Genomic DNA, 97,331 nt, shown 5'->3' with positions numbered 1-97,331 from the left:
TGGCTCAAGCCATAGGAGTCCCAAACCTTGAAGTAATGGCCGTTGTGGTAAACCTGACCACTCTTCCAGCTGGCTGCGCCGGTATTGATGGGTATCCAGCCCAATGAACGCCGAACACCACCTGATTTACGCCAGCTCAAGCGTGACTTTTTAAACTGCTTACGGCGTGTGACGTATTCGCGGGCGATTTCTTGCAGCGTTTGAGAGTGCAGCCCCAATTCTTTGTTCGCGCCTTTGGTGTAAGGATGCAGGTCAAAAGCAGACAAAAACCGGCCACGCTCCCGAATGGATCGGGCGCTGAGTTCGTTCAGATAGTTCCAGACAAAGTTCACACTACGAGCCATCTGTTGCAGGAGCGGAACATGCTTATCTCGAACCCGAACCTTGAGGGTCTTGGTCTGTTGCATAGGTCAATGCTAACTGAATTAAGACCCCTTTAGGGAGGCTACGCCTCCCGCGCTATTCATCCCCACACTAAAGTACGGGGTTTTTCGCGCAAAATTGATAAGACGGCCATTTTGTCGCGTCAGAGTTTTCAGTTACTCCTGTAGCTACTGTTGATTTTTAGATGCCTGTCCTTGGCGTAGAAAGGCTTATAGCTTCGAGGGTGTGGCCAAAGCCTCAAAGGCTGGGCGAGCAAAGTAATAGCCCTGAAACAGTTCAATGCCCAGGGTACGCAAAAACTCCAACTCAGCGCGGGTTTCTACCCCCTCAGCAATCAGGGTGGTGGAAAGCTCTCGGCACACCTGTACCACGCCTTTAACAATGGCCTGACTGGTTTTTTTCTGGTCAATGTTGCGGATCAGGGCCATATCCAACTTCACAATGTCCGTGGGAATCTCAGCCAGCAGATTCAAGCCCGAGTAACCCGCACCAAAGTCATCAATGGCTGTTTTAAAGCCGCGCTGGTGGTAGTACTCCACAATGGAGCGCAGATGCCCGAGGTCTTCGACCTTCTCGCTCTCGGTAATCTCAAAAATAATGCGCTCAATGGGAAAGCCGTAGGCTTCTGCCGCGGCGAGGGTGGTGCGGATGCAACGCTCCGGCTCGTACACGGCGTTGGGCATAAAGTTGATGCTTAATAAAGGCTGCATATTCAACTGCGCCGCCAAACAGATGGCCTTAGTACGGCAAGCCTGATCAAAGCGGTAACGGTTTGTATCATTCACCTGTGTAAAGATATGGCCCGCTGATTCTCCGTGCAGTCCGCGCACCAGTGCCTCATGAGCAAAAATTTCGCCGGTGGCCAGATTCACAATGGGTTGAAAGGCCATGGTGAAGTCAAAGCCTAAGGCGGCTCCGTTGGCGCATTCGCCGCAACCTAGGGCATGGTCATTTGCTGATGGGGACATGAGAGACTCCTGATGCTGGCCTAAAGGCACCAGCATAGAGCCTTGAGCAATTTTTTAAAGCCTAAGGCTTGTAATGACATGGGGATAAGCCAGTATTCAGCGCTTCCCTTGATGAGAGACACCCATGCAGCACCCAACCTGCTTGCCCCGTACTGAGGGTTTCTATATGCCCGCCGAATGGGCTGCCCAGCGTCAGATTTGGATGCTCTGGCCCGAGCGCCCGGACAATTGGCGTTTGGGTGGCAAACCGGCTCAAGCGGCCTTTAGCGCCGTGGCCGAAGCCATTGCCCGCTTTGAGCCGGTCACGATTGGCGTTTCCGCCGCTCAGTACGAGAACGCCTATGCCCGTTTGCAGCATCCGCGCATTCGCTTGGTGGAGCTGAGCAGCGACGACGCTTGGGTACGGGATACCGGCCCGACCTTTGTCGTCAATGCCGAGGGTGAGCTGCGGGGTATTGATTGGGCCTTCAATGCCTGGGGTGGCTTAAACGGTGGACTGTACTTTCCGTGGCAACGCGACGATCAGGTGGCGCGCAAAATCCTGCATCTAGAGGGCTGTGCCCGCTACCGTACTGAAGGCTTTGTGCTGGAAGGCGGAGCCATCCATGTGGACGGTGAAGGCACCCTACTGACCACGGAAGAATGCCTGCTCAACCCGAACCGCAATCCGCAGTTATCGCGGGCACAGATTGAGCAACGGTTGCGCGATTATCTGGGCGTGCGCCAAATCCTCTGGCTGCCTGAAGGGCTGTATAACGACGAAACCAACGGCCATGTGGATAACTTCTGTTGCTTTGTGCGCCCCGGCGAGGTGCTTTTGGCGTGGACGGACGATCCCCAAGACCCGAATTACCCGCGCTGTCAGGCGGCCTTGGCGGTGTTAGAAGCCAGCCGCGATGCACAGGGACGCAGGCTGATGGTGCATAAAATGCCCATTCCCGGCCCACTGTACGCCACTGCAGAAGAGTGCGCGGGCGTGGATCAGGTCATGGGCACTCAGCCGCGCGATCCCTCCATTCGCTTGGCCGGTTCCTACATTAACTTTCTGTTGGTGAATGGCGCTGTGATTGCTCCTTATTTTAATGATCCGGCGGACGAAGCCGCGCGCCAACTCTTGCAACAGTGCTTCCCAGAGCGCGAGGTAGTGATGGTGCCGGGGCGGGAAATTTTGCTGGGTGGTGGCAATATTCACTGCATCACTCAGCAGCAGCCAGAGGGATGGGGCGCGCTGCATCGCGAGCGGCGAGGGTTTGCGCGGTAAATTCTGGATCAAGCTGACACAGCGCCTGATATTGGCTGAGAAACACCGGCCCGCTCAGGCGTTGTAAAAACTCAGAGCGCTGCAAACGATCCATCACCGGCCCTTTGACCTCCGACAGATGCAGCGCAATGCCGGCTTCCTGCAAACGGAAACGAATGGCTTCGAGGCTATCCAAACCGCTGGCATCAATCAGATTCACCCCGGAGCACATCAGCACCAGATGCCGTACTTGGGGCCGCTCCGCCAGCAGTGCGCTCACCCGGTCTTCCAGATAGCGGGCGTTGGGGAAATACAGGCTTTCATCCAGCCGCAACGACAGCACCAAGGGGCTTTCTTGCACTGCAAAACGCTGAATGTTGCGGAAGTGTTCGCTGCCCGGTAACTGCCCTACCACGGCAATGTGTGGGCGGCTGGTGCGCCCTAAAAACAGCACCAAGGACAGCCCCACACCCAGCAGCAAGCCCTGCTCAACACCCAAAGCGAGTACGCCGATCAGGGTGGCCCACTGCGCCAAACCGTCGTGTTTGGAGTAATGCCAAGTCTGGCGCAGGCTGTGGAAATCCATCAGCCCCAGTACGGCGATGATGATGGTAGCCGCCAACACGGCATGGGGTAGGTAATAGAGCAACGGGGTGAGATAAGCCAAACTCAGGGCCACACCCACGGCGGTCATAATGCCCGCCATGGGCGTTTGGGCTCCGGCTTCGAAGTTGGCCACCGAGCGCGAAACGCCGCCGGTTACCGCCAAGCCGCCGCTAAAGGCTGAGGCCAGATTAGCCGCGCCCAAACCCACCAGTTCCTGATCGGGATTGATGCGTTGCCGCCGTCGGGCCGCCAAGGTGTGTCCCACCGATACCGATTCCACAAAGCCGACCAAACTCAGCAGCACCGCGGCGGGGAATACATGCAGGGCTAAATCCCAATCCAGCGGCGGCAAATTCAACTCCGGCAATCCTGCGGGAATGGCACCCACAATCCGCACGCCCTGCTGATCCAAACCGAGGAGCGCCACCAGAGCGGTCAGCAAAACCAGCACCCAAACCGGCCCGGTGCGTGCCCAGGTTTCCGCCCAAAACACCGACACCCCTCGACGGCACAGCCAAGCCTTGAGCCGGGTACGGATGACATACAGCAAACCCAAGGCGCTCAGACCTAACAGCAGTGTTAGGCCTGAGGTTTCCGGCAGGTGTTGCCAGAGGCTGATCAGCAAGCGGGGCAGGGTATCGCCCCCGCCGCCTACGCCGAACAGGTACTTCAACTGGCTAAAGGCGATCAGCAGCGCCGAAGCGGTCATAAAACCGCTGATTACCGGATGACTGAGAAAGTTGGCCAGAAACCCCAAGCGTAAGCGTGCCATGCCCAATAAAATCAGGCCAGACAGCAAGGCAATCAGGGCCGAAGCGGCAATAAATTCCGGCGAGCCCAGCGGGTACAGCGGTTGCAACACCGCCATATTCATCAGCGACAGCACCGCCGCTGGCCCCACCGAAAGGTAATAGCTGGAGCCAAAAATCGCGTACACCACCAAGGGCAGCAAGCTGGCATACAAACCTAGCGTCAAAGGCACACCGGCCAGCAGGGCATAGGCCAAACTCTGCGGAATCAGCAACAGGGTGACGATGGCCGCTGCCAGTGCATCCTGAGCGGCAGTGGCGGGGCGGTATTGACGCAACCAAACCCGACAGGGGAGCCCTGAGCTTCCGTGACCGGATCGCTCAGAGTGTGGGCGCTTAGAGAACATTCACGGGAATCTTTAAATAAATCTGACCGTTGCTTTCTGCCGGTGGAAGCTGCCCAGCGCGCATATTGACCTGTACCGAGGGCAAAATCAGCGCCGGCATTTTTAGCGTGGCATCCCGTGCGCTGCGCATGGCCACAAAGTCTTCTTCACTGATGCCTTGGTGTACATGAAGGTTTTTGGCTTTCTCATCCGCCACCGAGGTTTGGCCCTGATACTCCTCCCGCCCCGGCGCTTTGTAATCGTGGCAGAGGAACAGCCGTGTCTCATCCGGCAGGGTAAATAGCCGCTGAATCGAGCGGTACAGAGTACGAGCATCGCCACCGGGAAAGTCACAACGCGCGGTACCGTAATCTGGCATAAACAGAGTGTCGCCAACAAAGGCGGCATCGCCGATCAGGTAGGTGACGCAGGCCGGCGTGTGACCGGGCGTGGCCAAGGCACGGGCCTCTAGGTTGCCGATCTGAAATACCTCGTCATCCTGAAACAGATGATCAAATTGGCGACCGTCAGGGATAAATTCCGCCTCGGCATTAAACAGCGCGGCAAAGGTTCTTTGCACCTGCACCACCTGAGCACCAATGCCGAGCTGACCACCTAACTGAGCTTTCAACCAAGGTGCAGCGGACAGATGATCGGCATGGACGTGGGTTTCCAGCAGCCACTGCACCTGTAATCCCTGAGCTTTAACGTAAGCCAACAACCGTTCGGCGCTGTCGTGACGGGTGCGGCCTGAGGCGGGGTCGTAATCCAGTACCGGATCAATCAGGGCGCAGTGTCCCGTGGCTGGATCGCTGACCACATAGCTGTAGGTGAAGGTGGTGGGATCAAAAAAGGCTTCCACATGGGGCGACATCGTTACAGTCTCCTGCGTCCGTTTTCGGGTAGCGTACTGGTAGCAACCTAGGTTGGGTGAGTAGCTTGCTTAATTTACCTAAAAATAATCTATTTAATTATAAATTATTCTTGTCTCATGGTGCAGGCTGCTCTGTCATATTGCACAGACTATGCTTGAAAGGGACTATATAACCCCGTGGTTGGTTGTTGTGTTGACTTAAAAATAAAGGAACTACCGATGAACGCATTGATGATGAGCACCCTAAGCGCCGCTGCATTACTGGTTAGCTTGAATCTTCAGGCCGCGCCTCTAAGTGCAGAAGACCAGATTGAATACCGTCAAGCAGGCTATAGCTTCATGTCATGGAACATGGGAAAGATCAAAGCACAAGTGGTTGATGGCAGTGTGCCCTTTGATGCCAAACAGGTACAGGCTGCGGCTAATGTGGTTGCCGCCATCGCCAACTCAGGGATGGGCGCTTTGTACGGGCCGGATACCGCTCAGGATAAAATGGGCGATAAAACCCGCTTAAAGCCTGAGTTTTTCAAAAATTTGGAGCAGGCTGGCACCTTGGCTAAAAACTTCAATGCAGCAGCCAACGCATTGGCCACGGAAGCAGCCACCGGAGATAAGGAAAAAATTAAGGTCGCCTTTGGTGAGGTAGGCGGAACCTGTAAAGCCTGCCACGATCAATTCCGCAGCAAAAGCAAATAGTCCTTAAGTTGGCCTGCCCCGCTTCATTTTGGGGCAGGCTGCTCCCTCACCTACAGCTAGCCCCAGAGATCGCCTATGCCAACTACGACTGCCTTAAGCTGGTATTCCAGATTGACCAAAAATGCCGCTCGTTTGACCGGGCGTTCTGCCACCTTCACCCTTGCTATCTCTGTGATTCTGCTATGGATGGTCAGCGGTCCCTTTTTTGGCTTTAGCGATACTTGGCAATTGGTGATCAATACCGGCACCACCATTGTTACCTTCATCATGGTGTTTTTGATCCAAAATACCCAAAACCGGGATACGGAAGCCATTCATATCAAACTGGATGAGCTCATCCGCGCCACTCAAGGAGCCCACAATGCTTTATTAGATATGGAAGAGTTGGATCAAGAAACCTTGGCACTGTTTAAGGCACGATATGAAGCGCTCGCCCTACAAGCCCGTGAAAAACTCACACAGGGACAGCAAGATACTGATAGCCCAGATACCTAAGCCTAGGACTCTGGAGGTATTGCCCACACTACGAAGGAATGTTTAGGTGAAGATTGCCGTATTCAGTACCCAGCCTTATGACCAGCGATTTTTGGACGAAGCTCTGCACAATCACAGCAAGCTCCAGAAAATTGAGCTGGTGTACCAACAAGCAGGCTTGACCGAGCAAACGGCCTCCCTAGCCCAAGGCTGTGAACTGGTCTGCGCCTTTGTGAACGATCAACTGGATGCACCGGTCTTAGAACGCTTAAGCCAGTATGGTGTTAAAGGAATTTTGCTGCGTTGTGCAGGCTTTAATAATTTGGATTTAGCTACCGCCCAACGGCTTAAACTGTTTGTCGCTCGGGTTCCTGCCTACTCTCCAGAGGCCGTAGCAGAACACACCATTGCTTTGGTGATGACCCTAAACCGCCATATTCATCGCGCCTATAACCGCGTGCGTGAAGGTAATTTCCGGTTGGATGGCCTCTTAGGGTTCAACCTGTATGGAAAAACCGTAGGTTTAGTGGGAACAGGTCAAATTGGACTGGCTACGGCGCGCATTTTTAAAGGCTTTGGCTGCCGAGTATTGGGCTGTGATCCTTACACCAATCCGGCGTTTTTGACTCTAGGTCATTATGTGGAATTGGATCAATTGCTGGCTGAGTCAGATATTGTAAGCCTGCATTGCCCGCTGAATGAACAGTCCAAACACCTGGTTAATGCCCAGCGTTTAGCCCAGATGAAACCGGGAGCTATGTTGGTCAATACCTCGCGTGGCGGCTTAATCGACACCAAGGCGGTGATTGATGCGTTAAAAAGCCGTCAGATATCGGCTCTAGGTATTGATGTCTATGAGCAAGAAAGCCAGCTCTTTTTTCAAGATCGCTCGGCAGAGCACATTGATGATGAAGTGTTCCTGCGTTTGATGACCTTTCCGAACGTTATAGTGACCGGCCATCAGGGATTTTTCACCCTTGAAGCTTTGCGTGAAATCTCTGAGGTCACACTGCATAACCTAGAGTGTTATTTGGAAGGTACTCCCTGTGCCAATGCCTTAATCGTTGAGGCTGAGTAAATCCGTGGGCTGCCATTTAATCCAAATTAATGAGCAATAGATCACGGAATGCATAAGAGCTACGGCTGAGTCCCGTATTTCGCGCATATTTTTTGCACTTATTCTCCTCCGGTGGTCTTTTCTAACAAGAAATTGGCCTATTTTTAGTGCCTCGGCTTGCAGGACAGCACGCGGATTTACCCGTTTCGGGGCATCAACTGACCCAGGCTAAAGGGGTTTGTATCGTGAAACTCAATCTACCGGTAACTGGGCGTTCTATCCCTGTTGGCCCTCAGGACAATATTTTATCCACCACCGACTTGAAGGGCGCGATCACCTACGTTAACTCGGATTTTGTCGCTATCAGTGGTTTTGAACAGCAAGAGTTACTGGGCACTAATCACCATATTGTGCGCCATCCCGATATGCCCCCTGCCGCTTTTACCAGCATGTGGCACAGCCTAAAAAGTGGCAAATCTTGGATGGGGTTGGTCAAAAATCGCTGTAAAAACGGCGATCATTACTGGGTAAACGCCTACGCTACGCCCGTGATGCGTAATGGCAGCGTGGTGGAATACCAATCTGTGCGTACCCAGGCCTCAAGCAAAATGATTGAGCGTGCTGAGGCACTGTATGCCCAAATCCGAGCGGGTAAAACGCCCTCGGGTTTAAAGCCTGCACTGCTAACTCAGGCAGGACGTTTGAGCCTGTTATGTGGCCTCCCTATTGTAGCGGTAGGCTTTTTGTTGGGAGTGATGGATTGGCTGCCCTTGGTTGCAGCCGTGGCCGGAAGCCTAGGATTAGCTGGCTTGGTGAGTGGTATTTTGCACATTGCCTTACGCCCCTTGGGTCGTTTAGCCCGTCAAGCCCGTCATATAGCTCAAAACCCCCTCAGCCAACTGGTTTATACCGGACGTAACGACGAGTATGGACAGATCGCTTTTGCCTTACAAAGCCTAGAGGCTGAAGCGGGGGCTATGGTGGGACGCATTGCCGACTCAGCCGATCAACTGCACCGCAGTGCCAATGAGCTGGTGCGCATGGTTGATAGTACTGATCAGGCCACACTGCACCAAAAAGAGCGCAAAGACCAAGTGGCCTTGGCTGTCGATCAGATGAGCCTGAGTGTACAAGAAGTGTCGCAGCACACTGAGCTGAGTAACAAAGCGGTGGTTGAGGCGACCCAAGAAACAGAAAGCGGCTTGTATTTAGTCACGGAAAATCGGCAGCAAATCTTAGGATTAGCTGAGGATATTCAGCAGTGTAATCAGACCATCCAACAACTAGAGCAACACAGCAACAGCATTAGCCACATGCTGGCCGTCATTAAGGGGATTGCAGATCAAACCAATTTGCTGGCCCTAAATGCTGCTATTGAAGCGGCCCGCGCTGGTGAAGCTGGACGAGGCTTTGCCGTAGTAGCCGATGAGGTACGGGCATTAGCCTCTCGTACCCAGCAATCTACCGCTGAAATTCAAGGCATCATCGCTAATCTACAACGCGGGACGCAGGAGGCTGTAGTGGCTATGCAAAACAGCCACCAGCAGGCCGAAAGCAGTGTGAAACAGGTGCTGGAAGCCGCCACCGCTTTAGAGAGCATTCATCAGCGGGTAGACAGAATTAATCAGATGAATGCCCAAATTGCCGGTGCCGTTGAGCGACAAGAGCATGTAAGTGAGCAGATTCAACATAATTTGCACGGCATCCACCAAGCCTGTGAGCACAATATCGAAACCAGCCACCATAGCCGCCACAATGCCAATCACGTTGCGGGATTGGCAGAGCGTCTGCAATTATTGGCCGAGCAGTTTCGTCGCCAGCTACAGGAGCCTCATTAACCAAAAAACCAGTAACACACGCTGATTGCGGCTATGACTCCCGCTAAGTCCGCGACTAAAGCACAGCCCACCGCGTGGCGCGCCCGTTGGATGCCCACCGCCCCGAAATACACGGCCAATACATAAAACGTGGTTTCAGTGCTGCCTTGTACGGTGGCAGCCACTAAAGCGGGAAAGCTATCGACCCCTTGACTTTGCATGGTTTCAATTAGCATGGCGCGGGCGGCGCTGCCCGAAAAAGGCTTGACCAAGGCCGTGGGCATGGCCTCGATAAAACGGCTATCCCAACCCAAGTTTTCTACTACCCAACGCAGTGCATCAAGGCCATAACTGAGCGCCCCAGAAGCCCGTAAGATGCCGACCGCACACAGCATAGCTACTAAATAAGGCAATAGATTTTTAGCCACCTCGAAGCCTTCTTTAGCGCCACTGATAAAGGTTTCGTACACTGGAACGCGCCGGAGAGCGCCCACCAGCACAAAACTGAGGATCAAACCAAACAGGGTCAGATTACCCAGCAGGGACGATAGCTCAGAGATAGCCGCCGCAGACAGGCTGGCTAAAAACGCCATAAAGCATCCTAACAGCAAAGCACCGGGCAGCAGGTAAGCCAAAACCACAGGGTCCCAGAGTTTTAGGCGTTGCATCAAGGCCACACTGAGCAATCCAGCCAAGGTAGAGGCACTGGTGGCCAGTAAGATGGGCAAAAATACTAAGGTAGGATCGGGAGCCCCCTGCTGTAGTCGATACATAAAGATGGAGACCGGCAGCAAAGTTAAGGAGGAGGCATTCAGCACTAAAAATAAGATTTGGGCGTTGCTGGCGGTGGTGCTACTGGGGTTTAAATCCTGCAACGCACGCATGGCTTTGAGACCGATGGGCGTGGCGGCGTTGTCCAAACCTAAACCATTAGCCGCAAAATTCAGGGTAATTAACCCTAAGGCAGGGTGTCCGCTGGGGACTTCCGGCATTAAGCGGCGGAATAGCGGCCCTAGTAGCCGCGCCAGCAAATCCACACAGCCCGCTTGCTCGGCAATCTTTAAAAAGCCCAGCCACAGGGTGAGGGTACCAAACAGCAGTACCATCACCTCCACCGACAGCTTGGCCATGCTGAACAGGCTTTCCACCAAAGCGGCAAAAACAGTGGGATCGCCGCCGATTAACCACCGAGCCAGCGCCGATACGCCCGCGATCAGAAAAAAACTCAGCCACAGGGCGTTTAGCATGGAAAAGCTCCTGAGAAAATCTATCAGCAAGGGGAAGCTATTTAACCTGCAAAGGGTGGGAGAATGCTAACTCAAGGCAAAACGGGCCCAAATGTAAACTTGGTAAATCAATGGTGGATTTTGCAGGGCTTGTTCGTCTTTATGATAGGAGCAAGAAATTTAGCCCGATATTACGTCCTGATAACCTTGCTGATAACTGGGGTAAAAGGGAACCCATCCCTGAGCCCGCGCCCGCGCATTAGAGCAACGCTTGCTGCCCAGACTGCGACTACCCGTTGCTGCCCCTTCAGGAATACTAAGCTGCTGTGCCAGCCAGCGGATCACCTGATCCAAGGGCGCGGGATCATCGTCCGTCCCTAAATAACAGTCCGCAACGACCAGACCTTTTTGGTCTCGATCTAATAAAAAAGCCAATAAGCCTGCTGCATCGTCAATATGGATGCGGTTGCTGTATTGGGGCGGCTCACTAGCCACTTGATAGCCTTGCTGTACTTGGCGAATCAGCCAAGTACGCTTTGGCCCATAGAGTCCGGCCAAGCGCACCGCAGTCGCGGGATGGCCGCTCTGTAGGGCTAGGCGCTCGGCCTCTAGCAGAATGCGTCCGCTAAAGCGTTCTGGCTGAGTAGGGCTGGTTTCATCCACCCATTCACCTTGATGTTGCGCGTACACACTGGTACTGGAAACAAAGATAAGACGACGCACAGCCTGAGGTTTTAGCCAGTTTAACAGGTGCTGCAAACCTTCCAGATAAGCCCGGCGATAGCTGACTTCATCCGATTGATCGGCGGCGGCTGCATAAACCACATAGTCAATGGGGTGCTGGGGCCACGAAGCGGGGAGCGCTGCTTGGCTTAAATCGGCGCTGATAGGCTGAATACAGGAGGACAAGCCCTCCGTATGCCGACGCAGACCATAAACCAACCAGCCCTGTTGGGCTAAACGCTCTCCCAATCGAGTTCCCAGATCACCGCATCCGGCAATCAACACACAGGGTAGTGTCATAAATTATTTATCTCGATCTACGGCAAAGGCTGACCACGCCTGACGGGTGGGCATGACTTCTAAGCGGTTAATGTTGATGTGATCCGGTAGGGTAGCGATATAAAAAATCTGCTCGGCGATATCTTCGGCTGATAAGGGCGTAGTACCACGATACAGCGCATCTGAGGCCGCTTGATCGCCTTTAGTACGCACTAGGGTGAACTCGGTTTCAGCCATACCGGGGGCAATATCTGTGACTCTTACGCCTGTACCTAGCAAATCACAACGCAGATTGAGGGAGAATTGCTGTACAAAGGCTTTGCTGGCTCCATACACATGGCTGCCCGGATAGGGCCATTGTCCGGCAATCGAGCCTAAGTTAATGATGCTGGCTCCCGCTCCGGTTTGGATCAGGGTCGGTAACAGCTTATGGGTGACGTTGACCAAGCCGGTGATGTTGGTGTCGATCATAGTGTGCCAATCTTGCAGATCGACCTTTTGAGCGGCTTGGGGGGCTAGGGCTAATCCTGCGTTATTCACCAAACACTGTACGGCTTTAAAGGCTTCGGGTAGTTCGTCTACCACCTTTTGCACGGCGGCGGCATCGCGTACATCTAAGGCAGCGGTGTATACGGAGGTCAGGCTGCTCAGCTCGGCCTGCAAGGAGTCAAGGCGGTCAACACGCCGTCCGGTCAACACTAAGGCCCAACCTGCTTGGGCAAAACGGCGAGCGGTGGCACGTCCAAAGCCAGAAGTAGCTCCGGTGATAAAAGCAATCTTACGACTCATACAAAATCCTCGTGGGTATTGATACAGCAAAACCATGATGCATCAAATAGCCCAATGCTTGGGATGATGTCACGGCAAGACTTTGTGTAACGCATTAGCTCCTAGGGTGAGTCAGCTGTTGAGCGTAGCCGAGGCCACGAAAGCTTGCATTTAATATATAAATTAATATATTGTGTTTTTATGTAATGAGAAAATCCATGAGCCTTGATTCGAGTTCCGATTTATCAAAGCTATACGAGCAAGCCCAAGCAGCCAGTCGCTTGCTGAAAGCCTTAGCCAATCCAGATCGGCTGTTATTGTTATGCCATTTAGTGGAGCAAGAATCCCATGTCAGTGATTTGGAGCAGCAGTTGGGGATTGTTCAACCAACCCTATCTCAACAGTTGGCGGTGTTACGTCGGGAAGGCTTGGTCAGTACGCGACGCGAAGGCAAACAAATCTATTACCGAATCGCCAGCCCTGTTGCCCAAGCCTTATTAGAAACCCTGCATCAGCATTTTTGTTCTGATTCTAATTAACTCAACTTGAGGACAGCATGCAGATTGATTGGTCTCAATTCACGCCTTGGACGGCCTTAGCGGGTGGTCTTTTGATCGGGCTTGGCGCGAGTCTATGGGCTTTATGCAATGGGCGCATTGCAGGCATCAGCGGTTTAATAGCCAGCCTTTTAGAGCGCCAATCCGATGGCTTAGCTGAGAAGGCTGTGTTTTTGGGAGGACTCTTAGTGGCTCCCTTAGTCTGGTCGTTATGGGCTCCCTTACCTGCATTTAATTTGCCCGTAGCGGAGATTTTGCTGATTCCGGCGGGATTATTGGTGGGGGTGGGTACGCGTTACGCCTCTGGCTGTACCAGCGGGCATGCTGTCTGTGGTTTAGCTCGGCTTTCCCTGCGATCTTTAGTGGCTACTCTATGCTTTATGGCCAGTGCTGTGGGCACGCTGTATGTGATACGCCATGTGCTAGGAGGCTAAGATGCGTTTTTTAACGGCGGCCTTGGCGGGGTTGCTCTTTGGGTTGGGTTTACTGCTAGCGGGGATGACTAATCCTGCCAAAGTTCTGGCTTTTTTGGATGTGGCGGGTGCTTGGGATCCGTCCCTTGCCTTGGTGATGTTAGGGGCGATAGGGGTTAGCCTGTGGCCCATGCAGTGGACTAAGAAGCAGGCTAAAACCCTTTTGGGTAGCAGCCTGCATATGCCTACTCAAAGAAGGGTTGATCAACGTTTAATCTTCGGCAGTCTGTTGTTTGGTATAGGCTGGGGATTGACGGGTATTTGTCCCGGCCCAGCCGTCAGTTTACTGCTAAGTGGTCAGGGGGCCATTGCTCTGTTTTTTATCAGTTTAATCACCGGAATGGGATTGTTCCGGGTGCTAGAGCGCCTATTTCCACACTGGTAATACAAGAGGTGACATCATGCAAGCGAATGTAGGACGTTTAGATCGCATCGTGCGGATTGTGGTGGGGTTAATCCTCATCGGATTGGCGGTATCCGGCACCATTGGCATTTGGGGCTGGATCGGCCTGTTACCTTTACTCAGTGGTCTATTGGGGTTTTGTATGCTGTATCGACTTTTAGGTATCAACACCTGTGGTTGTTGCGGCAGTAAAAAGCCAGACTAAACTCTGAGCAGATCCTTTAGTAATGACTAGGCAGCCTGTGATGAATCCAATGCGCATTAAGGTGTGGGACGCTCCACTTAGGGTATTTCATTGGCTATTGGCCGCGAGTGTAGTGGGTGCATTTATCACAGGCTGGTTGGGCGGTAGCTTGATGCTTTGGCATGGGCGTTTGGGGCTGCTGATCCTAGGGTTATTGAGCTTTCGATTTATTTGGGGCTTTATCGGCTCGACCTATGCCCGCTGGAGCCAGATTATCAAAGCCCCCCTAGATATTCCGGCCTATATCGGTGGGCGCTGGCATCAGGCCGGACATAATCCACTGGGCTCCTTATCCGTTTTGGCCTTACTTGGATTGTTAGCAGTACAGGTTGTGATGGGATTAATGGCCAATGATGACATTGCTTTTCGTGGCCCTTTATATGCACTGATTGACCGCGATCTCAGCAGTGAGCTCACAGACGTACATCGGCAGATTCAATGGCTGTTGTTAGGGCTGATCCTAGTGCATGTAGCGGCCATAGGTTTTTATCAGCGGGTTAAAAAACAAGCGCTGGTGTTGGCTATGGTTCGAGGTTGGCAAGAGCAACATCATCCGACGCAGCACAGTGCCCAAGGTGGTTCTTGGAAAGCTAGCTTAGTGGCTATTGTGTTGGCGGGTTTCGTGGTATTTGGCGTTCAGGAGGCGGCCCAGTGGTGGGCTCCTAAGCCTGCTGCTAGCACTCAAACACCCAACTGGTAGGTAACATGCTAGCAAGAGCCGCTTAAGGGGTATGCCGCTCCTCCATCACCTGTAGCTCCATCAAATAGTTACGGAAGATCTGGCTTAAAATCCGCGAAGCGGCCTCTAGCTCATCATGGTGCATGTGTATGGCAACCTGATCCGCCATATCTAGGGCTTCTTCATCACCGTTAACCGCTGACATCTTCAGCAGAATATAGGCCTGCACCTTATTAACAGGCTGTCCCTCACCCTGAAAAAAGATCAGGCCTAAGCGGTATTGGGCTTGGGCATGTCCCTGTAGCGAGGCGCGCTCAAACCAAGAAACCGCTTGGGTGAGGTCACGCGGAACGGCTAAGCCATCGTAATAAAATAAACCCAGCTCATAGGCGGCCTGTGCATCTCCAGCCAAAGCTCGTTGTTGGCAGTCGTGCAATACTTCAGTCGGGTCGGCGATGTCTAGGGCGCAACGATTAACTTCAGGTGCAGGGATCAGTAGGGAGTTTCCACCCGCCATAAGTGATGGGGGAAAGAGCAAAGGCAAGCAGATCAAAAAACGCTTGCAGCCGTTCAGCGTCATGAATTGAGGTGCCTCGAAGCCTTCAGGATCAGAAAAAGCCAACTACCTATCAGCTCAGTAGTAGTTATTATGGAGAATAGCTCTATTTCCTGCCAAAGGCTTTTGTATCAACTGAGGGATTTTTCAGCATCCGTTCAAGAAATGGGCTAGATCGCTTTGGCGACCTAGCTTTGATGGCGTATGAGCCAAACTGCCAACGGCCCTATGAGCAACCATGCCCACAATTGAGCATTGGGATTTAGCCAAGGTAGCGCTAAGACCAATCCTGCGCAGCCCAGACTGATCCAAAGTTTTGGCCCGATGCGCCAAGGCCAAGCAGCCACCAAAAGCAACGCCGCAGAAGCCACAGCCAGTAACTGAGCGTACCCAAGGCTTGCATTCAGGATGCGTGCTAGTTCAAAGGCTAAACACAGCCCTAAAACCCAACGGCCCCAAGTCGCTTTGGCCCAGACTCCTCCTTGGGATAAGCTGTAAATCCCCAATGTTAAGAGTGGTAAGCCCAATAAACGTGCAGCTTGATCTAACCATTGTCGGGCTTGTGAAAGATTCCAGCCAAAGCTGGACTCCAGAAGCACCAAGCTTGCTAATCCGGTGATTAACAGCAAAGCCAACAGCGCACAAAATAATACCGATTGCCGTTCAGCCGAGGCCGCCTTCAACCAAGTTTGCCCCAGATACAGAGTGCATCCGCTGGCTGTTAGCACCCAGATGAGATTGCGCAGCCATTCCATGAGTCAACCTCAACCCAAACGGGCAAAGGCCCGTTCAGCGGCTGTAAAGGTAATTTCCAGCTCCGTTTGGCCGTGGGCGATGGAGGTAAAACCGGCCTCAAAAGCACTCGGGGCCAAATAAACTCCGCCCTCTAACATGAAATGGAAGAAGCGCTTAAAGCGCTCAGCATCGCTGGCCATCACCTCAGCAAAGGAGGTAATGCTGTCTGCACTACTGAAGTACAGGCCAAACATCGCACCCACTTGGGTGGTAACAAAGGGAATACCAGCAGCTTGCGCGCGCTCGGTCAAACCTTGCAGCATGCAGCGGGTGTAATCGGTCAGCGACTCGTGGAAACCGGGTTGGCTGATCAGTTTCAGAGTGGTCAAACCGGCGGCCATCGCCAGCGGATTTCCAGACAGCGTACCCGCCTGATACACCGGCCCCAGTGGGGCAATTTGCTCCATGATCACGCGCTTGCCGCCAAAGCAACCGACCGGCATACCGCCACCAACGATCTTGCCGAAAGTGGACAGATCCGGCGTTACCCCGTAATAGGCTTGAGCACCGCCCAAAGCCACGCGGAAGCCGGTCATCACCTCATCAAAAATCAGCACCACGCCGTGTTGATCGCACAGACGGCGCAAGCCCTCCAAAAAGCCGGGTACCGGCGGTACGCAGTTCATATTGCCCGCCACCGGCTCAACGATGATGCAGGCGATCTCTTGGCCCACTTCGGCCAGCGTTTGTTCTACAGCGGCCAGATCGTTATAGGGCAGAGTCAGAGTGTGTTTGGCAAAGGCGGCGGGTACACCGGGTGAGCTAGGAACACCTAAGGTCAAAGCACCGGAACCGGCTTTGACCAGCAAGCTGTCGGAGTGGCCGTGGTAGCAGCCCTCAAACTTGATGATGCTGTCGCGGCCAGTATAACCACGAGCCAGACGAATGGCGCTCATGGTGGCCTCGGTGCCAGAACTGACCATCCGTACCATGTCCATGGAGGGTACGAGGGAACAAATCAGCTCGGCCATTTCCGTTTCCAGCGCCGTGGGAGCGCCGTAAGACAGGCCGTGTACCAACTGCGCCCGCACCGCTTCCAGCACATCGGGATGGCTGTGGCCCAGAATCATCGGCCCCCAAGAGCCCACATAGTCCACATAGCGGCGGTCGTCTTCGTCCACCACATAAGCGCCTTCCGCGTGTTTGAAGAACAACGGCGTTCCGCCCACGCCCCGAAAGGCGCGTACCGGCGAGTTCACGCCACCGGGAATATGCCGCTGGGCGCTGTTGAACAGGATTTCAGAACGGGACATGGGCAAGCCTCACAAACAGGTCAAAAATTAACAATCGGGCGTAAAAAGGGACTGAAAGGCACGAGCGCGGTGTTCCACTTCAGCAGCCGTTTCCGCCGCAAACAAAGCATGCACAACGGCCAATAAATCCGCGCCTTGGGCGATTAACTGCGCGCCATTATCCCGCGTTACCCCACCGATGGCGACTAAGGGCAAGGCAAAGCGTGCCCGCGCCTCGGCCAGAAGTTCAGGCGTAGCAGCGGGAGCACCGGGCTTGGTCTGGGAGTTAAAGAAGCGCCCAAAAGCCAAATAGCTGGCGCCTTCGGCCTGTGCCTGCTCGGCGAAGTCCAAACGCGCATGACAGGTCGCGCCAATAATAGCCTGCGGCCCCAGAACGGCGCGGGCTTTGGCCAGCGAACCATCGGTTTGACCGAGGTGCAGCCCCACGCCTAGCTCAGCGGCTAAGGCCAGATCGTCGTTAATAATCAGCGCCGCCTGATAACGGGCGCACAGGTCACGCAAGGTGCTGGCTTCGGCTAAGCGACGCGCCGCATCGGTGGATTTATCGCGGTATTGCAGCACCTGTACTCCACCGCGCAACGCCGCTTCCACATAGGGCAAAAGTCGGCCTTCGGCTAACAGGGTGCTGTCGGTAATGGCGTAGAGGCCACGCAAGGGAGTAGTCATCGGCAGACCTCTTAGAGTTCTAAGGGCAGACGGCGCGGAATGTACTGGCCGCGCCCTAACACTTCGGCATCGCGTAGGCAGCGCCACGTATAGTCCAAAGCCGTGCTCACGCTGCTGATTAAATCTTCACCAATGGCTAAACGTCCGGCCAAGGTACTAGCCAACGTGCAGCCCGAGCCGTGGTAACTGCCGGGCAAACGGGGACAGGTGAAATCCTGCTGCGACCCCTCGGCCAAATACAGGCGGTTGTGAATATCTTGCTCATCGCCGTGACCGCCAGTAATCAGCAAATTGGGGCAAAAAGGCCGCAAGACTTCCGCGCATTCGTCCGCCGAGCCATTAGGCAAGCCTGCTAACAATTGTGCTTCGGGGAGATTCGGTGTGGCCAGCGTACTGAGGGGCAACAGGCGCTCACGCAAAGCGGTAATCATGTCCTCTTGGCCCAGCGCACCACCACCACCGGCGCGCAATACCGGATCACACACCAGCGGCGTGCCTGCGGGTAACTCCGCCATGAGGGTGATAACGGTATCCACCATATCAAGGGAGCCCAACATGCCGAGCTTCACCGCTGCAATGGGCATATCCGCCATCACCGTGCGCGCTTGCCGCAGTACCCAGTCCCGTTCCAACACTTGGAAGTCGGAGACGTTGCGGCTGTCCTGAATCGTCAGCGCAGTAATCACCGGAGCGGCGTGGCAACCTTGCGCCAACAAGGCTTCGATATCGGCTTGCATCCCCGCACCGCCACAGGGGTCATGCCCCGACAGGCACAGTACCACGGGACGAGAAGCATAAGGCGGATTAAAGGAATGCAAACTGAGCATTGGAGGTTGTCCAAAAACAAAGAAGGGGAGCCGCTACAGATTTTGGAAACTACCTGAGCAGGCTTTAGATGTCACGTTTTGCCCGTTGCTCAATACCCAACTTAGATTCTTGCAGCCATTAAAAAAGGCAGCTTTTGGCTGCCTTTTTTTGTCGCTAAAAACACGCTTACTTGGTGCTGAATACACCGAAACGCTGCTTGAAGCGGTCGATGCGGCCACCGGTATCCAGAACTTTTTGTTTGCCGGTATAGAAGGGGTGGCACTCAGAGCACACGTCGATGCTGATGTTTTTGCCCAGCGTAGAGCGTGTTTTGATGACGTTGCCACAGCTACAAGTGGCTTCGATATCAATGTAATTTGGGTGGATATCGGCTTTCATTACCCTAAATCCTCAAAGTAGACGTGCCGCCACCCGACCCCATGCCGAGTACCGCACGAAAAGAGTGCGGATGATAGCAGAGCAGCCAAGGGATGCAAGGCAATCTCAGTTCAGTCTCTGTACGGCTATCCTTGCATCAGTCGTTTTCTTCGCCCCATAAAAAGTTGTCGATTTCCTGCATTAGGTACTCGTTGGTGCGCATAGTACGGGCGGTTTGCTCGGCTTCTTCTTGGGTGTAACCGTGCAGGTTAAAGCTGGTTTTACCGACAGGATGCGCGTCATGGTAAAGCTGCACTTCCAGCAACCAGTTATCCGTACCGGCAGCCGGTAGTAAACGCAGATAAGCTTTGAGCTTGCGCTCCAGAGGAAGAATTAGATTTAGGACTTCTTCTTGCATAGACACCATCCTGAGCGAACAACACTCAGGCCTCCCTTGAGTTCGGGTTATTGAGCAGAGGTTTACATCCTCGCCGCCCAATCGAGGCTAAAACGGAGGCGCATTAAAACAAATGCAGGCAAATACCGACAATCCGCAACCTATTTAAGCATCCGCCAAATCCAAAATCCGCCGAGGACTTAGCCTATGCAAATCGGTGAATTAGCTAAACAAACCAGCGTTGGGGTAGAAACCATCCGCTACTACGAAAAACTGGGCCTTTTATCGGCTCCTTTACGGCAGGCCAACGGTTATCGCTGCTACAGCTCGGTTCATTTGCAGCGTTTGAGCTTTATTCGCCACTGTCGAGCCTTGGATATTTCCCTTAGCGACATAAAAAGGCTGCTGGAGTACCAAACCCATCCTGAAGACACCTGCCAAGAAGTGAATGCCCTGATTGATACCAAACTGCTGGAAGTGCGCCAACGCTTAGAAAGTTTGCACGCCTTAGAACAACAACTGGTACAACTGCGCCAACGCTGTGCCAGCCAGCAGGTAAAGGACTGCGGCATTTTGCATGAGCTGTCGATGCCGGACTAACTTTTAGCCCCTTCGATAAACTCAAAGTAAGATTTGAGGCTGTGTCGGTTCGAATAGGATCGTTATTATTGGCGTTAACTGAGTTTTATTTTAAGGAACCGATTGAATGAAATCCGATGATTTACTGCGGTTAGTGGGGCTGGTCTTGGGGGTTTTGGGTGTCATTGGCATGGGTGCAGCTTTTATTACCGATATTCGAGTGCTCTGGACGATTGGGCCGGGCTTGTTTGGGGCAGGCGTGGCGCTGTTTGTGCTGTTTGGGAAGCATCAGGGGTAGGGAGAGGGAGGCTGGATTTTAGGCCTCCTTTAAGTGTCTCAAGGAGATTTTTTGATTGATTGCGCTTCACGCCAATTGCATGTCCCGTCGACTACGGTGTAAATTTTATACACCCTAAATTAAATAAATTAGGTATATTTTTTATACCATGAAGTACCATTTCGAATTTGATAGACATAAGAGTCAGTCAAATGAAGCCAAGCATGGCATTGATTTTATCGAGGCCCAGTGCCTATGGGACGATCCAGATATTCTGGAGATTCCAGCCAAGTCTTTGGATGAGCCAAGATGGTTGGTCATTGGGCGTATTAGGGGCAAACATTGGTCGGCTGTGGTCACTTACCGCCAGAGCAGTATTCGTATTATTTCCGTACGTCGTTCCCGAATAGAAGAGGCTGCACTCTATGAACGCGACCGATTTTGATTGCCTGTTTGATGAAGGTGAAGATATCACTGAGCATCTTGACCTTGCTAAAGCGCGGCGTTTAAAGCACGACCAGAAGCGAATTAACGTAGATATTCCTCTGTGGATGATTGAATCTTTAGATCGTGAAGCCAGCCGCCTTGGGGTAACGCGCCAATCTATTATTAAGGTGTGGTTAGCGGAACGGTTAGAGCAGCAGGGCCGATAACTCCCAGTAAACAGTAAAAATGCCTGTGATTGCTCTTCGATGAACTCAGGGCGGGCTCAGAATTGAGGGCAAGGTTTTATGTTCAGCCTGTAGTTTTCCCCGCCCTGAGCTTGTCGAAGGGGCGTTGGGTGGTCGTTAATAGTTTCTGACTTCGGTTGCAGCCAGTATTACGGAGCTGAAAAATCCGATGATTTACTGCGGTTAGCGGAGTTAGTCTTGGGTGTTTTGGGTGTCATTGCTACAGCGGCGGCCTTTATTACCGAAATCCAAGTATTGTGGACGATTGGGCCGGGCTTGTTTGGGGCAGGCGTGGCGCTGTTTGTACTGTTTGGGAAGCATCAGGGGTAGGAGTTATTTCAGAGATAGAGGAAGAGATTTTAAGCTCTTCCTTGTTATATAGCATATTTATATTTATTAATTTAAGTTTTGTTTTGCTTTAAAAGATAATAGACTTCTGATTCTTGCTAGTAATCCATGTTTTTCAATATGGCTATAATATTCAGCATATTCTGGAAATTTTAATAAATGCCTTTCCTCGGTTTTTGCCCTTAAATAATATATTCCAGATACAAAAGTTAATGCGAGAGTGTTTCTAAGTATATCTAAACTAGAGTTTCCAATGAATGGAACGGTATAAACCCACCAGTAAATATTTTTACATATATATGCTGGGTGCTTGCTGAGTGCATAGGGGCCATGTGATACAAGCCCTCTCCAGCTTAAATTAGAAAATTTGGATCCGAAGGAGACAGTGGATGCCCAATATCCAATCCAAGTTATTACTATTACTAAGGCCACTATCCAGTATGAAAAATCAGATGGAGTCAGCCAATTGCTCCAAATAATGTCGTCTGTTTGAGCTTTTGCGGCAAGTATTAAGCTAATAAATGGTGGGTAGCATATTAAGCATACTAACCAACCATCCCATGTATCATCTACACTTTTTATTTGATTTCTAAATATTGGTGAAGCTAATAAATATCCAATAGAGCCAAATATTAAATCTACCGTAAGTCCTGCAAGGAACAACCAGTGTAAAATTTGCTCAATAGAAAGTTTAGGAGTAATTTCTACTAATTGAGTTAGTGTTGATATAGTTCCTGAATACATAAAGGGAATAAATAATATTTTTATCATCCATGATAGGGTGAAAATTTTTTGCTCTGACCATAGCCATTTCTTTTTTTTCAAAATTACTCGGCCAAGATTGTAATATCCATCATCTGGATTAATTAGTCGTTTATCTACTTGTTCAATATATATATAGGTCAATATTATTAAAACTGGAAATATTACCGCTAAGTCTATAGTGAATATTGTTCCGAAACCAAACCCCAGTAATTGGATGATGGTTTGGTAAACTAACATTATTAGCATCAATATTGATATTGCAAATAACTTACATCGGAGCCTATAGTAAACTTTGCGGGTTTTCTTTGTGTATGTTTTGTTTGTATTATTTTTGTTTTTTGTTAATAAATATACTGAGGAAAATATAATTACTAAAAAGAATACTATCCTTGCAATAATCTCCGAAGATATAACACTCGTTGGAGAAAAAATAGGTACAGTGAAAGCAAGAATACCTGAAGCTATAACCAGAAAGGCAGTATTCATTTAATTTTGTAAGCTGCTTACACAATTCTTAGGTTTTATTGTTTCATCTAGGTTTGTATTGCATGTCCATTGTCCAGTGTAGGCATCTGGTGCATCACTGAAAGTGCGGGTCAACTGTATTGTTTTTCCATTTATTTTAACTCCTCCCTTTAACATGCAGTTGATGTTAGCAAGCCCATTGGAGGCAGTTACACTAACTGAAATTGAAGAGCAGATTTTATTTTTATTAAGTCCTACTTTATTGAGTGTTAAAGTATCTGATCCTGAAATATCATTATTTAGTCCCTCCAATATTTTCAAGTCAATCGTTGTTTTAGCTGGAGATATTTCGCTTAATCCAGCTAATGCCTGAGCTCTATAGATGTAATTTTGATATTGGTTAATCACTATAGCACCTAAAATACTAATGATTGATATTGTAATAGTTAGCTCTAGTAGACTAAATCCGTAGTGTTTTTTTTTATAGCACATATATAGTTACTAGCTTCAAAAAGGCTACTATATTTATACATAATAGCCTTTTGTTTAGTTTTATTTTTTAATCTTAACTACCACTAGTAGTGGTAGTGCTGCCACCAGTGCTACTTGTAGTACTGCTTGTAGTGCTACTTGTCGCTGTACTTGCACAGCCACCGGGAACATAAGCTGACGCTACATTAGTAGAGCAAGTCCAATTTCCTTCAGCATCACGAGTCCAAGCTAGAGTTTTATCTTGTAATACAGCAGAAGCATTAGTGCCAAATTTAGCCGTTAAAACAGTACTTCCGGTACCCGCTAAAGTTGTGGGGGTAATACTAGGAATACTACCAACACCTGTAAGGGTTCTGCCTGCATCCAAATCCGTATTAGCATCCTCTTGGAGAAGGTTAGACAGTGTAACTCCAGGATTACAATTATCGGCAGCAGTACCAAATTCTAAACGACCTTCTAAAAGACAAGATTCAATTGCTGTTTTTAAGCTACCCGTTTCTGCCATCACTCGGCTAACTTGAGAGCGCGCTACATAGTTCTGATACTGTGGAATTGCCACAGCCGCCAAAATACCAATAATGGCAATTACAATCATCAGTTCAATCAGGGTAAAGCCCTGTTGTGCCTTGGGTGCATTCATCATTCACACTTCCTGTTTTGGGGGTTAAACAGCACTGATACGGTTATGGCTATTCAGCATCATTTGTGCCAATCGACTATTTAGGGTTGGTTTAGGCATTAAAGCAAGGGAAATCAGTAGCTAATACCAGTAGAAGCTTTAACCCTTTAAAGCGTATTGATTCAGGGCATGGCCTTAATCAGCATAAGGTGACGTTTTTGGTCAGTTTGTGCCCTAGATAGGGGGTTGTGGCGTTAGGCTGGGCGGCGGGGCTGTCTCTGTTGTTGTTTCTTCTTGGGTGTTTAGAGCGGTTGTGCTGTGAAGCCTTTGAGTTATCCCACCTTCTGCGGCACAAGCTCATGGTGCGAATCAAACAGACAACCGCACCTCTGGATGCAACCCCGCACGGCTGGCTAAGGTCAGCAGCATGTCTAAACTGAAGTCTTCCACTTTATGCTGAAACAAGCGGGAAACACGGGGCTGAGTAATACCCAACTGGCGCGCCGCTTCAGCCTGTGTCCAGCCCTGTGCTTTAAGGTGCTGCTGCATACGGATCATGACTTCAGTACGCAGTTTCATAATCTCCGCTTCAGCCGGATCAAAACCTAAGTCGGCAAAGACGTTGCCACTGCTGTCGATGATGCGGGTATCGTGCTCGTTCATGGCTTATCTCCAATGAGCTTGTAGCGCTTGGCCGCCAGATCAATGTCTGCCTTTGCGGTCTTTTGCGTTTTCTTTTGAAAGGCATGCAGTACATAGACCGCATCAACAAATTTGGCAACGTAGATCACCCGAAATGCGCCACTGGTATCTCGGTAGCGGATTTCATAGGCTCCAGCGCCCACTTCTTTCATGGGTTTAAAGTCGCTAGGTTCTGCACCGTACTGGATGGCCATCAGCTCAATACCTACTGCGTGCCGCACGGCTGTAGGCATTTCGCGTAGATCATCCAGACTGGAACCGATAAATTTAAGGGGCTTCATGCGTTATGATTATGCAAGTAGCTATATATTTATACAAGTTTTTGCATAGTTAATGGCTACTAGCGTAAGGTTAGTTGACCACTGAGGTATATCATGTTTAAAAATGGCATGCGCCCGATTCATCCCGGGGAAATTCTCAAGGAGGAATACCTAGAGCCTTTGGGGTTAAGTGCAGCAGCATTGGCCAGGGCTTTGCGTGTTTCTGCTCCCATCGTCAATGATGTGGTGCGGCAAACGCGAGGTGTTAGTGCTGATATGGCCCTTAGGTTGGCGGCTGCTTTGGGGACTTCGGCTCAGTTCTGGTTGAATCTGCAAGCCGCTTATGAGTTGCGTAAAGCCGAGGTTGAGCGCGGCGCGTACTGTGTTTGATCGCTAGAGTACAGATTGTAGTGACTGCGTTAGCCCCGCCTTCTACGCGCCCGCCGCGTCACTACCACAGCCAAATAAAACAAAACCCCCAACGCAGCCATTAAGGCCAGCCAGTGTGTCCATTCCCATTCTTCTAAAGGGGTGCGCCCAAAAATATGGATGATGGCGCGCAGTATGGCTTGGACTGTGCGCTCAATCAGATATACCAGAGGATCAATCAAATCACCTTGTAAGCTGGTCTGCATGGCGGGCTCCTTGTTGGTGCTGGGGGGGTCTTCCTAGGCTTCGGCAAGTTTCTAAGCTTGCCGAAGCCTAGGAAGAAGGCATTAGTAATACTGAGTCCACTTAATCTTGGCTTCTGCGGGAATAGAGTTGTTGGAGCCCGTATTATCTTCATCGGTAGAAGGAATATAAGTTTGATCTTTAGTTAGTTTTGAAACATCAATCAGTATTCCACCGTTATTAATGCTTGCACTACTGGCTTTATTTCCACCTACAGAAAGACCGCCATAAATGGTGACTAAGGCTCCGTTAGTTGCAATGCTTCCCCCTAAAATCACTGAGCCTGAAATAGTCCAACCACTCACCGATAAATCGGTATCTGTCATGATAGCGACATTGGCAATGGGAATGCCGGAATAAGTTCCGTTACTATCACTCCAAGTAGCAAAAACAGGAGGTGTTACGGACTTATCGCATAGATTAGAGGGATAAAAAGTTGCATTGCAAATAGTCTGTGGTGTCGCAAAGTTAGGTGCTACTAAGGGGCCGTGACCGCTACTGGTGAGTGTTATTTTTTGAGTTGATATGATGCTGTTATATAATGTTTTGGAGCCATCAACACCATCAACAGTGATTGGCCCTTCAAAAAATAATACTCCGGGAGGGAGTTTATAGATACCGTTTAAATTCCAGCCGGTGCTGGGCGTTGAGTTTCGTAAGCAATGATTGTTATACCAACCACACTGCATAAAATCTAAGCCGTTTATTGTTCTAATATCATCGGTTTTTAGATTATATGTCTTGGATATATCCATATTGTTAGAGTTTTGCTTTACGTTTTGTATTTTAAGCATGGGCGCATTAGTGGCGCTATCAAAGTAAAATACATAGTTTGCAGACTCCTTATAACTGGCAGCATCTACCGGAATTAACGTGATATTGCATAAAGGGATTCCAGGAAGTCCGGGAGAGGCATTACTGACTTGACGAGTTAAGTTATTGATAGCTCCAGAATAAACTTGATTACTGTTGTCTGTATTTCTAACTATTCCCGAAATTTTACTGGGGTTTTGAATTGTAGGTAAATTGCCATTGGCTCGAACATAAATATCAGCGCCACCGTTTAGTGTTCCTATGGTAGCACTGTTCATTTTAGCGGTATTGTGTGCATAGAGATAGGTATAGGTTCCACTCCAACCATCTAAAGTAAGCGTATTACCCCACAGTGTGTGTACGGTGCCTGTTAAAAAATTTAATACGCCGCCGTATATTGAGTCGTAACTGAGAGAAAAGGTATCAGGTAATGAATCGCTACCACTGATCAAAGTAGCTGAGTCATTTTTTTGTATATTACCATTAGCGTCAGTAGTGACTTTTGATAAATCAAGATAGTAGGTAGTGCTCTCTGAGTCATTGAGTGTAACTAATGCATTACCTGTACTATGAGGTATCACATAATTGCTTGTATTTAATTTTCCTCCAATAATGGCTGTGCCAATAGTTGTGGTTCCTGATTTAATGTTAGCTTTAAATGCACCGGACTTAATGTAGTTATAGCTACCACCGCTTTGACTGATATAAATATTTCTCCCTGATACTGATAAATTTTTAGGCTGGGACATGGAGGATATAGTGATGTCTCGTTCACTGAGTAGAACGGCATTATCAGCAACGCCGCCGCCGCTTAAAGAAATATCTTTCTTGATACAGCCGGAGGCTTTAGCCGTTGTTCCTCTACTGATACTTAAAGAGCCGGTTATGGAGAAGTTGGCCATATTTTCTCCATTAATCACTTGAAATGATCCACCGCTATAAGTCAGGTTTTCATTAAAAACCAGACCTGTAGTTAATGGTTTATAGGGGCTACTGGTGGATGTGGTCGTCAGCTCGTAAACAGCATTAATCGTTGAAGTGGTTTGAGCTTTGCTATCCGTAGCTGCATAGCCTGTGATACGAACGGCAACTTGGCATAACTTTGTATCTACATGGGTAACAGAAGCTTTGGAAACGTTTTTATTTTCGTAAAGTGGCTGTGTGTTACTTAATAATGTGGGTAAGTTAGCACAGCTTTGTGTGGATAAGTAGCGTCTTATAATTTCAACGCTATTCCAAGCTCTAAGTTGTGCTTGCGTGACCGCTTGTAGTCCAATTTGTCTTTCTTGGTGGCTGCGGATGCTCTGCATCATTCCTAATGAGGTAACAATAATTCCTAGGCCTATGAATAAAATGGCTAATAAAGTCGCAAATCCTTTTTGATGAGCGCTAGGCATATTATGTACTCTTTATATTAGGTAAGCAGGTTGAAAACTCTACGTTAATTGGAGTGTATGTCTTTTCTTCCTCTTCCTCTTCCTCTTCCTCTTCCTCTTCCTCCTCATATGCGTCTAAACTGCTGGGGGCTGTTAGAGTAATTTTAATACCCTGTTGGGTAGAGCTTTTGCCAAAGGGCCAGCAATTAGCGGGTTTTACCTCTTTTAGAAAGATAAATTCATTTATTCTTGTTGTATTTTTTCGTGCTTCAGAAGTTTTTTGATAGTTTGAGTCTAGCTCCTCAGTAATAATTTGCTCAGTATCCCAGACAAGAGTTTTGTAATCGGTTGCGATGGATTGGCAAGCCATCTCTTTTAATAGAGTTAGTCCATTATTGATTGCTATAAGGCCCGTACAGGTTGTGGATGTTCCATCTTTGCATATTTCGCTTCCACCTGAGTTAGCCAAAGAGCGTTTTTCCCATAAAATAGCAAATTGTTTTATGGGTTCTTCTATAGATAAGTTCAGCGGTGCTTTGTTAGTTGTAATCTTGCGCTCTGTGGATAGGGACACTTCATTTAAGATAAGCATATTGGTTTTATATTTAGCATCTGCAATACAAAATCCAGCGCTTTGGAGCTCAATTTGGGCTTTTAATAGACCTAAAGCATTTTCACTGTCTTGATTAGAGGTCTCTAAAGCGGTAATGGATACCTGTGCTAAGTTTTTATAAGCCGTAAGAGCTGCTAATAGGCATAGTGTAGAAATTAGTGTACTAATCATTAGGCTAATTAAAGACAGCCCCTTTATTTTTTGGCGGCTTAAAGAATAAATAGATTTTCTGTTAGTCATTGAACTCTCCCACTTCAAGAGTTCCACCAAAATAATTTAGATTGTCTATGGTTAGGGTAACTTCTTTAGGCAAGTTATCTATCTTAATGCCATTAACGGTAACGGATTGCTCTTTACAAATTGGGCTGATACTAAGCTTAACCTCTTTGTCAGGTATAGTTATGGTCTCGGAATCTCCAATACAGAGATTGACAGATATGTTCTCTTGACTGTCTTCTTTATAATTTAAGACTTCCCTCATTTTTATGACGGCTAGCCCTTTAGTTTTTATATCGCTTCTACTGCGCTCAACTTGAATGGCGGTATGCATTAGCCCTACCGCAAGAATGCTGATAAGAAGAGCTCCTACTAAAGACTCAATTAAAAAGCTACCTTTTTGCCCTTTTAGATTCATTTAATATCGACCTCAAGGCATAGAGGATCATTTTTACACGCGTCAGCGGTGCTTATGTTTGACTTTGATAGCGAAATTAATAATGGTGTATTTAATGATCCTGTGATACAGGTTTTATAGTTATTAATAAGGCTGCCCTTGTTATTAAAGGCCATACATTTAAAGTCGCTACCCTTAAAGGTTATTGAAAAACGATCAAGCACCTTTGCAAGGTCGTATTTTTCATTCTGACTACTCCAAACTACATGTAAGTTTGAGCAATCAGGATACTGCACCGAGAGCACTTTATCGACTAAGCATAAAGAAGCAGCCGAGTCATCTCCAAGGTATCCACCGGGATTTCTTATGGCAGTTGATTTGGTTTTTGAAATTCCAAGCTCTATTAAATGTTTAAGTTTTTTCTGCTCTGTTGAGTTATACCAAGATGCGTTCAGTGACGTGCCTAAATAGGCCATTAATCCGACAATGGCCATCACCACTAACAGCTCAATCAGCGTTAAGCCTTGTTGCTGCTTGGTTACCATGAGTCAATACCAGAACATCCCGATATTGTTTTTTCACTGTTTTTAATAATTAATGTGCAGCCAGATACACTACTGCTGGTTCCAGAAGCAGTGATAGAGTAAGTACTGGTGCTTGATACCAGTGTAAATGAAAAGTCTTTTTCGGAGGCAGCAGACCAACTGCTAAATAACTTCTGAATGGAGGCGGTATCTTCCAAATTTTTATCTTTTGGATACATTAATTTAAGTTGGTAGAAGTTCTCTAACACCAAACTGAGGGCTATTAAGTCTGCTTGGGCAGACCTTATTTTAGATTTTGTTATGTAACTATTATAAGATGGAATGGAAATTGAGGCTAAAATCCCGACAATCACTAGAGTGATTAAAACCTCCATAAGGGTGAAGCCCGGTGCGCGCTTTGTGAAGTTCATGTGTTTGTCCAATATCATATACATGGTTTACGCTTCACTGCGCCTTGATCTAATCTTCATCCTTCATTCAATACTATCGGCTTATTGATAAAATTTCTCTACATAGAGTCTCAAATTAGTTGTAAATTCTTGCTATAACAATGCATTTTTCAGGGGGATTTTCTCCTTTGTGTCGCTCCATAAAAACAGAGAAGCACTGTTGAAGGATGCCAACTTGCCCTAAACTCGGTTAGTGTGTGTCTATTGATACTCACTCTGTGCAGATTGACCCACTATGGCAAATAACGCGCTCGGCGGCTTGGCTCGACAACTGGTTCAGGCCGGACATTTGGATGAAGCTAAGGCGCTCTACTGTCAGGAACAGGCTAATCAAACCCAAACTCCCCTAATCAGCTATCTGGTGCAAAAGCGTCTGGTCAGCAGTCAGGTCATTATGGAGCTGGTGGCCCAGCAGTTCGGCCTGCCGTGCTTGGATTTGGATGCTTTAGACCTTACCCAAGTGCCTAAGGAGATTCTGACTGAAAAGCTGATGCGCCAGTATCACATTGCGCCCTTAAAGCTACGGGGACATACCCTCTATGTAGGAATTTCCGACCCCTTAGCGTTACAGAGTTTGACTAAGCTGCCGGTGAATGTAGGCATTACTTTAGAAGCCATTGCGGTACAAGAAGACAAGCTCAATGCACTGATTAACCGTCTGCACGAACCCAGCACAGAAGTCATGGTATTTGCGGAAAATGACCTAACCAGTGATTTAGACGAGCTGGATTTGGTCGAGGTTGAGGATGAGATACTGGATGAGCGCGCAGAAACGGATGGCCCGGTGATTCGTTTTGTGAATAAACTCTTGATTGAAGCGGTGCGCCGAGGGGCTTCTGACCTGCACTTTGAGCCCTATGAACATATGTACCGTGCGCGCTTTCGCATCGACGGACTGTTGCACGAAGTGGCGCGCCCCCCAGTACAGTTGATTGGCCGTATCAGCGCCCGCCTTAAAGTGATGTCGCGGCTGGATATTGCTGAAAAGCGCAGGCCACAGGACGGACGGATTAAGCTGCGGATTTCTAAGCAAGAAGCCATTGATTTCCGCGTCAGTACCTTGCCCACGCTTTGGGGCGAAAAGGTGGTGATGCGGATTTTGGACTCCTCCAGCGCCAAGTTAGGTATTGACGCTTTGGGCTATGAGGACGACCAAAAGCAGCTTTATTTACAAGCACTCAAACAACCGCAGGGCATGATTTTGGTCACGGGGCCAACGGGCTCGGGTAAGACCGTTTCCCTATACACGGGATTGAATATCCTTAATACAGCGGATGTAAATATCTCAACCATTGAAGATCCGGTTGAGATCAACATGGAGGGTATTAATCAGGTCAACGTCAACATTAAGCAGGGTATGGATTTTTCCAATGCACTGCGGGCTTTTTTGCGTCAAGACCCAGACATCATCATGGTGGGGGAGATCCGGGATTTAGAAACCGCTGAGATTGCCATTAAAGCCGCCCAAACGGGCCACCTAGTGCTGTCTACCCTACACACTAACAGCGCGGCGGAAACCCTAACCCGTCTGCATAATATGGGGATTGCTACCTTTAACATTGCCACCTCGGTGAGCTTGATTATTGCCCAGCGGTTGGCGCGCAAACTCTGCCCGCACTGTAAGCAGCCGGTAGACTTACCGCCCGAAGTATTGCGGGAGGAAGGCTTCTCTGAACAACAGATCGGAACCTTTACTGTATATGCTCCAGTAGGTTGTAACCGTTGCAGTGGCGGCTATAAAGGCCGAACCGGGATTTACGAAGTGGTGCGCGTAACACCCAGTTTGCAGCATTTAATTATGTCGGGCGCTAATTCTTTAGACATTAGCCAGCAGATGCGCGCTGAAGGGTTCCGTGATTTGCGTGCTTCGGGATTGCGTAAAGTGATGCAAGGCATCACCAGTTTGGAAGAAATGAATCGGGTCACCAAGGACTAAGTAAGCATGCAGCAAATGCCCCCGAGTTTGACTAAATCTAAGGCGCTTAAAGAACTCAAGGATAAGAAAAAGCCCACACCGCCTAAAAAACCCACGAAGGCGGCTCAGGTCTTTGTGTGGGAAGGGGTTGATCGCAAGGGGGTTAAGGTCAGCGGAGAAATGATGGGGATAGACGCTAACCTCATCAAGGCTAACCTGCGTCGCCAAGGGGTAAACCCGCAGAAAATCCGCAAAAAAAGCACGCCGTTGTTTAGTAAAAACCGGCGGATTAAGCCGATGGATATTGCGCTCTTTACCCGGCAGATGGCGACCATGCTGAAAGCCGGTGTGCCTTTGGTGCAGGCGTGCGACATCATCGCCGGTGGGTTTGAAAACCCACGCATGATTACCCTACTGGGTGAAATCAAGCAGGAGGTGGAGAGCGGAACCAGCTTTGCCAATGCCTTACGCACTAAGCCTGAGTATTTTGACGATCTGTATTGCAGCTTGGTGGAGTCCGGCGAGCAATCGGGTGCTCTGGAAACCCTAATGGATCGGGTGGCTACCCATAAAGAAAAAACCGAAGCCCTCAAGGCTAAGGTTAAAAAAGCCATGACTTACCCCATCGCGGTGGTGATAGTAGCGGTGATTGTGTCGGCTATTTTGCTGATTAAGGTTGTACCTCAGTTTGAGTCGGTGTTTCAGGGCTTTGGCGCGGACTTACCGGCCTTTACCCGCATGGTAATCAGTTTGTCCGAATGGCTTCAGGAGTGGTGGTTGCTCTTGTTACCCGCCATCGGCTTGAGCGTCTTTCTGTTTCAGCAGGCCTATCGGCGCTCCGAGGGTTTTCATAACTCGGTAGATCGGGCTTTGCTCAAGGCTCCTATTGTGGGCGATATTCTGCATAAATCGGCCATTGCGCGTTACGAGCGCACCTTAGCTACGACCTTTGCGGCAGGTGTTCCTTTGGTGGAGGCTTTAGATTCGGTTGGGGGGGTGGCGGGGAATATTGTCTTTCGCCAAGCGATCGACAAAATCCGCACCGATGTGGCTTCTGGGATGCAGCTCAATTACGCCATGCGGGCCACCAACCTATTCCCAGCTATGGCGGTGCAAATGACGGCTATTGGTGAAGAGTCGGGGGCTTTGGATGAAATGCTGGATAAGGCCGCCAGCTTTTACGAGGCCGAAGTGGATCACAAGGTCGATAACCTAACGACCCTGATGGAGCCTATGATTATGTCGGTGTTGGGCGTTTTGGTCGGTGGTTTGATCATTGCCATGTACTTACCGATTTTCCAGTTGGGTGGAGTGGTTGGCTAATATGGCAGTGTTGGATTTATTGGCTCAGTCTACCCCTTGGCTGATAGCAGTAACCCTGTTATTGGGCTTAATGGTGGGCAGTTTTCTGAATGTGTTGGTGTACCGCCTGCCTTTGATGATGCAACGCGAGTGGCGGATTCAAGCCCGAGAGATTTTAGATATGCCTGCTCAGGATGAGGGAGAGCCCTTTAACCTATGCTGGCCGGGTTCGCGCTGCCCGCACTGTGGGCACAGAATTCGTCTTTGGGAAAATATTCCGCTACTGAGCTGGCTGCTGTTGCGCGGACGTTGTTCCTCCTGCGCTGAGCCCATTAGCCTGCGCTACCCTTTGGTGGAACTGGCCTGTGGTCTGTTATCAGCGGGTTTAGCGGCTTACTTGGGCTGGGGTTGGCCTTTGTTATTGATGCTGGTACTGACGTGGGGGCTTTTGGCGTTAAGCTTAATCGACTGGGATCACCAGCTACTGCCCGACTCCTTGGTGCTGCCTTTGTTGTGGTTGGGTTTAGTGGCCAACGCCTTTGAAGTCTTTGTGCCATTTTCTGAAGCCTTTTGGGGGGCTGTGATTGGCTATCTATTGCTGTGGTCGGTGTATTGGTTGTTTAAGCTCATAACGGGCAAAGAAGGCATGGGGCAAGGTGATTTTAAGCTGTTGGCCTTGCTTGGAGCTTGGGGCGGCTGGCAAATACTGCCCTTAGTGATCCTGCTGTCCTCGTTAACCGGCAGTATTCTGGGCGTTGTATTGCTACGCTTAAGGGGGCAGGATCGTCATACCCCTTTTCCCTTTGGCCCCTTTCTCGCCATCGCCGGTTGGATTGCTGTGCTGTGGGGACAACCCATGACTGCGTTTTATTTTAATCTGGTGGGATTTTAACTATGGGGCAGTCAACGCCTTGGGTTGTAGGTCTAACCGGCGGTATAGGGAGTGGAAAAACAGCCGCGGCACGCTGCTTTTCCGAGTTGGGTGTGCATGTGGTAGATGCCGACCAAGCAGCCCGTTGGGTGGTTGAGCCCGGTCAGCCTGCCTTAGCAGAGATTGTACGGCGTTTTGGCTCCGAGATACTGCAACCCGACGGCACTTTGAATCGGGCGGCACTGCGTCAGCGGATTTTCCAAGAGGCAGAACAACGCCGTTGGTTAGAATCAGTCTTGCATCCGCGTATTCAAATCACTATTGATGAGCACCTTGCTCAAGCCCAATCGCCCTACGCGATTTTGGTATCTCCGCTGTTGATTGAGTCCGGGCAGTATCGGCAAACCCAGCGGGTGCTGGTGGTGGATGTCCCCGAATCGGTGCAGATTGCCCGTACCGTAGCCCGCGATCAGGTGGATGAGGCGCAGGTTCAGGCCATTCTCAAAGCCCAACTGTCGCGCACAGAGCGGCTACGGCAAGCCCATGATGTATTGCTCAACGAACACAGCCCAGAGCACTTGGCCCAAGAGGTCAAACGCCTGCATGAATTTTATTTGGGCTTAACAGGAGGACAACCATGAGTTCTGTTCCCGTAGTTCAGTGTCCCACCTGCGGTACGTCGGTAGAATGGGGGCCACAGAGTCCAGCTCGGCCTTTTTGCTCGGATCGCTGTCGCCTGATTGATTTAGGGGCTTGGGCGGCAGAACACCATGCTATTCCCGGTGATTCGCTGATTGACGAAGTATTTTCTGAGCAAAAACCCGATCTAGGTTCTTAGCAATAAGTAGCCTGCTTAAAAGTTAGCTGGAGTGGTGGCACTAATCAGGCGTGCCGGTTGCTCAGAGCAATTGCGAAAGCGGTGCGGGCGACGGCTTTCAAAGTAGTAGCTGTCTCCGGGCTCTAGCTGAAAAATCTGGTTGTCCACCGTTAATTCAAGCTGACCCTCAATCAGCAGTCCGGCTTCTTCGCCCTCGTGTGTCAGCATATCTTCGCCTGTGTCGGCTCCCGGTGGGTAAGTCTCATCCAGAAAGGCGAGGCTGCGTTCTGGGCGGTGGCCACCGATGAGTTTCATCCGTACTAAGCCGTCAGAGATGTCGGGCAGCTCCTCCGATTTGCTGACGATGCAGGGTTTAGGCGCTGGACTGTCTAGGGCAAAAAACTCAGCCAGCGACATAGGGATGCCGCCCAGCACTTTTTTTAATGAGCTGATGGAAGGGCTGACGCTGTTTTTTTCAATCATAGAAATGGTGCTGTTGGTTACGCCTGCGCGTTTGGCCAATTCGCGCTGGGATAACCCTTTGTGTTCGCGGATAGACCGCAACTGTGCTCCAACGTCCAAGTAGGACTCCTTAACGCAACGAGGGACTGAGTGTCTATTATCATGAATAGGCCGTGCATCATATTCAACACTTCTTCAGGCATCATTGGCCGCGTGGTTTGGCGCGTGCGGTGGGTTCGGCAATCAGAGGATCGTCAGGCCAATAGTGTTTGGGGTAGCGGCCTTTGAGGTCTTTTTTCACCTCAGCATAGGTGGTGCGCCAAAAGCTGGCCAGATCCTGAGTCACCTGTACCGGACGGCGAGCAGGTGATAGCAGATGCAGCTTGACGATTTGTCGTCCACCGGCAATGCGCGGGGTGTCTGCTAACCCAAATAGCTCTTGTAAGCGCACCGCCAATACGGGCGGGTATTCACTGTAATCTAAACGGATTTTAGAACCTGAGGGGACGCTTAAGTGCTCTGGGGCCAGCTCATCCAGTTGCTTGGGCAAAGGCCAAGGCAACAGGCCCGCTAAAATAGAAGCCAGTTCCAGCCGAGCAAAGTGGGCCAAACGGGTTAGGTCGCCTAAATGGGGCAAAAGCCAATCTTCGAGGCTGTTAAGCAGTGTGTTATTGGAAAGATCTGGCCAAAGACTATTGCCCTGATGCTGCATATCGAGCTGACGTAGCAGGGCGATCCGTGCCTGCCATTGGCGCAATTCAGGTGTCCAAGGCAAGAGCTCCAGACCTTTACGCCGTACTAGGGCGACTAAGGCTTGGCCTCGTGCGGCCTCGGATAGGCTGTTGAGCGGTTCGCTGCGCCAGATTAGGCGGCTTACGCGCCATTGGCGTTCGGCACGGAATGCACCTTCGCGCTCATCCCAATCCAGATATTCCACGACCTGCACCTGTTCGGCCAGCAGGCGGGTAAAGAGTTCAGGATCAAGGGCGATGGCGCGATGGATACGTTCTTCGCGCTGTCCTTGTTGGCTACTCAGTTCAGCTATCACTAACCAAGGCGCACGGCGTAAGGGATCGAAATCGGCCAACCGTGCGGCCCGTCCGTTGGCTAATTGGTAGTCTATGCCACCGGGTTGGCGCTGCTTGGCGATGCGGTCGGGGTAGGCAAAGGCTAAGAGTAAACTAAGCCAGCGTTCATCCCTTGGATTATCTAGGGCTGCTGTTACCGGCCCAGAAAGCAGCGCTTTAAACTGCTGCGCCAGTTGGCGTATCCGTTGCGCTAAACCAGAACTGCGTCCTGTCTGTATTAAGGCGAGTCCTTGGCTTAAATCAGCGCCTTCATCGCGGGAGAGGGGATTGCGTTCTACCAGCATGGCCGCTAAATCCGCCGCTAAAGCCCCTAGGCCTAAGGAGTGTCCGCGCAGCAGCATATGGGCCAGTCGCGGATGTGCGGGTAATTCGGCCATGCGCTGACCCTGTACCGTTAAACGGCCTTGATCCCAAGCCCCAAGCTGGGTTAGTAACTCAGTGGCTTGGTCACAGGCTGCGGAGGGCGGTGCATCTAGCCAGTTCAGCTCGGAGGGTTGGGCTCCCCAACGAGCCAATTGCAGCATTAAACCGGAGAGGTCGGCTTGCAAAATTTCAGCCTCGGTATGGGCGGCCAGTTGCTGGTGTTGTTCTTCCGACCACAGGCGGTAGCATAGACCGGGTTCCAAACGCCCTGCCCGCCCTGCGCGTTGAGTCGCGGAAGCACGGGAAATACGCCGAGTCTCTAAACGGGTCATGCCGGTGTTGGGGTCAAAGCGAGGGACACGGGCTAATCCGCTGTCTACCACTACCCGCACGCCTTCAATGGTCAAACTGGTTTCGGCAATGTTAGTCGCCAACACGATTTTGCGCTTTCCGGCGGGTGCCGGGTCAATGGCCGCTCGCTGGGTGGATAAGTCCAGTTCACCGTGCAAAGGACAGATCAGCAGATCAGGGTTTGGGCCTAAGGATTCTTCTAAAGCGTGCTGGAGGCGGCGAATTTCAGCTTGTCCGGGCAGAAAGACCAAGATGCTGCCGGTTTCTGCCTTCAGTGCCTGCAATATGCTGGACCGCAGGCGCTGATCTAAGGGTTCAGCGGCCCGTCCTGCTGCTCCCCAACGAATATCGACCGGATATAAACGGCCTTCGCTGCGGACGATGGGCGCTTGGTTGAGCAGGGCTGATAGTCGCTCCCCATCCAACGTAGCCGACATTAATAGAATGCGCAGCGGTGTATCGCGCAGCAAATCCCGTGCATTTAGAGTTAAGGCTAAGGCTAAATCGGCCTCTAAACTGCGCTCGTGAAATTCGTCAAAAATCACCAATCCAACCCCTTCTAAGGCCGGATCTTCTTGTAAGCGGCGGGTGAGGATGCCTTCGGTGACGACCTCAATACGGGTTTGGGTACTGACTTGGCTGTCCAAGCGGATGCGGTAGCCAACGGTTTGGCCTAGGGGTTCACCCAATTGCTGGGCTAGGCGTTCAGCCGCTGCTTTAGCGGCGAGGCGACGCGGTTCTAGCATCAGGATTTTTTGGCCTGCTAACCAAGGCTCGTTGAGTAAAGCCAACGGAACTTTAGTGGTTTTTCCGGCCCCCGGTGGGGCTTCTAAAACCGCTTCTTGGTGTTGGCTTAGGGTGCGGCAAAGCTGATCTAAAACTGCATCAATGGGCAGTGGCATGGTTTAAGGCTTCCCATCTCAGGCTCTTACGGCAGGCTCGGGCTGAATGTCAGCAACAGGTAAAGAATGTTCACGGCTATTGTCCGAGGTAACAATTTTTTTTAGCATTAAAAGCTGAAAATATTTCTCATTAACAGATGGGTTTCTTGAATTTAAGGCTTTAGCCTGCCTCAGGATAACCAGCCTGCCGACTATCTGTCTGTGTGTATTTTGGGGAGGAGCACTCGGTATTTATTACTAAAACAGCCTGTTATTTAAAAATGGACTGTTCAATAACCGAGAAGCTGTTTTAAGGAGGAGCAGATTTTAGACGCAGATACTGAGTTTTTACGCCCAGTTTCTGAAGTCACACTCAAAGCTTGGCTCTGGGTATCAACAAGATTATTTCCTCCCTAAATAGGCGTTTTAGGCCTCTACCTCATGTGGGTCACAGGTTCTGCCCCGCTGGAACTGAAGAGGGATTCTCTCAGGTTATGGGGAATCTGGAACGGACTCCTTTGGATAACACAGCCACCTTAAGTAGCTGGTAATACCTTACTGCGGCTGAGGGAAAACCTCTGAGTTCAATTAAAGGTGATGGATCTGATCGGCCTTAGGGCTGGATCTTAGGGTGTAACAGGCCAACGGCCTTAAGTGGATGAACAAAACTATGTATGCATATTGGTGCCGCTGGTATGAGCGGTTGGACGTGGCTTTGCAGAACCGTCGAGGCTGGGATGTAACTGCTCGAACGCTGTTGGCTATTTTTGGGGGCTACGGTTTGACTGTGTTAATCACGATCAGTCTCTCCTTTGCCTTGCCCTTACCTAAGGCGCAGGCTGTATTGGCGGCCACTTTAATGTCGTTTTGTTTTTACGCCATTTTGGTGATTTGGGCCTTTTGTGCGGCTACCGCTTTACGGGCATGGTGTTGGGCACTGTATTTGGCCATACCACCGGCTTTGCATCTTTTATTGCGGGGATTGTGGGTATGAGAACGCGCAGTTTTCGCCAGAATAATAGCTGGATACATACATGGGCGGGCCTACTATTGGGCTGGTTGCTGTATGCCGTATTCTTAACCGGCACGATTAGTTTCTTCCATGAAGAGCTGACTTTATGGATGACCCCAGAGCGCCATGCCTCCCAAGTCAATCCTCAAACGCCCCTTAAAGCGGTAGAGCGTTTGCACGAATTAGCACCCGACGCGGCCCAGTGGAACATCAGTTTGCCGGGGGAGCGCGGTACTAGCTTAGAAATACAGTGGCTTAAGCAGGGTGAACGTCCGGGGCGTGGTGCAGGGACTTCCATGACCTTGGATGCAACCACTGGGGAAACAATCACGCCACGAGAAACGCGAGGCGGTGCTTTTCTGTACCGCTTCCACTTTGAGCTGACGGGGATGCCGCGCATGTGGGGCCGCTGGATCGTTGGCATTGCCACCATGTTTATGCTGGTAGCGCTGATCAGTGGTGTGGTGATTCACAAAAAGATCTTTAAGGATTTTTTCACCTTCCGGCCTGCTAAAGAGCAACGCTCTTGGCTGGATTTTCACTGCGCTAGCTCCGTGCTGGCCTTGCCCTTCCACCTGATGATTACCTACAGCGGCTTAGTATTGCTGATGTTTGTCCTGATGCCTTGGGGAGCTCAGAGCGTCTACGAAGGCAATATGCAGCAATACTTCAGCGAAATACGAGGTGGTGGAGGCGGTGGACAAAATACGGCCAGTCGCGAAGGAGGCGGACGTGAAGGCGGTGGTCGTTCTGAGCCTACTCCAGCCGCCTTGACCGATCTGCAACCTATTTTGGAACAAGCCGGGCAGCGTTGGGAGCGTGGTATCGCCAGCATCAACATCAGTCAACCGGGTACGGATAAAGCGGTGATTGAGCTGCGTGAGCGGGGTGCAGCCAGTTTAATTGATCGAGGAGCCAGTGAGCGCTTACGCTTTAATGGTGCGACCGGCGAGCTGTTAGCAACACCTCCGGCCCAAGAGATCAGCGGGGCGATGGCTACCTACAATGTATTGAACAGTTTGCATATGCTGCGTTTTGCGGGTTCTGAAGTGCGCTGGTTGTTCTTCTTCAGTGGCTTATTGGGTACCTTGATGATTGCTACTGGGCTGATCTTCTGGAGCGCTAAACGTCTGACGCGAGATCCTCGGCATTTTGGCCACAAGTTGGTGGAGTGCCTCAATGTGGCGAGTATTGTGGGGTTGCCCATTGCCATTGCGGTGTACTTGTGGGCCAACCGCCTGTTGCCGGTGGGTATGGAGGGCCGCTCTGAGCAAGAAATTGAATACTTTTTGATCGCTTGGGCTGTGTGCTTAGTACATCCCTTCCTGCGGGGTTATCGGCAGGCTTGGATTGAGCAGCTAACCGTAGCGGCTGTACTCTTTGCTGCCTTGCCGCTGTTTAGCTTCAGTCTGCCAGACAGCCATCTTTTGATCACATTATGGAAGGGCAATTGGATCGTAGCGAGTACGGATCTGTGCTTACTGGCCTTTGCCGCCGTATTTGGTGTGGCGAGCTGGAAGCTGATTCAGCGCCGCCAAGCGGTTCAAGAAAAACTCAAGGTCGCTCCTAGGGTATTTAAGGCGGCTGCTCCATCCTCTGAGGTTGTACAGGAGTCCACGCCATGATCTGGGTGAGCTTAACCCTCTGTTTTAGTGGCTTTGTGGCGTTGTGCTTGAGTATGGATCGGCACCACCGTCAGGTATTTGCTGAGGAGTCGCACCGGCCTGAGCGTATGATCTTACGCATTGGTGGTTGGTTGAGCTTACCCTTGGCCTGTACGCCCTGCATGATTGAGTTAGGGCCATCCATTGGTATCTCACTCTGGTTTACCCTGCTGACGTTTAGCGGTTTATTGGTGATGTTACTGTTGAGCTATCGCCCGCGTTTGGTTGTGCCCTTAGCCATCGCCGCTCCTTCGGTGAGCTTACCCTTGGTATGGCTGCTTTAGTGCCGAAGCTGGAATAGGGAGATCCCACTTATTAGGTACACAGACAGGGCGCAGGCATAATGAGTCTGTTCCCTGAGTGTGTACCTTATGGCCAGTTTGAAATCTCGAATCCATCGCTACCGTTACTGGCGCTTTTTGTTGCTGCCAGCCTTATTCATGCTGTTATCACTCTGGCCTCTGCAACGTTTGGCCGAGCGTTATTACACCAACGAATTGCTGGAGCAAAATCGTCAGACGCTGGATTTGTATGTAGCCAACTTATTAGGCACCTTGCGCCGTTACGAAGTATTGCCCAATATTTTGGGTGATTTGCCGGTATTACGAGCACTGTTGGATCATCCTCAAGATGCTTCGGCGGTTAACCAAGCTAACCAACTGTTAGCCCAATTGCGTGAGCGTAGTGGCTCCGATGTCATTTATCTGATGAGTGCAGAGGGGCAGACCTTAGCGGCTTCTAACTGGGAACACCCTGATCACTTTATCGGCCGCAATTTCTCCTTCCGTCCCTACTTTCAGCAGGCGATGACCGGTCAAAGAGCCCAGTTTTTTGGCTTGGGAACCACCTCCAGCAAACGGGGTTATTACTTTGGTGCAGCGATCCGGGATGCTGAGCGTGTCATTGGCGTTCTGGTGGTTAAGATTGACCTAGACCATACCGAAACCCTGTGGGGACATACACCGGAGCAACTGGCCGTGACGGATAGTTTTGGAGTGGTCATTTTGACCTCGCGTCCTGACTGGCGGTTTAGCGCCACTCGACCCTTGTCCGAAACAGAATATGAGCAAATTCGTCTGCATCGTCCCTATCCCACCACTGAACCCAGTCAACTGACGTGGAGTTCCGATACTTGGCTGATCCAAAGCCGTGAACTGAATCAGATTGGTTGGACGGTGCGTATTTTAGCGCCCGTGCGTCAGGTAGAGCGCTCGGTGCATACGGTGGTAGCGGTGGGCGGTGCTACGGTGCTGGTGCTGTTGTTATGGCTGAGTTTATTGCTGCAACGGAGGCGACATCTGATGGAGCGTTTGGCTTTGGATGCACAGGCCCGGCGCGATTTAGAACTGCGCGTGCAAGAGCGCACTTGTGACCTTGAAGCCTTAAACACTCGCCTAAAAGAAGAAGTCTTGGAGCGCGAACACGCCCAGCAAGAGCTGGTACAGGCGCAGGATGAGTTGTTGCAAGCGGGCAAGCTGTCCGCGCTAGGCACCATGTCCGCCAGTATTAGCCACGAACTGAATCAGCCCTTGGCCGCGATCCGTAGTTATGCCGATAACGCCCGAGTATTGCTGGATCATCAGCGTGTGGAGGATGCGCGTACGAATCTGGGCTCAATCAGTGAACTCACAGCGCGCATGGCTTCCATCATCGCCCACTTAAAGGCCTTTGCTCGGCGCGATCCGCACATTCCAGAGCGGGTGGCGCTTCAGCCTGCTTTGGAGGATAGCCTGTCACTCTTAGCGGCGCGTTGCCAGTCTCTGAACCTAGAGCTGATTCGAGAAATCCCAGAGGTTACGCTCTGGGTTCAAGCTGGTGAAACGCGCTTGCGTCAAGTGTTGACCAATGTGCTCACCAACGCTTTGGACGCACTGGAAGAGCTTCCGGCCTCTGCGCCCCGCACCCTGTGGATCAGTACCGAGCGTCAACGCAACCGAGTGGTTGTGTGTATCCGAGACAATGGCCCAGGTTTTACCCCTCAATCGCTACAGCGTGCCCTAGAGCCTTTTTTTACTACTAAAGCCCATGCCGAGGGTTTGGGCTTGGGTTTAGCGATTTGTGACAGCCTAATACGCAGTTTGGGCGGTATTTTGCATCTGGCTAATCACCCAGAGGGGGGAGCCTGCATTCGCATCAGTTTGCGCTGTGCCGCCCCGGACACTGATTTTTCCGATAAGGAGCCGTCATGAGCAGCGACTGTATCGACAGCCAAACACAGGTAGTTTTGATTGATGACGACGCTCACCTACGCCAAGCCCTAAGTCAAACCTTAGACTTAGCGGGCTTGCATGTGGTCAGTTTAGGTACGGCCAAAGGATTAGCGGCGCGATTGCCCCTTGATTGGCCGGGCGTGATCGTCAGTGATATCCGCATGCCGGTTGTAGATGGCATGGAGTTACTCAAACAGGTAAAAGCCCGCGACGTAGAGCTTCCGGTGTTATTAATCACAGGTCATGGTGATGTGCCTTTAGCCGTACAAGCCATGCGCTCTGGAGCCTATGACTTTCTGGAAAAACCCTTTTCCAGCGATGCCCTACTAGACTCGGTGCGCCGCGCACTGGAAGTGCGGCGGCTGGTGCTGGAAAACCGCAGCTTGCGTTTAGCCTTAGCCGATCGGCAGCAATTATCGGCGCGTTTACTGGGGCAGTCAGCGGGGATTCAGCATCTGCGCGAGCAAATCAGTGCCTTAGCAGCGACCCAAGCCGATGTGCTGATCTTAGGCGAAACAGGAGCGGGTAAAGAGGTAGTTGCCCGGGCTTTGCATGATCTATCCAGCCGTAAAAATCGCCCCTTTGTGGCCATCAATGCCGGAGCTTTAGCCGAGTCAGTGGTGGAAAGCGAGCTGTTTGGCCACGAGCCGGGTGCTTTTACCGGAGCTCAAAAACGGCGGATTGGCAAATTTGAATTTGCCAATGGCGGCACCCTGTTTTTGGATGAAATCGAAAGCATGAGCTTGGAGGTGCAGGTCAAATTACTGCGCCTGTTGCAAGAGCGCGTGTTAGAGCGTTTAGGTGGCAACCAACTGATCCCGCTGGATATCCGCGTCATTGCAGCCACTAAAGAGGACTTACGACAAGCCGCTGATCAAGGGCGTTTTCGGGCGGATCTGTACTATCGCTTGAATGTGGCTTTGGTGCGTATTCCCGCTTTGCGTGAGCGGCGCGAAGATATTTTGCTGTTATTTCAGCACTTTGCTGAGGCGGCGGCGGTGCGTCATGGCTTGCCGGTGCGTAAGACGACCTTGGAGCAGCGCTCTCAGCTTTTGTGCCATGACTGGCCGGGTAATGTGCGGGAGTTACAAAACACTGCCGAGCGTTTTGCTTTGGGGTTAGAGCTGGGTTTAGATCGGCGCGAAGGTGTGGAAACTCAAGGGTTTAGCCTGCAATTACCTAAAGGCGGAAGCTTAGGGCAGCAGGTGGAAGCCTTTGAACGGGCATTGATTCAAGCTGAATTAGCCAGAGGCCATACGGCACTGCGCACGGCAGCGGAAGCTTTGGGGCTGCCTCGTAAAACTCTGTACGACAAGCTGAAAAAACATGGACTAAGCTTTTCAGAGGGCGGAAGTTCGCCAGATGACCTCGAATAAATGGCGGTTATTCGCCATTTTGGGTCGTAGAACCTTAAAGGCATGACGAAGTGTTTTTCATGCATCCCCCAAGATTCAGGCTGCCCTAGGGGCTCGTTTTGTTCTGGCATCATGCTTGCCTATAGGCAAAGCGCAGGCTGTTCAGTTTTTTATAAGCACCTCTTATTTAGAGGTCACTTCAGTCTGGATTGCTTACAGCTCGATGTCTCTATTGCATCCGTAATTTTCGTACAATAAAGAGGAATGCAACATGCTAAGGCCCATCACCCAAGCACTGATCTGTGCTCTTGGATTGAGCATCACGACACTGGTTCAGGCTCAAGATCCCATCACCATCAAATTCGCCCATGTGGTTGCCGAACACACGCCTAAAGGACAGGGTGCTTTACTGTTCAAAAAGCTGGCTGAAGAGCGCCTACCGGGTAAGGTTGTAGTACAGGTTTATCCTAACTCATCCCTATTTGGTGATGGTAAGGAAATGGAAGCCCTCTTATTGGGTGATGTTCAGTTGATTGCCCCCTCGTTGGCGAAATTTGAGCATTATTCAAAGGGCATACAGATTTTCGATTTACCCTTCTTGTTTGACGATATGGCTGCCGTAGACCGCTTCCAAAAAGGCCCGGGGGGTCAGAAGCTGTTGCGCTCTATGGAAGATAAGAACATCACTGGTCTGGCTTATTGGCACAACGGCCTAAAACAGCTATCCGCGAATAAGCCTCTGCGCGTTCCTGCCGATGCCCGTGGTTTGAAGTTCCGGGTTCAAGCCTCAGCGGTGTTGGAAGAGCAATTTAAAGCCGTGCGTGCTAATCCGCGTAAGATGAGTTTTGCTGAGGTGTACCAAGGCCTGCAAACGGGGGTGGTCAACGGTGCTGAAAACCCCTACTCCAACATCTTTTCGCAAAAGATGCATGAAGTTCAGAAGTACATCACTGAGACCAATCACGGCCTCCTTGACTATATGGTGATTACCAACACCAAATTCTGGACAGGTTTGCCGGCAGATGTGCGTACTGAGCTGGAAAAAATCCTGGGTGAAGTCACCGTTTCCGTAAACCAGCAAGCCGATGCCCTGAATCAAGGGGATAAACAGCGCATTCTGGAAGCTAAAACCACCGAAATCATCACGCTGACTCCAGAACAGCGCGCTGAATGGCGCACCGCAATGCAACCTGTTTGGAAGAAGTTTGAACCGGAAATTGGGGCTGATTTAATCAAAGCAGCTCAAGAAGCTAACCAAGCTCCTTAAGGAGTGCCTCCTAAGGTGGGTTAGTTCTTAGCCCACCCTGAATAACCGAGCTGACTCCTTTTGTCCTAGGGCTTCGTGGTTTGAAGGGATCACGGATACCCTATCAAAAGGGAGGAGTGTGTGTTCATGAGCAAGTTTGCGCGTGCTTGGAACCAGTTTGAGGAGGCAGCCATTGCTTTCTTGCTGGCCACTATGACGTTAGTAACCTTTGTTTACGTCATCTTAAACAACCTATACACCCTGTTTTTTGATCTGGGCGATCGCTTTGAAACAGGGCGCGAAACCTTCTATGCCATAGGGGATTTCATTATCGGCTTAGCCCAAGCTATGACTTGGAGTACAGCCCTGACCAAAGCTTTATTCGCTTGGCTGATCTTTTTTGGCATTGCATACGGAGTGCGCACCGCAGGCCATATTGGGGTAGATGCGCTGGTCAAATTAATGCCCAAACCTACCCAGCGCATTATTGGGGTGATTGCCTGTGGTTGCTGCTTGGCTTACGCCGGATTGATGTGCATCGCCAGTTTCGACTGGATGAAAACCCTATTGATTGCCAGCATTGGCGCTGAGGATTTGGGGCACATCGGTATTAAACAATGGCATATTGGTTTAGTTGTGCCTCTGGGCTTTGCCTTGGTTTTTGTGCGCTTTGTGGAGATTTTGCTGCGCATCCTACGTCATCAGCAAACGGGATTAGGGTTAGCAGATGAAGCGGCTGATGCTTTGAAAACCCATGAACAGGAGCCTAAATAATGACTATTCCATTCCTGTTTATAGCACTGTTTGTTTTGATGTTTATCGGTGTGCCCATTGCTATTGCCTTAGGTTTAGCGGGCTCTTTAACCATCATGTTGTTTAGTCCAGACTCAGTGCGCTCTTTAGCCATTAAGCTGTTTGAGACCTCCGAGCACTATACACTGCTGGCTATTCCGTTCTTCCTGCTGGCTGGGGCTTTTATGACTACCGGCGGGGTTGCACGCCGTTTAATTGATTTTGCCAATGCCTGCGTGGGACACATTCGTGGCGGTTTAGCCATCGGTGCGGTCATGGCCTGTATGTTGTTTGCGGCCTTATCCGGCTCCTCTCCGGCTACGGTGGCGGCTGTGGGCTCCATTGCTATTGCTGGTATGGTGCGCTCAGGCTATCCCCAAGCCTTTGGGGCTGGGATTGTATGCAACGCAGGCACTCTGGGGATTCTGATTCCCCCGTCCGTGGTGATGGTGGTGTATGCCGCCGCTACAGAAACCTCCGTGGGTAAGCTATTCATGGCTGGCGTGATACCGGGCATTTTGTTGGGCTTGGTGTTGATGATGGCCATTTACATCGTTGCGGTGAAGAAAAACCTACCTGCTTTACCTCGTGCTACCTTGGGCGAGTGGCTGACGGCTGCGCGTAAGGCGGTTTGGGGATTGCTGCTGATGGTAATCATCCTCGGCGGTATCTACTCCGGCATGTTTACTCCGACAGAAGCAGCCGCAGTGGCGGCGGTGTATTCGGCTTTTATTGCGGTCTTTGTGTACAAAGACATGCGTTTGCGTGATTGCCCTAAAGTGCTGCTGGAGTCTGGCAAACTGTCCATCATGCTGATGTTCATCATTGCTAACGCCATGTTGTTTGCTCACGTCTTAACCACTGAGCAGATCCCCCAGCAGATAACCGCTTGGGTGGTGGATATGGGGTTGCAGCCTTGGCAATTCTTGCTGATGGTGAACATAGTGTTGCTGGTTGCCGGGGCCTTTATGGAACCTTCAGCCATTATCCTGATTCTGGCTCCTATCCTGTTCCCGATTGCCATACAGTTGGGTATTGATCCTATCCATCTGGGCATCATTATGGTGGTGAACATGGAGATCGGTTTGATTACACCGCCTGTAGGTTTAAACCTTTTTGTGACTTCTGCGGTGACGGGGATGACGGTAACTCAAGTAATCCGTGCCGCTATGCCTTGGCTGCTGTTGCTGCTGGGCTTTTTGGTCATCATTACCTATGTTCCGGCTATCTCCTTGGCGTTACCCAACTGGCTGGGTATGAACTAAGCTGTTTGTAAACTCCTGATCCTCGTTTTGGCCCGGTTTACCGGGCCTTTTTTTAGCTGTTTATGCGCGGCTAATAAAAACATAAAAATTATCTAATAACTAAAAAGTTCATAGTCTCGCTGATATACAGTGCGTATTTTTTCGCGAGTACTGTTACTAATAGGATAAATTCCAGTCTTAACAGATTTGTTAACGTACTTTAAAGGCACACAGATATTTAATGTTTTGCATATTTTTTTAAAGTCTTGGTCTAGCGTTTCATATCGACCTATAAAGTCGATATTTATTTTACCTAGTGTGTTCGTTAAAAACTGATACTGTGGTGTAAAGTGAATTTGACGGACAATATTATCCGGGTACAGCCAATAATCTATGAAATGGTCAAAGCTTCTAAATCCTTCAAGCATTTTTTTCATGGGTTGATCAAGAGGAATAGTGCTTTTTAGCAAATAGCAATAGGCCGAATAAGCCCTGTCCAATGGATCCCGCACAATAGAGAACTTGAACGCAGATTCAGAGAATTCTGGAAATAATTGCAGATACCAATTTAATGGAAGGTGCCCTTGGCCCATTTCCGTATCATTAAACAAAGATAATGATAGGCTTTTTCCTGCACATTTTGGAATATGTATAAAAATGCAATTTTTTTCTATAAATGCTTCTGGAAGCGTTTGATTTTTATCAAATAGAGCTTTTTTAGTGGCTCTTTGTTCAACAACAGGTAAGTTATTTAATAGATAATTTTTTTGTTGCTTGCTCAGTCCACGCCAGAGCAGCCTTCTTATCAGTTTCATACCTTAACCTGTGTTAAGCCGATGAATAGCCGTTCTGTCTTGACAAGATACTCAATAATTTCCTGAGCAGCTTGGTGAGGCGTTTTATCATAAGCTTTTAAATGAATTTCTGGAGTCTTAGGGGGTTCATAAGGACTACTAATCCCTGTGAAATTTTTGATATGTCCAGCCCGAGCTTTTTGATACAGACCTTTAGGGTCGCGTTGCTCGCAGAGGGCTATGGGGGTATCTACGAATACTTCAATAAACTCATCATGAGGTATCCGATTTCTGGCTTCGTCTCGATCTTTCTGGAATGGGGAAATGCAGGCTGTGATAACAATCAATCCAGCGTCCAGCATAAGTTTTGAAAGCTCAGAAATACGTCGGATATTTTCTTGCCGCTCATGATCCTGATAGTTCAAGTCTTTATTCAGACCTTGGCGTATTGAATCTCCATCAAGAATATAAGTGTGCAGTGAGCGTTGATGCAGTGCAATCTCAAGTTCGTTTGCAATGCTGGACTTACCCGCACCACTTAATCCAGTCATCCATATGACACAGGGATTTTGGTGTTTTATCAGAGATCTGTCTGTCTTGCTAATATGACCATTATAATATTTTTGCACTAAAAATTACCCAATTTATCTTAAGTGCAATCAGCTTATAGTGCATATAATGTATGTTATTGGGTTTTACATTTGCTTTACGTCTGTAGCCTAGCTCGATACATATTTTTAATATTTGTATTGTATTCTGATACATGAGTTTTACGATCAACAATTATCTTGTTTCAGATAAGTAGAAGTAGTTCACGAAATTTGAAATAACTTGATTGTCTTAAGTAAAACTTCAAATAGATCAGTAGGCGTTGAATTGGTTAACCAATATTATGAGTCTTAATGCGATTCTGATTTTTGGTGAGGCGTAATGAGTATTCCGCAGATTATTCATCAGACACTGCCCAGTAAGCTAGATTTGGCTGAGCATGTTCGTGATAATATTTCAAAGTTAAAAGAATTGAATCCAAGTTGGACGTATAGGCTTTATGATGATGCTGATATCCAAAATTTTATCGGTACTCATTATAGTACTGATATTTTGGATTTATTTAATGGTGTTAATCCATTATACGGAGCAGCACGAGCGGACCTATTTCGCTATTTATTGTTGTTTAAAGTGGGTGGTGTTTATCTGGATATTAAGTCAAGCTGTGCTAAACCATTAAATAGTTTTATTCGTGAAGATGATGAATTATTATTATCCCACTGGAAAAATAAGCAGGGAGAAAAATTTCACGGTTGGGGTATCCATACTAAGGATGATGTCAATAATGAATTTCAGAATTGGCATATTATTTGTGCTCCAGGGCATCCAGTCTTAAAGGCAGTCATTATTTCTGTACTGGATAATTTACGGCATTATTCAATGATGAAATACGGCGTTGGTAGGTTTGGTGTGTTTCGTACCACAGGCCCTATAGCCTATACTAAAGCCATTACTCCAATATTAGACCAGTATCCCCACCGAATTTTTGATAGTGATGAATCAGGGCTGGTTTATTCTATTTTTTTTGTATCTTCACCGAATACAAGCCATAAAAAAATATTCAAAAGTCATTATACTAAGCTGAGAATTCCTCTAATTTCTCGGGGACAGCAAAATATCTTCCACATTTTATACTACCGAATTTTAAAACTTTTTGGTTTAATATCCTAGTTGGTGCTTTAAGTTTTGAGAGATGGTTTGAATTAAAGATAAAGCTCATATGCTTATGGTTTTAAAACTTTGAATAATGAACAAAGGCTTGGGAGGTGGATTTTATTCCCAAACCCTATTGTTCTTTCTATCAAATCATTAATCGCTTCCCCAAAATACTAATTTCTAATCAGTATGTACTTGAGTGGCAAACACCTTATCACCTGCATCGCCCAGTCCCGGGAGAATATACCCCTGCTCATTAAGACAACAGTCGATAGCAGCCGTCAGCACAGGGACTTCGGGGTGTACTTGCTCCAAAGCCGCAATTCCCTCAGGTGCGGCTACCAGCACCAAAGCTCGAATATCCGTACAGCCTGCTGCCTTAAGCAAGTTAATGGTAGCAATCAAGGTACCTCCCGTAGCCAACATAGGGTCGACAATCAAGGCTGTACTCTGGGCAATGCCGGGAGCTAATTTGTTGAGGTAGTTGTGCGCTTCAAAAGTTTCCTCGTTGCGGGACATACCAACAGCACTGACCGTAGCTTCAGGAATTTGGGTTAAAACCCCGTTCAGCATCCCTAAGCCTGCGCGCAAAATGGGAACAACACTGATACGTTTTTCTGACAGGTGTTCTATGGTAATTGGCCCGCTCCAACTGGGAGTGCAGCGTTTTTCAAGGGGTAAATCGCGGGTGATTTCGTAGGTTAGCAATGCCGCAATTTCTTGGGCAAGTTCGCGAAACTCTTTAGCACTGATGTGAATATGGCGCATCAAGCCGATTTTATGGCGAACCAAAGGATGACGAATTTCCTGAACGGGCATGACTAACTCCTGTAATTTAAAGGGGTGAATGCTACTTCAGCCTAGTGATAAGCCCCTGACCTGAGACAGATACTCCATGATGAGCCACCGTAATCCGTAGCTGATCGGCACAACTATCTTATACAACACCTTTGACATCCTCCCCACCTTAAAGAGGCTGTTGCATAACTCAAAAGCGTTTTGCGACAGTCTCTCAAAGTACGGGGCTTTCCGAGCACTTGGGGAAATGGCAAGAACCTAATTGGGTGCTCTATTTCCTTCGGCTGTTCTTGCTCCTAGCTAGTGTGCTGGGTATGGTTCGGATTTCCTTGTCAGGAGCTGTGTAATGTCGGTTGACCTAGCCCATATACGCCAAGTAATGGCTGAAGCGGATTGTCTATATCCTGAGCATGAGGTGGATGCGGCTATTACGCGGATCGCCCAACAGATCAATGCGGATTTGGCGATGGCTAATCCCGTGGTGTTTTGTGTCATGAATGGCGGGCTGATTTTTGCGGGTAAGCTTCTGCCCCAGTTAAATTTCCCGCTGGAACTATCCTATCTACATGCTACGCGCTATTGCGGCCAAACCAGCGGTGGAGAGCTATTTTGGAAGGCTAAGCCTGAGCTTTCCTTTCAGGATCGGGCTGTATTGATCATCGACGATATTTTGGATGAGGGCCACACGCTGCACGCCATCCTAGAATACTGTCGTCATGAAGGTGCAGCCTCTGTGCGTACTGCCGTATTGATGGACAAGGAGCATAACCGTAAAGCCTGCCCAGATTTTAAAGCGGACTATGCGGGGCTGATGTGTGTGGATCGTTATGTATTTGGTTATGGAATGGACTATAAAGGTTACTGGCGCAACGCGCCGGGAATCTATGCCGTCAAGGGGTTATGATGGCTGTATCTAGGTCAAAAACCTAGGGATATTAAGGCGTTGTACGCCTAGGCTCGTTCCTTAATTACCTCTGGAGTCTGACATGAAAAAATCCAGCGTTCTGTCACTGGCAATGGGTTCAGCCGTTGCGGTGTCTTCTTTAGCAACCCCAGCTTGGGCCACAGACACTAATCCTTTTACTGCTCAGATCTTAGAGCCTAGTCATCAGTTGGCACAGGGAGAGAAAAGCATGGAGGGTAAGTGCGGTGAGGGTAAATGCGCGGCCAAAATGAAAGAGGAAAGCGCGCCGAAAAAAGCCGAAAAAGCCCATGATGCCGATTCGGCTAAAGATACTCACGAAAAACCGGAAGCTTCTAAAGAGGCCGAGCATTCCAAACCCAAAGCAGAGGCTGCCCATCAGCATTGATCTTCCTAAGACCTAGGTGGTAGCCCTAGAGGTCACTAGCTACGGCGGCAAGGTGTGGCCTTGGAGCACAGTGCCTTTTGGGTTGGAGACTCCACCAATTTAAGTTGCAGTCTGGGTTTAACCCACATAAAAAAGCCCCGAGCAGAGGCTTAGGGCTTTAGGGGAGGGCAGGCAGGCTTAAGCTGTATTAGCCGTTGGTGCAACCGGTCGCCATTACTTCGTATTTCAGGTCGTGTTCTTGGCCTTTGGAGTCTTTATAAATCATCTCTTTCTCAACCAAGCCACAGCTAGATACTTGGCTGTCGGTCTGTACAGGTTTTACTGAGATTACTTGGCCAACATCAAGATTCATACCGTAGTGGTACTCTTCAACCTCAAGGGGCTCATTAGCTACGGCGACCAAAGGCATACAAGCAACAAACAGAGCAGTGACAACAGTTTTCATGATGACCTCTAAATTTCAGGCCGCTCTATTAAAGCCTTTTGAGCGATTTAAAGTGGGCCTGAATGGCTTTTCAATAGGGCTCATGTTAAGTCGCTAGCAGTCAAAGAATAAGTGGCATCCTCTACTCAGAGCATCCCAGTTTTGTTCATAATTCTGTCGTGTTTATTAGTGTATAATAAATTGTTTCAATTTAATTCATTATAATTATAAGTGTTATATTTGAATATGCTTATAGCTGAAATATCAAAAGCCTTAGCACGGTTTTTCTCCCTTTAAAACTCGTTTCAAGGACTCAGTCGCATCAGATACCATGCGGTAGTGATTCAGTTCTGTCTCATCCGTTGGACGTTCAGTCCGCTCTAACCATAGCTGCGCTTGAGCTAGGGTGTTACGCCCATCCAGCTCTGCTTTGGCAATTAAAGCAGAACTGCCCAATTGCTTGGCCCCAAGCAGTCGTCGCGTTGAGTTGATGATGCCTTTTGCGTTCATAAGCTATGGCGCTCCTTAGAATATCCTTCTGTTATGCCAGCCACATGCCAAGCTTTTATGAGTCCTTAGATTCGGCGGTTTATGCACCGATAGGGTGGGCCTAAATTGGCCTATGAGGTTCAGGCTGGAACCCTAAAAACCTTGGGTGTTCTATTTAGAACTATTTAAAGCTTGCCGATTGGGGGGAAAAACACGCCAGTGTCGGGCTTTATGGGCTGTGGAATTAAAGTTGCGGTGGCTGGCCCGAATCTCGCACTGACACCTAAGACAAAACTCTGGCTGGATGACGAAGGAGTTCAAGGTGACACGATTTAGCCCGCGCTATGTACCGGATGCTGACCGCCACGAATTGCCCAGCGCCGATGAGCTGGGTAGTTTGGATCTGTTAGGACGTATGCCCATCCCGCTGCGTCGGGCTTTTAAGTCCGGCATTGATAAGACCCTAGCTCAACACCGTAAAACCTCCGACCTCAGCTTAAAGTGCTGCTGTTTAGGTGGAGGAGAGTGGTATAGCCCCTTCGATACCTTAGCCACTGAGTCTGACTCAAAACGTTTGCCCGGTATGTTGGTATCGACCATCTACCAAGACATCCTTTCACCCAGTCTATTGCACCATTACGCTCCTGATACGCACAGCCGTCCGATGCCGCTCATGCATCCGGCCTGTAGTGCTGCAGGTCTAGCAGACCCTTTGGGCGTGTTTCGAGTATTTTCCGCGATTCCCTTCGTGTGGTTGGTGGATCAACGGCGTTTGAAAGGCCGTAAACCGCCCCGAGTTTGGGCGGATTTATTCGACCCTTGTTGGGCGAGCGAGGTTATATTCGGGGGCTGGCGGCCGAACACTCAGGTGCCCTATCAAGATTTTAATGCCTACTTACTCCTGTCTTTGTTCCGTGAGTATGGCGCTGCGGGTTTACAGGCCTTTGCGGCTAATGTGCGTCAGCTACAGCATAACGTCCGTACCGCGACCCAAACCGGCTCTAACAGCCGAGAAGTCGGCACCATTGCCATTTTACCTTGGCTGCAAGCGGAACTCTGTCCTCGGCGTGATCGCACGATGGTGATTTGGCCGGAAGATGGTGCTTTGGTGATGCCGATTGGCTTCATGATTCAAGCCGAGGCCGAACAACGCCTCAGCCCCTTGGTGGACTACCTCAATGGCCCTGATTTGGGGGCTGTGTTAAAGCGCAATTGCTATCCCTCAACCCATGCGGTGATGCACTCCTTTCCTGAGCAGGCGCGCCTTAAATGGCTGGGCTGGGAGTTCTGCCATCAGCAAAATTTTGCCGCCGAACAGCAACAAGCAGCGGAGTTGTTTTTTGCTTACCACAGCGCACAGGAGCGACGTGCATGCAATTAATTACCGTCGCGGGATCGCCTTCCGTAGGCAAGACTTCGGTTATTTTGCGGGTAGCCGAGCAGTTACAGAATGCGGGCCGTAAGGTCGGGGTGGTTAAGTTTGATGCCCTATCCACCTCCGACGATCAGCTGTACGCGCAAAAAGGCCTGCCGGTTACGGTGGGCTTAGCGGGTTCTTTGTGCCCAGACCACTATTTTGTCTCCAACGTTGAAGACTGCTTGGCGTGGGGCGAACGTCAGGATTTAGACGTACTCATCACCGAAAGCGCCGGCCTGTGTAACCGCTGTTCGCCGCATATTGATGGGGTTTTAGCCGTGTGCGTGGTGGATGCTTTAGCCGGTGTGCATACCCCGAAAAAAATCGGCCCCATGCTGCGTTTGGCCGACTTAGTGGTCATCACTAAAGGCGACATTATTTCCCAAGTAGAGCGCGAGGTGTTTGCCTTCCACGTGCGTTTGGCGAATCCGGGCGCGCGGGCGCTGTTTTGTAACGGCATTACTGGGCAAGGTGCTTCTGACATTGCGCGCCACCTACAGGCCGCGCCGCAAACGCCAACTTTGTCTGGCAGCCGTTTACGCTTCTCCATGCCTGCTGCGGTGTGCCCTTATTGCGTGGGAGAAACCGCGATTGGAGAAACCCATCAACGCGGTAATGTGAAGAAAATGCGCTTTGTTGATTTGGAGAATACTTGATGAGTGGTTTAGCCACGGACTTGGCCGCTCAGCCGCTGGCCGGACTGCTGCAACAACACCCCATATTGGCCGAATTTATCGCTACCTTAGAGGTTGAGCTGTCACCTGGAACCCTGACCTTAGGTCAATGGCTGGATGAGCTGCCCGACGAAGTGTTTTTCGACGCCGGCATGGAGCGTGCGCAGATGATTGACCATCTGCAACGCCTAATCGACGAAATGGCGGCCATGAGCGCCGCCAGCCACGAGCAAATCCACAGCATCACCCTGATTGGTGGCCATGATAAACAAGGTCGTGCCGAGAATTTAACGCTGGAGTTTAAGGCCGGGGAAATCGTGTGCATCGTTGGCCCCACGGGTTCGGGTAAAAGCCGCTTGCTGGGTGATATTGAATGCTTGGCTCAAGGTGACACCCCCACAGGGCGGCGGGTATTGATTAACGGCTGTGAGCCTGACGAAGAGCGCCGTTATGCGCCGGATCGTAAGTTAGTGGCGCAACTGTCCCAGAACATGAACTTTGTGGTGGATTTGAGCGTGCGGGATCTGATCAGCATGCACGCTCGTTGCCGCATGCTGGCCGATCCTGAGGCGATGGCGGATCAAGTGATTGCCTGCGCTAATGATCTGACGGGGGAAAAATTCTTACCCAGTGTTTCGGTGACTCAGCTATCGGGCGGTCAGACTCGCGCCTTGATGATTGCTGATGCGGCCTTGCTGTCTTCCTCTCCGGTAGTGCTGATCGACGAAATTGAGAACGCTGGAGTGGATCGTAAACGTGCCCTAGAGCTGCTAGTAGGGGGTGAAAAGATCGTTTTGATTTCCACCCATGACCCACTGTTGGCCTTGCGGGGTACGCGGCGTTTGGTGATTCGCCACGGCGGTATCGCAGAAGTCATCGAAACCAGCGATCAGGAACGCCATAACCTTGAGCATATTGAACGTATGGATGCCACACTCATGGGGATTCGTGAGCGTTTGCGCAGTGGTCTGCGTATTGAAGAGGATCTCCAATGACTGATACTAAGGTATCCACCGTGGTTGAATCAGATAACCCTGCGTTAGCGTTTTTGTTAAATCGGCAGTCGTGCCACAAGTTGTTGGCTCCGGGGCCTAGCGAGTCTGAGTTGGATTTGATTGTTCAGGCTGGGTTGCGGGCGCCTGACTTTATGAGCTTGCGCCCCTTTCGTTTTCTCTGCGCCCGCGATGAAGCGGGGTTGACTCGTTTAGGCGAAGCACTCCAGCGAGCCGCGATTGCCTCTAAGCAGTCCGAGGTGATCATCAATCGCGCTCCTAAGATGCCTCATCGAGCGCCGCTGATTTTGATTGCTGTGGCCAGCTTAAAACCCAGCGATGTGGTACCGGTATTGGATCAGCAATTTTGCGCTTCCAGCACTGTGCTGATGATGCAATTGGCCGCCCGTGCTTTGGGATACGGCGGCGTTTGGCGTTCCGGTTGGCCCATGTATGACCGCAATCTGCATCAAGAGCTAGGGCTAACGGAAGTCGAACAGATCGTGGGTTTTTTGTATCTGGGCACGCCGGGGCATCCAGATCATGCGCTAGACCCGGAAGATCCACAGGATTTCATCACTTGGCTGTAGCTTGATTGCGCCATTTTATACCCAAGTTCGCGGCCCTGAGCCTTTCTGAGAAGGAACCTAAGCAATGAGTTCTGCAATTGCCGTGCGCTGCGGTTTGGAGTTTGAGTATTTGTTGGCGAACACCCAAGGCCCCAATGTCGGCCAATTGCGGGACTTTGCCGATCTGGATTTTCATGAGCTCAGCGCGCTGCTAGCGGATAAGCCGGGACGGAATGATCCAGAACTGGCGGTGGGGGATATGGGTATCCGGCAAGGCTACTGGTATTTGGAGGGTGACGAGCGTTTCCATCCCAATGGAGATTTCGACACTCTGGCTGTGAAGGGGGTTGAGATCCGCACTCCACCGGCTCAGAGTGTTACTGCTGCGATTGAGCAGCTACTGCATATCGAGCAGCAACTCTTAGAGCGCTTGGGCCAGCACGGATTGGGGCTGGCTATTGCGGGATTAAACCCTAGGCACGAGCGCTATGTATTTACGCCGCCCTTAAACGTCTTTGAGCAGCAGCTACGGGCTGAAGATCACGAATACGACGGCATGGAGGTGTCTACCCTAACCTTCGGGCCGGACATCAATCTATCCTTTGCCGGTTGGGACAGTGCGCGTAATTTAGCTGTAGCCCGTAAGCTGAACTATTACGCGCCCTACATAGTGCCCTTTAGTTTCAGCGCTCCGTTTTGGGCAGGCCAGCCTTGGGCCGGAGATTCACGACGTACTTGGGTGCGCAGCAGTTGCCGCCCGATTGTGAAGACCTTTGTCGCACCGGAAGCTTTAACTGAACCTCCAGCTTCTCCGTTGTTGCGTCCAGCGCGTATTGCCATTGAAGAGGGGCGGATTGAGTTTAAAGCTTTCGATGCCATGCCCTGTCTGGAGCTGCTCAAAGCTTGTTGCTACCTATTAATCGGCCTGTGTTTGGACGAGCAACTCAAGGGACAAACGGACGAAACTGCTCTGGCTTTATTCCGGCGGGCGGCGTGGCACGGCTTTGAGGATCCAGAAGTTTATACTGGGGCAACACAGGTTCTTTTGGCAGCCACAAAGGCGTTGCAGCAATACGGAGAGCCGGAAGGCGTTCAGGCCTTGGTTTTGTTACAGCAGGCTTTGGAGCGGCGCTTAAACCCAGCTCATTGGATGCGTGCTGAACACAGGCAATATCATCTGGGTGGGTTGGCGACTACTCCCACTTTTTCAGTTTTGCGCGAAGTCAGTTTTGCGCGAAAAACTGATAATTCATAGGTTAATGGCAGCCTCTCGCCACTGACCGGGCTCTAGCTCTTCTAATGTCCAAGGGCCGATTTGCACCCGTACCAAGCGCAACGTGGGTAATCCCACCGCGGCAGTCATACGCCGTACCTGACGGTTGCGCCCCTCGCGGATGACCAGTTCCAGCCAATGGGTTGGAACCGTTTTGCGAAAACGCACGGGGGGTTGGCGCGGCCACAGTGTGGGTTCGGGTAGCAAACGCGCTTCAGCCGCTAGGGTTGGGCCATCGTTCAATAATACGCCTTGGCGCAGTTGCCGAAGTTGCTCTTCCGTTGGTGTGCCCTCTACCTGCACCCAGTAGGTTTTGGGGAGCTTGTGCTTTGGGTCTGCAATCTTGGCTTGCAGACGGCCATCATTGGTCAGCAGTAGTAACCCTTCACTGTCTCGATCCAATCGCCCTGCCGGGTAAACTCCGGTAATGGGAATGTAGTCTTTAAGCGTCTTACGTCCCTGATCGTCAGTAAATTGAGTGAGCACATCAAAAGGCTTGTTAAACACAATCAAGCGCGGCTCGATGGGCGGCACCTTAGGAGCTGAGCCCGACGTTGATTGAGCCCAAGGACGAGGCCAAGAGCGATGGGACATAGCAAAAGCATCCAGAAACAAAATAAAAATCCAACTGGCAGGCACTATAACCCAAGTCAACCTAGGGGCTTTAACCTAGATGCAAAATTGACCAAAGATAAAATTCTGCACAATAGCTACATAATCTCAGCAAAATAGCCCTTTTATGCCCGATAAAAATCAATAGTCTATAATACTGGTATATTTGGTGCATTTAATGCATGATTTAGAAAATAATGAGGCGCGGAGGATAGTGCATTGGACGCTGGCAGCATCAACCAATTTTTTCTGATCGGTGCTTTTCTGATTTTAGCCAGCATCCTGATGAGTTCGCTTTCAACCCGCCTTGGCGTGCCTATTTTGGTCATATTCCTAGGCGTAGGCATGTTAGCTGGGGTCGATGGAATAGGCGGTATCGTATTTAACGATTACACACTGGCCTATTTAATCGGCAATCTGGCGTTAGCCGTGATTCTGTTAGATGGAGGGATGCGCACACGGGTTGCGACCTTCCGCGTGGCACTTTGGCCAGCGACCTCACTAGCCACGCTAGGAGTGGCCATTACTACGCTGCTCACCGGCTTGGCGGCAGTCTGGTTATTTGACCTTAGCCTGTTGGAAGGGTTACTGGTGGGAGCCATCGTAGGTTCTACCGATGCGGCCGTAGTCTTTAATCTACTCAACGGTCGAGGTTTGAATGAGCGGGTGGGCTCTACTCTGGAGATTGAGTCCGGCAGTAATGACCCTATGGCCATGTTTTTGACCGTCTCCTTGATCGGAATGTTGGCCTCGGGGCAAACCAGCTTTAGTTGGTCGATTTTAGTCAGTCTGTTGCAGCAATTTGGTGTGGGGATTGTGCTGGGGCTGGCAGGTGGAGCGCTCCTGCTGCAAATCATCAATCGCTTGAGCGTTGCCGATGGTCTTTATCCTCTTTTGGCCGTCAGTGGCGGTTTAATGATTTTTGCCGCCGCCGGGATTATTGGTGGCAGTGGTATTTTGGCGATTTATGTATGTGGTTTGGTGCTGGGTAATCAGCCGATCCGTAATCGGCACGGCATCCTACATATGTTTGATGGTCTGGCGTGGCTCAGTCAGATTGGCATGTTCTTGGTGTTAGGGTTACTGCTGACACCGAGCGAATTAGTGACTATTGCCGTGCCTGCGTTGCTGCTGTCGATGTGGATGATTTTGGGCGCACGTCCTATAGCGGTTTGGATCAGCTTGTTACCCTTCCGTAGTTTTCAGTGGCGGGAGCGGGTGTTTATCTCTTGGATCGGTTTGCGCGGAGCGGTTCCGGTTATTCTGGCGGTATTTCCCCTAATGGCAGGGTTAGAGCACGCCGAGCTCTTTTTTAATCTGGCCTTCTTTATCGTGTTGGTGTCTTTACTGCTGCAAGGTACTACCTTGGGTTGGGCGGCCCGTAAAGCTAAGGTCGAGGTACCGCCAGAGCCACTCCCCGTTGCCCGCAGCGGTTTACAGATTCACATCACCAGTCAGTGGGAGTTATTCGTTTACCAACTGAGTGGGAAAAAATGGTGCTTAGGCAGTATGTTGCGTGATTTAAAGATGCCAGAAGGCACACGCATAGCTGCGCTATTTCGGGGGCAGCAACTGTTGCACCCCTCGGGCAGTACGCGCTTGCAGGAGGACGATATCCTCTGTGTGATTGGCCATGAGGAAAACTTACCGGCACTGGGTAAGTTATTCAGTCAAAAGCCGAAACATACTCAGGATTTGCGCTTTTTTGGCGATTTTATCCTTGAGGGGAGTGCTGAGTTAGCCGCTGTAGCTGCCTTGTATAACCTACCATTGGAAAATGACATGATTGGCTATCAGTCGGTTGGGCACTTCATCGGTGAACTATTAGGAGGTAAGCCCATTGTGGGTGACCATATTGAGTGGGGAAATCTGGTTTGGACGGTAGCGCAGGTGGAAGGCAATGAAGTGCGCAAGGTAGGTTTGAGGTTTCCTGATGGGCCCGCAGGTAGCAATAATCTGATGTTTGAGTTTCCTGACTCCTGAGTGCAGTCAGATACATACTTGCCGCTGTGGAGCGGCAAGTATGTATCTGGAGGCCGCTTAATAACCTAGACTAAAGTCCGCCTCATCCAAAGCCATCAGGCTAGAGGCTCCGGCTAGCATAGCTTGTGCGTGGGCTTGGGTACGTGGCAGTAAGCGTTGGTAGTAGAAGCGCGCTGTGTGCAGCTTGGCTTGATAGAACGCGGTTTCTGAAGTACCGGCCGCCAGTTGTTCATGGGCCACGCGCGCCATATCGGCCCAGAAGTAAGCGAGGCAGACATAACCGGAGTACATCAGGTAATCCACCGCTGCCGCGCCCACTTCCTCACGATCTTGCATGGCTGACATGCCGATCTTGAGGGTGATATCGCCCCATTCTTTATTCAGTTTGGCCAGTGGCTCAACGAACTCTTTTAGCTCGGCTTTGCCTTCTTGGGCTTGGCAGAATTTATGTACCACCTTGGTGAAGGCTTTCAGCACTTCGCCTTGGCTCATCAATACCTTACGGCCCAGCAGGTCTAGGGCTTGAATGCCGGTAGTACCTTCGTAGAGGCAGGAAATGCGGCTATCACGCACGTTCTGTTCCATCCCCCATTCAGCAATGTAGCCATGACCGCCGTACACCTGAACCCCGTGGTTAGCGGATTCGAAGCCGGTTTCGGTCATAAAGGCTTTGGCGATGGGGGTGATAAAGGCCAGCAGGGTGTCGGCTTGCTGTTTTTGCGCTTCATCGGTGCTGCGTTGCACCACGTCCACCAGCTTGGCCGCATAGTAGAGTAGGGCGCGATTGCCTTCAGCAAAGGCTTTGATGGTCAGCAACATGCGCCGCACATCAGGATGCACGATGATGGGGTCTGCCGGTTTATCCGGTGCTTTGGGGCCACTCAAAGAGCGCATTTGCAAGCGTTCACGGGCGTAGCGAATGGCTCCTTGGAAGGCCACTTCGCTGTGGGCTAAACCTTGCAGTGCCGTACCCAAACGAGCCACGTTCATAAAGGTGAACATGCAGTTTAGGCCTTTATTGGCAGGGCCAATCAAAAAACCGGTCGCGCCGTCAAAATTCATCACGCAGGTGGCATTGCCGTGAATCCCCATCTTATGTTCGATGGAGCCACAGCTTAAGGCATTGCGCTCACCCAAGCTGCCATCGGCTTTGGGCAGAATCTTGGGCACGATAAATAAAGAGATGCCCTTAGTACCTTCCGGCGCATCCGGCAGACGGGCTAGGACAATGTGCACGATGTTTTCCGCCATATCATGCTCACCGGCGGAAATGAAGATTTTGGTGCCGTGAATTCGGTAGCTGCCATCAGCCTGAGGTTCAGCGCGGGTACGCAAAAGGCCCAGATCTGAGCCGCAATGGGCTTCAGTTAGGCACATAGTGCCCGTCCAACGACCGGATACCAGTGGCTCAAGGTAGGTGTGCTGCTGTTCCGGCGTACCGTGGGCCTGTAGGGTATTCATGGCTCCGTGGGACAGACCGGGGTACATGCTCCAAGCCCAGTTAGCTTGGCTGATCAGCTCATTGGTGGCCATCGCCAAGGATTCGGGCAAACCCTGACCGCCGTGGGCTACGTCATGGGCTAGGCTAGGCCAGCCGCCTTCCACAAACTGCTGATAGGCTTGTTTAAAGCCGGTGGGGGTCTTAACGCCTTCAGCTGTCCAAGTGCAGCCTTCTCTATCGCCGACTCGATTCAGCGGAGCTAGCACTTCTTCGCTGAACCGAGCCGCCTCCTCCAGTATGGCATTTACCATATCTGGGGTAGCATCTTCACATCCGGGCAGGCTTTGATAGTGCGCCTCGAAACCGAGCAATTCGTCATGCACAAAACGGATATCGCGCAGGGGGGCCTTGTAATGGGACATAGCAATAACCTCAGCGAAAGACGATCGCCGAACTATTCAACCAACCGTCGTAGGTGAAAAGCCTATATCCATTAATGTAATAGGAATTTAGTGTTCTAACGAGAAAAATCTAGGATCACTCCCTCTCCTAAGCCTGCACATCAATCAGGGTACCCAGTACCTGATCGGCGGTTTCCATGACCTTAACCCCCGCCTGAGCGTTGATTTCCCCGACTTTAAGTTGCACCAGGCTGTCGGTGATGTCCTGACGCTCGGCTACTACCAGTGAGTTATCAGGGCTAGGCAGGCTGTTATTGGCAATGGCTGTGCCTGCGGTGTCGATTTGTCTTTGGCCGGATTGGTAGGCAGAAAGCCCCTGTCCCATCAGGCTGACACTGGTGAGTTCCATTTTTTGCTCCTTGAGCAGATAGATGGATGAGTCCATTCAACCAAGCTCTGCCCTAAATGCCAAGCCTTGACTAGACCAAGGGGTGGAAGAATTAGTAACCGGGAATGCACAGGCGTGTCGCGTGTCCGTCGCGGCGGCTGATTTCGTGGATTTCCACCGCCACCTGATAGGTGTGCTGAAGGTAATCCTCGGTAATCACATCAGCGGGACTACCTAAACGATAGCCCAGATTCCGATCCAAGGCCAAAACCTGTGTGCCGTATAGCAAGGCGTGGTTGGGATAGTGAGTGGTGAGCAAAATGCCGATGTTTTGCTCCTCGGCGATTTGGCGCACATGGGCCATGACTTTGAGCTGGTTGCCGTAATCCAAGTTGGAGGTTGGCTCATCCATCACCAACAGCTTGGGTTGCTGGGCTAAGGCGCGGGCAATCAGCACCAATTGCCGCTCACCGCCACTGATTTCCGTATAGCTGGCTTTGGCTAAATGGGTAATGCCCAAGGTTTCTAACGCCTGTTCTGCAATCAGCAAATCGGGGGTTTTAGGTGCAGAAAATACGCCTAAGTGCGCTACCCGCCCCATGGCCACTACGTCTTGCACCTGAAAAGGAAAGGGCGGTGTGTGGGCTTGGGGAACATAACCGACCCGTTGCGCAAATTCTTTGCGTGACCAGTGGCGAGTCGCTTTACCCTCTAACAGGATATTGCCGGAGCGAGCGGGCAATAATCCCAGTAGGGTTTTGAATAAGGTGGTTTTGCCTACGCCATTAGGCCCTAATAAGCACATCAGTTCACCGGAGTGCAGTTGGAGGGATACGTCCTGTAATACGGTGCGCTGACCGTAACCACAGCTAAGGTGTTGTACTTCGAGCATCAGTTCCACCCCTTACGGCTACGGCTTAGAAGATACAAAAAGAAGGGCGCGCCCAAAATGGAGGTGACGATGCCCAGCGGAATTTCCACTTCAAACAACGCACGGGCTAAATTGTCCACTAGCAGCAGGAAGCTAGCGCCCATCAGGGCGGAGGCGGGCAATAACACCCGATGATCCGGCCCCACCAACATGCGCGCCAAATGGGGCACGATCAGCCCCACCAGACCGATAATACCGGCAATGGCCACAGCAGCGGCTGTGACTAGGGTGGCGCAGAAGATAATGGCGAAGCGCAGGCGGCCGGTTTCCAAGCCCAGCGCTTTGGCTTCTTCATCGCCAAAGCACAGCACGTTCAGCGTCCAGCCAAAGGCGATCAGGATGCCTAAGCCGAGCAAAATCGGTGGGCTGGCCAGCCATAAATCCGGTATATCCACCGAGGCTAAACTGCCCATCAGCCAAAAGGTAATGGTGGGCAGGGTGTTGTAGGGGTCGGCTACGAATTTCACCAAGGACACAAAGGCGGTAAACAGGGTGCCGATGATGATGCCCGCCAGTACCATAATCAGGACAGGATCACCGCGTTTGCCGAGGGTATTGCCGATCAGCCAAGTAGCGCCTACCGCCAATAGACCCCAAACAAATGCCAGCGTTTGAATCCCCAACATGCCGTAGCCCAGCAAGATGGCCAAGGCAGCGCCTAAACTGGCCCCGGCGGATACGCCTAAAATTCCCGGCGATACCATAGGGTTACGGAACAACCCCTGATAGCTGGCCCCAGAGATAGACAACGCAGCACCCACGAGGATGGCCGCAAAAATCCGCGGTAAACGGATACCCAGCACCACGGCCTCAGTTTCGGGTGTCCAGTGGGCGCTAATGGGGAAAATTTGCGCGGCTAAAATGCTGACGACCGTATCCGCCGGCACCGGGTAACGTCCCACGCCAAACGACAGCAAAATCAGCACACAGAGTAGAAGGCCGAGGCTCCAGAGTATCCATTTCATCGTCATGACTCGTTAGTGGGGCCTAGGCTGTGCGGGATTGGTCAGACTGAGCAGATATTTAACGTCTGCTTCCGAGATTTCCCGGTGGTAAAACAAGCGCACGTATTCGCGTACCAACTCGTTGAGCTTGAGGGAGTACACCTCGGGATACAGCCGATCCGCTAACCAAAACACGCCCAGAATCAGGTTGCTGCCCGGTGGCCGATCAAACCAACTAAAGGGCAGCCACGGGATTTGGATCACCTGATGCTCACGCACGGCCTTCACCGATTGCCACAGCGGATTGTGGACAATCGCTTTCCAAGTGGTGAGCTGATCAGCCGCTGGTGTCCAGACCAAAATGTATTCCGGTTGCCACAGATAAAGCTGCTCTAAAGACACCGCGCTCATGCCTTCATCGGGTAATTGGGTAACTTTGGCCACATTAACCGCCCCAATTAAATCCAGTACCTGTGTGTGGCTGGAGCCGGCAGGGTTGGTAAATAAACCATCCGGCCCTTCGGCGTAATACACCCGTTTGCGCTCGGTTTCTGGAATGCTTTTAGCGCGTTCCGCGATGGGGTACAGATGCTGATTGACAAAGTCGGTGAGGGCTTGGGCCTGCTGCGGTTGGTTTAAAACATCCCCCAGAAATTGGAAGGCTTGGGGATACTGGTAGACGTTTAAGTCCACCAGCAGCACCGGCACTTTTAAACGGGCCGCCAGTCGATCTGCTCGCTCTGCCGCGCCGGGCATCTGTTCCATGAATACCAAGTCTGGAGCCATCTTCACCACTTCTTCGTCGGAAAGACGGTTGCCGGTGCTGGGCGTGACTTTGTTTTCGTACAGCAGGGGAGATAGAAAGTCTTTGGCTTTGGGTTGCAGGCGGTAGTTATTGGCCAACAATTTAGGAGCCACCGCGCCTACGATGGGAATGCAATGGCCCACCGCATACACGCGCTGGATCTGATCCGGGATCTGTACCGAGCGCCCGGCCATGTCGGTTACCGTACGATCAGCCCATGCGCTGCAACTGGCTAATGCCAATGCCGCACCAATTAAGCTGTGTTTCATCCAAGGATTTTTGCTCTGTTGCATCAGAATTTCATCCCCACTTCCATACCATAGGTAGCACCGACATCGTTCAGGGTTCCCCAGTTGGCCGTAGCCGGATAGCCCTTGTTGTTGGTGGCGTATTGTTTGTTGGCCATGTTTTGGCCAAACAGGGAAACCCGGATTCCTTTGCTGAAGTCCCGAGCAATGTTCATGTTGATGACGTTGAAGTCGCCTACGGTGTAGCCGTAGCTTTCGTAAGGATCGACGCGGGTGGCGCTCAGGCTGGCGCTCCAAGGGCCATGCCGCCAGTTGATGCGGGCGTGGTATTTGTTGTCGGGGACTTCGTTGCCGGTTTTGCCGTCTTCTTCAGTATCTTCAAAGTAAGTCCAGCCCAGCTCGTAGTTCCAGGAGGAGGCATAAGCCTCAAAGTCCCCTTTGAGACTCAGCTCCAAACCCTTGCGCAGCACCTGAGTTGCTGCCCGATAGATGGTGACCGAGGTTGCGTTGCCGTAGTCATCCACCAGCATGTTGCCGTTGGCATCTTGGGTAATACTGCCCGCTGAAACCTTGGCATTACGGATGATGTAGTAGAAGGGTGTCACGCTGGCGTTGAACGCACGATTGAAGTTAGCTGTAAGGCCCATTTCGTAGCGATGACGTTTTTCAGCGGGTAGGTTTTCGTTATTCACCGTGCTGATGGCATCGGGCGTGGGCGTTTTGTTGAAGGAGTAGCGCCCCGTGATCTGCCAAATTGGGTTGATTTGCCATGCGGTGCCGACGGCCCATAGGGTGGCTTCATCCGTCCATTCATCATCAGAAAGCTGGGTTTTGAATCCAGTTTCCAGATACTTATCCCCGCCTTTGATGATGTGCTTGCGGTCTACCCGTGCCGCAAAGTCCACCGACCAGCTTGGGGTAAAGCGGTGTTCCCAAGTGGAATAAACGCCATAGACTTTTTCTTCACGGGGGCTGGTTTGGCCTTCGGTTAGCTGATACCACTCCACCGTTTGGCCACCGATTTTAAAGGTGTCTTTGGCGGTCTTAATGGTGTGGGACAGGTTCCATTCTTTGGCTCGGTCTTTACCTTCCCGGCCCGCTACCGTGGATTTATCGGTCAGGGTGGTATAGGGGTACTGAGTGCCCTTGGCTTCCGTCCAGCCATAGGTCAGGGCGGTGGTATGGGTGTCGTTCCAAGGTTTGGCCAGATTGACAGCAATCACCCGCGTATCCATAGGCGTGTATTTCCAGATGTTTTTATCCAGTACCCCATTGGGCGTGGGCCCGCTGACCGGATAGCGCGTGGTGCCGGTGTAGGTGCCTTCGGCGCGCTGGATTTCCCGTGAAGCCTTGTTCATGAAAAAAGAAGCCGAGCCCTGAAAGGATGAGCTATTCCAACCGGCGCTGGTCATCCAAGTATCGGCGCTGTAGGCCATGTTCCATTTCGGCTTACCGTTGGACTCGGAGCGCTGATAACCCGCCGAAGCCGACAGACGACCGTCCATCCAGGTATCGCCGATCCAGCCCAGATGCTTTTTAGTGTCAAAGCGCGCGTAACTGGCTTTAACCTCGCCGCCTTCTTTGCCGGGGCCACTTTTGCGGGTGTTAATGACGATAAAGCCCTGATTCGGTGAGCCGGAGTTGGCGGAGCCAAAATCCATTAACGGGCTGATGGTGATTACTGAGGAATCGCGTAGGAACTGGATGGAGTCGATCATCTCCACTGGAATATCGCCCAAAATCCGCTGCGCTTGGGTTTGGGTCAGATACACACCGTCCACGATGATGCTGACTTTATCGCCCCGGTTGTAAGAGAAGCTATGCACCCGCGCGCCCTGACGACCGATGCTCATCCCCAATGAGCCTTCGATCAGATCACTGATATCCCTTGGGCGCAGTTGCTCAATATCTTCTTTGGTCAGCGTTTGCACGGCCACCACGCTTTTAGGCAGCGCAAAGCGGCTGTGGGCGGTTTCTCCTTCAAAAGGAACTAACACGGTAATGCTGCGGTTGGTCGTATTGGTTTGGTTTTCTACCCGCAGAGGGCTGAGCTCCATATCGTCCTCGGCCCACAGCAGAGGGCTGGGCGATATCAGGAGCGACCCCAACAGCCAACACAATTGGTTTCGTTTAAACACGGTACAACGTCCCCTTCCCTATCATGCTTATTTCAGAACGGGCGAACCCGTTTTGTGACAGAGAAATGGCAAGCACCATGCCAGCTAAAAAAGCGTGACCTTCAAGTACGAAGTTTTACATTCGTACATGGATGTAGGTAAAAGAGAGGTACGGCAAGGGGCGAATTAGAGAGGCTGTTCCTGTGGGAACGGCGATAAGGACTTTTTGTACCCCTAAGTCCTCATCACTGATTATGGCCATTTGTAAAGGCGGTGGCCTGTGAGTTGGTGCTTACTGGCGTTCAAAGCAACGAATGACTACCGAAACTTGGGTCGATAGGGTGGTTAAGGCCGCCGCCCGCGCCCGACCTTCCGCCGTGGCACGGTACAGATGAGGAGTCATAGCCAACAACTGGGCAATGGTTTCTGCCTGTGTCAGGTTGAGTTCATATTCCAAACAGTCACTGGAGAGGAGCGCAAACCCTTCGGGGATTTTGGGCTCGGCATGGGGTTTTTCTTTGAGTACCGGATAAATCACTTCCCGTAATTCCTTTAGGTGCTGTTGCGTAGCATCCACTTGAATCAGCCGTCCCTTGGGCTTTAGCACCCGCAAAAACTCGCTGTACACCGGAAATCCAAATAAGCACAGCAGCCGATCCATACTGTGGGGCGGAGCGGGAATATTGGCATTGCTGCCCACCACCCAAGTGCAGTGGGTCTCTTTATCCTGTTTAGCAGCGGCTTGAATGGCCCATTTGGAAATATCTAAGCCCAAAACCTCCAGTGATACGCTCTGTGTACTGGCGGCGGCTTGGAGTTGGCGCAGGTAATAGCCTTCGCCGCAGCCGGCATCTAAACAGGCGTAGGGACGGTCAGTGGCCAAATCCTGTAGCGTAAGCCGGCTTACCGCCTCGGCAATGGGTTGGTAATGGCCAGCATTCAGGAAACTGCGCCGTGCTGCCACCATCGGCTTGTTATCGCCCGGATCAAGGGAGCGCTTATTTTGTACTGGGAGCAAATGGATATAGCCTTCGCGGGCCACATCAAAACTATGACCTGAAGCGCAACGCCAATTCGAGCCTTGAGCCCGTAACGGGGTACCTTCCAAAGGGCAGGTGAGTTGGATAAAGGGGACGCAAGACATAAACAACCCTCACTGAACGCTGCTCTGCGTTCAGACAGCCTCAGCCCAATTAAGGCTTAATGAGAATGCCAGAGGCAGGCCACTAAATAGGCTACGAACGCCGATAAAATACAGAACCAAGCCCAGCGAGCACTCATCTGGCGGTGATCAACCACTGCGTACCAGCGCCAGATTAAGGCCGCCAAAGCCAGAATCACTCCCCCAGCGATGACCGAATGCAAAGAGGTTGCGCTGAGCGCTCCCCATACCGCCCCTAATACCACAGCGCCTAACAGCGCGAAGGGTACAAGGATGCCGGGTCGAACAGGGGTTTCTGGGGTAGGGGTAGTGCATGGGGATTTCCAAAGGCTATTTAACGCCAGAATTCCCAACAGGGCTAATACTACGCCTTGAAGCAAGGATAATAGAGGAAATAGAGACACCAAGGCGTAAGCCACAATAGAAACCAAGATGCTCCCCAAAAGGATTCGGGTATACCGCCAGGATTTCAATTGGTGCCAGTAGTGGGCAATGGACATCTTCAGTGCCTCCATGAGCGCAGTATTGAAGCATAACCCTCTTCAGTTAAGACTTGCCGTACCGGTGGACGTTCCAACAGACGTTTAAAGTGCTCTTGGCAGTTAGGAGGTAAGGGCACTTGAGTGTAATTGGCCCAAAACTCCACATAAAACAGCGCGGCATCGGCGATGCTGTAACGGTTGCCCACCAGATACTCTTGCCCCTCTAACCACTGATGCACTAAGGCAAAACCTTGGTCGATGATCTCGCGGCCTTGGGCCTGAATGGCTTGGTGTTCAGCGGGGTTAGCGCAGAATTTCTCGGTGGTGAAAATACGGGCAAAGCCCTGCCCGTGTAGGGTGTTGACCGCGTAGTTCATGCGCTCTAATACCTGCAGTTCAGCGTCTAAGCCGTCAGGTAATAGCGCGCGGCGGGGATAGGTGCGGGCTAGCCACCACGCAATGGACTGAAAATCAGTGAGGGCGATGCCGTCTTTACGCACCAAGCTAGGAATACTGGCTTTCGGGTTGATGGCCAGATACTCCGGCTTAAACTGATCGCCGGCCAATAGGTTCACGATATGAACCTCAAACAGCTCCCCCACTTCTTCGAGCAAAATATGGATACCGGTACTGCAGGAGCCGGGGGTCATGTAAAACTGGATCATTCGCTGTCCTCCAGATCCTGAGGGTCGAGCAAGCCTTGGGTGCGGATACGGGCTTTAAAGGTTTTCATGATCGGGCGGGAGATGATGGTTTCGGCCAATACCCGCTGCTCGTAAATGCTAAGTTTCTGGGGTTCGTCAGGCTGTGGGCCTACCTGTGCAATCAAGTCGCGCATGGAAGCAGGCAGGCGTTCGCCGGGCAGGTGGCTAATGCAGTCGTAGAGTAGGGCCATCACCACTTTTTCACTCGGCGGCATTTTGCATTTGCCGTCTAAGATCTTGAGTTTGACCGCTACAGCGCAGTCAATTTCGGTGGGATTGAGTGGGTATTCAGCGACCCAGTGCGCCACCTGCCCCGCGTCCTTCATGGCAAAGCTTCTCCCTTTTGTGTGCGTTGCACATAGTCCAACAGGGACTCGTCAATGGCTTCCCATGCGTAGTTGGAGACTGCCTGTACACCGATGGCGCGTAGCTTTTCTGCCGGACTGTCGCCGATTTTGGCCACAAAGACCGCGTGGCAGTCTTTAATGGCTTCCATAATACCGCTGAGGGCTCCTTGGTTGGCGCTGTTGCCGAGGCAGTAGTGATCCACTTCGCGCTGTTCCAGCAGGCGACAGCCTTCGGTGTTGACCTCATAGATCCAGAAGCGTTTGGCGTGGCCAAAATGCTCGCTAACGGCTTTGCCTTCCTGACTGGCCACCGCGAGTTTGACGGGAAGCTCCAGCATCTCAGTCTCCCTAAGCGGTGTGGCGCAGCAATTTGAGACAGGTAATAGAGGAAGCCAGCTCCACCGCGCGCATGTCGTCGAAGTTACGAATTTGCGGATCAGCCCCCGCGTCTAACAGCACTTTGAGCAGTTCGGGACGATCACTGGAGGCGGTGTACATCAGGGCCGTAGAGCCTGCATCGTTGCTGTTGTTTAGGTCGATACCGGCGGCGATTAAGTCTTGCACAATGCCTGCATCACGGGGTACGCAGGCCAACCAGAGGGCGTTATTGCCATCATCATTGCGGGCATGCACGTTCACCCCTAAGGCCAGTAGCTCTTGCACTAAGGGGCGTTTGCCTTGCAAGGATGCGCGCATCAAGGGGGTTAAGCCGTGTTGGCGCGGGGCATTGAGTTCAATGGGGTCAAAGTTCCAGCGTGCCAGAAAATCCATCAGTTCGGGGCTTAGGTGTGAGGCGTGGGTGTCTTTAATCGGCTCGCTCAGGGCACTGGCTAAAGGGCGATAACCGCCATCCACGCTGTATACCCGTTGGAAGTGAAAGTCGCTGAACATCTGGGCAAAGGTTTTGCTGGAGTTACCGTGGTAGCAATAAATCAGAACGGGGGCTTTCTTATCTAAGCGATTGAACCACAGGGGCAGGCGATCCTCAGCTAAATGCATGGAGCCTTCGAGGTGTTCTTGCTTGTAGCTGTGCAGATCGCGCACATCAAAAACGGTCAGGGTCTTGTCACGGCGGATTAGATCAGCGGCTTCGTGGGCCGACAGACATTGGTAGGCTTGGGTCATGTGGGTCTCATCATCAAGCGTCGTGGGTGGCAGACAGATCGTCCGTGTAGGCTGGTGTAGTTTCAATACGCGAATCCACAATGGGCAGCCCAAGGGTGAAATGATAAAGACTTTGCCAGCTCATCCCTTCCAATCCAACCAAGGTATGTACTGGGTCATCAAAGAAGCAACCGATGCCGGTTCCGCGAATCTGTTGGGCTTCGGCTTCTAAATACAGTAATTGGCCGATGAGTCCGGCCTCTCGATACAGGGCACGGTAGGCCGATGGGCCTTCTTGTTCTAGGGTAGTTGCAAAACGCACCAGCATGCCTAGGGTTAAACAGGAGCCGCCAGCGATGTCTTGATGGCAATGAGCACTGCGGCTTAAACGCTTAACGGCTAAGGGCTCGGTGGTCATCAGGCGCAGCAAGCCATCGAAACCGGGGACGGGTTCAGGTTGATACTGGTTGCTCAGATGCGGCTGTAAGTCAGCCCATAGATCAGGATGGCGCGGGATGAGGTAAATGCCCGGCTCTAAACCCTCGACGTTCATTACAAAGGCCAACAAAGCAATGCGCGGCGGATGACTCAACGTGTCCCAAGGTACAGAAGCGCTGGGCTGTAATCGAGCCAATAACACCCGAAAGCCCTCCGCCGATAAGACGTAATCAGGATCAAAACGCTGGGCGCTACGGCGTTGAATGATTAATTGCTGGATCGCTTGTTGGCCGACCAGCGGCAGGCTGTCTGGATATTGGGGCGGTAATTCAGCGGCCAACGGAGGGGTATCAAGGTACGGTTGATCCTCACTGCGGCTGGCCTGAGCGACGGCGGCCACTGGAGGCCATTGGTACATGGGGTAAGGATCAATGCTGGAGGCCACACCCTGCCACTGGGCTTGGTCGGCTAAAGCGCGTAGCTCCTGCGCATCCAGAGGCGTGGGCCTGTGTCCGTCCAGTCCAAGGGCTAATAGGATTTCGGCTTCCTCGCGTTCCGTTTCCGGATGGCGGCGGGCGGGAAATTCCTCTAGGCGATCGACACCCGTCAGGCGGGCAAGGGTTGCAGTGCCTAAATGGGTTTGTTCGGCCAACGTCCAACCTAAAGCCGCCGCCGCGTAGCGCAGAGCGCCTTGGGCGTGTCCGGTATCCAGTTGGCAGTAACGGAAGGCACGCTCCCCGTATTTCCACTGTTCACGCCACATCACCGAGGTCAAAATAACCGCCACCGAGGGGTGAGAGGTGGTTACGGAAGAATGCACAGCCCGTAACTCTAGCTGATGCTGTTCCGGTTCGTAGTGGTACAGGCCATCACTGAGGGCGGGAAAGCCCCGCACCAGCACATAGGCTTCTACGGGGTGCAAATTGCCGCTGGAAGGATTGGCGCGCACCGCCCAGCGATCCGGGCCATAGCTTTTCCACGCGGTAATACCTAAGGATAACTGCAACCAAGCGCCTAGGCTGTCCAAGCTGGGCTCAAGGGGGCTTTGCTGACCCAGTTGGGCAAAGGGGCGTTGCAAGGCGGCATACACTGGGGAATGGGTGGGGATTTCGGACAGACGGGGCAGGCGGACTACAAGAACCCCTTTGAAGTGCCGGAACGGCGCGGGCTGGGCATCCCAATCCAAGGTTTCCGGGCCTTTGGCATAGCCCTCAAAGCGGTGTTTGGTGCGCTGATGGTAGTCCTGAACCTGCACAACGAGGGCGTTCGGATCAGATTGGCTTGAGTCAGACATAGGCGGCTCATCTTGTGGACGAAGGCGTAATAATCGGCGGCCAGCAAAGATAAAGGTATCGCCTTTATCCCAACAAAGCCCGCATCATCCTCCCTCAGTCGGCTCAGGTCAGCCATTGGGGACAATCCGTCGCAGATTATCCCCACTGCCATGCCCCTAAGGATTCAGTGCGCTTGATCCCAGTTTAGGCCACAACCGGTTTCCACCACCAAGGGCACTCTGAGTTCAGCGGCGTGTGCCATACGCTCGGCCAACTCCTGTTGCACCTGTTCTGCTAAATCCTCCCGCACCTCCAGCACCAGCTCATCGTGGACTTGCAGGATTAAGCGTGCATCCAAACCGCTGCTGTGCAGCCACTGATCTACGGCGAGCATGGCGCGTTTGATGATGTCAGCGGCGGTGCCTTGCATGGGCGCGTTGATGGCGGTGCGTTCAGCGGCTTTGCGTTGGTTGGGGTTGCGGGCTTGGATTTCCGGCAGATACAGCCGCCGTCCGAACAGGGTTTCCACATAGCCTTGTTCGGCAGCTTGCAGGCGGGTTTGCTCCATGTAGCGCAATACGCCGGGATAGCGGGCAAAGTAGCGGTCGATGTAGTCCTGTGCCTCGGTGCGGCTGACGTCGATTTGCTTGGCCAAGCCAAAGGCGCTCATGCCGTAAATCAGCCCGAAGTTAATCGCCTTGGCGCGGCGGCGCTGTTCGCTGCTGACTTCTTCCAGCGCTACGCCAAACACTTCAGCGGCGGTGGCGCGGTGTACGTCCAGCCCATCCCGGAACGCGCGCAGTAAGCCTTCATCCTCAGCCAGATGAGCCATGATCCGCAGTTCAATCTGCGAGTAATCCGCCGAAACAATGCGATAGCCTTGGGGCGCAATAAAGGCTTGGCGAATGCGTCGCCCTTCAGCGGTACGGATGGGAATATTTTGCAGGTTTGGATCGCTGGAAGATAAGCGCCCCGTTGCTGTCACCGCTTGATGGTAGCGGGTATGCACGCGCCCGGTTTTGGGGTTGATCTGTTCGGGTAGGCGGTCGGTGTAGGTGTTCTTCAGCTTGCTCAGTTCGCGGTACTGCATCAGCACTCTGGGCAGCTCGCAACCCTGGTCGGCCAGATCGCTGAGTACATTTTCCGCCGTCGAGGGTTGGCCCTTGGGGGTTTTGGCCAGCACTGGATAGCCGAGCTTTTCGTACAGAATCGTTCCCAGTTGCTTGGGCGAGGCCAGATTAAAGGGCTCACCCGCCAGCTCGTGGGCTTGGGCTTCCAGTTCCAGCAGCTTTAAGCCTAATTCGTGGCTGTGCTGTTTCAGCAGCGCGGTGTCGATGTAGGCGCCGGTGCGCTCCATCCGCGCTAACACGGGCACTAGGGGCATTTCTAACTCGGTGAAGAGTTTAGTCAGCGCAGGTGTAGCCTCTAATTGCGGCCACAGATGCTGGTGCAGTTGCAGGGTGATGTCGGCATCTTCCGCCGCATAGGGGCCCGCTTGCTCTAAGGCGATTTGGTCGAAGGTTAGTTGCTTGCTGCCTTTGCCGGCGATGTCCTCGAAGGCAATGGTGGTGTGGCCGAGAAATTTCAGCGCCATGCTGTCCATATTGTGTTGGGTGGCGGTGGCGTTCAGCACATAGGATTCGAGCATGGTGTCGAACTGAATGCCCTGCATCTGGATGCCGTAGCGCCACAGCACGTTCATGTCGTATTTGCCGTGCTGGACGATCTTGGCTTGCTTGGGGTCTTCCAACAGCGGTTTGAGGGCCGCCAGCACGTGTTCTAAATCGAGCTGATCCGGTGCGCCCATATAGCGGTGGCTGAGGGGTACGTAGGCTGCTTCTCCCGCCTGAACTGCAAAGGAAACGCCGACTAACTCGGCTTGTTGGGCATCCAGTCCCGTGGTTTCGGTATCAAACGCAAAGCAGGGCGCTTGTTGCAGACGTTGTAGCCAGTCCTCAAATTCGGCTTGGGTTAGCAGGGTATGGTACCGGGCGCTGTTGGTTTGCGCGGGGGCGGTTTCGAGTTCGAGTGTGGGTTGCTCGGTTGAGGGCTGGGCCGGAGTTTCGGTGCTGTTCAGCAGCTCTTTAAGCCAGTTTTTAAACTCCAATTGCCGATACAGCTCAATCAGCGCCGCTTTATCCACAGGGGCTGGGATTAAGGCTTCGGGGCTGATCTCCAAAGCGACATCAGTTTTGATGGTCGCAAGCTGGTAGGAGAGGAAGGCTGCTTCTTTATGTTCGGCCAGTTTCGCGCCGAGGCTCTTTGCACCACGGATAGGTAGATCGGCTACCTGATCCAGATGTTTATACAGCCCCTGTAAACCGCCGTGAATGCCATTCAGCAGTGCCGTTGCGGTCTTCTCGCCCACACCGGGAACGCCGGGAATGTTGTCTGAGCTGTCGCCCATCAGTGCCAGATAATCGATGATCAGCTCTGGCCCAACGCCGAATTTGGCCTGTACGCCCTCTATGTCCAGGGTGCTGTTGGTCATGGTATTGACCAAGGTGACCTTGGGGCACACCAACTGAGCCATGTCTTTATCGCCAGTAGAAATCACTACCGGCTGTCCGGCATCGGCGTGGCGGCGGGCGAGGGTGCCGATCACATCATCGGCTTCCACGCCTTCCACACACAGCAAGGGCCAGCCTTGGGCGCGCACGCAGGCGTGTAAGGGCTCAATTTGGGCGCGTAAATCGTCCGGCATGGGTGGGCGATGGGATTTATAGCCCTCAAACAACGCATCGCGAAAGGTCGGGCCTTTGGCGTCAAACACCACCGCGAAGGGGCTTTCAGGGTACTGACGGCGCAGAGCCAACAGCATATTCATCACCCCACGCACGGCTCCGGTAGGTTGGCCGCTGGAGGTGCTCAAGGGCGGGAGGGCATGAAAGGCGCGATAGAGGTAGGACGAGCCGTCCACCAGAACAAGAGGAGTGGTGTGCATGATGAACAGGATCAACCTTTTCGATAGGGGCAGGTCTAAAATGAAGCTAACCAGACCGAATAAAGGATTTAAGGATACCATGAGCATTCGAGCCCTGATGTTAGCCAGCCTATTGGCTTGCTTGAGCCTGCCCTTACAGGCTCAAGAAATACGCGGCCCCAATGGTGAAGAGCCTGATGTAACCATCCGCGATGAAGGGGATCAGCGGGTTGAGGAATACCGGATCAACGGTATCCTCTACAGCATCAAAGTCACCCCCAAGGACGGCACGCCCTACTACATGGTGCGCTCGGATGAAGATGGCAACATGATCCGCGCCGATAAGCCGGAGTTTCGCATTCCTTCGTGGAAGATTTTTACTTGGTAATCCTGTATCCCTGAGCATTGAGGCCAAAGATGTCCGTTTTCACGCCGCTGGAACATACTGAATTAGAGGATTTCCTGAGCGCCTACGGACTGGGCCGCCTAAAAAACGTGCAAGCCACCCCAGATGGCACGGAAAACACCAATTTTTTCGTCAGCCTAGAGGCGGGCGAATACGTCCTGACCCTGATCGAGCGCGGACGGCCCGAAGAGCTGCCGTTTTTCATTGAGCTTTTAGAACGCTTGCATCAGGCTGGGCTTCCGGTTCCCTATGCACTGGCGGATCAGCAGGGGCAACGCATCCGCAGCTTGGCCGATAAGCCCGCCCTGTTGCAGCCGCGTTTACCCGGTCGTCATCCCCACCAAGCTGGCCCGCAACACTGTGCCGAGTTGGGGCAGTATTTGGCTCGTTTGCATCAATGCACCGCCGCACAGCCCATAGAGCATCCCACGGATCGCGGTTTGGTTTGGATGCAGCACGAGGGTCTGTTGCTGGCTCTGGCCTTACCCGAAGCGCAACAGGCGTTGCTCAAGCACACTCTGGAGGAGGTTCGGCAGTTCCAAGCCCATTGGGATCGTCTCCCACAGGCGAATCTGCACGCCGATTTATTCCGCGATAACGCCCTGTTCGAAGGGGCACATTTGACCGGAGTGATTGATTTCTACAGCGCCTGCTCCGGCCCCACGCTGTACGATCTGGCCATCTGCGTGAATGATTGGTGCTCTGATGAACAAGGGCAACTGGATACCGCTCGCACCCATGCTTTGCTCAATGCCTACGCCAGCATACGGCCCTTTAATGTCCATGAGGTTCAGGTGTGGCCCAGTATGTTGCGTATTGCCTGTGTGCGCTTTTGGATTTCTCGCCTATTGGCCGCCAAACAGCATGCGGGACGAGCGGTGCTGATTAAAGATCCGCTGGAGTTTTATCAGCGACTTAATGCCCGTCAACAGACTGTTCCCTCATTACCCTTGGATCTTTAGTTCTCATGATTTCATGAAAGAGGTTTAAGCATTTTTTCCTTCAAAGATGGGTTTTAGGTGATATTGGACTAGCGCTTCAAGCAAGCCTAGTGCAAATGGGTCGTCATTGTCTTTGATGAGAAACTCAATGCGGGACATATTATTTTTAATCCAATCCTGAATATTAGATTTGGATAAGAGGTCTATTTCCTGATGTTTTGCACTGGGATATTTTTCCTTAAGTTGTTCTTTGTGCTTCATTATTGATTTAGGAAGTGTGCTTGGGATTGTGTCATTCAAGTTGTAGTGATGAGAGCTCCACCTAGCTTTGCTTTTTTTGCCAGCCTTCCCAACTTTGAAACAGCAACCATCTTTTAAAAAAACATATACGCCACAATAACCCGTCTTTAGGGTTGTTGGATTGTGACTCTTGCCGCTTGGCATAAATTCGGCCTGCAGGTCTATTCCTGTTAATTCTTTGAATTCCGCTTTAATTCGGTCGATGTCGGCAGTCTTTTGGCTCAATTACCTATTCTCCAACCCCTGTTTAGGCTAAAGCGCAAACAGGGGTTACATTTGCCTTTAAGTTTTTGGCCTTAGCTCCACAAAGCGCAGGGTTTGCACGTTGGGGTCGATGGGCTTGGGCGGTGGGCTTAAACGGGTGTCCGGCTCTGTGGGCACTGGATTACCCTGCTCGTTAAAGGTGTCGGTATAACCGCAGGACACGCACTCACGGTGGGGTGTGCTGTCCTGAGTCCACATTTTGATACTGTCTTGTGCATTGCAGGAAGGGCACACCGCTCCGGCAATAAAACGCTTGATGATGACCACTGATATCTCGCTCATGCAGCCTCCGCAGTTAGACCTAAATGGCGTAGCAGCGCGTCAATGGATGGCTCACGGCCCCGGAACTGTACAAAGAGCACCATCGGCTCTTGGGAGCCTCCCTGAGCTAAAATGGCCTCACGGAAGGATCGCCCGGTTTCGGGGTTGAGCACGCCCTCTTCTTCAAAGCGCGAGAAGGCATCGGCAGACAGCACTTCAGCCCATTTATAGCTGTAGTATCCGGCCGCGTATCCCCCGGCGAAGATGTGGGAGAAGCTGTTGGGGAAACGGTTTTCTGCCGGCGGACGCATCACCGATACTTCATCCCGCACTTTTTCCAGCACCTCTAGGATACTCCGACCGTCTCCGTGGGTGGCATGTAGCTCAAAGTCGAACAGGGAGAACTCCAACTGACGCACCATCATCAGACCGGATTGGAAGTTTTTCGCCGCTAACATGCGCTCCAGTTTTTCAGCGGGCAAGGGTTCGCCACTTTGGTAGTGGCCAGAAATCAGGGCTAAACCTTCCGGTTCCCAACACCAGTTCTCCATAAATTGGCTGGGCAACTCCACCGCATCCCAAGCCACGCCGTTAATGCCTGAAGCCCCCGCATGTTCGATATAGGTCAGTAGGTGGTGCAAACCGTGGCCAAATTCGTGGAACAGGGTGGTTACTTCATCATGGGTCAGCAGGGCGGGTTGATCGCCCACCGCAGGGGTGAAGTTGCACACTAAATTGGCCACTGGGCTTTGCACATGCCCGTGGGCGGTACGGCGTTTATCACGAGCGCCATCCATCCACGCGCCGCCGCGCTTATGGGGGCGGGCATAGAGGTCGAAGAAGAAGCGGCCCAGCGATGTGCCCTGCTCTAAAATCTCAAACAGGCGTACATCGGGATGCCAAGATTCAAAGTCGTGCAGCTCGCGGATTTCGATGCCATACAGACGTTGCACGATGGCAAATAAGCCCGAAAGCACCTTGTCGATGGGGAACCACGCCCGCAGTTCTTCTTGATTGAGGTCGTAGCGGCTTTGGCGCAGTTTTTCTGAGAAATAACCAACATCCCAGCTTTTGAGGTCAGTTACCCCTTGCTCGGTGGCAAAGGCGCGTAACTCGGCCAGGTCGCGCTCGGCAAAGCCTTTGCTGCGTTGGGCTAGATCCTGTAGGAAGTGGGTCACTTGCTCCACGGATTCGGCCATTTTGGTGGCTAGAGAGAGTTCGGCGTAGTTGGCATAGCCCAGCAGTTGCGCCAGCTCTTGGCGCAAATCAAGGATTTCCAGCATCACTGGAGTGTTGTCAAACTGACCGGCATTCGGCCCTTGATCGGAGGCGCGAGTGGAGTAAGCGGTGTACAGCTCCTGGCGTAGAGCACGGTCATCAGCGTAGGTCATCACCGCGTAGTAACTGGGGAACTCCAGAGTGATTAACCAGCCTGCTAAGTCTTTGCCTTTGGCGGCTTGGGCCATTTGTGCCTTGGCTGAATCCGGTAAGCCCATCAGTTGGGATTCATCGGTGATATGGCGCGTCCAAGCTTGGGTGGCATCCAACACCTGATTGGAGAAGGTGCTGCCCAATTCCGACAGGCGCGCGCTGATGGCTCCAAAACGTTGTTGGCCTTCCTCTGGTAAGTCAATACCGGACAGGCGGAAGTCGCGCACCGTGTTTTTAAGAATGGTTTGCTGAGCGGTATCAAAGCCTATGGCCTCTGGGGATTGGGCAAGGGCTTGATAAGCATCAAACAGCGTCCGATTTTGGCCTAACTCCGTCCAATAAGCCGACAGCTTGGGCAAACAGGCTTCATAGGCGGTGCGTAATTCGGCACTGTTGCACACGGAGTTTAAGTGCCGCACGGGGCTCCATGCTTTGGAGAGGCGCTCGCCAATCTCATCTAAGGCAACCACTAACGAATCCCAAGTCATCTGGGAAGCCGGTTGGGTGAGGAGCTGGGTAATAGCCGCTCGGTTTTCGCTCAGAATCTGCTCAACGGCCGGCTCCACATGCTCCGGGCGAATGGCTGCATAGGGAGGTAAGTCGAAGTCTTGCAACAGGGGATTAGACATGCTCGGATTCACCTTCTCAAATAGGCCTAGTGCGGCATAGGGCGTGTATGCTGTTGCAACCACAACAGATACAGACAAAACCTACGCCTCTGTTGTCCCATCTTAAAACGAATCCTGTGTTATCGCAGCCAGAGAGGTTCTATCGTGCCCATTCGTTCTTATCATCATCACCGCCCAGAGTTAGGTGCCCGCGTTTTGGTGGATGAGTCTGCCGTCATCATTGGTGATGTGGTGCTCGGTGATGATTGCTCCGTTTGGCCCCATGTCAGTATTCGCGGCGATATGCACGCCATCCGCATTGGAGCGCGCACCAGCGTACAAGATGGCAGCGTGTTGCACATTACCCACGCCGGGCCTTATCAGCCAGAGGGTTGGCCTTTAACTATTGGTGAGGATGTCACCATCGGCCATAAGGTGGTATTGCACGGCTGCACCATTGGCAATCGCGTATTAGTGGGGATGGGCGCTATCGTTTTAGACGGCGCGGTGATTGAGGATGAGGTGATGATTGGCGCGGGTGCTCTAGTTCCGCCCGGTAAGAAGCTGGAAAGCGGATTTTTGTATGTGGGCAGTCCGGTAAAACAAGCGCGGCCCTTGAGTGAAAAAGAGCGCAGCTTCTTTTTATATTCAGCCAATAACTATGTGAAGTTAAAAGACAGTTATTTGGCCGACAGCGCTTCAGCTAAATAAATAGCATTTTGATCACCAACATATATTTTCCATAGTTCAATATTAAATTGAATACTTAAATAAAAAGCCCCTAACACTTTAGGGGCTTTTTATGGATAACGTGCTTACTGATTAACGCCGCTCGGTTTAGCCACGACCGGTACGGATCAGCGTACCCACATGCTCACCCCGCAGTGCAGCGGTCAGGCGGCCCGGAACCAAGCCATTTACTACCTGTACTCGTTCAATATTGCGCGCGGTGGCCATTACCTCAACCAAAGCACGGTCAAAGGGCAGCGGGCCTTTCATGCTGTTTAAGTCAGCGAGGCTGACTTCAGGTAAAAACTCAGCCTGAGCGCCATTAGCGCCGTTTGGATCGTCGGTGTATACACCATCAACGTCTTCTACGATGGTCAGGCCCGCAGCGCCTAAGGCATCAGCCAGCAGGAAGGCACCGGTATCCGCGCGGTGTGGCGGAATACGAGAGCCGGGAAATTCGTGGTGGTGGTAGGGTGGGAAGGCGCTACCCACAACGGCACGAGCGGCGGCCAAGTGAATGGCCAACTGGCTGGCGATGGTGGGGTGCTCAACGTAAGACACACCTTCAGCCGCTAACAAAGAGGCCAAAATATGACCGTTTTGACCGGCTTCGCTGGCGGCTAAGGGGGCTAAGGAACCCACAGGCAAACCTAAATCCAGACCTACGCTGTACAGATGCCGAGCCCGAATACCGGCCCCAGTCAAAATCAACATGCGGTGCTCAGGCAGCAACTTACGCAGCTCATCTACGACGGGCAGAATGGCACTGGGGCCGCGATCCATCAGGCGGCCACCAACCTTGACGATTTGCAACCAAGGCAGCAGACGAATAGGCTGAACACCTGCTACGGGGCGAGTCAAATCACCATCTTGCAGGGTTTGACGCGCGAGCGGTGAGGCAACGTGCTTGATCGTATTAGTAGTCATGGTTCTAAGCCTCAGTTCGCAGTGATGATGGTGCCAACATGCTCGCCCGCGAGGGCGCGGGTCAGATTACCCGGAACCAAGCCGTTAATAATCTGTACTTCGCGAATGTGCTGGGCGGCTTGTAAAAGATCCAGCACCGGGAACTCAAGGATAGAGTCGTGCAGTCCCTTAGCTTTCATCTCATCAACCGAGATTTTGGGGATGAAGGTCGCGTTGGTTGAAGTTTTGGGGTTGGCAGTGAATAAGCCGTCCTCATCCTTCACATAGATCATTTGCTTGCAGCCGAACTGCTCAGCCAACAGGAAGCAACCGGCATCGGTACGGTACGGAGGAATCACGCCTTCTGCCGCAGGACGCATCCAGAGTTTGAACGGAGGCATACCGCTGAACACTACGGCGTTCACCTCGGCCAAGGACAGAGGCACAGCGGATAAGCCAGCACCACCCACGAGCGGAATACCGTGTTTGGCCAGCAGTTGGCCCAGCATTGCAGCGTTTTGATCGGCTACGGAAGAGCCCAGTTGAGCGAGAACGCCCGCCGGTAAGCCCAATTCGGCAGCGATGGAGTACAGGTGACGCGCACGAGTACCTGCGCCTGTACCGATCAGCAGTTTATGGTTTTTGCGGGCAGCAACGATTTCGTCCATCAAAGGATAAACCGCAGACCGGCCCCGGTCGATTAAGCTCTGGCCACCGACTTTGATCACTGTTGCATCGGGCAGAATTCGAAAATCTGCGGCTTCGGCGGCTGCATCCAGAAGTTCAGGATCAGTCAGCGAGCGCTGCATGAGAAGCTCTTCGAGCTCTGCTGTTGACTTGGCCATGGGGAAAGTCCTTTGGTTGATGGTGTCACTATTCACCCTAGCAGTTCTTTTATGCAGAGCCATTTAAGGGGCTCAAAGGCGCTAGGCTAGATGAGATATGCCCGTATTTAGGCTTTTCGTGGCTAAAGACTAGGTAATAGCGCTCTATAGATACAACCACAGAATGCTCTTTTTTTTATATATAGATAACTATTAAAAATGGGTTTATGGCCACTATAGGCACCAAGAATCGAACTCGGGACCTACTGATTACAAGCGGCTTGTCCTGACGTTTCATAGAGCTTCACTAAGTTTCAATAAAAACACAAAACTCAATAAATACGCGGCTTACAGCCATATCGTTGTTTTACAGTGTTTCATAACGTACCTTTAGTTTTCGCGAGAAGTGGTACCCGAAGTGGTCTGGAAAACTAAAGGGAAGTTCTGATGAGCTCTGCTGCCAATACAGCCAAGATGGTGACCGATGCTCGTCTGCGAGCGCTCAAGTCTGGAGAAACCCTATCCGACTCCATACCAAGAGGCTGAGATTCAGCGACAACGCATAGAAGCCCAACGTCTTGCCGAGATCGAAGCCGCCCAAGGCACCTTTGGCGATCTGTTCCTTGATTACATTGAGTCACGCCGGACTAAAGCAACGCCCAGTGTGATTAAGGAGCTAGAACGACTGTATCGAACCAACATGCACCAGCCACACCCCAGCCTGATGGCCATGAAAGCGCGTGAGGTTCGTCCTGAGCATATCCTCAGCATCCTAGACCCCATATGGGAGCGTGGCTCCAAAGTACAGGCCGACCGAATGCGCTCCTTTCTGGTGGCGGCATTCAATCACGGCCTACGGGCTGAAAACGCTGTGGGTAGAGCTAATGCCAAACGCTACAGCTTAGAGAGCAATCCTGCTGCTGTAGTGGCTGTGGAAAAAGTCTCTGCCCCTGTTGAGCGGGCCTTATCTGATGCGGAGTTACGCCAATTTTGGGGAACCATTGAAGCGACTGATGGCGTTGGCCCCGTCATGGCTCTGCTGTTTAAGTTTGTGATTGCGACGGCTGGACAAAGGATATTCAACGTCTGTCAAACCACTTGGGAAGACTACGACCTGCAAGCCGGGACAGTGCGCCTAGTTCACCGAAAGGGGCGCAAGGATGCTGGTGCCGGAGGTAGTGAACGACCACACCTTGTCCCCTTATCAGCTCGGGCAATCGGTATCTTGGAGCAAGTAAAGGAAATCAATGGCCATTACCCTTGGCCTTGGACAACAACCGGCAAGCAGCACATTGTTGTCTCCAGCCCACGCCATGCCGTAGCTGATTGGTTAGCCTCCCCTCACGCAATCATGGATGGGAAACCTGTACCCAGCTTTTCACCACGAGACTTGCGCCGCACCTGTGCCCAGCTCATGCAACGGCACGGTGTCAGCGATAGCCTGTCCGACCTACTGCAAGCACATGGGCAAACCGGCGTGGTAGGTAAGCACTACCGTAATAATCCAGAGGCGGCTTTACCAGAGAAATGGCGGGCTATTGAACAGTTTGATTTGGCTTTAGAGCTGGTGCTGCAAAACAACGATGCTCGGCAGACTGATAAGGTTGTTCTGTTAGCGAATAGGAAAAGGTAAAAACCCCATAACAACCCGCTGAACCTCATGGAACATCTCCTGTGGAACAGGATTGAATCATTCTGAGATTAGTGGTTACATGCTGGCCATTGGTTTTGCTAAATGCAACGCCCTGAAATGCAAAAGCCCAGTGCTACCAACACCGGGCTTTAGATCGGGTAGACGCTACCAACATCTTGTTGCACCAGCAGAGCTAATACAACCCCGAGGGGAGAAGCTTTTAGAGGGGCTTCAGCAAGTGAACCAGTGGTTCACTCGTGACTAAACAGTAAAGGCGATCCTATATTCAGTCAACGCGTATGTTTATTTTTCTAAATATAGGCTGTTTGGTTACCTCCTCGGGTTCTTTTGCTTTTTTGCATAGGAACCAGCCCCTATGGCTCAAACAGCCACCTGCAACACCCCGCCTAACCTGCCGATCAACGGCACCTTTGCAACCACTGAACAGTTCTGCACTTACTATCAGATCAGCCGCACTACTTGGTGGCGCTGGTCTAGGACTGATGGTTTCCCTAAAGCCCTGCGCTTTGGCCGTTCAGTGCGCTGGCCTGCTGATGCTGTTGAGGCTTTCCTGAACCAACAGGGGGCTTAACCATGACTGTATTCACCATGCCGCTTAACTGCGGACGGGAAAGGTTTGCCCAGCACCAGCTCAATGCACCTACTGGTTACACTCAGGAGGCCGTATGACCACTAAAGTCATTCCCTTCGAGTACCAAGGCCAGCCCGTGCAATTCAGCACAGATGGCTGGATTAATGCCACAGAAGTGGCGAGTCGTTTTGGTAAGGAGCCCCATGAATGGTTACGGCTACCCGAAACAGTGACTTACCTAGAGGCTATGGCTAAATCCGGGAAAATCCCGGATTTAGTTAAAACACGCCGGGGACGAAATGGCGGTACTTGGCTTCACCCTAAATTAGCCGTGGCCTTTGCCCGCTGGTTATCGCCTGATTTTGCTGTCTGGTGTGATGAGCAAATTGACCACCTCATTCGAGGAGGTGGCCAGCAGTGGCAGCAAGCACGCTCTGATTTGTCGCTGGTGCATTCACTCCTGTGCGAAGCCGTGCAACAGCACTACGAGGTCCAAGGTAGAACAGCCCAGCAGCACCACTACGTCAACGAAAGCCGCCTCATTAATCGCGTCATTGCTCTGATGTTTGGAGCGCGTACCCGTGAGCAACTAACCCAAAATGAACTCAAGCAGGTAGCTCGGCTTGAGGCGCGGGATATTCAATTACTGGCCCAAGGCGTGAGCTACGAGAATCGAAAAATGGCTTTAACGGCCTTTGCTCAAAAGCAATTAGGAGGACAGCTGCATGGGTAGCCAGAACAGGGCTTTGCTGGTGCCCTATCAAGCAGCCCGTACCATAAAATCCACATGCACGGCATCGTATGGAAACTCAAGCTGGCCATCTGGTGTTTTCTCCAGTACGCCACAGTTCAGCAGCAATTGGGCATCGGTATGTACGCCTTTCACATCACGCCCAAGACGGCGGGCTAGCTCACGCAACGCCATAGGCCCAGTGCCGGTCATCGCTCGAATGACCTCCCAGCGCTTAGGGGTAAAGGTTTTCCACAACAGATCAATGCTTGGGAAGCTGATTACAGACTCTTGTGGTACACCCGTTTCTAAAGCCTCCAGAATACTGGCATCCGCTTCTTCAGGTGTGGCTAGGCAGATTTTTACGGTAGTCATATTAGGGGCTCCATTCTTGGCTCAGAGATACCTTAAAAGTTGTATAGCGGTACAACGGAGCATTGCCAATCCCTCCCACCCTCGCTACTCTGTGCCTGCCCTTGTGAAAACGACAGGGGTCGACCTTGGCCGGTCGGATAGGTATAGGCGCACCAGCGCCCCAAAGACCTTTGTAGGCGCTTTTTTTGTGCCCGCAATGCTCTGTTATGGCGGCTGTGCGTGGGACACCTTCGGGTGTGCCGGGTGCCTATACCCCCGGTCGGCCAACCCGCGTACAGTCGTCACCAATATTCGCTTGGCCGCGAATGGTGATGGCTCCCTTTTTGGTATAGGAGCTACACCCATGACACTACGTCATATCCTCAGCCTTAATCCGTCCAAAATTCGGGCAATCGCCCATCGGCGTATGGCCTTGGCTGCTTTACATGCCGACTCATCCCTTTCTACCCGCCTTAATCGCTACAACGACCACATGAGCAAGGCCCGTGAACTGGAAACCCAAGGGGGTGCTCAGTGAGTCGCCTTCGTGAGTTGCTGGTGGATTTGGAAAGCATTGCCCCTGTCTTTAGCACTACACCACTAACCTCTGAGCAAACCGAGCACCTAAAGCGCGTGGCACAGATCGCTGACAGCTATATGGGCACCCTAACTACGGGTGTCTCCGCTATTGGCTGGTGCATGGCCGCTGCTGCGGATAACAAAGACTTTGGCCTAGACGCTGATGAGCTGGTAAGCCTTAGCTGGCTACGCTGGCTACTCCAAGAGTTAGGTAGCCTCACTATGGTGATGAATGACCTCAGCCGGGGTGCTGAAGATCGTTTAAGTCTGGCCAAGAAAGGAGCCGCCCAATGAGCATTTCCCGTATCAAGACCACCAGCGGCTACCAGTCTGGAGCGTTGTTCAGATTTGAGCATCGGGCCAAAAAGCGTGGCTGTATTCACCAGTCTGGAACGATCCTCAAAAGTGAGGGTCGGACGGTAATGAGTGGATCTCCACCCGCTGGAGCAGTCCTCAGAAACGAGGAGCGGGACTAAGGCTCTGCATCGTATTACTCAAAGCAAAGGGTTTTCGGAGGCCATAAAAAAGGGAAGCTCAAACGCCTTGCTGGTGCCCTCCACGGTACTTAACCTTGGCTAACGGTGGGCCTGACCTAATCTGTCCATGCCCTTCCTTTATCGCCTAAAAATCACCCGCCGGTGTGTTGCAAAACACAGGGGGTTTGCAGGTAGTTTTGACGGTGCAAAACCCCATGCCACCGGCCCTACGCCTACTGCCCAGTCACTCAAAACTCTAAAGAAACATAAGGTGTTCACTGGTACTCGGATAACCCATTCAAATGCTTAAATTGATCTATTGCGCTCTATTGGAGTAATGAGCAATGTTCAGCGAAGTTATGCCATTTAGTGGCCTATAAGCGCTGAGATATGAGCTGTTTCCGCCTCATACTGCTAAAAGAGGGCCGCGCATTTTGTTAAGAAATGTCAAGGTCAAACGCTATTTCAAAGCGGGTGGTTTAAATAGATAGGCACCAGCAAATACTCACTCCTTTTGACCTAGGCAACAGAACGAATTTCGTCCTTTTACGGCTGTTTGCCTGTCAGCACTTGGCTCAGAAATCAAAGCCGGGATTTTTGAGGAGTTGAATCCAATCAAAGAGTTAAAGGACTCTTCTGCTGGTACGCAAAACATAGGTACGCAGCATGGTACGCACGGAAAAGCCTATTTCTGGGTGCGCACCCGATTGGCATTGGTGCTCAGTCTTGCTGGTGCTTAACTGAAAGCCAGTAACCGGGGTACCGTTTGAGAAGTGGTACTCGTAGTGGTACCCATTTTCCCCAAAAACGAAAAAGGCCCACATCGCTGTGAGCCTAAGTCGTTGTTTTGTATGGTGCCGGCACCAAGAATCGAACTCTTGAAATACTGATTACAAGCAGGTAGCTATTAGGTTTCCCATGTATTCAAGAAGCATCATCTAAACCACACTAATACCAGTAGATACAGTGGGCTTATCCACTTCATTGATTCCCCATGCTTCACAGTGTATCGTTCAAGCTCACCCATAAACGGGGACTGGAACGGGGACTTAAATGGGGGCAGGAAAGGACAAGAGGATTACTGACCTACAGGTTCGCAACCTCAAGCCAAACGAGAAGCTATCAGAGCCCGCAGACCGAGAACAAAAGAAAGGTTTTGGAACCCTGCTGTTCAAATGCACTCCATCTGGAGTCATTGAGGGGTATTACCGGCAGCGGATTGATGGAAAAGACATCACCCTAAAACTGGGAGTCTACAAAGCCGACCGCAATGGCGCGGGCATGACCGTTGCCCAGATTCGAACCAAGGCAAACGAGTACGCTAGCATCGCTACTGAGCATAAAAACGTGAAGGATTACGTTCGGCAATTAGCGGCTGAAAAAACCTTAAAGCAAGCAGAAGCCCAACGCTTAATGGAAATAGAAGCTTCTCGTGGAACCTTCAAAGACCTATTCCTTGATTACATTGACTCACGTCGAGGCAAGGCCGCAGAACGTACAGTCAAGGAGCTTGAGCGCATCTATCTGGTGGATATGCTGGATACCCACCCATCTATCATGGCTTTGAAGGCGAGGGATGTTCAAAAAAGTCATATTCTGGAAATTCTCAACCCAGTCTGGGAGCGTGGAGCCAAGGTTCAAGCAGACCATTTGCGCTCATACCTGTCTGCTGCCTTTAGTCACGGGCTAAAGTCTGAGAATACTGTGGGTAGAAGCAACGCCAAGACATACAGTCTTGAAATCAACCCTGCGGCTAGTGTGGACATTGAAAAGGTATCAGCCCCTATTGAGCGGGCGCTTTCCAATATCGAGTTTTGCTATTCAAGTTCGTCATTGCCAGTGGCGGGCAACGGATTTTCAATATCTGTCAGACCACTTGGGATGATTACGACTTAGAGGCCGGTACTGTACGTCTGGTGCACCGCAAAGGCCGGGGTGGTCAGTCAATGGAGCGTCCGCATTTAGTGCCGTTGACTGGGAGAGCATTGTCCATATTGGAGGATGTTCGCGCCTTGAATGGCTGTTACACATGGCCTTGGACTACCACAGGTAAGGCTCACATTGTGGTCAGTAGCCCGAATCATGCCGTTAAGGATTGGCTCAAATCCAAATATGCACTGATTGCTGATAACTCCATTCCCCCATTCTCCCCCCGCGACCTTCGCAGAACATGCGCTCAACTGATGCAGCGTCATGGTGTTAGCGACCAACTATCAGACCTTTTGCAAGCTCATGGTCAAACAGGCGTGGCAAACAAGCATTACCGCAATAATCCAGAAGCGGCTTTGCCTGAGAAGTGGAGAGCTATTGGGCTATTTGACCAGGCATTGGAAGCTGCTCTGACTGGAGTAATGCCTACTAATAACGTCCGTAGATTGAGGGAATAAGCGATGCACTCAGATAACTTTAGAGGAGCAGTGCTAGAGCCTGATATCAATGATTTAGAGGGGATGCTATCTCGCTATAAATTTTGGGTTAAGCATCCTCCGAATATTATGCCCTCTGATATCCGCGCCTTTGCAGAGGATCAAAAACGTAGACGCAATATAAGAGGGGATATCTTTGACCCAAAGGTCATTAAAGCCTTGAGCAAAGGGGTTATTCGAGATAAAGGGCGCGTCCCCGAAAAATACTCAGACCCAGACCGGGGAATGACCGTATTTCTGCTCTGGTACCACTACCACTTGGATGAAGAATTTAACAAAAAATCAAAACAAATTAACGAGCCCCAGTACGACAATCGAGCAAAGGAGGTCGCTGATAGCATTCGTTCTAAGTATAAAAAACTGAAACAGCACCAGCCTGACCTTCAATTCAAAGTTCCAAATGCTAGACAAGCACACGACTTGATAAAGGATTTCGAATCAAACGGTTTTTGCTCAATCCCAGATGGCTGCACTGATGCTGCTAGGAGAGATATTGACGAGGAGAACTTTAATGCAGCGAAAGTTTATGCCCTCTATGTTTTAGATGGTCTGGGTAAGACGCACGATGAAATAGAGCAAATGAAATTGGATAAGGCTGTTGAAATCCTGAATTTTTGGTATGGGCAAAAGTCCCCAGATTGAGAGCCACTAATCAAAGAGGCATATTCAGGATGGGACTTTATGTGGCTGTATATAAATACAGTGCATTTGTTTGCACTAAAAATGCTGGGCATACCTAGGCACCATGACGCTTCACATTGATTGATGAGGTGTCATACGGCTTTGAATACTCAATTCCTCCCACAAAAGGCTCTCTGTGAGCGCTATCAAATTTCCCGCCCTACATGGTGGCGCTGGTCACAGAAGCCCGGCTTCCCCAAGCCACTACGGTTCGGGCGAACAGTACGCTGGAACCCTGAAGCAGTAGACGCTTTTCTAGCCCAACAAAGTGAGCTGGCCTAATGCCTGCTCTCAAAAAGAAAAAGGCCATTCCCGCCACAGGAACAGCCTTCAAAGACGGCCCTGACAGAACAGGGCTTAACACAAAGCACTATATCGGAGTGCCTATGAATCTTAACTGCTCTACCCCCGTTAAGCCTAGCCCTGTGACGTTAATCACCAGCATAAACAGAGGCTAACCATGACCAAATTTAAAAACCCTGCTTTGGCGGGGACGGGATCGGCTTACCCTGAAAAAGAGGAATGGGCCTTTAAAGCCGCACTAGAAGCTATCCATGGCTCACTGGATTTTGGGCCTATAGCTGATGGCAAGTTGCACCGTTTCCATATCCCCGGTGATAAGCCCGGTACGCTCAATGGTTGGTATGTGCAGTATCTGGACGGTATTGCATCAGGAGCCTTTGGGAGCTGGAAAACAGGCCAGACTCATACTTGGAGCAGTCGCCAGCCGTTTGACCCCATCGAGGCTGAGTTAGTCTGCCAGCGTATGGAGCAAGCCAAAGCCCAACGCTATGCCGAACAACAGCAGCGACACCAACAGGCGGCTGATAAAGCCCACCAAATACGGCAAGGGGCATTACCGGCTAATCCTAGCCATACCTATCTGGTGGCCAAGGGTGTAGAGCCCCACGACCTACGCCAGAACAGGCAATCTTTGCTGGTGCCTTTATACGCCAAAGGTCAATTGGTGAATGTGCAATTTATCCAACCCGATGGAAGCAAACGGTTCTTGAGTGGTGGACAGGTCAAAGGCTGTTATTCACCTTTGGGCCAGATTCAAGCCGGTAAACCCCTTTATATCGCTGAAGGTTGGGCAACAGGAGCCACCTTGCACCAGCACACGGGATGCCCCGTAGCTTGTGCCCTGAATGCAGGCAACCTACTCCCCGTAGGCGAGGCGTTAAGGGCTCAGTATCCCAATCTGGAGTTAATCCTTGCCGGTGATGATGACCGCCAGACCGAAGGCAATCCGGGGCGCTCCAAGGCCATAGCAGCCGCTAACCATTTGGGCTGTTCAGTAGTGTTCCCCGCATGGCCTGCTGATGCCCCTCTAAACCTTTCTGATTTTAATGATCTAAGCCGCTGGATAGCTGGGGGTGCTGTGTGACTGATTTAAACCTGCCTATGGATGTTATCCAACCAGAACCGCCTCAGCCGTTAATCACTGACCAGTTAGCACCCCAAGCCCCTTTTCCTGTAGCTGCTCTGGGCAGGATTCTAGCCCCTGCTGCCCAAGCAATTGCTGAAGGGGTACAAGTTCCGCTCAGTATGGCTGCCGGTTCTGTTTTAGCCGCTGCTGCACTACCTGCTCAGGGACATGCCAATATTCTTATAGATGGGCGGCTTATTCCTATCTCTGTATTTTTTATCAGTATCGCACCCTCTGGACAGCGGAAAAGTGCTGCCGATGATGTGGCACTCAAAGCCCATAAGAAATACCAAAAAAAGCTCTTTGCCCAATATAAAGAGGACTTCGAGAAGTACAAAGACGAAAAAGACACTTATGACCGAGCCCGTGAAGCGTTACTAAGACAGATCAAAGGAGGTGAGGGAGTCGAGCCTATTAAGGCTGAGTTGGCAGCTCTTGAGCGTCCTATTCCTCCCTTGCAACCCTATATTCTGGTAGATGACCCCACTATTGATGCACTGCTTAAAGCATTGCTGTTTGGGCAATCGAGTATGGGGCTTTTTTCTGGTGAGGGCGCTGTAATTTTTGGCGGGCACTCCATGAAGCCAGAGAACCTAGCGCGCACAGTAGCGGCCCTTTCATTGCGCTGGGATGGGGCGGTATTAACTCGAAACCGCGTAGGGGACAACGAGAGTTCAATCCGATACGGATGCAGACTCACAGTCTATATACAGATACAGCCTGTTATAGCTAAGGAAGTGCTGGCTAACTCCATCATGCAGGGCCAAGGGTTTCTAGCTCGCTTTTTGATTTCATGGCCTGAAAGCCTTGCTGGAACTCGCCTTTATCGCCAGATAAACCTTAGCACTGATCCTCGTATGCTTGGGTATTGGCAACGTATGACTCAGCTACTAGAGCAAACGCCTCAACCTGAAAACGGGGAAGATGAACCGCCTAGACAACAATTAAAGCTGACTCCAGAGGCCCAAGCCTTGTGGATTGCTGAGTACAACCGCATTGAAGGCCAGTTGGGGCGCTTGGGGGACTTGTCAGACATTGAGGCATGGGGCTCCAAGGCCGCAGAACAGATACTTCGGATTGCAGGTGTGCTAGCTGTTACAGATGGCCATAGCTCCATAGGAGCTGATGTGATGGATTGTGCCATAGAGCTTGGGCGCTGGTATCTGGGGGAGGCACTGCGCCTATGCCATCCCACCCAGCAAGACCCCGACCTAGTGGCCGCCCAAAAGCTTATTGATTGGTTGCACTCCAAAGGCTGGACTGAGTTTGACTGCAATAAGCTGGGTAAGTCCGGCCCAAGCTTTGTCCGCTCATCCAAGCAGCGTGACAAATTGCTGGCAATTTTGCACAAAGCTCGCCATTTGATGAGCGAGGACGGCAAGAATTTCAGAATTAACCCTCTGAGTGTTGCGGACTCTGCGGATTTTGCGGAAGCCCAGCAAATACGGGCCTTTCCACTTGCGGAAGATTTGCGGATGACTGCGGAAGATTTGCGGAAATCCCAAACATCCGCAGAAAATCCGCAAGCTTCCGCAAAACATCCGCAACCTGAAACCCGCGTAAATACTGAGCTCCCGCAGAATCCGCAATTTCCGCAAAGTTTTGAGAGTGAAAATCCACAACCTGATATAGAGGCTATCTAATTGACTGCCCTTACCCAGCTCATTGGTAAGGGCTTCGAGGTTGGTGCTGATGGGGACAAAATCCTTATCAGTCCCGCCGCGAAACTGACCGACGAAACCCGCCAATGGATTCATAACCACCGTTCTGAACTGCTGGCTGAACTGAAACGCCCCACAATACCACCCCATGCCTTGCTGGTGCGTGTCGCCAATCTGCTGGGGTGTTCGGGGGACTATCTATTGGAGCAAGGCTTGCTTGAGCCCTGTGACTTGGAAGAACAGGCCCATACTGACCCGCTAGTTATTGCTGAGGGGATACACCTAGACCCAAGATGGATTCATGGGAGGCTGTCCTAACGCGGCCTTTTTTATGGGTCTTTATTAGCCCCATAGCGCAACGATCTACCTTTAACCAATACCAACCCACAGGGTACAAGCTAAACGCGCGATGAGTGTGGGCTTATAGTGAGGAGCGGAGCACGTAATAGTCGCCCTTGCACAATAAAAGCCCTCACGCTTTAGGCGCTCAATATCGCCTAGCCATCTATTACATACGTTTTAGTTAATCGTTCAGCAAAAGCAGATCAAAAGCCTTTTTTAATCTGTAGAGCAACAACCCCTTAAAACTACGCACTCCATAATTGAATATATTATACAGGGGCTAAAAAATGGAGTGCGTACTCCAGCCTTAGAGCGGCGTGGGTTGTAGCGATTCTGGAGTGCAAAAATTTAGCTGTTCAATTTTCGCAAAAATCCGGTCTGAAAACTCCTCTACAGCCCCATGAAAACGCCAAGCTGTTTAGCGTCCCTATCAGTGCTTACTCCTTTTTTGATGGTGGGCAGGATGGTATTTATAATAAAACCCAAGTCGCTTGGGTTTCACTATAAGGAGCTTTTAGCCACTTGCCAGCAGTGGGAGCATATTGGTGACAGACCAAGCCTTTGAGCAAGCCAACACCTGCGCCCAACAGTGTTTAGCAAAGGGGCCAGTAGCAACCCATGCCGAGTACGACCCTAGCCGCCGTCGGCTTATCATTGCCCTGAGCAACGGCTTGGAATTGGGTATAGCCCCTGATTTAGTGGAGGGGTTAGCGGATACGTCCCCAATGGCCTTAGCTCAAATAGAAATCAGCCCTTCAGGGTTGGGGCTGCATTTCCCTGAGCTGGATACTGATGTGTATATACCCGCCTTATTGGAGGGCATCTTAGGTAGCCCACGATGGATGGCCCAGCGGATGCGGGATATGGGTAAAAAAGGGGGCCAAGCTAAAACTGAGGCTAAAACCAAAGCCGCTCAAGAGAATAGCAAACGAGGTGGACGGCCCCGAAAGCTTGCTTTATAGGTAGCCAATAAGCTCAGAGGATTTATCCATGACAGTAAGTTATGACAGTGATTTTTACGGCTGGACACAAGAACAGGCCGATTTACTGCGCTCTGGACGTTTAACCGAGCTAGATATCCAAAATTTGTTAGAGGAAATAGAAGCAATGGGGCGCAGTGAACGCCGTGAGCTGGAGTCTCGTTTGCAAGTTTTGTTTATGCACCTACTGAAGTGGGAGCACCAACCCAGCCACCGAGGGAAAAGCTGGCAACTGACCATTGAAGAACAACGGCGCAAAGTGAGTCGGGTTCTGTCGGATAACCCCAGCCTTAAAAGCAAACTGCCTGAACTGATGGCTAGTGCTTACGGTGATGCGGTTATTGGTGCTGAGCGCGAGACGGGCTTAGAGCGTAGCGTTTTCCCAACCTCATGCCCTTGGACGTTAGAGCAAGCCCTATCTATTTAGCCCGCACCAGCAACCAAAGGGGCATTCCTAGCGAGGAGGCAAAGGTGGAGGATAGTATTTAAAATCCCTTAAGCGGATACAAGGTTTTAAAGTATGTGGGCCACTTTCCATTAAATGGGAGCAGGATGGATTTAGTGGGTTTGTTTTAGTCTGTTGTATTTGGAGAGAGGAGTTTTTAGAGTCCCCCCAAAAGGTCTAGCGACACCTTCAACGGGGACTGGAACGGGGACTAAAACCCCAAAAAACGAAAAAGGCCCACATTGCTGTGAGCCTAAGTCGTTGTTTTGTATGGTGCCGGCACCAAGAATCGAACTCGGGACCTACTGATTACAAGTCAGTTGCTCTACCTACTGAGCTATACCGGCTTTATGGGGCGCAGATTATACTGTGGACTTTAAGAAAGTAAACTTATTTTTATCAGTAACTCAGCGAGTTTGTTCTACTAAAGATCAAAGTGCGCCGACAAGCGTGCTACATTTTCCTATTCCATCTCTAAGCACCCACCGCTATGTCCAACCCTACCGCCCCTCAGCTTTGGCAAACGGCGAATCATCCTAGGCTCACTGGGCTACAACAAGATTGGCTATTGGATGAAGGATCGCTCACTCAACGCCTCATCAAATTATCAAAAAGCTGTTTTAAGGTTGATTTGCTCCATCAAGGCTGGGACGCTTTGCGAACGGATGAATGCCAAGCTCTGGGTATCCAAAACCAAGCCTCAGGCTGGATACGAGAAGTTTTTCTCTGTGGCCAAGGCCAGCCTTGGGTATTTGCCCGCAGTGTTGCTAGCCATGAATCCCTAATAACCACAAACATGGACTTAGCTAGCCTCGGTTGCCGTCCTTTGGGTGAGCTACTGTTCCAAACACAGGGATTTCAGCGCGGGCCTTTGGAGTTATGTCACTACCCTAAATCTTGGTTGCCCGAATCGGTGCAGACCCAAGGGCTTTGGGCACGGCGCTCTTGCTTTACTCAAGGTTCGTTAAAAATCCTGGTCGCTGAAATATTCCTGCCTGCATTCTGGTACCAGCTAACCTCATGAGATCGCACGAATGTATCTGAATCTGCTCCAGCGCTGTGCTCGCTTACATCCTAGAGCTTGGGATTTTATCCAGCTTATGCGCCTTGATCGGCCTATCGGTATTTACTTACTGCTGTGGCCCACTCTGACGGCGGTTTGGATAGCCAGCCAAGGCCAACCCCAGCTCAGTCATGTGCTGATTTTTGCTTTGGGTGTGGTGTTGATGCGTTCGGCAGGCTGCGTGATTAACGATTTTGCAGACCGTAACTTTGATGGTCATGTACAGCGCACTCGTGATCGCCCATTGGCGGCGGGGCGCATCCGCTCCAAAGAGGCTTGGATACTCTTTGCCATCCTGCTGACATTAAGTTTTGCTCTGGTACTGCTGACCAATGCCACCACAGTTGGGCTTTCGTTTGGTGCGGTAGCCGTTGCCTCGCTGTATCCCTTTATGAAGCGCTATACCCAGTGCCCACAACTGGTACTGGGAGCCGCCTATTCTTGGGGGATTTTGATGGCCTTTACGGCAGCTAATGAGCGCCTGCCTGCAACGGCTTGGGTGCTATATCTAGCCAACCTACTCTGGACGGTAGCTTATGACACCTATTACGCCATGACTGACCGGGAAGACGACTTAAAAATTGGCATCAAATCCAGCGCGATTTTATTTGGACGCGCCGATCGGATGATCATCCTATTGCTTCAGCTTCTGTCCTTGCTGTGTTTGCTGGGAGTGGGCCTGCATGTTGGGCTAGGTGGGGCGTTTTACCTGGGATTATTGGGCGCTCTAGCCTGCTTTGCGTGGGAGTTTTACGACACCCGTATTCCCGATCCTCAGCGCTACTTCCAAGCCTTTTTGCACAACCACTGGGCTGGACTGGTCGTCTTTCTGGGGACTTTATTCGCCTACTGAGCGCCCTGTTTACAGGCGGCGCGACAACAGGATAGTTCCGGCACCGCTAACCCGACCACTATACTGTGACTGACCGAAAAACCTTGGCTATGGACGAGGCAAACCGTGATTAAAAATAAGAACATCCTAGTGTGTGTACTGATGGCAGTGTTTGGGGGATGGTTGAACGGCGCTCATGCTATGACCGAGGCCAGCATCGCCGAGCGACTTAAACCCGTCGGCGAGGTCTGTGTGCAGGGCCAACCCTGTGCCGCCGCAGGAGCCAGCACCGGAGCTTCAGGTGGTGCGGCAGGGGCACGAACCGGGCATGAAATTGTTAATAAGTTTTGCAGTGTCTGCCACGCTACTGGCCTTCTGAATGCCCCCAAAATAGGTGACTCTG

109 protein-coding genes, 1 tRNA gene and 2 pseudogenes (1 of these 112 cut by a window edge) are annotated in these 97,331 nt (G+C 51.3%); 57 read left to right on the top strand and 55 right to left on the bottom strand.

What is annotated here, in order from left to right; genetic code table 11:
- Positions 1-407: pseudogene (locus tag LX59_RS06335) on the bottom strand (RNA-guided endonuclease InsQ/TnpB family protein); the annotation flags it as partial.
- Between the two features lie 186 nt (positions 408-593).
- Positions 594-1,352, bottom strand: a complete 759-nt coding sequence (locus LX59_RS06330; RefSeq protein ID WP_144570999.1) for an EAL domain-containing protein — start codon at positions 1,350-1,352, stop codon at positions 594-596.
- 124 nt (positions 1,353-1,476) lie between these two features.
- Here LX59_RS06330 and aguA point away from each other — a divergent pair, with 124 nt between their 5' ends.
- Positions 1,477-2,613: an agmatine deiminase gene (gene aguA, locus LX59_RS06325; protein ID WP_144570998.1), complete on the top strand. Its 1,137-nt coding sequence runs from the start codon at positions 1,477-1,479 to the stop codon at positions 2,611-2,613.
- On the opposite strand, the gene LX59_RS06320 is transcribed toward aguA, so the two are convergent.
- Positions 2,549-4,354: a SulP family inorganic anion transporter gene (locus LX59_RS06320; protein WP_144570997.1), complete on the bottom strand. Its 1,806-nt coding sequence runs from the start codon at positions 4,352-4,354 to the stop codon at positions 2,549-2,551. The genes aguA and LX59_RS06320 overlap by 65 nt on opposite strands.
- Positions 4,344-5,207 (bottom strand): MBL fold metallo-hydrolase, encoded by an 864-nt coding sequence (locus tag LX59_RS06315; protein ID WP_144570996.1) that lies wholly within the window; start codon positions 5,205-5,207, stop codon positions 4,344-4,346. The genes LX59_RS06320 and LX59_RS06315 overlap by 11 nt, the downstream gene beginning before the upstream one ends.
- A 219-nt stretch (positions 5,208-5,426) precedes the next feature.
- Here LX59_RS06315 and LX59_RS06310 point away from each other — a divergent pair, with 219 nt between their 5' ends.
- The 4 genes from LX59_RS06310 (at position 5,427) to LX59_RS06295 (ending at position 9,272) form a co-directional block, all read left to right on the top strand.
- Positions 5,427-5,903: a c-type cytochrome gene (locus LX59_RS06310; RefSeq protein WP_425457478.1), complete on the top strand. Its 477-nt coding sequence runs from the start codon at positions 5,427-5,429 to the stop codon at positions 5,901-5,903.
- Between the two features lie 75 nt (positions 5,904-5,978).
- The gene (locus LX59_RS06305; RefSeq protein ID WP_144570995.1) at positions 5,979-6,398 is read left to right on the top strand and encodes a low affinity iron permease family protein; all 420 of its coding nucleotides are present in this window, start codon (positions 5,979-5,981) and stop codon (positions 6,396-6,398) included.
- Between the two features lie 46 nt (positions 6,399-6,444).
- Complete coding sequence (locus tag LX59_RS06300) at positions 6,445-7,455, top strand: 2-hydroxyacid dehydrogenase (RefSeq protein WP_144570994.1); 1,011 nt, start codon at positions 6,445-6,447, stop codon at positions 7,453-7,455.
- A gap of 224 nt (positions 7,456-7,679) precedes the next feature.
- On the top strand, positions 7,680-9,272 hold the full coding sequence (locus LX59_RS06295) for a methyl-accepting chemotaxis protein (RefSeq protein WP_144570993.1): 1,593 nt from the start codon (positions 7,680-7,682) through the stop codon (positions 9,270-9,272).
- Here LX59_RS06295 and LX59_RS06290 read toward each other — a convergent pair.
- The 3 genes from LX59_RS06290 to LX59_RS06280 all read right to left on the bottom strand — a co-directional run bounded on the left by LX59_RS06290 (position 9,269) and on the right by LX59_RS06280 (position 12,268).
- Positions 9,269-10,498 (bottom strand): nucleoside recognition domain-containing protein, encoded by a 1,230-nt coding sequence (locus tag LX59_RS06290; protein ID WP_144570992.1) that lies wholly within the window; start codon positions 10,496-10,498, stop codon positions 9,269-9,271. The genes LX59_RS06295 and LX59_RS06290 overlap by 4 nt on opposite strands.
- Positions 10,499-10,657: 159 nt before the next feature.
- Positions 10,658-11,500, bottom strand: coding sequence for an SDR family oxidoreductase (locus LX59_RS06285; protein WP_144570991.1), 843 nt, complete (start codon positions 11,498-11,500; stop codon positions 10,658-10,660).
- A gap of 3 nt (positions 11,501-11,503) precedes the next feature.
- Positions 11,504-12,268 (bottom strand): SDR family NAD(P)-dependent oxidoreductase, encoded by a 765-nt coding sequence (locus tag LX59_RS06280; protein WP_144570990.1) that lies wholly within the window; start codon positions 12,266-12,268, stop codon positions 11,504-11,506.
- Positions 12,269-12,465: 197 nt separating this feature from the next.
- On the opposite strand from LX59_RS06280, the gene LX59_RS06275 reads away from it, so the two are divergent.
- Genes LX59_RS06275 through LX59_RS06255 form a run of 5 tightly spaced genes read left to right on the top strand, consistent with a single transcriptional unit; the run spans position 12,466 to position 14,624 of the window.
- Positions 12,466-12,786, top strand: a complete 321-nt coding sequence (locus LX59_RS06275; protein ID WP_144570989.1) for an ArsR/SmtB family transcription factor — start codon at positions 12,466-12,468, stop codon at positions 12,784-12,786.
- Positions 12,787-12,803: 17 nt separating this feature from the next.
- Positions 12,804-13,238, top strand: coding sequence for a YeeE/YedE family protein (locus tag LX59_RS06270; protein WP_144570988.1), 435 nt, complete (start codon positions 12,804-12,806; stop codon positions 13,236-13,238).
- A gap of 1 nt (position 13,239) precedes the next feature.
- Positions 13,240-13,662 (top strand): DUF6691 family protein, encoded by a 423-nt coding sequence (locus LX59_RS06265; protein ID WP_144570987.1) that lies wholly within the window; start codon positions 13,240-13,242, stop codon positions 13,660-13,662.
- 16 nt (positions 13,663-13,678) lie between these two features.
- Positions 13,679-13,885 (top strand): YgaP family membrane protein, encoded by a 207-nt coding sequence (locus LX59_RS06260; protein WP_144570986.1) that lies wholly within the window; start codon positions 13,679-13,681, stop codon positions 13,883-13,885.
- A 40-nt stretch (positions 13,886-13,925) separates the two neighbouring features.
- Positions 13,926-14,624 (top strand): cytochrome b/b6 domain-containing protein, encoded by a 699-nt coding sequence (locus LX59_RS06255; protein WP_144571012.1) that lies wholly within the window; start codon positions 13,926-13,928, stop codon positions 14,622-14,624.
- 22 nt (positions 14,625-14,646) lie between these two features.
- Here LX59_RS06255 and LX59_RS06250 read toward each other — a convergent pair whose 3' ends face one another.
- The 7 genes from LX59_RS06250 to LX59_RS06220 all read right to left on the bottom strand — a co-directional run bounded on the left by LX59_RS06250 (position 14,647) and on the right by LX59_RS06220 (position 19,476).
- On the bottom strand, positions 14,647-15,183 hold the full coding sequence (locus LX59_RS06250; RefSeq protein ID WP_144570985.1) for a tetratricopeptide repeat protein: 537 nt from the start codon (positions 15,181-15,183) through the stop codon (positions 14,647-14,649).
- Positions 15,184-15,347: 164 nt separating this feature from the next.
- Complete coding sequence (locus tag LX59_RS06245) at positions 15,348-15,914, bottom strand: hypothetical protein (RefSeq protein WP_144570984.1); 567 nt, start codon at positions 15,912-15,914, stop codon at positions 15,348-15,350.
- Positions 15,915-15,923: 9 nt separating this feature from the next.
- Positions 15,924-17,207 (bottom strand): glutamate-1-semialdehyde 2,1-aminomutase, encoded by a 1,284-nt coding sequence (hemL, locus tag LX59_RS06240; RefSeq protein ID WP_144570983.1) that lies wholly within the window; start codon positions 17,205-17,207, stop codon positions 15,924-15,926.
- Between the two features lie 27 nt (positions 17,208-17,234).
- Positions 17,235-17,873: a thiamine phosphate synthase gene (gene thiE, locus LX59_RS06235; protein ID WP_144570982.1), complete on the bottom strand. Its 639-nt coding sequence runs from the start codon at positions 17,871-17,873 to the stop codon at positions 17,235-17,237.
- An 11-nt stretch (positions 17,874-17,884) separates the two neighbouring features.
- A complete protein-coding gene (locus LX59_RS06230) occupies positions 17,885-18,700 on the bottom strand; it encodes a bifunctional hydroxymethylpyrimidine kinase/phosphomethylpyrimidine kinase (protein ID WP_144570981.1) in 816 nt (271 codons plus the stop codon).
- A gap of 166 nt (positions 18,701-18,866) precedes the next feature.
- Positions 18,867-19,079, bottom strand: a complete 213-nt coding sequence (gene rpmE, locus LX59_RS06225; RefSeq protein ID WP_144570980.1) for a 50S ribosomal protein L31 — start codon at positions 19,077-19,079, stop codon at positions 18,867-18,869.
- A gap of 136 nt (positions 19,080-19,215) precedes the next feature.
- Entirely contained in the window at positions 19,216-19,476 is a 261-nt protein-coding gene (locus LX59_RS06220; protein WP_246118691.1) for a hypothetical protein, read from the bottom strand.
- A gap of 186 nt (positions 19,477-19,662) precedes the next feature.
- Here LX59_RS06220 and cadR point away from each other — a divergent pair, with 186 nt between their 5' ends.
- The 5 genes from cadR (at position 19,663) to LX59_RS16065 (ending at position 21,312) form a co-directional block, all read left to right on the top strand.
- The gene (gene cadR, locus LX59_RS06215; protein ID WP_144570978.1) at positions 19,663-20,055 is read left to right on the top strand and encodes a Cd(II)/Pb(II)-responsive transcriptional regulator; all 393 of its coding nucleotides are present in this window, start codon (positions 19,663-19,665) and stop codon (positions 20,053-20,055) included.
- A gap of 106 nt (positions 20,056-20,161) precedes the next feature.
- Positions 20,162-20,332 (top strand): hypothetical protein, encoded by a 171-nt coding sequence (locus LX59_RS15585; RefSeq protein ID WP_170234340.1) that lies wholly within the window; start codon positions 20,162-20,164, stop codon positions 20,330-20,332.
- Between the two features lie 148 nt (positions 20,333-20,480).
- On the top strand, positions 20,481-20,756 hold the full coding sequence (locus LX59_RS06210; RefSeq protein ID WP_144570977.1) for a BrnT family toxin: 276 nt from the start codon (positions 20,481-20,483) through the stop codon (positions 20,754-20,756).
- A complete protein-coding gene (brnA, locus tag LX59_RS06205; protein ID WP_144570976.1) occupies positions 20,737-20,964 on the top strand; it encodes a type II toxin-antitoxin system BrnA family antitoxin in 228 nt (75 codons plus the stop codon). Before LX59_RS06210 ends, brnA begins: the two co-directional genes overlap by 20 nt.
- 216 nt (positions 20,965-21,180) lie before the next feature.
- Complete coding sequence (locus LX59_RS16065) at positions 21,181-21,312, top strand: hypothetical protein (RefSeq protein WP_281284837.1); 132 nt, start codon at positions 21,181-21,183, stop codon at positions 21,310-21,312.
- 66 nt (positions 21,313-21,378) lie between these two features.
- Here the strand turns inward: LX59_RS16065 and LX59_RS06200 are convergent, their stop codons facing one another.
- The 6 genes and pseudogenes from LX59_RS06200 to LX59_RS06180 all read right to left on the bottom strand — a co-directional run bounded on the left by LX59_RS06200 (position 21,379) and on the right by LX59_RS06180 (position 24,654).
- Entirely contained in the window at positions 21,379-22,581 is a 1,203-nt protein-coding gene (locus tag LX59_RS06200; protein WP_144570975.1) for an isoprenylcysteine carboxylmethyltransferase family protein, read from the bottom strand.
- The gene (locus LX59_RS06195; protein WP_246118690.1) at positions 22,582-22,968 is read right to left on the bottom strand and encodes a pilin; all 387 of its coding nucleotides are present in this window, start codon (positions 22,966-22,968) and stop codon (positions 22,582-22,584) included.
- Positions 22,969-23,052 (bottom strand): annotated as a pseudogene (locus LX59_RS16130) (prepilin-type N-terminal cleavage/methylation domain-containing protein); the annotation flags it as partial.
- Between the two features lie 73 nt (positions 23,053-23,125).
- Positions 23,126-23,695, bottom strand: coding sequence for a pilin (locus LX59_RS06190; protein ID WP_281284836.1), 570 nt, complete (start codon positions 23,693-23,695; stop codon positions 23,126-23,128).
- Positions 23,696-24,040: 345 nt separating this feature from the next.
- On the bottom strand, positions 24,041-24,334 hold the full coding sequence (locus tag LX59_RS06185) for a helix-turn-helix domain-containing protein (RefSeq protein WP_144570974.1): 294 nt from the start codon (positions 24,332-24,334) through the stop codon (positions 24,041-24,043).
- The gene (locus LX59_RS06180; protein ID WP_144570973.1) at positions 24,331-24,654 is read right to left on the bottom strand and encodes a type II toxin-antitoxin system RelE/ParE family toxin; all 324 of its coding nucleotides are present in this window, start codon (positions 24,652-24,654) and stop codon (positions 24,331-24,333) included. Before LX59_RS06180 ends, LX59_RS06185 begins: the two co-directional genes overlap by 4 nt.
- A gap of 93 nt (positions 24,655-24,747) precedes the next feature.
- Between LX59_RS06180 and LX59_RS06175 the strand changes: the two genes are divergently transcribed.
- Positions 24,748-25,023 (top strand): HigA family addiction module antitoxin, encoded by a 276-nt coding sequence (locus LX59_RS06175; RefSeq protein WP_144570972.1) that lies wholly within the window; start codon positions 24,748-24,750, stop codon positions 25,021-25,023.
- Positions 25,024-25,052: 29 nt separating this feature from the next.
- On the opposite strand, the gene LX59_RS06170 is transcribed toward LX59_RS06175, so the two are convergent.
- From LX59_RS06170 to LX59_RS06145, 6 genes are all read right to left on the bottom strand, one after another.
- Positions 25,053-25,268 (bottom strand): hypothetical protein, encoded by a 216-nt coding sequence (locus LX59_RS06170; protein WP_144570971.1) that lies wholly within the window; start codon positions 25,266-25,268, stop codon positions 25,053-25,055.
- 81 nt (positions 25,269-25,349) lie between these two features.
- The gene (locus LX59_RS06165) at positions 25,350-27,515 is read right to left on the bottom strand and encodes a hypothetical protein (protein ID WP_144570970.1); all 2,166 of its coding nucleotides are present in this window, start codon (positions 27,513-27,515) and stop codon (positions 25,350-25,352) included.
- Position 27,516: 1 nt separating this feature from the next.
- Positions 27,517-28,347, bottom strand: a complete 831-nt coding sequence (locus LX59_RS06160) for a PilW family protein (protein ID WP_144570969.1) — start codon at positions 28,345-28,347, stop codon at positions 27,517-27,519.
- On the bottom strand, positions 28,340-28,741 hold the full coding sequence (locus LX59_RS06155; RefSeq protein WP_144570968.1) for a hypothetical protein: 402 nt from the start codon (positions 28,739-28,741) through the stop codon (positions 28,340-28,342). The genes LX59_RS06160 and LX59_RS06155 overlap by 8 nt, the downstream gene beginning before the upstream one ends.
- Positions 28,738-29,265 (bottom strand): pilus assembly FimT family protein, encoded by a 528-nt coding sequence (locus LX59_RS06150; protein WP_144570967.1) that lies wholly within the window; start codon positions 29,263-29,265, stop codon positions 28,738-28,740. The genes LX59_RS06155 and LX59_RS06150 overlap by 4 nt, the downstream gene beginning before the upstream one ends.
- The gene (locus tag LX59_RS06145; RefSeq protein WP_170234339.1) at positions 29,259-29,675 is read right to left on the bottom strand and encodes a type IV pilin protein; all 417 of its coding nucleotides are present in this window, start codon (positions 29,673-29,675) and stop codon (positions 29,259-29,261) included. Before LX59_RS06145 ends, LX59_RS06150 begins: the two co-directional genes overlap by 7 nt.
- 274 nt (positions 29,676-29,949) lie before the next feature.
- On the opposite strand from LX59_RS06145, the gene pilB reads away from it, so the two are divergent.
- From pilB to yacG, 5 genes are read left to right on the top strand one after another with little or no spacing between them, the layout of a single operon-like run.
- The gene (gene pilB, locus LX59_RS06140; protein ID WP_144570966.1) at positions 29,950-31,650 is read left to right on the top strand and encodes a type IV-A pilus assembly ATPase PilB; all 1,701 of its coding nucleotides are present in this window, start codon (positions 29,950-29,952) and stop codon (positions 31,648-31,650) included.
- 6 nt (positions 31,651-31,656) lie between these two features.
- Positions 31,657-32,952 carry a type II secretion system F family protein gene (locus LX59_RS06135; RefSeq protein ID WP_246118689.1) on the top strand — a complete coding sequence of 432 codons (1,296 nt, stop codon included), beginning with the start codon at positions 31,657-31,659 and terminating at the stop codon, positions 32,950-32,952.
- Between the two features lies 1 nt (position 32,953).
- Entirely contained in the window at positions 32,954-33,823 is an 870-nt protein-coding gene (locus LX59_RS06130) for a prepilin peptidase (RefSeq protein WP_144570965.1), read from the top strand.
- 2 nt (positions 33,824-33,825) lie between these two features.
- Positions 33,826-34,443, top strand: coding sequence for a dephospho-CoA kinase (coaE, locus tag LX59_RS06125; RefSeq protein ID WP_144570964.1), 618 nt, complete (start codon positions 33,826-33,828; stop codon positions 34,441-34,443).
- Positions 34,440-34,640 (top strand): DNA gyrase inhibitor YacG, encoded by a 201-nt coding sequence (gene yacG / locus LX59_RS06120; RefSeq protein WP_144570963.1) that lies wholly within the window; start codon positions 34,440-34,442, stop codon positions 34,638-34,640. The genes coaE and yacG overlap by 4 nt, the downstream gene beginning before the upstream one ends.
- Before the next feature lie 15 nt (positions 34,641-34,655).
- On the opposite strand, the gene LX59_RS06115 is transcribed toward yacG, so the two are convergent.
- Positions 34,656-35,201, bottom strand: a complete 546-nt coding sequence (locus tag LX59_RS06115) for a cupin domain-containing protein (RefSeq protein WP_144570962.1) — start codon at positions 35,199-35,201, stop codon at positions 34,656-34,658.
- 82 nt (positions 35,202-35,283) lie between these two features.
- Positions 35,284-37,785 (bottom strand): ATP-dependent helicase HrpB, encoded by a 2,502-nt coding sequence (hrpB, locus tag LX59_RS06110; RefSeq protein ID WP_144570961.1) that lies wholly within the window; start codon positions 37,783-37,785, stop codon positions 35,284-35,286.
- Positions 37,786-38,434: 649 nt separating this feature from the next.
- Between hrpB and LX59_RS06105 the strand changes: the two genes are divergently transcribed.
- The 8 genes from LX59_RS06105 (at position 38,435) to dctM (ending at position 47,308) form a co-directional block, all read left to right on the top strand.
- Positions 38,435-38,758, top strand: a complete 324-nt coding sequence (locus LX59_RS06105) for a hypothetical protein (protein WP_144570960.1) — start codon at positions 38,435-38,437, stop codon at positions 38,756-38,758.
- Positions 38,755-40,401, top strand: coding sequence for a PepSY-associated TM helix domain-containing protein (locus tag LX59_RS06100; protein ID WP_144570959.1), 1,647 nt, complete (start codon positions 38,755-38,757; stop codon positions 40,399-40,401). Before LX59_RS06105 ends, LX59_RS06100 begins: the two co-directional genes overlap by 4 nt.
- Positions 40,398-40,724, top strand: a complete 327-nt coding sequence (locus LX59_RS06095; RefSeq protein WP_144570958.1) for a DUF3325 domain-containing protein — start codon at positions 40,398-40,400, stop codon at positions 40,722-40,724. Before LX59_RS06100 ends, LX59_RS06095 begins: the two co-directional genes overlap by 4 nt.
- A gap of 87 nt (positions 40,725-40,811) precedes the next feature.
- Complete coding sequence (locus LX59_RS06090) at positions 40,812-42,629, top strand: sensor histidine kinase (protein ID WP_144570957.1); 1,818 nt, start codon at positions 40,812-40,814, stop codon at positions 42,627-42,629.
- Positions 42,626-44,026, top strand: coding sequence for a sigma-54-dependent transcriptional regulator (locus tag LX59_RS06085; protein WP_144570956.1), 1,401 nt, complete (start codon positions 42,626-42,628; stop codon positions 44,024-44,026). The genes LX59_RS06090 and LX59_RS06085 overlap by 4 nt, the downstream gene beginning before the upstream one ends.
- A 250-nt stretch (positions 44,027-44,276) precedes the next feature.
- Positions 44,277-45,272, top strand: a complete 996-nt coding sequence (gene dctP, locus LX59_RS06080) for a C4-dicarboxylate TRAP substrate-binding protein DctP (RefSeq protein ID WP_144570955.1) — start codon at positions 44,277-44,279, stop codon at positions 45,270-45,272.
- 126 nt (positions 45,273-45,398) lie between these two features.
- The gene (locus LX59_RS06075) at positions 45,399-46,025 is read left to right on the top strand and encodes a TRAP transporter small permease (protein ID WP_144570954.1); all 627 of its coding nucleotides are present in this window, start codon (positions 45,399-45,401) and stop codon (positions 46,023-46,025) included.
- On the top strand, positions 46,025-47,308 hold the full coding sequence (gene dctM / locus LX59_RS06070) for a C4-dicarboxylate TRAP transporter large permease protein DctM (RefSeq protein WP_144570953.1): 1,284 nt from the start codon (positions 46,025-46,027) through the stop codon (positions 47,306-47,308). Before LX59_RS06075 ends, dctM begins: the two co-directional genes overlap by 1 nt.
- 92 nt (positions 47,309-47,400) lie before the next feature.
- On the opposite strand, the gene LX59_RS06065 is transcribed toward dctM, so the two are convergent.
- Together LX59_RS06065 and cysC are read right to left on the bottom strand one after the other, a co-directional pair.
- Complete coding sequence (locus LX59_RS06065) at positions 47,401-48,102, bottom strand: sulfotransferase family 2 domain-containing protein (RefSeq protein ID WP_144570952.1); 702 nt, start codon at positions 48,100-48,102, stop codon at positions 47,401-47,403.
- Complete coding sequence (gene cysC, locus LX59_RS06060) at positions 48,099-48,710, bottom strand: adenylyl-sulfate kinase (protein WP_144570951.1); 612 nt, start codon at positions 48,708-48,710, stop codon at positions 48,099-48,101. The genes LX59_RS06065 and cysC overlap by 4 nt, the downstream gene beginning before the upstream one ends.
- 301 nt (positions 48,711-49,011) lie before the next feature.
- Between cysC and LX59_RS06055 the strand changes: the two genes are divergently transcribed.
- Positions 49,012-49,800 (top strand): glycosyltransferase family 32 protein, encoded by a 789-nt coding sequence (locus tag LX59_RS06055; protein WP_144570950.1) that lies wholly within the window; start codon positions 49,012-49,014, stop codon positions 49,798-49,800.
- 165 nt (positions 49,801-49,965) lie between these two features.
- On the opposite strand, the gene upp is transcribed toward LX59_RS06055, so the two are convergent.
- Positions 49,966-50,604 (bottom strand): uracil phosphoribosyltransferase, encoded by a 639-nt coding sequence (gene upp / locus LX59_RS06050; RefSeq protein WP_144570949.1) that lies wholly within the window; start codon positions 50,602-50,604, stop codon positions 49,966-49,968.
- Positions 50,605-50,929: 325 nt separating this feature from the next.
- Between upp and LX59_RS06045 the strand changes: the two genes are divergently transcribed.
- Positions 50,930-51,487 carry a hypoxanthine-guanine phosphoribosyltransferase gene (locus LX59_RS06045; RefSeq protein WP_144570948.1) on the top strand — a complete coding sequence of 186 codons (558 nt, stop codon included), beginning with the start codon at positions 50,930-50,932 and terminating at the stop codon, positions 51,485-51,487.
- An 82-nt stretch (positions 51,488-51,569) separates the two neighbouring features.
- Positions 51,570-51,893: a hypothetical protein gene (locus LX59_RS06040; protein ID WP_144570947.1), complete on the top strand. Its 324-nt coding sequence runs from the start codon at positions 51,570-51,572 to the stop codon at positions 51,891-51,893.
- Between the two features lie 187 nt (positions 51,894-52,080).
- On the opposite strand, the gene LX59_RS06035 is transcribed toward LX59_RS06040, so the two are convergent.
- Both LX59_RS06035 and LX59_RS06030 read right to left on the bottom strand, forming a co-directional pair.
- A complete protein-coding gene (locus LX59_RS06035; RefSeq protein WP_144570946.1) occupies positions 52,081-52,338 on the bottom strand; it encodes a DUF2790 domain-containing protein in 258 nt (85 codons plus the stop codon).
- A gap of 252 nt (positions 52,339-52,590) precedes the next feature.
- Complete coding sequence (locus LX59_RS06030; protein ID WP_144570945.1) at positions 52,591-52,827, bottom strand: hypothetical protein; 237 nt, start codon at positions 52,825-52,827, stop codon at positions 52,591-52,593.
- 301 nt (positions 52,828-53,128) lie between these two features.
- On the opposite strand from LX59_RS06030, the gene LX59_RS06025 reads away from it, so the two are divergent.
- The 5 genes from LX59_RS06025 (at position 53,129) to LX59_RS06005 (ending at position 57,713) form a co-directional block, all read left to right on the top strand.
- Entirely contained in the window at positions 53,129-54,187 is a 1,059-nt protein-coding gene (locus LX59_RS06025; RefSeq protein ID WP_246118688.1) for an ABC transporter substrate-binding protein, read from the top strand.
- Positions 54,178-54,879: a GTP-binding protein gene (locus tag LX59_RS06020; RefSeq protein ID WP_144570943.1), complete on the top strand. Its 702-nt coding sequence runs from the start codon at positions 54,178-54,180 to the stop codon at positions 54,877-54,879. The genes LX59_RS06025 and LX59_RS06020 overlap by 10 nt, the downstream gene beginning before the upstream one ends.
- Complete coding sequence (locus tag LX59_RS06015; RefSeq protein ID WP_144570942.1) at positions 54,879-55,892, top strand: ATP-binding cassette domain-containing protein; 1,014 nt, start codon at positions 54,879-54,881, stop codon at positions 55,890-55,892. Before LX59_RS06020 ends, LX59_RS06015 begins: the two co-directional genes overlap by 1 nt.
- On the top strand, positions 55,889-56,479 hold the full coding sequence (locus LX59_RS06010; protein WP_144570941.1) for a nitroreductase family protein: 591 nt from the start codon (positions 55,889-55,891) through the stop codon (positions 56,477-56,479). The genes LX59_RS06015 and LX59_RS06010 overlap by 4 nt, the downstream gene beginning before the upstream one ends.
- A gap of 64 nt (positions 56,480-56,543) precedes the next feature.
- Positions 56,544-57,713, top strand: a complete 1,170-nt coding sequence (locus LX59_RS06005) for a glutamate-cysteine ligase family protein (protein ID WP_144570940.1) — start codon at positions 56,544-56,546, stop codon at positions 57,711-57,713.
- Here the strand turns inward: LX59_RS06005 and LX59_RS06000 are convergent.
- Positions 57,708-58,325, bottom strand: coding sequence for a pseudouridine synthase (locus LX59_RS06000; RefSeq protein ID WP_144570939.1), 618 nt, complete (start codon positions 58,323-58,325; stop codon positions 57,708-57,710). The two genes, LX59_RS06005 and LX59_RS06000, sit on opposite strands and share 6 nt — an antisense overlap.
- A gap of 237 nt (positions 58,326-58,562) precedes the next feature.
- Between LX59_RS06000 and LX59_RS05995 the strand changes: the two genes are divergently transcribed.
- Positions 58,563-60,326, top strand: a complete 1,764-nt coding sequence (locus LX59_RS05995) for a potassium/proton antiporter (protein ID WP_144570938.1) — start codon at positions 58,563-58,565, stop codon at positions 60,324-60,326.
- Between the two features lie 57 nt (positions 60,327-60,383).
- On the opposite strand, the gene LX59_RS05990 is transcribed toward LX59_RS05995, so the two are convergent.
- The 14 genes from LX59_RS05990 to polA all read right to left on the bottom strand — a co-directional run bounded on the left by LX59_RS05990 (position 60,384) and on the right by polA (position 76,056).
- Positions 60,384-62,189 (bottom strand): acyl-CoA dehydrogenase C-terminal domain-containing protein, encoded by a 1,806-nt coding sequence (locus tag LX59_RS05990; protein ID WP_144570937.1) that lies wholly within the window; start codon positions 62,187-62,189, stop codon positions 60,384-60,386.
- A 127-nt stretch (positions 62,190-62,316) separates the two neighbouring features.
- Positions 62,317-62,577 (bottom strand): hypothetical protein, encoded by a 261-nt coding sequence (locus tag LX59_RS05985; RefSeq protein WP_144570936.1) that lies wholly within the window; start codon positions 62,575-62,577, stop codon positions 62,317-62,319.
- Positions 62,578-62,668: 91 nt separating this feature from the next.
- Positions 62,669-63,448, bottom strand: coding sequence for an ABC transporter ATP-binding protein (locus LX59_RS05980; protein ID WP_144570935.1), 780 nt, complete (start codon positions 63,446-63,448; stop codon positions 62,669-62,671).
- Positions 63,448-64,452, bottom strand: a complete 1,005-nt coding sequence (locus LX59_RS05975) for a FecCD family ABC transporter permease (RefSeq protein WP_144570934.1) — start codon at positions 64,450-64,452, stop codon at positions 63,448-63,450. Before LX59_RS05975 ends, LX59_RS05980 begins: the two co-directional genes overlap by 1 nt.
- A 12-nt stretch (positions 64,453-64,464) precedes the next feature.
- Entirely contained in the window at positions 64,465-65,529 is a 1,065-nt protein-coding gene (locus LX59_RS05970) for an ABC transporter substrate-binding protein (protein ID WP_246118687.1), read from the bottom strand.
- A complete protein-coding gene (locus LX59_RS05965) occupies positions 65,529-67,622 on the bottom strand; it encodes a TonB-dependent receptor (protein WP_246118686.1) in 2,094 nt (697 codons plus the stop codon). The genes LX59_RS05970 and LX59_RS05965 overlap by 1 nt, the downstream gene beginning before the upstream one ends.
- A 271-nt stretch (positions 67,623-67,893) precedes the next feature.
- Positions 67,894-68,745 (bottom strand): putative RNA methyltransferase, encoded by an 852-nt coding sequence (locus tag LX59_RS05960; protein ID WP_144570933.1) that lies wholly within the window; start codon positions 68,743-68,745, stop codon positions 67,894-67,896.
- Positions 68,746-68,801: 56 nt separating this feature from the next.
- A complete protein-coding gene (locus LX59_RS05955) occupies positions 68,802-69,263 on the bottom strand; it encodes a hypothetical protein (RefSeq protein WP_144570932.1) in 462 nt (153 codons plus the stop codon).
- A 2-nt stretch (positions 69,264-69,265) separates the two neighbouring features.
- Entirely contained in the window at positions 69,266-69,910 is a 645-nt protein-coding gene (locus LX59_RS05950) for a glutathione S-transferase family protein (protein WP_144570931.1), read from the bottom strand.
- Positions 69,907-70,275: a hypothetical protein gene (locus LX59_RS05945; RefSeq protein ID WP_144570930.1), complete on the bottom strand. Its 369-nt coding sequence runs from the start codon at positions 70,273-70,275 to the stop codon at positions 69,907-69,909. The genes LX59_RS05950 and LX59_RS05945 overlap by 4 nt, the downstream gene beginning before the upstream one ends.
- A complete protein-coding gene (locus LX59_RS05940) occupies positions 70,272-70,634 on the bottom strand; it encodes a NifB/NifX family molybdenum-iron cluster-binding protein (RefSeq protein ID WP_144570929.1) in 363 nt (120 codons plus the stop codon). The genes LX59_RS05945 and LX59_RS05940 overlap by 4 nt, the downstream gene beginning before the upstream one ends.
- Positions 70,635-70,644: 10 nt before the next feature.
- Positions 70,645-71,421: an ankyrin repeat domain-containing protein gene (locus tag LX59_RS05935; RefSeq protein ID WP_144570928.1), complete on the bottom strand. Its 777-nt coding sequence runs from the start codon at positions 71,419-71,421 to the stop codon at positions 70,645-70,647.
- Between the two features lie 13 nt (positions 71,422-71,434).
- Complete coding sequence (locus LX59_RS05930) at positions 71,435-73,132, bottom strand: SagB family peptide dehydrogenase (RefSeq protein WP_144570927.1); 1,698 nt, start codon at positions 73,130-73,132, stop codon at positions 71,435-71,437.
- A gap of 164 nt (positions 73,133-73,296) precedes the next feature.
- A complete protein-coding gene (gene polA, locus LX59_RS05925; RefSeq protein WP_144570926.1) occupies positions 73,297-76,056 on the bottom strand; it encodes a DNA polymerase I in 2,760 nt (919 codons plus the stop codon).
- Between the two features lie 79 nt (positions 76,057-76,135).
- Here polA and LX59_RS05920 point away from each other — a divergent pair, with 79 nt between their 5' ends.
- A complete protein-coding gene (locus tag LX59_RS05920) occupies positions 76,136-76,423 on the top strand; it encodes a DUF2782 domain-containing protein (protein WP_425457477.1) in 288 nt (95 codons plus the stop codon).
- 29 nt (positions 76,424-76,452) lie between these two features.
- Positions 76,453-77,403 carry a homoserine kinase gene (locus LX59_RS05915; RefSeq protein ID WP_144570924.1) on the top strand — a complete coding sequence of 317 codons (951 nt, stop codon included), beginning with the start codon at positions 76,453-76,455 and terminating at the stop codon, positions 77,401-77,403.
- 24 nt (positions 77,404-77,427) lie between these two features.
- Here the strand turns inward: LX59_RS05915 and LX59_RS05910 are convergent, their stop codons facing one another.
- Genes LX59_RS05910 through prlC form a run of 3 tightly spaced genes read right to left on the bottom strand, consistent with a single transcriptional unit; the run spans position 77,428 to position 80,267 of the window.
- Entirely contained in the window at positions 77,428-77,907 is a 480-nt protein-coding gene (locus tag LX59_RS05910) for a hypothetical protein (protein ID WP_144570923.1), read from the bottom strand.
- Positions 77,908-77,964: 57 nt separating this feature from the next.
- Positions 77,965-78,228 carry a YheV family putative zinc ribbon protein gene (locus LX59_RS05905; protein WP_144570922.1) on the bottom strand — a complete coding sequence of 88 codons (264 nt, stop codon included), beginning with the start codon at positions 78,226-78,228 and terminating at the stop codon, positions 77,965-77,967.
- A complete protein-coding gene (gene prlC, locus LX59_RS05900; RefSeq protein ID WP_144570921.1) occupies positions 78,225-80,267 on the bottom strand; it encodes an oligopeptidase A in 2,043 nt (680 codons plus the stop codon). Before prlC ends, LX59_RS05905 begins: the two co-directional genes overlap by 4 nt.
- Positions 80,268-80,411: 144 nt before the next feature.
- Here prlC and LX59_RS05895 point away from each other — a divergent pair, with 144 nt between their 5' ends.
- Positions 80,412-80,957, top strand: coding sequence for a gamma carbonic anhydrase family protein (locus LX59_RS05895; RefSeq protein WP_144570920.1), 546 nt, complete (start codon positions 80,412-80,414; stop codon positions 80,955-80,957).
- A 126-nt stretch (positions 80,958-81,083) separates the two neighbouring features.
- On the opposite strand, the gene LX59_RS05890 is transcribed toward LX59_RS05895, so the two are convergent.
- Both LX59_RS05890 and LX59_RS05885 read right to left on the bottom strand, forming a co-directional pair.
- Positions 81,084-81,902 (bottom strand): amino acid kinase family protein, encoded by an 819-nt coding sequence (locus LX59_RS05890; RefSeq protein ID WP_144570919.1) that lies wholly within the window; start codon positions 81,900-81,902, stop codon positions 81,084-81,086.
- 11 nt (positions 81,903-81,913) lie between these two features.
- Positions 81,914-82,726 carry an amino acid kinase family protein gene (locus tag LX59_RS05885; protein WP_144570918.1) on the bottom strand — a complete coding sequence of 271 codons (813 nt, stop codon included), beginning with the start codon at positions 82,724-82,726 and terminating at the stop codon, positions 81,914-81,916.
- 463 nt (positions 82,727-83,189) lie between these two features.
- Between LX59_RS05885 and LX59_RS05880 the strand changes: the two genes are divergently transcribed.
- From LX59_RS05880 to LX59_RS05870, 3 genes are all read left to right on the top strand, one after another.
- Complete coding sequence (locus LX59_RS05880; protein ID WP_144570917.1) at positions 83,190-84,338, top strand: tyrosine-type recombinase/integrase; 1,149 nt, start codon at positions 83,190-83,192, stop codon at positions 84,336-84,338.
- Between the two features lie 376 nt (positions 84,339-84,714).
- Positions 84,715-84,930, top strand: a complete 216-nt coding sequence (locus LX59_RS05875) for a helix-turn-helix transcriptional regulator (protein ID WP_144570916.1) — start codon at positions 84,715-84,717, stop codon at positions 84,928-84,930.
- A 94-nt stretch (positions 84,931-85,024) separates the two neighbouring features.
- Entirely contained in the window at positions 85,025-85,663 is a 639-nt protein-coding gene (locus tag LX59_RS05870) for a KilA-N domain-containing protein (RefSeq protein ID WP_144570915.1), read from the top strand.
- A gap of 27 nt (positions 85,664-85,690) precedes the next feature.
- On the opposite strand, the gene LX59_RS05865 is transcribed toward LX59_RS05870, so the two are convergent.
- Positions 85,691-86,035, bottom strand: coding sequence for an HVO_A0114 family putative DNA-binding protein (locus LX59_RS05865; protein ID WP_144570914.1), 345 nt, complete (start codon positions 86,033-86,035; stop codon positions 85,691-85,693).
- A 343-nt stretch (positions 86,036-86,378) separates the two neighbouring features.
- On the opposite strand from LX59_RS05865, the gene LX59_RS15580 reads away from it, so the two are divergent.
- The 10 genes from LX59_RS15580 to LX59_RS05815 all read left to right on the top strand — a co-directional run bounded on the left by LX59_RS15580 (position 86,379) and on the right by LX59_RS05815 (position 95,015).
- Positions 86,379-86,552 carry a hypothetical protein gene (locus tag LX59_RS15580; RefSeq protein WP_170234337.1) on the top strand — a complete coding sequence of 58 codons (174 nt, stop codon included), beginning with the start codon at positions 86,379-86,381 and terminating at the stop codon, positions 86,550-86,552.
- The gene (locus tag LX59_RS05860) at positions 86,549-86,887 is read left to right on the top strand and encodes a hypothetical protein (protein ID WP_144570913.1); all 339 of its coding nucleotides are present in this window, start codon (positions 86,549-86,551) and stop codon (positions 86,885-86,887) included. The genes LX59_RS15580 and LX59_RS05860 overlap by 4 nt, the downstream gene beginning before the upstream one ends.
- A 1,235-nt stretch (positions 86,888-88,122) precedes the next feature.
- On the top strand, positions 88,123-88,965 hold the full coding sequence (locus tag LX59_RS05855) for an Arm DNA-binding domain-containing protein (RefSeq protein ID WP_144570912.1): 843 nt from the start codon (positions 88,123-88,125) through the stop codon (positions 88,963-88,965).
- Positions 88,884-89,456, top strand: a complete 573-nt coding sequence (locus tag LX59_RS05850) for a tyrosine-type recombinase/integrase (protein ID WP_144570911.1) — start codon at positions 88,884-88,886, stop codon at positions 89,454-89,456. The genes LX59_RS05855 and LX59_RS05850 overlap by 82 nt, the downstream gene beginning before the upstream one ends.
- A gap of 3 nt (positions 89,457-89,459) precedes the next feature.
- Complete coding sequence (locus LX59_RS05845; protein ID WP_144570910.1) at positions 89,460-90,137, top strand: hypothetical protein; 678 nt, start codon at positions 89,460-89,462, stop codon at positions 90,135-90,137.
- A gap of 499 nt (positions 90,138-90,636) precedes the next feature.
- A complete protein-coding gene (locus LX59_RS05835; RefSeq protein WP_144570908.1) occupies positions 90,637-91,563 on the top strand; it encodes a toprim domain-containing protein in 927 nt (308 codons plus the stop codon).
- On the top strand, positions 91,560-93,248 hold the full coding sequence (locus LX59_RS05830) for a YfjI family protein (protein WP_144570907.1): 1,689 nt from the start codon (positions 91,560-91,562) through the stop codon (positions 93,246-93,248). Before LX59_RS05835 ends, LX59_RS05830 begins: the two co-directional genes overlap by 4 nt.
- Positions 93,249-93,584, top strand: coding sequence for a hypothetical protein (locus LX59_RS05825; protein WP_144570906.1), 336 nt, complete (start codon positions 93,249-93,251; stop codon positions 93,582-93,584).
- A 569-nt stretch (positions 93,585-94,153) separates the two neighbouring features.
- A complete protein-coding gene (locus tag LX59_RS05820; RefSeq protein WP_246118685.1) occupies positions 94,154-94,570 on the top strand; it encodes a DUF2442 domain-containing protein in 417 nt (138 codons plus the stop codon).
- A 28-nt stretch (positions 94,571-94,598) separates the two neighbouring features.
- Positions 94,599-95,015: a DUF29 domain-containing protein gene (locus LX59_RS05815; protein ID WP_144570904.1), complete on the top strand. Its 417-nt coding sequence runs from the start codon at positions 94,599-94,601 to the stop codon at positions 95,013-95,015.
- A gap of 289 nt (positions 95,016-95,304) precedes the next feature.
- On the opposite strand, the gene LX59_RS05810 is transcribed toward LX59_RS05815, so the two are convergent.
- Positions 95,305-95,380, bottom strand: a tRNA-Thr gene (locus LX59_RS05810).
- A 143-nt stretch (positions 95,381-95,523) separates the two neighbouring features.
- Here LX59_RS05810 and LX59_RS05805 point away from each other — a divergent pair.
- The 3 genes from LX59_RS05805 to LX59_RS05795 all read left to right on the top strand — a co-directional run.
- The gene (locus LX59_RS05805) at positions 95,524-96,057 is read left to right on the top strand and encodes a chorismate--pyruvate lyase family protein (RefSeq protein ID WP_144570903.1); all 534 of its coding nucleotides are present in this window, start codon (positions 95,524-95,526) and stop codon (positions 96,055-96,057) included.
- A 10-nt stretch (positions 96,058-96,067) separates the two neighbouring features.
- A complete protein-coding gene (ubiA, locus tag LX59_RS05800; protein WP_144570902.1) occupies positions 96,068-96,949 on the top strand; it encodes a 4-hydroxybenzoate octaprenyltransferase in 882 nt (293 codons plus the stop codon).
- A 141-nt stretch (positions 96,950-97,090) separates the two neighbouring features.
- Positions 97,091-97,331, top strand: partial view of a c-type cytochrome gene (locus LX59_RS05795; protein WP_144571005.1) — the 5' portion only. 155 nt of this gene lie beyond the right edge of the window; 241 of the gene's 396 nt are visible here — the first part of the coding sequence; it begins with the start codon at positions 97,091-97,093; its stop codon lies off the right edge, out of view.

It is taken from the genome of Azomonas agilis, from assembly GCF_007830255.1.
Classification (GTDB): Bacteria; Pseudomonadota; Gammaproteobacteria; order Pseudomonadales; family Pseudomonadaceae; genus Azomonas; species Azomonas agilis.
Note: the sequence above shows the minus strand (reverse complement) of the source record. Positions and strands in the feature narration are given on the sequence as shown.

What these genes read in the sequence shown, in the direction of transcription:
- dctM (WP_144570953.1), top strand. Translation starts at nt 46,025, where the DNA reads ATGACTATTCCATTCCTGTTTATAGCACTGTTTGTTTTGATGTTTATC.
- LX59_RS06090 (WP_144570957.1), top strand. Translation starts at nt 40,812, where the DNA reads ATGGCCAGTTTGAAATCTCGAATCCATCGCTACCGTTACTGGCGCTTT.
- LX59_RS05935 (WP_144570928.1), bottom strand. Translation starts at nt 71,421, where the DNA reads ATGACCCAAGCCTACCAATGTCTGTCGGCCCACGAAGCCGCTGATCTA.
- LX59_RS15580 (WP_170234337.1), top strand. Translation starts at nt 86,379, where the DNA reads ATGACACTACGTCATATCCTCAGCCTTAATCCGTCCAAAATTCGGGCA.
- LX59_RS05970 (WP_246118687.1), bottom strand. Translation starts at nt 65,529, where the DNA reads ATGCAACAGAGCAAAAATCCTTGGATGAAACACAGCTTAATTGGTGCG.
- LX59_RS06330 (WP_144570999.1), bottom strand. Translation starts at nt 1,352, where the DNA reads ATGTCCCCATCAGCAAATGACCATGCCCTAGGTTGCGGCGAATGCGCC.
- LX59_RS06045 (WP_144570948.1), top strand. Translation starts at nt 50,930, where the DNA reads ATGTCGGTTGACCTAGCCCATATACGCCAAGTAATGGCTGAAGCGGAT.
- prlC (WP_144570921.1), bottom strand. Translation starts at nt 80,267, where the DNA reads ATGTCTAATCCCCTGTTGCAAGACTTCGACTTACCTCCCTATGCAGCC.
- hemL (WP_144570983.1), bottom strand. Translation starts at nt 17,207, where the DNA reads ATGTCCCGTTCTGAAATCCTGTTCAACAGCGCCCAGCGGCATATTCCC.
- LX59_RS06275 (WP_144570989.1), top strand. Translation starts at nt 12,466, where the DNA reads ATGAGCCTTGATTCGAGTTCCGATTTATCAAAGCTATACGAGCAAGCC.
- LX59_RS06165 (WP_144570970.1), bottom strand. Translation starts at nt 27,515, where the DNA reads ATGCCTAGCGCTCATCAAAAAGGATTTGCGACTTTATTAGCCATTTTA.
- LX59_RS06100 (WP_144570959.1), top strand. Translation starts at nt 38,755, where the DNA reads ATGAGAACGCGCAGTTTTCGCCAGAATAATAGCTGGATACATACATGG.
- LX59_RS06085 (WP_144570956.1), top strand. Translation starts at nt 42,626, where the DNA reads ATGAGCAGCGACTGTATCGACAGCCAAACACAGGTAGTTTTGATTGAT.
- LX59_RS06035 (WP_144570946.1), bottom strand. Translation starts at nt 52,338, where the DNA reads ATGAAAACTGTTGTCACTGCTCTGTTTGTTGCTTGTATGCCTTTGGTC.
- LX59_RS06310 (WP_425457478.1), top strand. Translation starts at nt 5,427, where the DNA reads ATGAACGCATTGATGATGAGCACCCTAAGCGCCGCTGCATTACTGGTT.
- LX59_RS06285 (WP_144570991.1), bottom strand. Translation starts at nt 11,500, where the DNA reads ATGACACTACCCTGTGTGTTGATTGCCGGATGCGGTGATCTGGGAACT.
- LX59_RS05890 (WP_144570919.1), bottom strand. Translation starts at nt 81,902, where the DNA reads ATGACTACTAATACGATCAAGCACGTTGCCTCACCGCTCGCGCGTCAA.
- coaE (WP_144570964.1), top strand. Translation starts at nt 33,826, where the DNA reads ATGGGGCAGTCAACGCCTTGGGTTGTAGGTCTAACCGGCGGTATAGGG.
- LX59_RS06320 (WP_144570997.1), bottom strand. Translation starts at nt 4,354, where the DNA reads ATGTTCTCTAAGCGCCCACACTCTGAGCGATCCGGTCACGGAAGCTCA.
- rpmE (WP_144570980.1), bottom strand. Translation starts at nt 19,079, where the DNA reads ATGAAAGCCGATATCCACCCAAATTACATTGATATCGAAGCCACTTGT.
- LX59_RS05920 (WP_425457477.1), top strand. Translation starts at nt 76,136, where the DNA reads ATGAGCATTCGAGCCCTGATGTTAGCCAGCCTATTGGCTTGCTTGAGC.
- LX59_RS06005 (WP_144570940.1), top strand. Translation starts at nt 56,544, where the DNA reads ATGAGTTCTGCAATTGCCGTGCGCTGCGGTTTGGAGTTTGAGTATTTG.
- LX59_RS05930 (WP_144570927.1), bottom strand. Translation starts at nt 73,132, where the DNA reads ATGTCTGACTCAAGCCAATCTGATCCGAACGCCCTCGTTGTGCAGGTT.
- LX59_RS05940 (WP_144570929.1), bottom strand. Translation starts at nt 70,634, where the DNA reads ATGCTGGAGCTTCCCGTCAAACTCGCGGTGGCCAGTCAGGAAGGCAAA.
- LX59_RS06160 (WP_144570969.1), bottom strand. Translation starts at nt 28,347, where the DNA reads ATGACTAACAGAAAATCTATTTATTCTTTAAGCCGCCAAAAAATAAAG.
- LX59_RS05955 (WP_144570932.1), bottom strand. Translation starts at nt 69,263, where the DNA reads ATGTCCATTGCCCACTACTGGCACCAATTGAAATCCTGGCGGTATACC.
- LX59_RS05945 (WP_144570930.1), bottom strand. Translation starts at nt 70,275, where the DNA reads ATGAAGGACGCGGGGCAGGTGGCGCACTGGGTCGCTGAATACCCACTC.
- LX59_RS06200 (WP_144570975.1), bottom strand. Translation starts at nt 22,581, where the DNA reads ATGAATACTGCCTTTCTGGTTATAGCTTCAGGTATTCTTGCTTTCACT.
- cadR (WP_144570978.1), top strand. Translation starts at nt 19,663, where the DNA reads ATGCAAATCGGTGAATTAGCTAAACAAACCAGCGTTGGGGTAGAAACC.
- LX59_RS06175 (WP_144570972.1), top strand. Translation starts at nt 24,748, where the DNA reads ATGTTTAAAAATGGCATGCGCCCGATTCATCCCGGGGAAATTCTCAAG.
- LX59_RS05805 (WP_144570903.1), top strand. Translation starts at nt 95,524, where the DNA reads ATGTCCAACCCTACCGCCCCTCAGCTTTGGCAAACGGCGAATCATCCT.
- LX59_RS05990 (WP_144570937.1), bottom strand. Translation starts at nt 62,189, where the DNA reads ATGTCCCATTACAAGGCCCCCCTGCGCGATATCCGTTTTGTGCATGAC.
- LX59_RS06130 (WP_144570965.1), top strand. Translation starts at nt 32,954, where the DNA reads ATGGCAGTGTTGGATTTATTGGCTCAGTCTACCCCTTGGCTGATAGCA.
- LX59_RS06185 (WP_144570974.1), bottom strand. Translation starts at nt 24,334, where the DNA reads ATGAACGAGCACGATACCCGCATCATCGACAGCAGTGGCAACGTCTTT.
- LX59_RS06315 (WP_144570996.1), bottom strand. Translation starts at nt 5,207, where the DNA reads ATGTCGCCCCATGTGGAAGCCTTTTTTGATCCCACCACCTTCACCTAC.
- LX59_RS05960 (WP_144570933.1), bottom strand. Translation starts at nt 68,745, where the DNA reads ATGTCTTGCGTCCCCTTTATCCAACTCACCTGCCCTTTGGAAGGTACC.
- ubiA (WP_144570902.1), top strand. Translation starts at nt 96,068, where the DNA reads ATGTATCTGAATCTGCTCCAGCGCTGTGCTCGCTTACATCCTAGAGCT.
- LX59_RS06290 (WP_144570992.1), bottom strand. Translation starts at nt 10,498, where the DNA reads ATGCTAAACGCCCTGTGGCTGAGTTTTTTTCTGATCGCGGGCGTATCG.
- LX59_RS06170 (WP_144570971.1), bottom strand. Translation starts at nt 25,268, where the DNA reads ATGCAGACCAGCTTACAAGGTGATTTGATTGATCCTCTGGTATATCTG.
- LX59_RS06210 (WP_144570977.1), top strand. Translation starts at nt 20,481, where the DNA reads ATGAAGTACCATTTCGAATTTGATAGACATAAGAGTCAGTCAAATGAA.
- LX59_RS06030 (WP_144570945.1), bottom strand. Translation starts at nt 52,827, where the DNA reads ATGAACGCAAAAGGCATCATCAACTCAACGCGACGACTGCTTGGGGCC.
- LX59_RS06220 (WP_246118691.1), bottom strand. Translation starts at nt 19,476, where the DNA reads ATGCAAGAAGAAGTCCTAAATCTAATTCTTCCTCTGGAGCGCAAGCTC.
- LX59_RS06065 (WP_144570952.1), bottom strand. Translation starts at nt 48,102, where the DNA reads ATGAAACTGATAAGAAGGCTGCTCTGGCGTGGACTGAGCAAGCAACAA.
- thiE (WP_144570982.1), bottom strand. Translation starts at nt 17,873, where the DNA reads ATGACTACTCCCTTGCGTGGCCTCTACGCCATTACCGACAGCACCCTG.
- LX59_RS06305 (WP_144570995.1), top strand. Translation starts at nt 5,979, where the DNA reads ATGCCAACTACGACTGCCTTAAGCTGGTATTCCAGATTGACCAAAAAT.
- aguA (WP_144570998.1), top strand. Translation starts at nt 1,477, where the DNA reads ATGCAGCACCCAACCTGCTTGCCCCGTACTGAGGGTTTCTATATGCCC.
- LX59_RS05875 (WP_144570916.1), top strand. Translation starts at nt 84,715, where the DNA reads ATGGCTCAAACAGCCACCTGCAACACCCCGCCTAACCTGCCGATCAAC.
- LX59_RS05845 (WP_144570910.1), top strand. Translation starts at nt 89,460, where the DNA reads ATGCACTCAGATAACTTTAGAGGAGCAGTGCTAGAGCCTGATATCAAT.
- LX59_RS05865 (WP_144570914.1), bottom strand. Translation starts at nt 86,035, where the DNA reads ATGACTACCGTAAAAATCTGCCTAGCCACACCTGAAGAAGCGGATGCC.
- LX59_RS05905 (WP_144570922.1), bottom strand. Translation starts at nt 78,228, where the DNA reads ATGAGCGAGATATCAGTGGTCATCATCAAGCGTTTTATTGCCGGAGCG.
- LX59_RS06190 (WP_281284836.1), bottom strand. Translation starts at nt 23,695, where the DNA reads ATGATGAATGCACCCAAGGCACAACAGGGCTTTACCCTGATTGAACTG.
- LX59_RS06020 (WP_144570943.1), top strand. Translation starts at nt 54,178, where the DNA reads ATGCAATTAATTACCGTCGCGGGATCGCCTTCCGTAGGCAAGACTTCG.
- LX59_RS05915 (WP_144570924.1), top strand. Translation starts at nt 76,453, where the DNA reads ATGTCCGTTTTCACGCCGCTGGAACATACTGAATTAGAGGATTTCCTG.
- LX59_RS06245 (WP_144570984.1), bottom strand. Translation starts at nt 15,914, where the DNA reads ATGGAATGGCTGCGCAATCTCATCTGGGTGCTAACAGCCAGCGGATGC.
- LX59_RS05975 (WP_144570934.1), bottom strand. Translation starts at nt 64,452, where the DNA reads ATGAAATGGATACTCTGGAGCCTCGGCCTTCTACTCTGTGTGCTGATT.
- LX59_RS06250 (WP_144570985.1), bottom strand. Translation starts at nt 15,183, where the DNA reads ATGACGCTGAACGGCTGCAAGCGTTTTTTGATCTGCTTGCCTTTGCTC.
- LX59_RS06075 (WP_144570954.1), top strand. Translation starts at nt 45,399, where the DNA reads ATGAGCAAGTTTGCGCGTGCTTGGAACCAGTTTGAGGAGGCAGCCATT.
- LX59_RS06000 (WP_144570939.1), bottom strand. Translation starts at nt 58,325, where the DNA reads ATGTCCCATCGCTCTTGGCCTCGTCCTTGGGCTCAATCAACGTCGGGC.
- LX59_RS05885 (WP_144570918.1), bottom strand. Translation starts at nt 82,726, where the DNA reads ATGGCCAAGTCAACAGCAGAGCTCGAAGAGCTTCTCATGCAGCGCTCG.
- LX59_RS06155 (WP_144570968.1), bottom strand. Translation starts at nt 28,741, where the DNA reads ATGAATCTAAAAGGGCAAAAAGGTAGCTTTTTAATTGAGTCTTTAGTA.
- LX59_RS06010 (WP_144570941.1), top strand. Translation starts at nt 55,889, where the DNA reads ATGACTGATACTAAGGTATCCACCGTGGTTGAATCAGATAACCCTGCG.
- LX59_RS15585 (WP_170234340.1), top strand. Translation starts at nt 20,162, where the DNA reads ATGAAATCCGATGATTTACTGCGGTTAGTGGGGCTGGTCTTGGGGGTT.
- LX59_RS06260 (WP_144570986.1), top strand. Translation starts at nt 13,679, where the DNA reads ATGCAAGCGAATGTAGGACGTTTAGATCGCATCGTGCGGATTGTGGTG.
- pilB (WP_144570966.1), top strand. Translation starts at nt 29,950, where the DNA reads ATGGCAAATAACGCGCTCGGCGGCTTGGCTCGACAACTGGTTCAGGCC.
- LX59_RS05985 (WP_144570936.1), bottom strand. Translation starts at nt 62,577, where the DNA reads ATGGAACTCACCAGTGTCAGCCTGATGGGACAGGGGCTTTCTGCCTAC.
- dctP (WP_144570955.1), top strand. Translation starts at nt 44,277, where the DNA reads ATGCTAAGGCCCATCACCCAAGCACTGATCTGTGCTCTTGGATTGAGC.
- hrpB (WP_144570961.1), bottom strand. Translation starts at nt 37,785, where the DNA reads ATGCCACTGCCCATTGATGCAGTTTTAGATCAGCTTTGCCGCACCCTA.
- LX59_RS05950 (WP_144570931.1), bottom strand. Translation starts at nt 69,910, where the DNA reads ATGATCCAGTTTTACATGACCCCCGGCTCCTGCAGTACCGGTATCCAT.
- polA (WP_144570926.1), bottom strand. Translation starts at nt 76,056, where the DNA reads ATGCACACCACTCCTCTTGTTCTGGTGGACGGCTCGTCCTACCTCTAT.
- LX59_RS06150 (WP_144570967.1), bottom strand. Translation starts at nt 29,265, where the DNA reads ATGGTAACCAAGCAGCAACAAGGCTTAACGCTGATTGAGCTGTTAGTG.
- LX59_RS06180 (WP_144570973.1), bottom strand. Translation starts at nt 24,654, where the DNA reads ATGAAGCCCCTTAAATTTATCGGTTCCAGTCTGGATGATCTACGCGAA.
- upp (WP_144570949.1), bottom strand. Translation starts at nt 50,604, where the DNA reads ATGCCCGTTCAGGAAATTCGTCATCCTTTGGTTCGCCATAAAATCGGC.
- LX59_RS05815 (WP_144570904.1), top strand. Translation starts at nt 94,599, where the DNA reads ATGACAGTAAGTTATGACAGTGATTTTTACGGCTGGACACAAGAACAG.
- LX59_RS06095 (WP_144570958.1), top strand. Translation starts at nt 40,398, where the DNA reads ATGATCTGGGTGAGCTTAACCCTCTGTTTTAGTGGCTTTGTGGCGTTG.
- LX59_RS06105 (WP_144570960.1), top strand. Translation starts at nt 38,435, where the DNA reads ATGTATGCATATTGGTGCCGCTGGTATGAGCGGTTGGACGTGGCTTTG.
- LX59_RS05880 (WP_144570917.1), top strand. Translation starts at nt 83,190, where the DNA reads ATGCTCGTCTGCGAGCGCTCAAGTCTGGAGAAACCCTATCCGACTCCA.
- LX59_RS06280 (WP_144570990.1), bottom strand. Translation starts at nt 12,268, where the DNA reads ATGAGTCGTAAGATTGCTTTTATCACCGGAGCTACTTCTGGCTTTGGA.
- LX59_RS06145 (WP_170234339.1), bottom strand. Translation starts at nt 29,675, where the DNA reads ATGAACTTCACAAAGCGCGCACCGGGCTTCACCCTTATGGAGGTTTTA.
- LX59_RS05855 (WP_144570912.1), top strand. Translation starts at nt 88,123, where the DNA reads ATGGGGGCAGGAAAGGACAAGAGGATTACTGACCTACAGGTTCGCAAC.
- LX59_RS05980 (WP_144570935.1), bottom strand. Translation starts at nt 63,448, where the DNA reads ATGCTCGAAGTACAACACCTTAGCTGTGGTTACGGTCAGCGCACCGTA.
- brnA (WP_144570976.1), top strand. Translation starts at nt 20,737, where the DNA reads ATGAACGCGACCGATTTTGATTGCCTGTTTGATGAAGGTGAAGATATC.
- LX59_RS06265 (WP_144570987.1), top strand. Translation starts at nt 13,240, where the DNA reads ATGCGTTTTTTAACGGCGGCCTTGGCGGGGTTGCTCTTTGGGTTGGGT.
- LX59_RS06230 (WP_144570981.1), bottom strand. Translation starts at nt 18,700, where the DNA reads ATGCTCAGTTTGCATTCCTTTAATCCGCCTTATGCTTCTCGTCCCGTG.
- LX59_RS06135 (WP_246118689.1), top strand. Translation starts at nt 31,657, where the DNA reads ATGCAGCAAATGCCCCCGAGTTTGACTAAATCTAAGGCGCTTAAAGAA.
- LX59_RS06255 (WP_144571012.1), top strand. Translation starts at nt 13,926, where the DNA reads ATGAATCCAATGCGCATTAAGGTGTGGGACGCTCCACTTAGGGTATTT.
- LX59_RS06040 (WP_144570947.1), top strand. Translation starts at nt 51,570, where the DNA reads ATGAAAAAATCCAGCGTTCTGTCACTGGCAATGGGTTCAGCCGTTGCG.
- LX59_RS06055 (WP_144570950.1), top strand. Translation starts at nt 49,012, where the DNA reads ATGAGTATTCCGCAGATTATTCATCAGACACTGCCCAGTAAGCTAGAT.
- LX59_RS06270 (WP_144570988.1), top strand. Translation starts at nt 12,804, where the DNA reads ATGCAGATTGATTGGTCTCAATTCACGCCTTGGACGGCCTTAGCGGGT.
- LX59_RS06015 (WP_144570942.1), top strand. Translation starts at nt 54,879, where the DNA reads ATGAGTGGTTTAGCCACGGACTTGGCCGCTCAGCCGCTGGCCGGACTG.
- LX59_RS05835 (WP_144570908.1), top strand. Translation starts at nt 90,637, where the DNA reads ATGACCAAATTTAAAAACCCTGCTTTGGCGGGGACGGGATCGGCTTAC.
- LX59_RS05870 (WP_144570915.1), top strand. Translation starts at nt 85,025, where the DNA reads ATGACCACTAAAGTCATTCCCTTCGAGTACCAAGGCCAGCCCGTGCAA.
- yacG (WP_144570963.1), top strand. Translation starts at nt 34,440, where the DNA reads ATGAGTTCTGTTCCCGTAGTTCAGTGTCCCACCTGCGGTACGTCGGTA.